Here is a 114,028-nt window from a genome sequence, read left to right as displayed (position 1 = left end):
GAGCGGTGAGAATCGCGTGCGGCAGTGACATGGGGTGCATCCTAAGGACGCGACGAGACCGGGAGCGCGCCGTCCTTCGTGGGCGCCCCCGGCCTCGTCGCGTCCAGGGAGCTCACAGCGCGGCGGCGAGCTCCGTGCCCTGGCGGATGGCCCGCTTCGCGTCCAGCTCGGCCGCCACGTCCGCGCCGCCGATCAGATGGACCGGGACGGCCCCCGCGCGCAGCTCCTCGTACAGCTCGCGGCGCGGTTCCTGGCCCGCGCACAGCACCACCGTGTCGACCGGCAGCACCCGGCGCTCACCGTCGACGGTGAGGTGGAGGCCCTCGTCGTCGATGAGGTCGTAGGAGGCTCCGGCGATCATCTCGACGCCCCGGTGGCGCAGTTCGGTGCGGTGGATCCACCCCGTCGTCTTCCCGAGCCCCGCACCGACCTTGGTGGTCCTGCGCTGGACCAGGTGGACCGTGCGGGGCGACTCGGGGCGCTCGGGGGTCCGCAGCCCGCCGCGCTCCGCGTAGGCGGTGTCGACGCCCCACTGCCGGAAGAACGTGTCCGCGTCCAGGCTCGCCGCGTCGCCGCCGTCGGTCAGGAACTCCGCGACGTCGAAGCCGATGCCGCCCGCCCCGACGATCGCGACCCGTGCGCCGACCGGCGCCCCGTCGCGCAGCACGTCCAGATAGCTGACGACGTTCGGGCGGTCCGTGCCGGGGATCGCCGGGGTACGCGGCTCGACGCCGGTGGCGAGCACGATCTCGTCGAAGCCGTCCAGCGAACCGGCGTCCGCCCGGGCGCCCAGCCGTACGTCGACCTCCAGCTCGGCCAGCCGCGTACGGAAGTAGCGCAACGTCTCGTCGAACTCCTCCTTGCCCGGCACCCGGCGCGCCACGTTCAGCTGCCCGCCGATCTCGTCCGCCGTGTCGAACAAGGTGACCGTATGCCCCCGCTCGGCCGCCGTGACGGAGCACGCGAGGCCGGCCGGGCCGGCGCCGACCACGGCGACGCGCTTACGGGTCCGGGGCGGGCCGATGACCAGCTCGGTCTCGTGGCAGGCACGCGGATTGACCAGACAGGAGGTGATCTTGAGGCTGAAGATGTGGTCCAGGCAGGCCTGGTTGCAACCGATGCAGGTGTTGATGGCGTCCGCCCGGCCCGCCGCCGCCTTCGCGACGAACTCCGGGTCGGCCAGGAAGGGGCGGGCCATGGAGACCATGTCGGCCCGGCCGGAGGCGAGGATCTCCTCGGCGACCTCGGGGGTGTTGATGCGGTTGCTCGTCACCAGCGGTACGGAGACCGCGCCCCGTACCTTCCCGGTCACCCAGCTGAACGCGCCGCGCGGCACGGAGGTGGCGATGGTCGGGATCCGCGCCTCGTGCCAGCCGATGCCGGTGTTGATGATCGTCGCGCCCGCCGCCTCGATCTCCTTCGCGAGCGTCACGACCTCCTCCAGCGTCGAGCCGCCCGGTACCAGGTCCAGCATGGAGAGCCGGTAGATCAGGATGAAGTCGTCGCCGACCCGCTCGCGGACCCGGCGCACGATCTCGATGGGCAGGCGCATGCGGTTCTCGTAACAGCCGCCCCAGCGGTCGGTGCGGTGATTGGTCGCGGAGACGATGAACTCGTTGATCAGATAGCCCTCGGAGCCCATGATCTCGACGCCGTCGTAACCCGCGAGGCGTGCGAGACCGGCCGCGCGCACGAACTCCTCGATGGTCTCCTCGACCTGGTCATCGGTGAGCGCGTTCGGGGTGAATCCGCTGATCGGGGCCTTGAGCGCGCTCGGCGCCACCAGGTCGGGGTGGTGCGCGTACCGCCCGAAGTGCAGGATCTGCATCGCGATCCGGCCGCCCGCCGCATGCACCGCCGAGGTGATCTCCCGGTGCTGCTCCGCCTCCGCCTCCGTCGTCATCTTGGCCCCGCCGGGAAAGGAGCAGCCCCGCTCGCTGGGGGCGATGCCACCGGTGACCATGAGGCCGACGCCGCCCCGGGCCCGCTCCGCGTAGAACGCGGCCATCCGCTCGAAACCGCGCTCGGCCTCCTCCAGACCGATGTGCATCGATCCCATGAGCACCCGGTTGGGCAGGGTGGTGAACCCGAGGTCGAGGGGGCTCAGCAGGTTCGGGTACAGGGTCACGAGGTCTCCTCCGCACAGGTCGTCGGGTCAGTTGTAGACCACCGATCCGCCCTTATGCAACAAGTTGCACAATGATCTGCGTCGCACCCCGCCCTTGGGGCGACGGGTCCGTGCCACGGACGGCGTACCCGGCCGCGCCCGCTCGCCACCCGCCGACGAGAGTGGGATCCGTACCCCAACCCCCCACCCCGGGAGTCCTCATGGTCTGCGTCAACCGGCGTGATCTCGGTCTGCTCGCCCTGCGCGTCGGCACCGGCGCGGTGCTCGCCGCCCACGGCAGTCAGAAGCTTGCGGGCTGGTTCGGCGGCGGTGGCATCCAGGGCACCACGGCCGCGATGGAGGCGATGGGGTTCCATCCGCCCAAGCACAGCGCCGTGGCCGCCGGGCTCGGCGAGGCGGGCGGCGGCGTCCTGCTCGCCCTGGGCCTCGCCACCCCGGCGGCGGGCGCGGCGGCGGCCGGGGCGATGGCCGGCGCGGTGGCCGTGCACGCTCCGGCGGGCTTCTTCGCCCAGGGCGGCGGTTACGAGTACCCGGCGTTCCTCGGCTTCACCGCGGCGGCCATCGGGCTGACCGGCCCCGGGCGCTACTCCGTGGACCATGCCACCTGTCATGTCTTCGATCGCGCCTGGATGGTCGCGCTGGCCTTCGCGGGCAGTGCGGTCGCCGCCGCCGCGGTGGTCGGCAAGCGCACGAAGGCGCAGTCCGACCGGGCTCAGGAGGAGTCCTGATGGGCGAGGACCCCTCCCGGGCCGCCGACCCGTCCGGCCCCGGCGCCCCGACGCCACCGGACGGCTTCGCGCAGGGACCCCGGAGCGGGCCCGGCCAGGCGGACGCGCCGTGGCAGCGCGCCGACGGCCCGGCCGGCCCCGCACCGGCACCCGATCCGGACAGCCTCTGGGTGACCGGCGGGGTGCTCTTCGCCGGGATCCTGATGCTCTGCCAGGGCGCCGTGGCGGCCCTGGAGGGCATCGCGGCCCTCGCCGACGGGGACGTCTACGGCGACGTCGGCGCGTACCTCTACCGGATCAGCCTCACCGGCTGGGGCTGGATCCACCTGGTGCTCGGCGTCTGCGTGGCCGTCACCGGGGCCGCGCTGCTCAAGGGGGCGGGGTGGGCTCGGGTGGCCGGCGTCCTCTTCGCCTCCCTGAGCCTCTTCGCGCACTTCCTCTTCCTGCCGTACGCGCCCCTCTGGTCGGTGATCGTCATCGGTCTGGACATCTTCGTCATCTGGGCCCTGGCCGCCTACCGGGCCTCGGACCCGGACCCGGACCCGGCCTCCGCGACCGCGCCCCGCTGACCGTCCGCCCCCTCCCGGCTCAGGGCCCCGGGCCACCACGCCTTCGGGCCGATGTCCCGTACCAGCGCCGGGACGAGGAGCGACCGGACGACCAGCGTGTCCAGCAGGACGCCGAACGCCACGATGAACGCGATCTGGAGCAGGAACGCCAGCGGGATCACGCCCAGCGCGGCGAAGGTGGCCGCCAGGACGACGCCCGCCGACGTGATGACCCCGCCGGTCGTGGTGAGCCCGCGCAGGATGCCCTCCCTGGTGCCGTGCCGCAACGACTCCTCCCGGACCCGGGACATCAGGAAGATGTTGTAGTCGACGCCCAGGGCGACCAGGAACACGAACCCGTACAGCGGCACCGACGAGTCCGTGCCGCTGAAGCCGAACACATGGGTGAAGACCAGTGAGGAGATGCCGAGGGTGGCGAGGAAGTTCAGCGCCACGGTCGCCACCAGCAGCACCGGCATCAGCAGCGACCGCAGCAGGAAGACCAGGATCACCAGGATGATCACCAGCACCACCGGCACGATCAGCGTGCGGTCGTCCTCCGCCGTCCGCTGGGTGTCGTACTGCTGCGCGGTGTAGCCGCCGACGAGGGCGTCCGAACCGGGCACGGCATGGACCGCGGTGCGCAGCGAGGCCACCGCCTCCTTGGCTTCGTCGCTGTCGGCCGCGTCCTTGAGGGTCGCGTCGATGCGGACCCTGCCGTCGACGACGAGGGGTTCGCCGCCCGGCCGTCCGCCCGCGCTCACCGGTGCGACCGAAGCCACTCCTTCGGTGCGTTCGGCGGCCTCGGTGACCTCGGGCAGGCGGTCCGCCGCGGCGATGATCACCGCTGGATTGCCCGAACCGCCGGGGAAGTGCTCGCTCAGCGTCTGCTGGGCGGCCACGGACGGGGCGTCGTTGACGAAGATCTCGTCGAGCGGAACCCCCTTGGAGGTGAGCGTGGGGGCGAACGCGGCACAGGCGATCAGGGCCGCCAGGGTGATCGCCCACACCTTGCGGGGCGCCCGGTCGACGAGGGCCGCGACCTTGTGCCAGATGCCGTGGCCGCCGGACGCCTTGTCGTCGGCGGGCTTGGGCTTCGCCGGCCAGTAGGCCTTCCGGCCGAGCAGCACCAGGGCGGCCGGCAGGAAGGTGAGGGCGCTGAGGACCGAGCAGACGATGCCGATCGCACCTACCGGTCCGAGGGCCCGGTTGTTGGTGAGGTCGCTGAGCAGCAGGGCGAGCAGCCCCGCGGCCACGGTCGCGGCACTGGCCGTGATCGGGCCGAAGGACTCGCGCAGCGCGACGCGCATCGCGGTGAACCGGTCGCCGTGAACGGCGAGTTCCTCCCGGAACCGGGCGGTGAGCAGCAGTGCGTAGTCCGTCGCCGCGCCGATCACCAGGATCGACAGGATGCCCTGCACCTGACCGTCCACGCGCACGATGTCGTGGTCGGCGAGGACGTAGACGATCGCGCAGGACAGGGCCAGGGCGAACACGGCGCCGAGGATGATGACGAAGGGCAGCAGCACGCTGCGGTAGACCAGCAACAGGATCACGAGCACCGTGATCAGGGCGACCCCGAGCAGCAGCCCGTCGATGCCCGCGAAGGCGTCGGACAGGTCGGCCTGGCTCGCGGCGGGCCCGGCGAGCTGGACCGTCGTGCCGGGCACCGACGAGCCGGCCTCCTCGATCCTCTCCAGCACCGTGGGCAGCTCGTCCCCGAGGCCGGGGCTCAACTGGACGATGCCCTGGAGCGCGAGGCCGTCCTTCGAGGGCAGTGCGGGGGAGGGTGCTCCGACGACGCCGTCGCTCCCGGCGAGCGGGGCGAGGGCGTCGGTGGCGGCCTCCCGCTGCTCGTCGCCCAGCGGCGCGTCCTGATCCGCCGAGGTCCAGACGACGATGACCGGCAGGGTCTCGTTCTGCTGGAACGCCTTCTGCGCGTCGATGACTTGGGTGGACTCCGCGTTCTGGGGCAGGAAGGCGGCCTGGTCGTTGGTGGCGACCTCGCCGAGCTTTCCGGCGTACGGGCCGAGCCCGCCGCCGACGCCGAGCCACGCGATCAGCAGCACGACGGGGACGAGCCAGCGGATCGACCGTGCGGAGCGTGCAGGGGTGGACATGTCTCTCCCGGGGGTGGAGATATCTCAGTGATGAACAATCTCAATCGTTGAAATACATTACGGGACTGCTCGTGCGGACAGCCGCAGGGGGTGGGTTCGACGGCCGCCCCGTCCCTCCCCGTGTGCCCCCGTGGGCGCCCCCGACCCGTCAGGGGGAAAGCTCAGCGACGCGCCGGGGGGACCTCGCCCAGCTCCTCGTTCATGGCGGTGAGGAAGCGCAGGACGGTCGCCAGCTCCGTCTCGCTGAAGCGCGCCCTCGCCCGTGCCGTGGCCTCGGCGAGCGGCATGAAGTAGTCGCGGGCGGCTGTCCGGGCGCTCGCCTCGTAGTACACGTGCACGACCCGGCGGTCGGTGCTCTCCCGGGCCCGGCGGACATGACCGGCCCGCTCCAGCCGGTCCAGGCATGCGGTCACCGCGCCGGAGGTGAGACCCAGATGGTCGCGCAGCGCCCCCGGGGTGAGGGGCGACGGGGCGTCGAGGATGGCCGCGAGCGCACTCACATCCGTGGGATGCAGCTGCTGGTTCGCCGCGAAACCATGAGTCATCCGGTTGATCTCGCCGTTCATCCGGCGGAGCTCCACCGCGAACGCCTGGAGGCCCGCGAGCGGCGCCCCGGGTTCAGGGGAGCCGCTGCGGGTCGGTCGGTCGTCGGCGCTGGTCACGCCCTCAGCGTATAGAACAGGCGCGCGGGGCCGTGCCCTGACCGTCGCGCTGTGCCCGGACCGTCGCGGGGTCCGGGCACGGGATCCGCTGTGCGCGGAGGCGGCGCCGCAACCGCCCCTACGACGGCGGCATGAGCACGGTGTCCACCAGATTCACCGTGGCGTTGGCCGTCGGCACGTTGCCGCAGACGATCTTCGAGGAGTCGTTCACCGTGAACTCGGCGCCCGAGCCCTTCGTCGTGAGGTCGCTGCCCTCCAGCGTCTTGAACGTGCCGTCCTCCATCTGCTGGGTCGTGACCTTCTCGCCCACCACGTGGTACGTCAACACCTTGGTGAGCTCGGCCTTGTCGTTGAGGAGCGCCTCCAGATCGGCCTGCGGGATCTTCTCGAAGGCGGCGTCGGTCGGCGCGAACACCGTGATGTTCTTCGCGTTGTTGAGCGTGTCGACGAGACCTGCCTTCTTCACCGCGCTGACGAGGGTGGAGAGTTCGGGGTTGTTGGACGCGGCGGTGGCGACCGGGTCCTTCGCCATGCCCTCCAGGCTGCCCGCGCCCTCCTTCGGTACGGAGGAGCAGGCGGGGCCGTACGGTTCGGCGGGCGCCTCGGCCTGGGCCTGCGGGGCGAAGAACGCCAGAGAGGCGGGGAAGGCCAGTGCCGCGGCCGCCGCCGCGGTGCGGTGCAGACGGGTGATCGTCATGATGTCTCCTCCGGCGAGCGGGGGTGGGTCTTCTGTTTCCCTCCCACGCTGACGCTCATCCGGCCCTACCGCCCGCCGCGTCGTTTCTGCGTCGAAAATCACTCCCGGCGCGCTCATGACATCGATCCGCAGGACCGGGGCACCTGGCATTCATGAATACCCGTTCAGTGACAGCGCAGGGACGCGGCCAGGCCAAGAGAGCCGCGAACAGCACCGCGATGGAGGCAGGAGCCCGCGCGGGCTTCGTGGCCCGTGGGGTGATCTACGTCCTCGTGGGCGCCCTCGCCCTGCGCATCGCGCTGTCCGGAGGAGGTGGGAAGCAGGCCGACCGGGGCGGGGCGATCGGCGAGATAGCCGAGAAGCCCTTCGGGAAGATCCTGCTGTGGGTGCTCGGCATCGCCCTGGTGGGAATGGCTCTCTGGCGGCTTTCGGAGGCCCTGTTCGGCGGGGCCGGGGCCGACGGCCGGAAGCCCACCAAGCGGGCCATGGCGGCGGGCCGTGCCGTCTTCTACGGATTCGTCGCCTACTCCGTCCTGTCCTTCGCCGCCGGTGACTCGGGCAGCGGGGGCGGATCGTCGGACCAGCAGTCGAAGGACATCACCGCCAAGGCGCTCGGCTGGCCCGGAGGCCAGTGGATCGTGGGGATCGTGGGGGTCGGGGTGGCCTGCGCCGGTCTCTGGATCGCCGTACGGGCGCTCCTGCGGAAGTACCACAAGCACCTGAAGATGTCAGAGATGTCCAAGCGGGTCCGGCAGGCGGTCGACTTCACCGGAGTCTTCGGCGGCACGGCGCGCGGCATCGTGTTCGCCACGGCGGGCGGATTCGCGGTGGGCGCCGCGATCAAGCACCAGCCGGACGAGTCCAAGGGTATGGACGACACCCTGCGCTCCTTCACCGAGACCCCCGTCGGCCCGTGGCTCCTGGTGGTCATCGCCCTCGGACTGGTCGCCTTCGGCGTGTTCTCCTGGGCCAACGCCCGCTACCGCAAGGTCTGAGCGCCTCCCCGTCCGAGCTGTCCGCCCGCCGCCGCCTGTCTGCGGACGGCGGCGGCCTCGCGGTCCGCCTGCTCCGGGTGGCGGCGGAGCCAGTACGGATTGTCGTGCGGCAGGCCGCCCGTCACCCGTCCGTACATGCCGAACGTGAGGATCAGCAGCCCCATCACGAAGCTGAAGACGACGTTCGACATTCCGAAGTCCAGGATGTTCGCGGCCCGGTCCAGGATGAAGAGGTGGCCGAAGCCGCTCAGCAGGAAGAGCGCGCCGATCGTCATGTTCAGCGTGGACGCGATGTTTCCGCCCACCGCGGCCCCGGCGATCAGCAGCCCGCCGACGACCACCGAGACCAGGCTCAGCAGACCGTTGGTCGACAGTCCGGCGATGTGCTCGCCGCTGGTGTCGAAGAAGCCCAGCCGACTCGTGAAGCCGAGGATGCCGAAAGCCAGCAGGATGGCGCCGCAGAGGCCCGCGCCGATCCGGTACACCCTCGCCAGCCGGTGGTCGACGGGGAGTTCGTCGCTCGGTTTCATGGCCGTCTCCTGTTCATCGCGTGTCTGTCCCGCTGAGGGGCGAAGCGGGGCGATGTGGCGGGTGGGCATCGCACGGAACCCCGGTGTCTCCAGCCAACCGCGCGGCGACAGACGGGGCAACACGCACCGTTCTTGCGTCGTATCGTGGGATTCATGGACCCCGTGATGGACCCTGCCAAGGACCTCGTGGCGGACTCGGCGAGGGGCCCGGCGGGCGACCGCGCCGGCGGTCGGCCGCCGCGGGCGCCGGCCGACGGAGGGCTGACCACCGGTGCGGTGGCCCGCCTTCTCGGGGTCGCGCCGACGACGCTGCGCTCGTGGGACCGCCGCTACGGCATCGGCCCGGCCGCACGGGAGGACGGCCGGCACCGTCGCTGGACCGGGGCCGACATCGCCGCCCTGCGGCACATGTGCCGCCTGACGAGCGCGGGCCTGCCGCCGGCCGAGGCCGCTCGTGCCGTCCTGACCGGAGGCCCCCGCGCCACGCCCGCGCCACGGCGCGGGCACCCACGCCGGGCCCCCGGGGCGCTGCCGCTCGGCAGCGCCCGCCGGGACTGCCGCGGCCTGGCCCGGGCGGCGCTCCGGCTGGACGCGCCGGCCATGGAGGAACTGCTCACGCAGGTCCTCGACCGCTACGGGCTGCCGGCCGCCTGGGACGAGGTGATGGTGCCGGCGCTGCACGCGGTGGGCCGCAAGTGGGAGACCGCGGGGGAGCGGTACATCGAGGTCGAGCACCTGCTGTCCTGGCACGTCTCCGGCGCGCTGCGCGGTGTCCGTGCCGCCGGGCCCCCCGCCCCCGGTGCGGGCCTCTCCCTGCTGGCCTGCGTACCCGGTGAGACCCACACGCTGGCCCTGGAGGCCCTCGCCGCCACGCTCGACCGCCACGGCCTGCCGGTCCGTATGTTCGGTGCCGCCCTGCCCGTCGAGGCGCTGGAGGAGGCGGTCCGGCGCACCGGACCCGACGCGGTGGTGCTCTGGGCTCAGTCGCACGGCACGGCGAGCCGATCGCTCGCGGCCCGGGTGCAGGCGATCGAGTGGGGTGTACGGGGCGCGCGCAGGCGACCTGTGGTCTTCACCGCCGGGCCCGGCTGGGCCGGGCGGCAGCCGCCGGGAACCCGGCACCCGTCCGGGCTCGCCGACGCGGTGGACGCACTGGCCGCACTCGGTGCGCGGTGACGGCGTCCGCGGTCACCCCCGTCACCGCAGCCAGTCCGCCAGGCCCGTCAGGAGGCGCTCCGCGTCGTCCGTGTCGTTGTACGCGCAGAGTCCGACGCGCAGGCCGCCGCTGTCGCCGAGCCCCAGGTGGCGGGAGGCCTCCAGGGCGTAGAAGGAACCGGCGGGCGCGTGCACCCCGGAGCGGGCGAGGAAGCGATAGGCGTCCGCCGCGTCCCGGCCCTCGAAGGTGAGCAGCAGGGTGGGGGTGCGTTCGGCGGCACGGGAGTGGACCGTCACGCCGCCCAGTTCGCGCACCGCCTTCTCGATGCTCTCGCGCAGTGCCGTCTCGTGGGCGTCGATCGCCGCGTACGCCGACCGCAACCGCGCCCGCCGCCCGCCCGCCGCATCCTCGCCGGCGCCCAGGCCCGCCAGGAAGTCCACCGCCGCTCGGGTGCCCGCCATCGACTCGTAGGGAAGGGTGCCGAGTTCGAAGCGTTCCGGCACGGTGTCGGTGGACGGCGCCAGCTTGTCCGGGCGGAGAGTGGCGAGCAGTTCGGGCCGGGCGGCGAGCACCCCGTGATGGGGCCCGAAGAACTTGTACGGGGAGCAGACGAAGAAGTCCGCCCCGAGCCGCTCCACATCCACCGCGTGGTGGGCCGTCAGATGGACCCCGTCCACGTACAGCAGCGCGCCGGCCCGGTGGACCAGTTCGGCGACGGCCGGGATGTCGGGCCGGGTGCCGATGAGGTTGGAGGCGCCGGTGACCGCGACCAGCCGGGTCCGCCCGCTGAGCTGCGCGCCGACGGCCTCGGGGGAAAGCTCGCCGGTCGACGGATCGAAGTCGGCCCACCGCACCACCGCCCCGGCCCGTTCGGCCGCCCGCACCCACGGCCGGATGTTGGCATCGTGGTCCAGCCGACTGACCACCACCTCGTCCCCCGGGCTCCAGGCCCTGGACAGGGTGCGCGAGAAGTCGTAGGTGAGCTGCGTGGCGCTGCGGCCGAACACGATCCCGCCCGGGTCCGCGCCCAGCAGGTCCGCCATCGCCTGCCGGAACCCGCGGACGATCTCCTCCGCGTTCACCTCCCCGGGCAGCTCGGCGCCCCGGATCGACAGGGGCCCGCTCATCGCCTCGCCGATCGCGGCGATGACGGAGGCCGGGGTCTGGGTGCCGCCGGGCCCGTCGAAGTGCGCCGTACCGGACCGCAGGGCGGGGAACTGTGCGCGCACCGCGCCGACGTCGTACGACAAGGGGGCTCCTCGATTGGTTCGCTGATGTGCTGCCGGATCTCGCTGTGATCATCGCAGGGCGGTGTCCTCCGGTCGAAGGAGCGGGGGCCCTCCGACGGATCCCCGATCCGAGGCCTTCCTTCGGGGGCGCTTTCGGGGAGCTGGTTCCGCGCGGGCGCACCGCTCCCTCTCCGACATACGCCGGAGCGTGGGGCGGCGTCTCCCGGCGCACCGGAATGCGCCGTCCTCAAACACCGCGATGATCCTACGAAAGAATTGTTCGCACAAATGAACTCGCCACGGTTACGCGATCCTTCTCGCATTCCCGTCACGAACAAATGCGCCGGGTGATTTCTCCGAGTCGGGCGTGATTAAAGCGGTGGGAACGGGAAATAGATGATCTGGGCTGATGGGGTCGGGGGCATCAGTTCACGCCACGGCCGAATTTCATCGAGGTCGGGTGTCCGAAAGTCGCCAGTGCGGGGGCCGTGGTCGCCGCCCGGGGTTTCCTGTCACGTCCCAAGGGTGCTCTGGCCTGCTCTGAAGCGATGCGAGGGTCTCTCTCCCCATCACTGTCACTTGTGGAGGGTCACGGATGGACGAGCGCGAGCACTCCGCCGATGGCGGAATCTATTCGGCCGGGTATTCGGTCGACCGGAAGGGGCGGTCCGGTAATTCTCCCGCTCGGCTTCTTCGCGTAGCTGCGTACCCGGTTCTCCTCCTCGCGGTCGTATCCGTGAGCGTGGCCGCATTGTCGCTGGAGTGGGATCCGGCCTGGGTCAGTTCACTTTTCCTGGTCGGGGTCATCGCCTATCTCGCTCTCCTGGAACGGCTGATTCCCTATGACCGGAACTGGCACCCAGGAAAGGCCGAATGGTGCTGGTACGGCATCTACTTCCTGCTCACCACGGCCGGCAGCGGACTGGCGCAACTCCTGGTCGCGCTGGCCGTCGGCCTGATCTCGCCCGCGGAACCGGCCCTCCATCTCGGGGTCGAGATCCCGGGCGCGCTCCTCGCCGGATCTCTCGTCAGCTACGCGGTGCACCGGCTGGGCCACCGGAACGCCCTGTTCTGGCGGCTGCACGGAGTGCATCACGTGCCGGAGAAGGTCAACGTCGCCAACAACGGGGTCAACCATGTGCTGGACATCGTCCTGGCGCAGGCCCTCGTCCAGCTGACTCTGGCGTTCGTGGGATTCTCCCGACCCGCGGTGCTGGTGGTCGGACTCTTCGTCGCCGCCCAGGGCTACTTCATCCACGCCAACATCGATGTCCGCATCGGACGGCTCAACCATCTGCTGGCCAGTCCCGAGCAGCACCGTCTGCACCACAGCACCGACCTGTCCGAAGCCGGCCACTACGGCTCCGACCTGTCGTGCTGGGACCACCTCTTCGGCAGCTTCACCTGGTACCCCGGCCGCGAGCCCGCCGCCGTGGGCCTGCACGACCCCACGTCATTCCCCGGCACCGGGGAGATCCTCGCCGCCCTCGCGCATCCCTGGCGACGCCGACCGGCACGGGCCTCCCGGCCGGAGTGACCGCCACCTCCTGAAGCTCCACCACGACTTGCTCCACCACGACTTGAGGAGTTCGACATGGCCGACGCGAACAACCGGGCGTTACGGAACAAGGTGGCGATCATCGGGATGGGCTGCCGCCTGCCCGGCGGCGCCTCGGACCACCGCGCGTACTGGCGCAATCTGGTGGAGGGCAAGGACTGCATCACGCCCACACCGCCCGACCGGTACGACGTCAGCACGCTCGGCAGCCGGTTCCGCGACAAACCAGGGCGCCTCGTCGGCGGCCGCGGCGGATACATCGACGGCTTCGACGAGTTCGACCCCGCGTTCTTCGGCATCAGCCCCCGCGAGGCCGACCACATGGACCCGCAGCAGCGAAAGCTGCTCGAAGTGGCGTGGGAGGCCCTGGAGGACGGTGGCCAGCGTGCCGCCGACCTCGCCGGCGGCAACGTCGCCGTCTACGTCGGTGCGTTCACCCTGGACTACAAGATCCTGCAATTCGCCGACCTGGACTTCACCTCGCTGGCCGCTCACACGGCGACCGGCACCATGATGACGATGGTGTCGAACCGCATCTCGTACTGCTTCGACTTCCGCGGCCCCAGCCTCTCCATCGACACCGCGTGCAGCTCCTCCCTGGTCGCCGTCCACCTGGCCTGCCAGGCACTGAACAACGGGGAGAGCGACCTCGCGCTGGCCGGCGGCACCCTGCTGCACATGGCCCCGCAGTACACCATCGCGGAGACCAAGGGCGGGTTCCTGTCGCCCGAGGGCCGCTCCCGTACGTTCGACGCCGCCGCCGACGGCTACGTACGGGCCGAAGGCGTCGGCCTGGTCGCGCTGAAGCGGCTGGACGACGCCGTACGGGACGGGGACCGGATCCACGCGGTGATCGCCGGTAGCGGCGTCAACCAGGACGGGCACACCAACGGCATCACCGTGCCCAACGCCGACGCCCAGGTCGACCTCATCCGCCGGGTCTGCGCCGAGGCGGGCATCACCCCCGGCGACCTCCAGTACATGGAGGCGCACGGCACCTCCACCCCGGTCGGCGACCCGATCGAGGCGAACGCCCTGGCCCGCGCGCTGGCCGTCGGACGCGCCCCGGGCGCCCGCGCCTACGTCGGCTCGGTCAAGACGAACATCGGCCACACCGAATCCGCCGCCGGGATCGCCGGGCTCATCAAGACCGTCCTGAGCATCAAGCACCGCACGATCCCGCCCCACATCAACCTGGAGAACCTCAACCCCGCCATCGACCCGGCGACCCTCCCCTACGAGATCCCCACCCGGCCCACCGCCTGGCCCGAACACGAAGGGCCCGCCCGCGCCGGGGTCAACTCCTTCGGATTCGGCGGCACAAACGCCCATGTCGTCCTGGAGGAGGCCCCCAAGGTCCTGCCGGACATCCGCCCCGCCGCGCCCGCCGGGCGGCGCTGGAGCATCCTGCCCCTCAGCGCCCGCAACCCCGACGCCCTGACGGAGATGGCGGCCGGGATCCGGGGCGAGCTGGCGGGCGACAACGGCCCGGCAGTGGCCCTCGACGACCTCGGCCACACCCTGGCCCACCGCCGCCAGCACCTCCCCGAGCGGCTGTCCGTCGCCTACACCTCGCGCGCCTCCCTCGACGAGGCCCTCGCCGCCCACGCGCGCGGCGAGGCCCACCCCCGGGTCGTCCACGGCCGCGCCCGGGACGCCGCCGACCGGCGGCTGGTGTGGGTCTTCACCGGCATGGGCCCCCAGTGGTGGGGCATGGGCCGCCAACTGCTGGAGGAGGAGCCTGTCTTCCGCGACGCCGTCGCCGCCTGCGACCGGGCGCTGCGGGAGTTCGCCGACTGGTCCCTCATCGAGGAGATGACCGCCGACGAGTCCGTCTCCCGGATGGCGGAGACCTGGCTCGCCCAGCCCGCGAACTTCGCCGTGCAGGTGGGCCTGGCGGCCCTGTGGCGGTCCCACGGAGTGCGCCCGGACGCCGTGGTCGGCCACAGCACCGGGGAGATCGCCGCCTTCCACGCGGCGGGCGTCTACTCCCTGCGGGACGCGGCCAGGGTCGTCGTGCACCGCAGCCGCCTCCAGCAGACCCTGGCCGGCACCGGCGCCATGCTCGCCGTCAGCCTCTCGGAGGACGAGGCGGAACGCCGGGTGCGCCCCTACAGCGACCGGGTCTCCATCGCCGCCGTCAACAGCCCCACCGCGATCACCCTGGCCGGGGACGAGGCCGCGCTGACCCTGCTGGCCGAGGAGCTGCGGTCCGAGCAGCAGTTCGCGAAGTTCCTCACCGTCGAAGTTCCCTACCACAGCGTCGTGATGGAGCAGATCAAGGACGAACTGCTCGCTGAACTGGCTCCGTTGGAGCCGCGAGCGGCCCAGGTTCCGCTGTACCTGACAGGCGTCGAGGGAAGGGCCCGGGGCGAGGAACTGGACGCCGCGTACTGGTGGAAGAACGTCCGCGAGCGGGTGCGCTTCCGCTCCGCGGTCGACCGCATCGCCGACGACGGCCACCAGGTGTTCCTGGAGATCGGCCCGCACCCGGTCCTCGGCCACGCGATCCGCGAATGCCTCGACACGGGCGGGACGAGCGGACTCACCCTGCCCTCGATCCGCCGCCGGGAGAACGAGAGCGAGCGCTTCGCCGCCTCCCTCGGCTCGCTCCACAACCTGGGCGTCCCCATCGACTGGAGCGTCCTCCAGCCGGCCGGCCGGCCGGTCACCCTGCCCCGCCACCCCTTCCGGCGCGACCGTCACTGGACCGAACCCCGGCCGGTCGCCCAGGTCCGGCTCGGCCACCGCGACCACCGGCTCCTGGGCCGCCGCACCGACCGTACGGAGCCCACCTGGCAGGCCCGCCTGGACACCGAGGACCTGCCGTACCTCGCCGACCACCGCATCCAGGACACCGTGGTCTTCCCCGCCGCCGGGTATCTGGAAATGGCCGCCCAGGCCGTCCTGAAGCTCACCGGCGGCACCACCGCCGTCCTCGCCGACATCGATCTGCGCAAGGCCCTCTTCCTGCCCGACGGCGAGGACCGGACCGTGGAGGTGTCGCTCTCCCTGGAGAACGCCGCCTTCACCATCGCCTCCCCGACCGGGGACGACGGGGAACGGGCCGTGCACGCGAGCGGGATCGTCCGCACCGGGCAACGCCGCCGCACCGCCCCGCCGCTCGACGCCCCCGCGCTCCGCGCCAGGTCCCTGCGGCACCTCGAAGGCCCCGACTGCTACACCGCGCTGGCCGCCCTCGGCTACCACTACGGCCCCGCCTTCCAGGCCATCGAGGAGGTCTGGATCGGCGCCGGCGAGGTCCTCGCCCGGATCCGCCCGCCCCGGGCGATCGGCGACGACGCCGCGGGCCACCACCTCCACCCCGTCCTCCTCGACGCCTGCTTCCAGACTCTCCTGACTCCGCTGATCCCGCCGGCCCCCGAAGATCCCGCACCGGTCACCGGGATCAGGCTGCCGCTCTCCCTGGACGAGGTCGCCCTCGAACCCATCGGCGACCAGCCGTTCTGGGCCCACGCCACCCTGCTCCCCGCCGACGCCGACACCACCCTCGGCAACATCGCCCTCTACGCGGACGACGGGGCGCCGCTCGGCCGCGTCCTCGGCTTCCGCGCCGCCGACGTGGAGAAGGCGGCCACCGCCGTCGCCCGGACCACGATCGACTCCTGGCTCGCCGAACCCGTCTGGACCGACTGCCCGCCGCTGCCCGCCGAGGCCGTCCGCGCCCTGCCACAGGACGCGAACGACGTTGACATGCGCGACGACGACGTGCGCGACGGCAACGTACGCGGCGAAGCGTCGGGAAGCACCGCCGAGCGCCGACCGGCACCCGCGGCCCGCTATCACGACTGGCTCGTCCTCGCCGACACCGGCGGCGTCGCGGACGCCTTCGCCGCCCTGGCCGCCGCCCGGGGCGAACGCTGCCGCCTGGTGCGCCGGGGCGCCGCCTACACCGCGTCCGGCGACGGAGCCACGTTCACCGTGGACCCCGCGTCCGACGCCGATCTGCGCCGGCTCCTCGCTGACCTGGACCGCGACGGGGGGCCCTTCCGAGGGGCCGTCCTGCACCTGTGGAACCTCGACGCGCCCGCCCTCGCCGCGTGCGACCGGACCTCCCTGACCGACCACACCGGCGCGGGAGCGTACTCACTGATCGCCCTCGCCCGGCTCCTGTCAGCCCGGGGCTCCGGAGGCCGCCTGCACATCGTCACCCGCGGCGCCCAACCCGCCCTGCCCGGTGAGGGGCCCGAACCCCTCGGGGCACCGGCCTGGGGCATCGGCCGCGTACTGCGACACCAGGAACTGATCGAACACCCCGGCAAACTCATCGACCTCGACCCCGGGCGGCAGCCGGGCCCCGACAGTGACCGGGCCGAGGCCGAAGCGCTCCTCGGCGAAGTCCTCAGCGACGACGAGGAAGAGATCGCCCTGCGCGACGGCGTCCGCCGCACCAGCCGCCTCCGCCCCGCCGAGGGCCTGACCCGGCCGCTGCCGCTGCGCCTGCGGGCGGATGGAAGCTATCTGGTCACCGGCGCGTTCGGCGCGCTCGGCCGACTGCTGTGCCGCACCCTCGTACGCCGCGGGGCCCGCCGGATCATCCTGGTCGGGCGCACCCCCGTCCCGGCCCGGGAGAAATGGGCCGGCACCGACCCCGCCACCGCCGAGGGCCGGGCCGTGGCCCTGCTCCGCGAGCTGGAGGCGCTCGGCGCGCAGCCCGTCCTCGCGACCCTCGACATCACCGACGAGGACGCCCTGGCCGGCTGGCTCGACGCCCACCGGCAGAGCGGGGCACCCCCCGTACGCGGGGTGTTCCACCTCGCGGGACAGGTCCGCGACACCCTCGTCGCCGATCTGGACCGGGCCGCCTTCGACGCCGTCCACGACCCCAAGACCGTCGGCGCCCACCTCCTGCACCGGCACCTGCGCGACGAGCCCCTCGAACACTTCGTGCTCTTCGCCTCCATCGCCTCCCTGCTGACCACGGCCGGCCAGACCAACTACGCGGCGGGCAACGCCTTCCTGGACGCCCTCGCCCACCACCGCCGCGCCCGGCAACTGCCCGCGCTCAGCCTGGACTGGGGCCCCTGGGCCACCGGAATGATCGAGGAACTCGGACTGGTCGACCACTATCTGCACAGCCGTGGCATGAGCTCGCTGTCCCCGGACGCCGGCATGGCCGTCCTGGAACGCGTCATCGGCCAGGACCACGCCCAACTGGTCGTCGCCACCGTCGTCGACTGGCCCGTCTTCCTCGCCTGGTACCCCTCCCCGCCGCCGCTGGTCGCCGACCTCGCCGCGGCCGCAGCCCCGCCGGCCGACGCCGCCTCGGGCAACGGATTCCTCGACACCTTCCGCGCCGCCGACGAGGAGACCCGCCGCACCCTCGTCGCCGAGCGGTTCGCCGCGCTCTCGGCCACCGTGCTGCGCACCGGCACGGACCGCATCGACCCCGCCACCGGACTCGGCGAACTCGGCCTCGACTCCCTTCTCGCCATGGAGCTGCGGGCCCGGATCCACGCCGAGCTCGGCGTGGCCCTCCCCGTGGTCGCCCTGCTCAGCGGCACCCCGGCCGGGGAACTCGCCGCCCAGCTCCACGACGGCCTCACCGCCCTCGCCTCGGCCGACGCCCCCGACGGGGCCCCGGGAGCGGTGGAACTCCACAGCGACGAGGGGCAGTACCCACTGACGCAGAACCAGAAAGCGCTCTGGTTCCTCAAGCACCTCAACCCCGACGGCCACGCGTACAACATCGGCGGAGCCGTCGAGGTGACCGTCACGCTCGAACCGGACCTGATGTTCGAGGCCGTCCGCCGGCTCATCGCCCGGCACCCCGCGCTCCGCACCAACTTCCTCCTGGTGGACGGGCAGGCCGTGCAGCAAGTCTCCGAGAACGCCGCGACGGACCTCGCCCTCTTCGACGTCCAGGGAGAGGACTGGGAGTCCATCCACGCGACGATCGTCCAGGAATACCGCAAACCCTACGACCTCGCTCACGACCCACTGGTCCGCTTCCGGCTCTTCAAGCGGGGCCCGGACCGCTGGATCATCATGAAGGCCGTCCACCACATCGTCTCCGACGCCATCTCCACCTTCACCTTCATCGAGGAACTCCTCGCCGTCTACGAGGCGTTGCGCCGCAACCAGGAACCCCAGCTCCCACCGATCGAGGCCCGCTACCTCGACTTCCTCAACCAGCAGAACGCCTTCCTGGCCGGGCCCGGTGCGGCAGGCATGCTCGACTACTGGCGCTCTCACCTGCCGGCCGAGGTCCCGCTCCTCGACCTGCCCGTCGACAAACCGCGCCCGGCGGTCCAGACCCACAACGGGGCCTCCGAGTTCTTCGTCCTGGACGACGCCCTCAGCGCCCGTGTCCACGCCCTGGCCCGCGCCCACGGCGTCACGCCGTTCATGGTGCTGCTGAGCGCGTACTACCTCCTGCTGCACCGCTACTCCGGGCAGGACCACATCGTCGTCGGCAGCCCGGTGACCGGCCGCACCCGGCAGGACTTCGCCTCCGTCTACGGCTACTTCGTCAACCCGCTGCCCCTGCACGCCGACCTGTCCGAGGACCCGACCGTCGCCGAACTGCTGCAACAGGTCCGCCGGACCGTGCTCGGCGGCCTGGACAACCAGGAGTACCCCTTCGTCCTCCTCGTCGAGGAGCTGGGCCTCCAGCACGACCCCAGCCGCTCCGCCGTCTTCCAGGCGATGTTCATCCTCCTCACCCACAAGGTGGCCACCGAGCAGTACGGCTACCGTCTGGAGTACATCGAACTCCCGGAGGAGGAAGGGCAGTTCGACATAACGCTGTCCGCCTACGAGGACGAGGCCGAGGGTCGCTTCCACTGCGTGTTCAAGTACAACACCGACCTCTTCCTCCCCGAGACCATGCGCCGCATGGCCGCCCACTACACCCGGCTCCTCGACCGGATGACCCGGGTGCCGGGCGAACAGCCCGCCTCACGGCTGGAGATGCTCGGCGACCGGGAGCGTGAGCGGCTCGTCGGGGAGTGGAGCCGCCCGGCCCTGCCGTCCGCCGGACCCGGGACGGAGCCGTTCGTCCCGGTCCAGACACTGATCGGCCGCGTCGCCGCCGAACACCCCGCGGCCGTCGCCGTCACCCTGCCCACCGCACACGGCGGGGCGCACCGGCTGACCTACGCCGAGCTGGACCGGCGGGCCGCCGGCACCGCCGCCCGGCTGCGGGCGCTCGGCGTCGGCGAGGGCTCGGTGGTCGTGCTCTGCCTCGACAAGTCGCCCGAGCTGATCGTCGCCCTGCTCGGCGTCCTCAGGGCCGGCGCCGCCTACCTCCCGCTCCGGCCCGATCAGCCCGCCGACCGGCTCGCCCACCTCGTGACGACCACCGGCGCGGCACTCGTCCTCGTCGCGGACGACGCCCCGCCGGAGCAGACCGGAGCCCTGACCGTCCCGACGCTCACCCTCGCCGCGCTCGGACGCACCGAACCGCACCCGGAAGGACCGCCCGCCGAGCCCGGCGCCGACGCGCCCGCGTACGTCATCACCACCTCCGGATCCACCGGCCGCCCCAAGGCCGTCCGCGTCAGCCACCGCAACCTCGTCTCCGCCCAGGCCGCGTGGCGCCAGGAGTACCGGCTGGACACCGACGTCCGCACGCACCTCCAGATGGCCGAACCGTCCTTCGACGTGTTCACCGGCGACCTGGTGCGCGCCCTGTGCTCGGGCGGCACCCTCGTCCTGGCCGACCGCGACCTCCTCTTCGACACCACCCGGCTCTACCGCACGATGCGTCAGGAGCGCGTCGACTGCGCCGAGTTCGTCCCCGCCGTCGTCCGCGGCCTGATGGACCACTGCACACGGGAAGGGCTGCGGCTGGACTTCCTGCGCCTGCTGGTGGTCGGCTCGGACGCCTGGAGCGTGGGGGAGTACCGCCGGCTGGCCGAGCTGTGCGGACCCGGCACCCGCCTCGTCAACTCCTACGGCCTCACCGAGGCCACCATCGACAGCGCGCTCTTCGAGGGGCCCGTCGACGACCTGGAACCCGGCGCCATGGTCCCGATCGGCCGGCCGCTGCCCAACAGCACCCTCCATGTCCTCGACGCCCACGGCGAACCCGTCCCGCCCGGCGTGCCCGGCGAACTCTGGATCGGCGGCGACGGCGTCGCCCTCGGCTACGCCGGAGACCCCGAACAGACCGAGGAGCGCTTCGTCACCCGGACGCTCGGCCGGGGAGCCGACGCCCGGCCCGAACGCCTCTACCGCACCGGCGACATCGCCCGCTGGGACGCACACGGCCGGGTCCACCTGCTCGGCCGCACCGACGGACAGGTCAAACTGCGCGGCCACCGCATCGAGATCGGCGAGATCGAGGCGCAGCTCGCCCAGTGGCCGCCGCTCGCCCGGGCCGTCGTCACCGTACGCACGGACACCGGGGGAGAGGCGACACTCTGCGCCTACTGCGTCCCCGCGCCCGGCGCGTCCCTGGACGTCCGGGCCCTGCGCCGCCACCTCGCCCGCTCGCTGCCCTCGTACATGATCCCGTCCCACTTCACCGAACTGCCCGCCCTGCCGCTGACGGCCAACGGCAAGGTCGACACGGCCGCCCTGCCCGCCCCCCGGGCCGGGGCGGGGGACCGGCCGCACGAGGAGCCCGTGACGCTCTACGAGGTCAGCGTCGCCCGCCACTGGAAGACCCTGCTCGGCCGCGAACAGATCAGTCTGGAGGACGACTTCTTCGAACTCGGCGGCAGCTCGATCAAGCTCATCGAACTCCTCCACCACCTGCGCACCGAGTTCGGCGTCGGCGTCCCCGTCAGCAGGCTTTACCAGGTCACCACCCTGCACGGCATGGCCGCCACCGTGGAGGACGTCCTGCTCGGCACCACCGCCGACGAACTGCCCAGCCTCACCTTCAACGCCGGACAGGCCCCCGCCCTCTTCTGCTTCCCGCCCGCCGGCGGCCACGGACTCGTCTACCGGGGGCTGGCCGCACAGCTCCTCGACTACTCCGTCACCGCCTTCAACTACCTCCCCGGCGACGACAAGGTCAGCCGGTACGCCGACCTGATCGAGGCGGACCGGTCCGACGGCCCCTATCTGCTCCTGGGCTACTCCCTCGGCGGCAACCTCGCCTTCGAGACGGCCAAGGAGCTGGAGCGGCGCGGCCGGGACGTCGCCCACGTCGTCATCCTCGACTCCCGCCGCATCCTCGCCGCCTACGAACCGGACGCCTCGGGCATCGCCGCCTTCGAGAGCGAACTCGCCGACCACGTACGCAAGCACACCGGCTCCGAGGCCGTCGCCCGGGAGACCCTCGCCCACGCGGCCGAATACCTCGCCTTCTGCGGTCGCACCCCCAACACCGGCACGGTCGCCGCGACGGTCAGCGTGATCACCGACGAGGAGAAGGCCGCCCTCTACGCCGCCGGCGAGCACGGCACCTGGCACGGCAGCTCCACCGGCGCCACCGCCGTACTGCGCGGCTCCGGCATCCACGCCGACATGCTCGACGCCAAACACCTGCCCCGCAACGCCGAGTTGGTGCGCTCCGTCCTGAGGGGAGACGCGGCCCATGGCGGATGACGACCCCACCGACTGGACCAGCAGGGAACGCGCCCCGGGCACCCCGCCCCGCGTCATCGTCATCGGCGCGGGCGTGGCGGGCCTCTCCACCGGCGTCTACGCGCAGATGAGCGGAGCCAGGACCCGCATCTTCGAGAAGCACGTGCTGCCCGGCGGCTGCTGCACCGCCTGGTCGCGCGACGGGTACCTCTTCGACTACTGCATCGAATGGCTCATCGGCACCGCCCCGGGCAACGACGCGCACCGGGTGTGGAGCGAACTCGGCGCACTCGACGGCAAGACGGTCACCAACTTCGAACTGTTCAACAAGGTCGAGGACGCCTCGGGCCGGTCGGTGACGTTCTACAACGACCCCGACCGGCTGGAGGCCCACCTCCTGGAGGTCTCACCCGCCGACGCCCCGCTCATCCGGGCCTTCACCCGGGACCTGCGGCGCTTCATCGACATCGAGCTGTACCCGTTCCTGACCGCGCCCGCGCTCAGGACCGTAGGGGAGAGGGCCCGGACCCTGCGCACGGTGCTCCCTGTCTTCCGGCTGTTCTGGCGGACCGCCGCCACCCCGATGCACGTGTTCGCCGACCGGTTCCAGGACCCGCTGCTGCGCAAGGCGTTCCGCAACATCTTCTTCCAGGACCCCGAGGGCTTCCCGATGCTGCCGTACCTCTTCAACATGGCGGCCGCCCACCACGGCAACGCGGGCTTCCCCCAGGGCGGTTCGCTCGGCCTCGCCCGTTCCGTCGAGGAGCGCTACAAGAGCCTGGGCGGAACGGTCACCTACCGGGCCCGCACCGAGCGGATCCTGGTCGAGGACGACCGGGCGATCGGCATCGAACTCCGCAACGGCAAAAGGTACTTCGCCGAACACGTCGTCTCCGCCTGCGACGGCCACACCACCGTCTACGGACTCCTGGGCGGCCGGTACACCGGCCCCCGGATCGACAAGCTCTACACCGACCTCCTCCACCGCCCCGGCACCCTCTTCCCCGCCGTCGTCTCCGCCTTCGTCGGCCTCCGCGGCGACCTGGAACCCGAGGAGGCGCACAGCACCACGCACCTCCTCGGCCCGGAAGACGCGGCCCACCTCCCCGGGGCACTCCAGGACAGCTTCGTCGTGCAGGCACGCTCCCGCTACTCCGGTGGCTTCGCACCGCCGGGCCACTCCGTCCTGCACTGCACCTACTTCAGCGACTACGCCCACTGGAAGGACCTGCGCACCAGGGACCGCAAGGAGTACCGCCGGCGCAAGCGCGAAGTCGCCCACTTCGTCCGCGACTTCCTGGAGCGCCGCACCCCCGGCATCGCGGAGCGCATCGACATCGTCGAGGTCGCCACGCCCGCCACCACCCACCGCTACACCGGCAACCTCGGCGGCTCCATCCTCGCCTGGAAGGCGTTCTCCGAAGCCGACGACGTCGCCGCGCGCCTCGTCGGCAAGGACCGGATGCGGCTGCCGGGACTCAGCGGCTTCTCCATGGCCGGACAGTGGGTCGGCATGGGCGGCCTGATCCGCGCCGCCTCCACCGGCCGCTTCGCCGTCCAGTACCTCTGCCGCGACCTGGGCCTGGAGTTCCGGGCCTGGGAGAGCAAGGGCGCCGAACCCTGGCACCCCGGGAAGCTGGGACACCTGCCCCAGCTCGACCGGTGGTCCGCACGGGAGAGCGAGGGCTCATGAGCGGCGACACGAACGGACCCCGGGCCGGTGGCGCACGCCGGCCCCGGGAGACGATGATCATCATCGGGGCCGGTCTCGGCGGGCTCTCCACCGGCTGCTACGCCCAGATGAACGGCTACCGCACCCGCATCCTGGAGATGCACGAGATCCCCGGCGGCTGCTGCACCGCCTGGGAGCGCGGCGGCTTCACCCTGGACGCCTGCGTCAGCTGGCTCCTCGGCAGCGGCCCCGGCAACGAGATGCACCAGATCTGGCTGGAGCTCGGCGCCCTCCAGGGCAAGGAGGTCCGCCACTTCGACGTCTTCAACATCGTGCGCGGCACGGACGGCCGGGCCGTCCACTTCTACTCCGACCCCGACCGGCTCGAAGCCCACCTCATCGGCATCTCGCCCGCCGACGCCCGCCTCGTACGGAAGTTCTGCGCGCAACTGCGCAGCTTCCGCAAGGCGCTCGCGGTCTACCCCTTCCTCAAGCCCGTCGGACTGATGGGACGCCGGGAGCGCTGGCGGATGCTCGCCTCGTTCCTGCCGTACTTCAACTCCGTCCGCACCACGATCACCGTCCTGATGAGCGACTTCTCCAAGAAGTTCAAGGACCCCCTCCTGCGGGAGGCCTTCAACTTCATCCTGTACGAGAAGCACCCGGCCTTCCCCGTCCTCCCCTTCCACTTCCAGCTCGCCTCGCACGCCAACCTCTCCGCCGGAGTCCCCGAAGGCGGCTCCCTCGGCCTCGCCGAGTCGATCGAGGCCCGCTACCGCCGGCTCGGCGGCGAGGTCTCCTACAACACCAAGGTCGAGACGGTGATCGTCGAGGACGACCGGGCGGTGGGCGTCCGCCTCAGCGACGGTCAGGAACTGCGCGCCGACATCATCGTGTCGGCCTGCGACGGCTACACCACGACCATGAAGTTCCTGGAGGGCAAGTACCTGGGCGAGGACTACCGCAAGCTCTACACGGAGACCATCCACGAACCCGGCATGGTCTTCCCCGGCTACTTCACCCTCTTCCTCGGCCTCTCGCGCCCCTTCCCCGAGGGAGACCCCTGCACCACCTACCTCCTCGACGAGGCGACGGCCGCCGAACTGACCGGCATCCGCCACCCCAGCATCAACGTCCAGTTCCGCAGCAGCCACTACCCCGAACTGTCCCCGGACGGCACCACCGTCGTCTACGCCACCTACTTCTGCGACATCGCCCCCTGGCGCGCCCTGGACGAGGGCCCCGAACAGATCACCCGCACCCGCGGCGGCCAGGAGCTGCACACCCTGCCCGTACGGCACGGGCGCGGCTACTACGCGGCGAAACGCCGGGCCCGCGAGACACTCGTCGGCTTCCTGGAACAGCGCTACCCCGGGCTGCGGGACGCGATCGTCGTCCGGGACGTCTCCAGCCCCCTCACCCAGGTCCGCTACACCGGCAACTACGACGGCACCGTCCTCGGCTGGCAGCCCTTCGTCGAGAGCGGCGAGACCCTCGAAGAACTGATCAAGAAGCACGGCCCGGGCCTCCCCGGACTGCGCGACTTCTACCAGTCCGGCGTCTGGGCCACCACCGGCGGGCTCATCCGCGCCGCCGCCGCCGGACGCCACGTCATGCAGTTCGTCTGCCGCGACGACGACCGGCCCTTCACCGCGTCGCTCGACCTCACCGCACCACCACCGACCCACCGGGTCATCCCCGTGCCCGTGCGCCCCGCCGCACCGACCGAGAGGAAACCATGAAGATCGCGAAATGGGTGGTCCGCGAACACGTCGAAGGCGTCCCCGACGTGGACCGCGTCTACGACAAGGTCGTCGAACACGTCGACGTCACCCTCGCCCCCGACGAGATGCTCCTGCGCACCCTGTACGTCTCCGTCGACCCCTACCTCCAGGGCATCGCCCTCGATACCCCGATCGGCCGGCACATGGGCGCCGACTCGATCATGGAGGTGGTGGAGGCGGGGCCGCGCGCCGCCCACCGCGTCGGCGACCTCGTCCAGGGCTTCGGCGGCTGGCGCACCCACGTGATCAGCACCGGCGTCCCCGAACTCTGGCAGACCGGCACGTTCCCCATGGTCTTCCCGGCCTACCGCAGGCTCGACCCCCGGTGGTACGACGACGCCCTGCCGCTGACGACCGCCCTCAGCGTGATGGGGGGCCCCGGCATGACCGCCTGGGGGACCCTGACCAAGTACATGACGATCAGCCCCGGCGAGACCCTCGTCATCAGCGGGGCCTCCGGCTCGGTGGGCGCCCTCGTCGGGCAGCTCGCCGCGCTCGCCGGGGCCCGGGTGGTCGGCACCACCTCCTCCCCGGAGAAGGCGGACTACCTCACCGGGCTCGGGTTCGACGCCGTGGTCGTCTACCGCCACGGGGACGGTGCGGAGACCGTCCGCGACGCACTTGTCCGGGCCGCCCCCGACGGCGTCGACCGCTACTTCGACAACCTCGGCGGCGCGGTCACCGACGCCGTGTTCTCCCTGCTCAACATCGGGAGCCAGGTGGCGGTGTGCTGGCAGTGGGCGACGCAGGTCGGCAACGAGGGCACCGGCCCCCGGCTTCTGCCCTACCTGATGTTCCCGCGCGCCACCGTGCGCGGCATCTTCTCCCTGGAATGGTTCACCGAACAGAACTGGCAGGACCTCCACACCGACCTGGGCGGCCGCGTCCGGCGCGGCGAGGTCGTCTGCGACCACACCCTGCACCACGGCTTCGACGCGATCCCCGCCGCCTACGGCAGCCTCTACGGCGACCGGGCGGCCAACCGCGGCAAGGTACTCGTCGAACTCTGAGCGCCGTCCTCCCTCCGCTCGATCCAACGGTGCTCCCCAGGAGGCACGTTGACCACCACCGACCCCACGCATCCGGCCCCGGAGCCGCTCCACCGCCTGTTCTTCGAGAAACCCGGGCCGCCCCGCCCCGCCGAGCTGCCGGGAGGCGGCCCCGCCTGGCTGGTCAGCCGGTACGAGGACGTCCGCCAGGTGCTCTCGGACCCCCGGTTCGGCCGGGCCCAGCTGTACGCCCCCGACGCGCCCGCCCTCTCCGGCGTACCCGACCTCGTGAACGACCCCGACCTGATGTTCAACCAGGACGGCCCCGACCATCTCCGGCTGCGCCGCACCCTGCGGCGCGCGTTCACCCCGAGGGCCGTCGCCCGCTGGCGGCCCTGGATCGCCGCGATAGTGGAGGAGCTCCTCGGCCGGCTGGGAACCCGGCCCCAACCGGTCGACGTCGTCGCGGAGTTCGCCCTCCCGCTGCCGGCGGCGGTGGTCAGCCGCCTCATGGGGCTCGACGAGTCCGCGTGGGACCGGATGCGGCACTGGAGCGAACACGCCTTCTCCGACGGCACCCACGAGCGCGAGCAGGTGGCAGCGGTCCTCAAGGAGTTCAGCGCGTTCGGCGCGCACCTCCTCGAGGAGCGGCGCCGGACCCCGGGCGAGGACCTGATCAGCGGTCTGGTCGCGGCGGCCGACGAGGAAGGCGGCGTTCCCGAGACCCAGTTGGTCACCCTGGTGTGCGGGCTGGTCGTCGGCGGCCACGACAGCACGATGACCATGCTCGGCAACGCACTGCTCTACCTGCTGGGCGAACGCCGTGAGACCTGGTCCCGCCTCGGCGCCGACGAGGAGGCCGCGGGGCGTCTCGTGGACCGCCTCGTCCACCTCGTCCCGCTGGGCGACGACCGGGGCAGCACCCGCCACGCCGCCGAGGACGTCGAGGTAGGAGGAGTGACGATCCCGGCGGGCGCGATCGTGCTCGCCGACTGCGGCATGGCCAACCGCGACCCGGAGGTCTTCCCGCCCGCCACCCTCCACGACCTGTTCGCCCCACTGGAGGCCCCCACGCTCTCCTTCGGCGCCGGCCCCCACTACTGTCTCGGCGCCTGGCTGGCCCGCACGGAGCTCCAGCTCGCCCTGCACCGCCTGGCCGCCCGTTTCCCGGAGCTGCGCCTGGCCGCCCCCGTCGACACGGTCGTGTGGCGGACCGGGACGACCTCCCGCAGTCCGCGGCGGCTCGGCGTCGGTTGGTAGGGCGGGGAACGGCAGGGGTGCGCCGGTTCGTCCGGCGCACCCCTGCCGCCGTCAGCCGCGTGCGACGGCGATCGAGCCCCCGAGCCGGTCGCCCGCCTCGTAGACCAGGTACGGCACGCCCCGGTCCGTGCCGAAGCTCGGTGAGGCGGCGCGGCCGTTCTCCGGGGCCGCGCTGCCCGAGTCGTAGAAGACGCCGAGGTGGTCGCGGCGGGAGAAGTCGTTGCCGACCTCGGTGATCAGGATGTTCCCGCCGTTCTCCTTGCCGGAGTGGTAGACGACGAACGTGCTGCCGCCCCGGGTCAGCAGATGCGGACCGCTGAGGTTGTTCACGCCGACATCGGAGTGGCGCACCAGCGGCTGCTGGGCGAAGGCCCAGTCGCGGCCGTCCTTCGACCAGCCCCAGGCGATGTCACGATGGTTGGACTGGTTGTTGATCATGAAGAGCATCACGTACCGCGCACCGCGCGCGGGCAGGTCGTGCCGGAACACTCGCGCGTAGGACGTCTCGCTGGTGCCCGCCGGAAGCATGTCCTTGGTGAGCACGGCCCTGTCGTACGTGAACGTGACGCCGTCCTTGGACCGGGCGAGCCGGGTCGTGTGGTTCTCGCCGTGGAAGTAGAGCCACAGCTCCTTGACGTCCTCGTTCCACAGGACGTGCGGCGAGGAGACATGGCTGACCCGGTAGTGTGGCTGCCAGTCGTTGGAGACCAACGGGTTCGCCGGGTACTCAGTGAACGGGCCCTCCAACGAGTCGCCGTAGGCCAGGCAGATGCCACCGGGCGCGTCGTGCGGGGCGTAGTAGAGGTAGTAGCGGCCCAGCGGGTTCGCCAGCTTGTCGTAGACGCCCCGGATGCACGGGAAGATGATCTCGCCCGTCGGGTTGTACGTCAGCTGGGAAGGCGTCAGCAGTGGCCCCAGATGGCGGTAGTCCGGGAATCCGCCGGGGGCCGCGACCGCGCTCCCCGCCCCCGCGCCGGTGGCGATCAGTCCGGCGGTCACCGCCGTGCCGGCCAGCGCGCCCCGCAGGAAGATGCGGCGGCTCGGGTGGGTCGCGGCGGCCGCGACCGGAGTGTCCTCGTACTGTGTCATGTCGTTCTCCGTCCCGAAGAGATGAGCGATCACAGATAACTGGCGGCGGTGACACAGAAGCCGCCGAGCGCCACGGCCCAGACGTACGGCAGGGTCCGCAGCATCACCTGCTGCGGCGTCACCCCCGCGTACTGTGCGCTCCACACGGTCTGCGTGCTGGTGGGGTCCGACACCCCGAACACCTGGTTGTACGAGGTCGCCAGGCCCAGCACCGCGACGGCCGGGTAGATGCCGGCGGCGATGAGGACGCCCGCTATGCCCGCGCCGAGACCGTAGACGTTCAGCGGCCCCCGGTACAGGCAGAGCGGCACGAGCAGTGTGAAGACCAGGACGAACAGCACCGGGTTCTGCGGGCTGACGGCCTTGACCAGCGGCTCCAGCGCCTCCACCGCACCGGGCAGCTTCACCGCGGCGAGCAGGATACCGATCGCGATGAACAGGACGATCGGGGCCGCGGCGACCTCGAAGGAGCCGTACAGCGTCCGCAGCAGCCGCTTGTTCATCTCGCGCGGCCGAGTGGTCGTGACGAGCGCGAACAGGACGCCCGCCAGCATCGACGGCAGGATCGCCACCTCGAAGCCGAGGGCCAGGACCAGCGGCACGAGGGGGGTGAGGAGCGCGTACCAGGGGGCGTCGCCCAGCTGCTCGCGACGCGAAACGGGCTTGGCGGAAGCCGACTTGAGCGACCAGGCGTGCTCGACGCCGCGCCTGCGGGTCTCGACGAGGACGAACAGGACGGCGGCGGCCAGCGCGAACGGGAACAGCTTGATCATGAAGCCGCGCACGGTCTCGACGGGCAGTTCCAGCGCGGTGGAGAAGAACTGCCAGACAGGCAGCTCGAACGGCACGCCGGCCGCGATGCCCATCAGGATCGTCCCGGCGGCCGTGACCTTGGGGATGCCGACGGCGATCATGGCGGGGATGCCGATGATCCCGGCGAGCATCGCCGCGGGGGCCGAGCCGGTGACCGTGCCGACCAGGGTGGAGACGCCGAGGACGCCCAGGGCGACCACCACCGGACGGTCCCCGCCGAACTCGACGATCTTGCGCACCAGGGTGCCCGCGATGCCGGTCTCGTCCAGGAGCCTGCCCAGCCAGGAGCCGAGCAGGATCGCGATCATCGTGGCGCCGAGAGCCGGCGCGCCTTCCTGGACGACCGTGTCCAGCACACTGTTCTCGCCGGTCAGCGGGGCGCCCGCGACGAAGGCGATGACGACGGCCAGGATGACGAGCGCGAAGGCGGTGGGCAGCCTGCGGGTGAGCATCGCGGCGACACCGGCCGCCATGACAAGAAGGATGACGACGCCCATGGCGTTACTTCTCTCTTCCGTGCGGGGATCCGGCTGCGGACCCGTGCCGAGGTTCGGCCGCGGTGGCCAGGGCGGCCGTCAGCAGGAGCGGACTGCGGCCCAGGCCGCAGACCGTGCGGGCGTGGGCATGGGCGGCGATCTCGTCGGCGCCCGCGACATGGCCGTACAGGGTGTACCGGCCGGCGCGCAGCACCACGTGGCCCAGGGCGTGCTTGAGCGCCTTCTTCGCCGGACCGTGGTGGAGCCGCTCGTGCACCGCCTCGTGCGCGATCGCCGCCGCCCGGACCGACCCGGCCGGGTACCGGCCCCGCCAGCCGAGCAGGTCGATCAGCTCGTCGGCGAGCGCCAGGGTGTCGGTGAACAGTTCGACGGTGGGCACCGGCCGGGACGTGTAGCGGGCGAGGAGCCCCTTCGTGAGGCCACCGCCGCTCTCCACGATCCGGGCCGTCGCCGCGACCGGTGGCAGCGCCGCGCCGAACGCGTCGGCGGTACGGGCCCAGTGGCGCAGCAGCTCCGGGTCACGCCCCTCGTGCGTGGGCGTGTTCGCGAGCAGCCGGGCGCCGAACTCGGTGTCGTCGTCGGCCTCCAGCGCCGAAATGGCCGTGCGTGCTGCCCGGTCGAGCAGGGCGGTCGTCATGAGCGCACCTCCACGACCGCGACGACCGGTTCGTCGGCGGCGCGGGCGCGCAGTTCGCTGCGGGCCAGCGCCAGCAGCGGATCCGGGTCGATCACCCCGGACAGGTCCGCGATCCGGGACCCGAGCAGCAGCCGCAGCGCCGGGGCGCGGACGCCGCCGTCACCGTACGACGTGGCCTCCTTCACCAGCCCGGCGAGGACCTCGGGCGCCTGCCCCACGGTGGTCGTCTCCACCCGGGCGTCCGGCGCGTGCAGCCGTACGACGCCGTCCGCGTCCACGACCCGCACCGGGTGCCGGGCCGCCCGGAAACGCCGGTGCACCTCGGTGCCGTACACGGTGTGGGCCGGTGTGCCCGCGAGCACCCGTACCGAGGCCGGATCGGTCCGCAGGCTCGTCGCGGCGGCGCGCAGCCGGTCCGCCTCGCCGGCGCGGTGGGCACGGTCCTGGGTGCGCAGTTCGGTGGCGCCGGTCGCCACGGCCCGTACGGTGCTGGTCTGCGGGTCGACCGTGACCTCCACCTCCACCCCGTCGGCGGCGGCCCCCTGGGCGATGACGGCGGCCTCGGCCTCGGCGCGCACGGCGAGGATCTGTTCCTGGCCGGCGCCGGGGATGATCCGCTCGACCTGTTCCCGGATGAGGGCCAGGGCCACGCCGATCGGGCTGATCACCTCGTTGTGCTGGGCGATCCTGCCCTCCTGGCCGGTCATGGCCGCCAGATGCGGGGTCACGGAGGCCGCGCCGCCGCCCCCGCCGACGAGCAGCGCGGTGTCCTTGTCCAGCCGGTAGTCGCGCGTCATCTCCTCGACCACGGACCTCACCTGCTCGGTGCCCGCGTCCAGGAGCTTCGTCGCGGCCGAGGCGACATCGGTGCCGAGCGCGGCGGCCAGCGGGGCGATCGCGGCCCTCGCCACGGCCGGGTCGCACCGGGCGAAGTCCCCCTCAGGCACCCGGCCCAGCGCGTTCGCCGCGCAGGTCATGGTGATCGCGAACCGGCCCCCGGCGGCGTCGAGCACCGCGTAGTCGTCGGGGTCGTCCGCCAGCGGACGGATCGTGGTGACCTTCGCGTCGCGCAGGTCGTCCTCGGTCGCGAAGCAGGCGTACGGCAGCCCCGCGATGTGCGCGCTGCGCGGACCGACGCCGACGACCCTGCCGCCGTCGACGCGGACCATCGATCCGCCGCCGACCCCCACGGTCCGCACGTCCAGCGCCGAGAGGTACGACGTCCGGCCGAGCATGGTGGCGTGCCGGACGGCGACCTTGCCCCGCCGCACGACGCTGATGTCCGTGGACGTGCCGCCGGTCTCCAGGAACAGGCCCTCGCTGACACGCTCCTGCATCAGCGCGCCGGCGACGCCCGCCGCCGGTCCGGACAGCACCGTCAGCAGCGGCCTGCGCCGCATCTCGTCCAGCGACATCACCCCGCCGTCGCACCGCATCACCATCAGCGGCGCGCTCACGCCCGCCTTGGTGATCGAGGCGTCGACCAGATCGGCGGTGGCGAGCATGCGCGGCAGGATCGCGGCGTTCACCACGGCGGTCCGGGTCCGCTTGTGGAGCCCGTACAGCGACGTGATGTCGTGCGCGGCGGTCGTCGGCAGCCCCCGCTCCTCGGCGGCGGCGACGACCGCGTCCTCCCCTTCGGGGCGGTCGACGCTGAACGGCTGGCTGGCGACGACGACTTCTGCGCCCTCCCGCACGACCGCGTCGAGTGCGGCGCGCACGGCGGTCGCGTCGTCCGGGTCGGCCACATGCCCGTAGACGAGCGGCAGCCGCTTGCCGGGCGTCAGCTCCAGCTTGCGGAACGCGGCCAGCCGACGGGTCAGCGTGGCGCTCGGGCCCGCGCCGATCCCGATCAGACCGACGGTGGCGACGTCGCCCTCCAGCAGGGCGTTGGTAGCCTGTGTGGTGCCGTGGGCGAGGAACGTCACGTCCTCGGGCGTGTGGCCGGTCTGCTCCAGCAGGCGGTCGAGAGCTTCGACGATGCCGTGGGCGACGCCGTCCTCGTGGTGGTGGCTGGTGGGAACCTTCACCTGCCCCAGCAGGCTCAGGGTCGTGGCGTCTACGGCCACGGCGTCGGTGAAGGTTCCGCCCACGTCGATGCCGACGCGGATGCGGTGGGTGTTCATGGCTGGGCACCTCCTTGTGCGGGTGGCAGGGCGAGGGCGGCGGGTCCGGACGTCGCGAGACGGCCGGGGCCCGGGGCCGGGCGGGTACAGGTGGAGCTGCGCCCGCCCGGCGCTCCGCGCTCACTCTGGGGGCCGTGCGGTGAAGTGGGTCTGTGTGTCGCGTACTGCGATGAAGCGGATGATGCGTCGTCCGCGCCGTCCGTCGTCCGCGGACGGGGTCGGTCAGTAGCCGCGTACGTCCGGCCAGTGGCGCTGCACGCCGTCGCGCTCCAGCAGTGCGGCGAACGCCTCGAACCGCTTGTCCTCGGCCTGGACCCGGTGCGGCTCGACGCCCTCGGCGACGCAGTGCGCGGCCAGCGCGCCGGCGACCTCGCCGATGTTCCATTCCACCGGGTGGAGCCGGTAGCAGCCGTTGGTGATGTGCGTCGTGCCGATGTTCTTGCCCGCGGGAAGCAGGTTGCGGACGCGGCGCGGGATGAGCGCGCCGAGCGGGATCTCGAACGGCACCGAACCGATGTCGACGTAGTTGTCGCCGCCGGTCGAGGGGTGCAGGTCGATGCGGTAGTTGCCGACGCCCACCGAGTCCCGGTAGCGGGTGCCGCCGTAGGGACCGACGATGTCGATCGAGACGTCGTGCTCGGTGACCGTGGTGACGGCCTTGATCCGCCGCGACTCCCGTACGTAGGGGGCCTTGGCCAGACCGTCCGCCGTGCCGGTGACGTCCCCGCGCAGCCGCAGCCCCGGGAATCCGGTGCCGCCGTCCGCCCGGGGGGCCTCGGTCTGGAGCCAGTACAGGACGGAGAGCGACAGCTGGCGGGCCTCGGCGAGCGCGGCGGCCGACGTCTCCTCGCCCCCGCCGATCAGCGGCTTCAACCAGTAGTCGTTCAAAGGCCAGTTGACCAGAGTGATGTCGGAGTCGAACGCTCCGGGCCGGTGCAGCTTGCGGGCCAGGATCCGACGGAAGCCGAACAGCTCCTTGTCGCCGGCGTCGGCCGACTGGTCGGCGTTGACGTCCAGCGGATCCAGCTCCGGGTTGGGCACGAAGGTCCGCGGGACGGCCTCCAGGCTGCGCGGGTCGGGTGCGAGGAAGCCGAGCAGCGGCCCCGGCCAGAAGTCCGGCCGGTAGGAGCGCCAGAAGTCGTAGTCGGCGGGGCGCTCGATGGTGTGGTCCTCGCCCTCGTGGTGCGAGAGCGCGAAACACACGGTGATGCCCTGCTGGTTGAGGGGCTGTGCCTCCTCGGGCGCGTGCGGTTCGTCGAACTCGCTCCGCGCCTCGGCGCCGATCACATGCTCCACCCCGGCGAGTTCGAGCAGTTCACCCGTCTCGGTGGCGTCGATGACGTAACGCGCGCTGATGGTCGTGCGGTCGCCACCACGCAGGTCGACCAGGGTGACGGACCGTACGGTGTCGTCGTCGCCGGCTTCGGCGGCCACCGGCCGGTGCTCGGTGAGGAGCGTCAGCAGCCCCGAGGAGCGGTGCGGCGCGAGCATGGCCTCCATCACGCTCAGGGCGACGCGCGGCTCGTGGCACAGCTTGCTGACGCGCCCGGCGCCCGGATTGAGGTTGCGCAGGGCCAGGGCCTCGGAACGCATCGGGTACCACTGGCGGTAGTAGTCCCGGATGGACTCGCGCAGCGTGCGGTACGAGGCGGTGGTGCCGAACTCCTCGACCCACGGGTGTTCGTCCGGCGGAACCGCCTGCGAGGTGAGCTGGCCGCCGATCCAGTCCGTCTCCTCGGTGAGGACGACGGTGCGCCCCGCCCGGCAGGCGGCGAGAGCGGCGGCCACGCCGCCGAGTCCGGCGCCCACGATGAGGATGTCGGGTTCCGATATCACGGTTCTCCTTGAAGTGCTGTGTGAACGTGTTGCGTTGGAGCTGGTGCGACCCCCTCCGGGGGTCGGGTCGAAGAGATACGGGAGCGTCAGGGACGTACGGGGGCCGGTCCGGCCGTTGAGCCGGGCCGGAAGGCGCAGGCCACCAGGGGTTCCGTAGCCTCCTCCCCGGCCACCAGGGCGGCGAGCATCCGCACGGCGGCCGCGCCGAGTTGGGGCCGGGGGACGTCGAAGCCGGTGGGCACGGGCCCGTCCGCGAGATCCGGCGGGGGGCTGCCGAGCAGGGCGAGCGTGGCGTCGCGGGGGCAGTCGATGCCGACGAAGTGCGCGGCGCCGTGCAGGGCGCGCCAGGCGTCGCCGGTGTCGGTCTCCTCCGCGACGAACGCGGTCACGCCGTCGTCGAGCCAGCCACGCAGCCGCTCGGCCGTCAGATCGCTCTCGGGGGCGGCGGAGCGGAAGACGGCGGCGGGACCGCCGGGCAGCCCCGCCTCCTCCAAGCCCTTGAGGAAGCCGTGCTCACGGTCGGTGGAGGCGGGCGCCTCGTCGTCCTCCCGGACGAGCACGATGCGCCGGTGGCCGAGCGATGCGAGGTGCGCGACGACCTCCTGGCTCGCGCTGATGTAGTCGGCGCCGACCCAGGCCAGCCCCTCCAGCTCGTCCCGGCGGCCCAGGTGGACCACGGGGAAGCCGTCGGCGACCAGCCGCAGCAGTTCGTCGGCGGGGGCGTGGCGTCCCAGGAACAGACAGCCGTCGGCGAGCCGCACCCGGTTGAGGGCGTTCGGCCCGGCGGCCCCCGCGCCGCCCGTGCTGGAACCGGTGAAGAGCACCAGGTCGTAGCCCCGGGCCGCCGCTTCCTGCTCGACGCCGACCAGGAAGGGGTAGTACGAGTGCTGTACGTCGGTGGGAAACGTGGAGGTGAAGCTGAAGACCCCGAGCAGATTGTTCCGGGCTGCGGCGAGACGGCTGGCGGCCGGATCCGGCACGTAGCCCAGCGCCCGGACCGCGTCGAGGACCTTCTGCCGGGTCTCCTCGGAGATCGTCGCGCCTTGCTTCCGGGCTCCCAGCACCAGCGAGACGGTGGCCTGCGAGACCCCGGCGAGCCGGGCGACTTCGGCCTGGCGCGGACGGGACGTACGGCCGGCGGGGGCGGGCGCCCGGCCCGGCCTGGACCGCTTCCTGGGTTCTTCCACGGTGTTCCTCCGGATCACTAATGCGTATTACTAATGCGCATTAGTGAGTACTGTGAACCTCCGTTCCGCAGGGGTCAAGGGATTGCGCAAGACTTCTTTCGGCCTTGTGGGCACAGGTCTGTGCGTCCGGGCCCGGCGCTCGCCGGGCCCCGCACCGGGGCTCACCAGTCGTGGACGGTCCCGTCATGAAGACGGTTGACCGGCAGATGCGCGGTCTCGTACAGGTGGACGGCGGCCGCCACCCCGACCGGGGAGATGTCCTCCCGGGAGCGAGGGGACGGCGCGCGCGAAGGAGGCCGAAACGGGCCCCGCGCCCCGTCGGGTCCCCGCCGACGCGCTGGGGACTCGGGGGGCGGGTGGCGCCCGCGGAGCACCGTCCGCGAGGGGGCGGGTGTGTTCCGCGTACTCCGTCCCCTTCTCCACGGGCTTGCGCGGTTCTTGCCCCATGGCTTCGTCTCCGGCGGTGCCGCGATACTGCGACGAGCCGTTGACCCGAAGGGACCCACGTGACGCACCCATTCTCCGCGACCACCCGCCTCGGCCTCGGCGGCGTGGCGCTCCTGCTCGTCCTCGCGAGGCCCACCCTGCCCGCTGCCGCCACCCCGGCGGACGCCGCCCCCACCCCCGCGGCGGTGACCGTCGAGGAGCGGCGCCTCGATCGGACCGCGCCGCAGGAGATCCTGCGGCGCAGCGGGTTCGACTCCTTCGCCCCGCGCTTCGAGCGTGCCCTGCGGGGCTCCGGCGGTTACGCGCAGGCCGAGCGGACGGTCACCCGCCACGCCTCGGCGCTGTGGCGGCGTGCCGTGGACCGCGCCCAGGGCCGAGGGCCGGCCACGGGCGACTTGAGCCGGGGCGATGACCGCCCGCTGTACTGGGCCCGACTCGCGCTCAGCCGTGAACTCCGGTCGTGGAAACCCTGGTTCGGGCTGAGTGACGAGCAGCGCGAGTCCTTGCACACCGCCCTGGGGACCTCCTCGCGCGGTCAGCACGACATCCGCTTCCCGGGCCACAGGGTGAAGCGGGTCCTCGTCACCGGCTTCGACCCGTTCACCCTGGACAGGGACGTCCGGATCGGCAATCCCTCGGGCGCGAGCGCGCTCGCCCTGGACGGCACCCTGATACGGACCTCGGAGGGGCCGGCAAGGATCGAGACGGTCGTCTTCCCGGTGCGCTGGGCGGACTTCGCGGAGGGAGCCGTGGAGCGGGCCCTCGCCCGTCAGCTGCCCCGCCTGGACCTGTTCACCACCGTCAGCCAGGGCCGCCAGGGCCGCTTCGACGTGGAGCGCACCAACGGCGCCTGGCGCGGCGGCTTCCCCGACAACGAGAACGCGGCGAGCACCGGGACCGTCCCCGTCGACGACCCCGGCTCGCAGCCGCAGTGGACGACGACCACGCTCCCGTACCGGCAGCTCACCGAAGCGGACACGGGCCGCTTCCCGGTGTACGACAACACCGAGGTCACCGAGATCCCGGCGGGCGGCAGCCAGCCGGTGACCAGGCCGGACGGACCCACGCCCGGCTCGGCGTCGCGGGCCGGAGGCGGCGGCGACTACCTCTCCAACGAGATCGCCTACCGGGCCACCCTGCTGCGCGACCGGCTGGTCCTGCCCGACCTGCCGGGCGGTCATCTCCACACTCCGGTGCTGCGGTTCGGCGCGGAGAACACGGACCCGCGGACGGGCACGGTCACCGACCCGGACTTCGAGCGGAACCGGGCGGACATCGTCAGCCAGGTGAGGGAGCTGGTGAGGACGGCGGTGGGGACCCCGGCTCCGCGCCCGTAGTCCTCGTCACTCGCAACCGGAGGAGATCTCCTGGAAGTTGTCGTAGTGGTCGCCGGTGTACCAGACGGTGTGCGTGTCCTGGTCACGGACGACACGTTCGGCGTCGCGGTGCTCCCCCCGGTTGCGGGGGTTGACGTCGTACTCGCGGTAGCGGCCCTCCAGGGGCAGGTCCCCGGAGCGGTTGCGGTAGACGTTGCTGCCGCGGATGACCAGACGGGTGTCCGCGACGGGGTAGTCGGTGGGCCGGGAGGACTGCGGCCACGTCAGGTCCTGCCAGATCTCGCAGGCTTCCTGGACCTGCCCGGGGAACTCCTCGACCGGCAGAGCCGGTTCGATGATGTCGGCCGATCGCACGGCGAGATGTGCCGGGGTCTGGAGGGGAGCGGCGGAAGAGGCCGCCGGGGCCGCGAACACGGTCAGGAGCAGGGCGGCGGCCGCCACATGGCGAAGGTTGCGCAGGGTAGTCATGCTTTCTGCAACCGCCTGCGAGCGCCGGGGATACGGCTCGCTCCGGCTGAACTTCTTCCGGCGCTGGTCATCGGCGTAGAGGGAACCCGAACGGCGCTACCACCGGGCGGGCCCCTGGTACGGGTCAGCGGCGAGGGCGGTCCGGATAGGATGCCGATATGACGGAGAGTGAGTTGCTGATCGACCTGCGTGGCCGCCGGATCGAGACGCTCGATGATTTCTGGGACGCGGTGACCGGGCCCTGCGGGCTGCCCGACTGGTTCGGCCGGAACCTCGACGCCTGGGCGGACACCATCCACGGACGTGGCATCTCCGACGTGATCGACCGTCACAGCACCCTGTCCGTCCACGTCGACCGGACAGGGATCTTCGCCGCGAACGATCCGGACGCCCGAGCCCTGGGCGAGGTCTTCGACGGCGAACAGAACAAGCTGGTCGTCCACGCCGTCTGAGCGGCTGCTCGACCGGCGTCGTCCGGTTCAGTGACCCACGACGCCGGTCGAGGTTACGCGTTGACGCTACGGGTTACGGGAAGGTCGGGAACGCCGGCGGCGTCGCCGCGCCCGGGACGTAGTCGAAGTTGGGCGTGAGCGTGCCGAAGAGGCTGCCGGCCCGGGGAGCCGTCGCTCCGGTGGCTGCCGCGAAGAGGTCAGCGGCCTCCTGAGTGACGTAGAACGGCGCCTTCTTGATACGGAAGCCGGTGGGGCTCGGGCGGGCGCCGGCCATGACCTCGACGTAGGTGGACTCGGCGATCACCACTTCCTCGCTGAGCTTCGCGCCGTCGATCGACACGCCCGCGGAGTAGGCGGGCGTCGGCATGACGCGGATGAACGTGGACTGCAGGGTGATGCTCTTGCCGGACGCCTGGTGCTTGATCCTGAGTCCACCGGGGTAGAAGATGCGTCCCTTGGCATCGAGCCCGTCACCGGCCGTCGAACCGATGGGCATGCTGAAACCCCGGCCGTCGGCGTCCATCACGAACGGGCTGATGGCCTCCAGGGCGATGCCCTCGCGCTCCATCCAGGCGAGGGTCTCGTCACCGATCGTCACCTGGGCGGAGCCCCACGGGGAGATGTAGGCGCCCGGCAGCGGGGCGGCGGCAGCAGTCCTGACGGCGCCGGCCGGCTGCTGGGCGGCAGCCCCGGACGACGTCAGGCCGAGCGGGACGGAGAGCGCGGCCACGGCGGCCACGGCGATGAGACGGCGGATCGCGTGCATACCCATGGGGGGTCCAGTCTGTGAGGAGGGTGGGGGGAAGGCGTCAGATGCTCTTCCCGGAGGGTCCACGAACGCGGGAACAAGAGAGAGTTCGGCGTCGGGACGACAAGCCGGTCGAAGATCGACTTCGCGATGAGTATGCCTACCCATGCATGGTTTTTCGACCATGCGGGCCGGTCGTTGGTCCATCCGGTGGGAAAGTTCCACGCGGCGAGTGACGCGCGACGCGGAGCAGTCACTCCAAGATCATTCGCGCCGTTGGCCGTGGTGACTCCCCTCCCACGACAGCCCTGGAGACTCGCGTGCCCACAACCCCCAGAACGTCCGCGAGCGGCTCACCGGCCCGTCCACGCATCGGTCTCCTCGCCGCCACCACGGCCGCGCTCACCGCAGCCGCCCTGTCCGGACAGTTCATGGGCGTCGGCCAGGCGGGCGGCCACATCGACGCCCCCTCGGCCGTGCTGGACTCCCCGGCGGACCTGACCGACGTGTACGCCTTCACCAGCCCGGACGACACGGACATGGTCACGCTCATCGCGAACGTGCGCCCCTTCCAGGTCCCCGGCACCGCGGCCAACGCGCTGGTGGACTTCCCGTTCGCGACCGGCGCCCGGTACGAGATCCACACGGACGCCGACGGCGACGGCGCGTCCGACACCACCTACCGCTGGACCTTCCGGGACGAGGACCGTCGGCCCTTCGGGGTAGGACCGAAGGTCGGGCCGCTGCCGGTCAACTCGCTCGACGACCGGTCGCTCGGGGTACGCCAGAAGTACACCCTGGAGAAGATCGACGCGGGCGGCGCCGGCCGGACGCTCCTGAAGGACGCGATCGCCTCACCCACCCACACCGGGCGGGCCCTGATGCCCGACTACGGCAAGCTGCGGCAGCAGGCGACCCGCCAACTCCCCGGCGGAGGACGGACCGTGGCCACCCAGGCGGCGGAGGCGTTCAAGGCGGACACCCAGGTCTTCGGCCTGTACACGGTCGGCACCAGCGGACCCGTGCCCGGATGGCTGCCCGACGCCCAGCCGCTCTCGGCGCTGAACGTGAACAGCCTGATCCTGCAAGTCCCCAAGAAGGAGGTCGCCCTGAAGGGCGACCCGGAACGCAACCCCGTCGTCGGCGTGTGGGCGTCCGTCTCCCGGCAGGGCGCGGACCTGGAGCGCAGCCTTTCGAAGCAGGCCCCCACCTTCCGGCAGGTGTCCCGGCAGGGCACCCCGCACATCGCGTTCGCCCTGTTCGGCTCCACCGTCGGACTGGCCCGGCCCGGCGGGCCCGAAGACCGCTTCCAGGCACGTCTGCCGAAGGACGACCACCTGGAAGGCGACTTCCTGGCCGCCACCCTCGACCCGGTACCGCCGCACCGGATCGAGAGGGCCCAGGGCCGCACGGCGCCGGCCACCCCGCGCCGTGACATCCAGGCCCTGTTCATGAAGGGCATCGGCAAGGACAACGGATCCACGTTCGGCTTCGACCTCAACACCCATACGATGAACGCCGACGCGAGCCCCGAACACATCGTGCTCGCCGAGCAGTTGCGCCTGAACCTCAGCACTCCCGTCACCGCGGATCCGAAGAGCCAAGGTGTCCTCGACGGCGACCTCCAGGGCTTCCCGAACGGGCGGCGCCTGAACGACAACATCGACGGGCCGCTGATCCGCATGCTGGAGGGTGAGCCCGCCGGGCCGTCCGCCGCGGACCTGCTCCCGCGGCCGGTCCTCAGCCTGCAACCCGCCGACGCGCAGGCCACGTTCCCGTACCTCAATCTGCCCCACGCGGGCCCGTGAGGCGTCTGATCACCGCCGCAGGTGCGGTGGCGGCCATGGCCGGGTGCGTGGCGGGACTCCTCCTCCTCGGCCCCGACACCTCCCGGCCGTCGGCCACCACCGCGCCCGCGGGCGCCTCCAGTGAGGGCGCCGGCTCCGCCGACACCATCCGTAAGAGGACAGAGACCCACCCCGACGACCCGACGGCCTGGGCCGACCTGGCGCATGCCGAGATCGAACGGGCCCGCACCACCTTCGACGCGGGCCTGCTCGATGGAGCCGACACGGCGCTGCGCCGCTCCCTCGCCCTCGACGGCACGGACAACTACCGGGCCGTGACAGGCCGGGGACTGCTCGCCAACGCCCGGCACGACTTCGGCGAGGGGCGCCTGCACGGGCTGCGCGCCACCCGGATGGCACCCGACCGGCCGGACGGATACGCCGTACTGGCGGACGCCGAGATCCAGCTCGGGAACTATCCGCAGGCGCGGCACGCCGTACAGCGGATGCTCGACATCGCCCCGGCCACGGCCGCCTACAGCCGAGCCGCCTACGACCTGGAGACCGGCGGGCGACCCGAGGACGCCGCCATCGCACTCCAGCGAGCCGTGGACAGCGCGGTCACCCAGGACGAACGAGCCTTCGCCGAGGCCCGCCTGGGCGACCTGGCCTGGTCCCGGGGCGAGATCGACCGGGCGGCACGACACTACGGGCGCGCCCTGGGCGCCGTGCCGACCCACCCCTACGGGCAGGCCGGACTCGCCCGGGTGGCCGCCGCGCGCGGCCACCCGGACAAGGCGCTCGATCTGTACACACGGCTCGTCGAGCGGATGCCGCTGCCCCAGTTCCTGCTGGAGAGCCTGGACCTTCGGCGCGCGAGCGGAGATGCCCACCGGGGAAGCGAGCGGGCGGTCCTGGCGGCGCAGCTGCGGATGGCCCGTGCGGACGACGGACCCGTCGACCCGCATCTCATCCTCTACGCGGCCGACCACGGCGACCCCGAGGTCGGGGTGGAGCTCGCGCGCAGGGAGTGGAAGCACGTCCGAAGCGTCATCGTCGCCGATGCGCTGGCCTGGTCCCTGCATCGCGCGGGCCGCGACACCGAAGCCCTCACCTATGCGCGCCGGGCGGCCGCCACCGGCTGGCAGAACGCTCTGTTCCGCTACCACCGGGGCACGATCGAGCAGTCCCTCGCTCTGCCCGAGGGGGCCCGCCGCCTGAGCGAGGCCCATGCCCTGAACCCGTATCTCTCCCTGTACCGACCCGACGCAGATGGGTAGTCGATGAAGTTTCCCTGCCGTGCGGCGGTCGTCGCGGCGCCCCTGCTGCTGTCCGGCCTCACCGCGGTACCGACGGCCCAAGCCCACCCGCTGGGCAATTTCAGCGTCAACCACTACGACGGACTGCGTCTGTCGCACGACCGGATCGACGACACCGCGGTCGTCGACAGCGCGGAGATTCCCACCGCCCAGGACGAAGAAGCGACGGACACCGACCACGACGGCACGATCGCACCGGCCGAAGCGGCGGACAGGGCAGCCGATCGATGCGCCCTGCTCGCCGACCGCACCCGCGTCGCCGTGGACGGCAGGCGCGTCGCCTGGCACGTGACACGCTCCACCCTGACCTACGGGAAGGGGACCGCCGGCGTCCCCGTGGCCCGGCTGACCTGTGCCCTGCGGGCCGAAGCCGATCTCTCCCGGCCCGCCGACATCACCTTCACCTCGGGGGCGGATGCGAAACGAGCCGGCTGGAAGGAGATCACCGCCGTCCCGGGCGACCGCGTAGGGCTGGCCACATCGTCCGTTCCCGCGGACAGTCCGAGCGACGTCCTGCTCCACTACCCGGCGGAAGGGAACGAACGGCCACTCGCCGTGGCCGCCGCGAAGCTGCGTACGGAGCCGGGCAGGGGCACGGCCGCTGCTCCCGGCGCACCGGGAGCGGGTGCGCCGGGAGCGGGTGCGCCGGGAGCGCCCCCGGCGGTTCAGGCGCTGGACCGGGGCACCGTGCTCTTCCCCGCGCTGGAGCGCCGGCTCACCGGCCTGACCGCGGGCCGGGACCTCACGTGGTCGGTGGGCCTTCTCGCCGTCCTGCTGACCCTGCTGCTGGGCGCGGGCCACGCCGCACTGCCCGGCCACGCCAAACTGGCGGTCGCCGCCTGCCTGGCCAGACGGGAGGGCGGGGTACGCGCCGCGCTCACGGTCGGAACGACCGTCACGGCCACCCACACCGCGGGGGTCCTGGCGATGGGCCTGATCCTCACCGCGGGCGTCGGCCTGGCCGGGGAACGACTACTGGCATGGCTGGGCGCGATCAGCGGTGCGTTGATCGCGGCACTGGGTGCGGTCCTGGTGGTGACGGCGGTACGGGCCCTGCGCTCGGGCCGCCCACCGGCACAATGGCACCACGGACACAGCCACGGACACGGTCACACCCACGGGCACAGCGACGGACACGGGCACACCCACGGGCACACGCACAGCGAGACGCGGGAACACGCCCTCGCGCACGGTCACCGTCACCGGCCCGACCACCACCACGCACACCCGCACGGTCCCGGCCTCCCGCACAGCCACGGTGACCACGCGTACGAGGCGGAGCTCCGTTCGCCGAAGACCCCGCGCCGCACCGGCCTTCCCGCACTCGTCGGCGTAGGACTCGCGGCCGGTCTCGTCCCCAGCCCCTCCGCCCTCGTCGTCCTGCTCGGCGCCATCGCGCTGAGCCAGACCCTCTTCGGCGTCCTCCTCGTCCTCGGCTACGGACTCGGCATGGCCATCACTCTCACCGCCGCGGGCCTCCTGCTCTCCGGAGGCGGAAGCAGACTCGCCGCACTCAGCGAACGACACCTGCCCTCCCTGCGCCGCTGGACCCGTTACGGGACCGTCCTCACCGCGCTCGCCGTCCTCACCGTGGGCATCAGCCTCGCACTGCGGAGCCTTCTCACCCTCTGAACCACGGTGTTGGCCGCCGGCCCGGCTGAAGTACGGGGTGGGGAACCTCTGAGTGAGGGCCCCGCCTCGGTCGTGAGGGCGGCCGGCACCTTGTCCCCGAGGTACCGGCCGACCCGAGCGGCGCTCAGGCCGCCTTCTTCCATGACGTGAGATGCGCGAAGACCACCACGTTCGCCGAGTAGCCCGCCTTCTCGTCGAAACGCCCGCCGCAGGTCAGCAGCCGTAGTTCGGGCCGTCCGGTCTCCCCGTACACCTTGTCGTCGGGGAACTTGTTCTTCGTGTACGTCTTCACCGCATCCACCGTGAACACCGCGGTCTTGCGGTCCGCACGCACCACGTTGACCTTGTCGCCCCGGCGCAGTGCGTTGAGGTTGAGGAAGATGGCGGGGCCGGTCCTGGTGTCCCGGTGGCCCACGAGCAGCGCCGTGCCGTTCTCACCGGGCGACGGCCCCTTCTCGTACCAGCCCGTCAGCTTGGGCTTGCTCAACGGCGGGGCTCCCAGCCGGCCCTTCGCGTCGAGTCCGAGTCCGGTGACCGCGGACTCGATGAAGATGGCGGGAATGGCGACCTTCAGCGGGCGGGAGGGCACCAGGGGAGCGTGCGAGGCGGGCACGTGCTTCTCCGGTTCGTGCGGTGCCCGCCGGAACGGCTCCCTCCCGCCGCCCGCGGCGTCGCTGCCGCGGGCGGCGGCGACCGTCCGGGTGTCCTCGGAGGAGCCCGAGGACACCCAGACGATGCCGGTCACCAGGGAGAACGTCACGCACAGCGTCATGGTGAGACGGCACGCGCGCGTCGGTCCTCGTCGACGCCGTCGGCAGCGGGCGTTACGCCTCGCCACGGGCACGGCGACGTGCGGACCGGCGCATCATGACCAGACCCGCGGCTCCGGCGGCTCCGGCAGCCAGCGCGGCGGCCGCTCCGGCGTTCGAGTCGCTCTCGGAGCTGACCGGCTCCATGTCCGGGACACCGCCGCCGCCCGCGGGGACACCGCCGATCGGCCTCTGCGGCTTGCCGCCGCCGTGACCGCGGTCGGGGCACTCGACCTTGAAGCTCTTCTGCTTCGGGCCCGCCGGGACAACCCACACCAGCTGGTACGTGCCCTCCGGGAGCAGGTACGTCTCGCTGCGCGCACTGCCGTTGATGAGCGGGAGCCTGTCCATCAGGGTGGTGCCCGGCGGCACGGTCGGGGGCTGCTCGGTGATCGTCCAGGGGACCGAGGGGAACGACTCGAAGTTGCTCGCAGCCAGCACGAACTTGCAGACCTCGACCCCGTCGCGGTCACTGCGCGAGTGCCAGCTGACCGAGCGGATGTCGATGTTGCCGCTGTCGCCGGGGAGGGCGTAGGCGGCGGGTGCTCCGGCCAGGGTGGCGCCGGCGACCGCGACTGCGACGGCGACCTTGGCGCCCGTGCGGGCGCTGCGGGAGCGGACGGAACTGGAGATGCGCATGAAGGCTCCTTCAAGCCGAGATGATTGTCGTACTGATCACCTGATCGCCTAAGACATGCCATGAATCGTCATAAAAGTCAGATAAGACACGAAAAACACGACAGAAGTTCCCTGATCGGCAGGCAGCATACGAGTGGCGTTTCCGCGGGCGCAGGAGCGCGCCTTCATCGACACGGCAGCCACGCGACGAGCCGGCACGCGCGGCCAACTGACCGTCGCCGCGCCCGGGTGGCCTGAGATCGGCGACCGGCCCGCGCTGGGAAAGCCGGGGCGGCGCAGCCGCACAGCGCATCGCGCTCCACCCAGCCGGACCGCCCCCCATCAGCCGAAGCTCCTGTTCGACTTCGCGTGCGGCGGCCTGCATGAACGCGCTCGTCCGCGTTCATGATGGTCCATCCGATGCCGCCGAGGACGGCCGATGCTCTCAGCGGCCGCTCAGGAGGGCGAGGACTTCGCCGTCCGTCACCTGGTAGAAGTCGTCGTACCACTCACCCACGGACCGGAGGCCCGGCGGCTGTTGGAGGCAGAGGACATCGTCCGCATCCCTGCCCAGGCGGTCTCGGCTGCCGGGAGCGCCGACCGGTACGGCGAGAATCAGCCGGCCCGGAGCCCGACGGCGCACGTGACGCAGGGCGGCCTGGGCGGTGAGCCCGGTGGCGAGGCCGTCGTCGACCAGAACCACGGTCCTGCCGGCGACCCGAGGCTCGGGCCGGCCGTCCCGGTAGAGCTCCTCGCGACGGCGCAGCTCCGCGCGTTCCCGGGCCAGTTGGGGGCCGAGACGGTCCTCGGAGAGGCCGAACATCTCCAGTGCCTCTCTGTCGAACAGCGGCGGGTCGTCGCCGACGATCGCACCGATACCGCTCTCCGGCCGGCCGGGCAGCCCGATCTTGCGTACGACCAGGACGTCCAGTGCGGCCCGGAGCGCCGATGCGATGGGCGCCGCCACGGGGACGCCGCCGCGGGGAAGCGCGAGGACGACGGGGTCGGTCATCCCGTGGTCGGCCGACCACGCCAGAAGCCGTTCGGCGAGCTCACGGCCCGCCTGTTCTCGATCCCGGAATCGCATGGGTCCGCCTCTCGGACGGGTCACGGTTCGGTGGGGGCCGGCGGCCTCCGACTGGGCTCACTCCGCCTCGCCGGGGACCTCCAGCCTTTCCAGAGCGCGTACCGCCGGCCCCTGGAGCACAGCGCCGTCGGTTCCGAACCGGGACCCATGACACGGACACTCCCAGGTGACTTCCGCGTCGTTGAAGGACACCAGGCAGCCGAGGTGGGTGCAGCGGGCGGAGACGGCCCGCAGCGTGCCGTCCTGATGCCGGTGAACGGCACAGCGCCGCCCCTTCACCCGCACGACGGCGCCCGTGCCCGGCGCGATGTCACTCACCGAGTCGACGTGGGTCACCCGCATCCGGTCCCCGGCGAAGTGCTTGGCCACATCGGCTTGCTGCTTCAGCAGCGCCGCGCCCTCGCGGAGGACACCCGCGATACGTCGCGGATCGTACAGCTCCGCCCAGGCCGGCCGGGCTTCGGACTCGGTGATCAGAGAGGTCAGCAGCCGGCCCGCAAGGACGCCGCCGGTCATTCCCCAGCCACCGAAGCCGGTCGCCACGTAGGTATGACGAGCCCCGATATGGAGGGGGCCGATGAGCGGCACGGTATCGCTGGGGTCGTTGTCCTGTGCCGCCCACCGATAGGTGGTGGCGCCCACCGGAAAGCGTTCGTGCATCCAGGAGTCGAGACGGCGGAAGCCCTTGCTCTCACCGGGGGGCGTGTCGCCGGGGGTGATTCCGCCGCCGGGCTCCAGGCCAGGCGTATCGCGCGGATCCGGGTCCGGGTTTCCTGTGCTCATGTACTCCGAGTACCCCTTCGCGCGGAGGCACACGTGGACTCAACCGACTTTCCCGGCAACCGAGCTTCGTTCCGGGCCGTAGGGCCACAGGGGCGCCGAGCCGTCGACGCGGCGGCACCCGCCTGTAGCGGCTCCGCGGGTCGCCTACGCCCGGACGGGAGAACCGGGCGTTAGAAACGTCTCCAGCGGGGAACCCGCCGCGCCACGGACGTTCCGCACTATCCGCACGACCCCAGGAAGGGAACGAGACCCATGACTACCGCACGCGAGATCATGACCAGCGGCACGGAGTGCGTCGGTGAGAAGGAGAACATCCTGGACGCCGCGAAGAAGATGAAGGACCTCGGCGTCGGCGCTCTCCCGATCTGCGGCACCGACAACAAGTTGAAGGGCGTCCTGACCGACCGCGACATCGTGGGCAAGGTGCTCGGCGCGGGCAAGGACCCGGCGGACTGCACGGCCGGCGAGTTGGCCCAGGGGGAGGCGGTGACCATCGGCGCCGACGACCCCGCCGAGGAGATCCTGCGCACGATGACCTCGCACAAGGTCCGCAGGCTGCCGGTCATCGACGGCCACACCCTGGTCGGCATGGTCGCCACCGCGGACGTCGCCCGCGCCCTGCCCGACCCTCAGGTCGGAGACCTAGTCGAGGCACTCTCCACCGACTGAGGCCACTGCCTACGAATCGCTACGGGCCCGCCAGGGAGCTCAGCCCGCCGTGCCCGTCGGGACCACGGCGGGCGTCCTGGGTTACCGCCTGCCATGGTGCCGGTCGGGCGCCGGCCTAGTTTCGGGGTGCGCATGGTGTGGCGTACATGGTCAGGCCCTTGGGCGTCGGTGTGAGTTCCAGGCTCACGCCGATCTTGCGGCCAGGCCGCGCCGGGCGCAGCGTGCGCGAGCCGGCCAGGGTCGCCAGGGCGACGGGCAGCATCGCATCGGCCGCGGCTGCGCCGGGGCAGTATCGGGGACCCAGGCCGTAGGCGAGCAGCGCGGCGGGGGCCGGTGGCGGATCGGCGTGGGGGAGCCAGCGCTGCGGGTCGAACACGTCCGGGTGGCGGTAGCGGTTCCTGTCGCGGCGCAGGGCCCCCAGGGGCAGAGTGACCACGGCTCCGGCCGGGATGTGTACACCGCCCTGGCGGGTCTCGTGGCGGGTGCGGCGGACCAGGAACGGGATGCCGTGGAGGCGGGTGACCTCTTGAACGAAGGCGGTCGCGAGCGGGAGCTGGTGTGCCTGGAGGCGGTCCGTATCGGGTGCGGCGTCGGCTTCGTCCCGGAGAGCCTGCTGGTAGTGCGGGTGGCGGCCCAGTTCGTAGCAGGCCCAGGCGAGGGTGGAGGCGCTGGTCTCCATGCCGGCGATCAGCAGAGCGCGAACGTCGCGCTGCACCACGTGGGGGTTCCCGGGAGCGGCAGCTTCGAGCACGGACACCAGGTCCTGCCTGTCCGGGGCGGGCCGGTGGTGGGCTCGCACCTGGCGGACGGCCTCGTCCAGTTCGGCGAGCGCACGGCGGCTGGCGCGGCGCCGGGGCACGGGCACCCAGGGCCAGGGTGCGAGGGCGTAGCGCCAGAAGATGCCGCCGGACAGGGTGGAGCGGGCGGATGCGATCTTGGACAGGGTGCCGGGAGCGAGCTCACTGTTGAGGACACAGCTGACGAGGAGACCGCAGGCGAGGCGGCTCATCTCCACCCGCATGTCGAGCGGTCGGTCCGCGGGCAGCTCGGCGAGCAGCTGCCGGGTACGGGCCTGGACACTGGGGCCGAGAGCGGTGAGCCGGGACGCGGTGAACGCGGGTCTCATCACGGCGCGCCGCTCCCGGTGGGCGGCGCCCTCGAGGCCGACCACGCCGTGCCCGTTGAAGTCGCGCAGGCTCGGGTCAGGGCCCCAGAACCGGAACGTGTCCTCATCACTGCCGACCTTGCGCAGCAGTGCCGGGTCGTTGACCTGGAAGGCGGTCGTCGGGCCCGTCCTGGTGGGGACGACCGGGCCGGCCTGCTCCAGACGGGCCGCGAGGTTGGCCGGGTCGAGCCAGAACCGCAGGGCGCGGGAGGGGGCGAGTGCCCCCGCGGGGGCGAGTGCCCCCGCGCCGGGCGGCACGACCGGTTGTCCGGGGCAGGCTGTCCTGTCCACACTCATCAGCTTCGCTGTCCTGTCCACGCTCGTCGGCCTCCGCGGCTCCGGCCGCCAGTACCGTATGGGCAACGATCAACTGCGGGGGCGGTCACGGGCGGGCCGGCCCCCTGCGAACCCTCGATCGCCCGACTGGACCTGCCTGGTACTACCGGGCACACCGTCGCCTACGCCCAGGAACTCCGACACCGCCGACGCGCCCACCCGGTCCCTCTCGGCACGCAGGCGCACCAGTACGGGCGCACTACGCTGATCGAGATGAATCTGTCCCGGACGCATGTCTCGCGGCTCCTCAACCGCCTCCTGGCCAAGCTCCGCGGGCTCGTCGTGCCGCGAAATGTCGGGGTCCGACGGCGGCGAAGCCGTCGACCATGGCGATCAGGTCGCGCGACGTGCGCGTCAGTGCGTTCTCGTCCAGCGGGACGCCGGACCAGGTGTGCATCGCGCGGGTGAGCACCTTCGCCAACTCGTCGAAGAGCACGACGCGGTCCTCGCGCGACCATTCCGGCCGTGCTCGCTCCATTTCCCCGCCCACCTGTCGCGAGAGGTCCCGCACCGCCGACGGGTCCTTGAGCAGGCCGGTGAACAGCGCCTTGCGCACCCGGTGGCGCTCGCCGTCCAGCGTGTGGACCGCGCCCCGGCCGAACAGCGTGTCGATCACCGGTCGCGGCTGCGCGTCGTGGCGCAGGATGTGCTTCTCGTCGTAGAAGAAGCGCACCGCGGCCGGGCGGTGCAGGCGATGGCCTGCTTGCCCAGGAGGCGTGTACGCACAGGCGCTCCGCCGCTGCGGCGCCTGCGGTCGGGAAGCCAGGCATAACCCTGGAGAAGGAGCGGGAGAGTGCTGTCGGCCATGGTTCCTCCGGGGTGCGCGGACGGGTGCCGGCGGGGGCGGTCGCGTCAGGGGCGGCGCCAGTCGTCGGAGCGCAGGTGGGAGGCGGCCTGAGGCCCCATGCGCAGCATTCCGCCGTCCACCGCCCAGGAGGCTCCGGTGGTGTAAGACGACTCCGGACCAGCTAGGAAGGCGACCACGGCGGCGACCTCCCGGGCGTCGCCGGGGCGCCCGAGCGGGATGCCCGGCCGGTCCACGCCCTCCACCTCGGTGTCCTCCTGGCCCGTCATCGGCGTCGCGATCTCTCCGGGGGCCACCGCGTTCACCGTGATGCCGTACTCGGCGAGCTCCAGGGCCATCACCTGCGTCAAAAGGCCGAGCCCGCCCTTCGCGGCACAGTAGGGGGCCGCGCCGACCCGGGGCTGATGCTCGTGCACCGAGGTGATGTTCACGATGCGCCCGCCGTCCCCCTGGGCGACCATGCGGCGGGCCGCACGCTGTGAGCACAGGAAGGGGCCGATGAGGTCCACGTCGATCACCTGCCGCACCGTGGCGTGGTCCAGGTCGAGGAACCGGGTGGACGTTCCTGTGCCCGCGCAGTTGACCAGTACGTCGATCCGGCCCAGCTCGTCCGCCAGGGCGTCCACCACGTCGGCGGCGGCCGGCGGTTCGGTGAGGTCCAGCCGGGCGATCGCGGCACATCGGCCGACGGCGCGGACTTCGGCGGCGGTGTCCTCGCCGCCCCGACGGTCGCGGTGGTAGGTGATGCCCACATCCATCCCCTGCCGCGCGAGCCGGACGGCGACCGCTCTGCCGATGCCGGAGTCCGCCCCGGTCACCAGGGCGACCGGGGCGCTGTCGTCGGTCATGTCTCCTCCATGGGCCGTATCGGGGGAAGGCAGGGCCCGCTCCCGCTCCGGGCGTCGGGCGGCTACCACCGTCGCCCGGAGGCAAACGTTCAGCCGGTCGGTGACCACGAGGTCGAGCCGTCCGATCAGGGAGAGGCGCGGATCCGGCGTGCGGCAATGGCGCGAGGCCGGGACGGCCCGTTGGGCGAGAGCGTCGCCGGCGGCGACCTCGCCCAACGCGAGGCTGAACCAGCCTCGCGAGGCTGAACCTGCCGGTGGCCAGGACGCGCCCCGTTCCGCCACGGGGCCTGAACAGGTCGTCCGACCGGGTGTCGAGGGGCGACGGCATCAGAGGGGTCCGTCTCCTCGTCGTGCACGGGCGGGCGGTACGTCCGCGTCCGCTCCGTCGGGTGCGAGGTCGTCGAGCAGTGCCTGGCAGTCGGCCGTCAGGCTGCCGAGCGCGGCCCCGACCTCGGGGCCCTGACCGTGCAGGTGTTCCTTCAGGTCGGCGAGGGCTCGGTGGGCGGCCGCCAGGGCGTCGTTCCTTCGGCCGCACCGCTCCTCGTCCGGGCCGTGCGCCATGATGGCTTCGTCGGCCGAGCAGACCTCCGCCGCGGCCGACAGGAGCCCGCCGAGATCGGTCAGGGCGCGGCGCGGCGGCAGAGGGAGGCCTCGCTGCTCGGAGGCGGTCTCCCACAGCGTCAGGGTGAGGGCGAGCAGCCGATTCGCCACCCGGGCCCAGACGATGTCCCACGCGGTGGACGGAGCGGGCGTCCGGCGGCGGAGCCGGTGGCCGGGGTTGAGCCGGAAGCTCTCGGAGTCCCAGCCCCGGGCCACGTGGAGCTCGGACAGCGCGGCCAGCAGGTCGTGCGCGCTCCGGTGCCAGTGCTCCGCCCGCTGCGCGTCGTACTCCCGCTCCCGCATGCCGTCGCCCATGTCGCGCAGCAGGTCGGCGCAGTCGCGCGGCAGAGCACACGCCAGCCTGCTGACGTGGAGCGAGTGGACGGGCGGCAGGACCGCGGCGTTCACCGCGATGCCCACGGCGGCTCCCACGGCCGTCTCCAGCAGCCGGTGCCCGACGGCGGGCAACGAGTACGAGCCGTAGGCCAGCACGAAGAGGGCGGTGGTCGGCGCGTACAGGCCCTGGCCGCCGACGGGTGCCAGGTTGCCGAGCAGCACGGTGAGGGGGAGGGCGATGACCATGGCGGCCATCGTGTTGCCCGTGAGGGCGGCGGCACCGGCGGCGAGCAGGGTCCCGGCCGTGATCATCAGCAGGAGCTGGGTCGCGGTGCGCACGGACCGGTAGACGGTCCCCAGCACCAGGGCCACAGCCGCCCAGGGAGCCATCAGCGCCATCGGCGCCGTCAGCCACCAGCCGGTCAGCGCCCAGGCGACGATGGCCGCGGCTGCCGCCTTCAGGGACTGCGTCACCTGGTACGCGTCGGGCCGGTGCAGGCGCGGTGTCACGCGGGCGAGCGCCGTCCTCATGGCCTGCTCACCGGCGTGGTGGGCTTGAGCGAGACCACCGGCCGCCGGTCGCCCGGCCGCCGGTCGCCCGGCCGCCGGTCGCCCGGCCGGCGGGGAAGCGGCGTGGAGGCGGTCATGCCGCTCCCTGGAGGGCGTCGTCGCGCAGTCGCTCGCAGGACTGGCTGAGCAGGCGTGAGACGTGCATCTGGGAGATGCCGAGGCGTTGGGCGATGCTCACCTGTGTCATGTCGCGGAAGAAGCGGAGGTAGAGGATCGTGCGCTCCCGCTCCGGCAGCTTGCGCAGGCCCGGCTTCACGGCTTCCCGGTCGACGGCGACGTCCAGGGCCCGATCGGTGGACCCCAGTCGTTCGGACAGCGGGCTGCCGCTGTCCGCGCCCGCCGGTTCCGCGTCCAGGGAGAGGGCGCTGTAGCTCTCCAGCGCTTCCAAGCCCAGCAGCACGTCGTCCTCACTGAGCCCTGCAGCGGAGGCGATCTGGGCGCAGGTCGGCGCGCGCCCACCCGCTGTCTGGCTCAGATCACGCCGGACCGTCCTCACTCGGTTGCGCAGATCCTGGACGCGGCGCGGTACGTGGACATCCCAGGTGTGATCGCGGAAGTGCCGCTTCAGCTCGCCCGTGATGGTCGGAACCGCGTACGTCTCGAACGCTTTGCCGCGGAGCGGGTCGTAACGGTCCACCGCCTTGACGAGGCCCATGGCGGCCACCTGCCGGAGGTCGTCCATCGCCTCCCCCCGGTCGCGGAACCGTGACGCTATCCGGTGAGCCATCGGCAGCCACGCACAGACCAGATCGCTGCGCAGCTCGTCCCGCTCCGGGCCCGGAGGCAGCGCGCTCAGCCTCCCGAGAGCCTCGTGCGCGGCCGAGTCGTCCCCGTCCCTGCGTCGTTCGTGGCCAGATGCAGCCTGCATGAGAATTCACTCCTCGACGACGGTTACGTTGGGTCGCCGTAGGAGCGCGCGGAGTCGGACACATGCCGCCCGGAACTCCCACGGGCGCGCCTCATGTCCGAAGCGCAGTACTCGCATACCCGTACAAATACGGGACAAACGCGCAGGGCTCGGATAGAGGCAGAAACTCGCCGCCCGGTCCGGTCGCGGTGCCGCCGATGAGGCCGGCGCGAGGGCCGGGCCGCGGGCGCGGCCCCTGAACCCCGTGCTCCGCGGCCCGATCCCGCGGCACGCCGCTCGGCTGCCAGGCCGAGTTCCCTTCCGCAGGGACCCCAAACGGGATCGACATCGCATCCGAGCACGCATCGGCGTGGCGACTCGGCGCGTGTGCAGCCGTGGCTGACCGGGGTACCCGACCGGGTCGAGCCCACTCCGACAGAACGGGAGGAAACCATGGATCTCGCGCACCTGACCCCCCTGTACGAGCGCCCGGGCCCATGGGCCACGGCCTACCTCGACACCTCGGTCGCCGACGAGGCCACGCTCAGCCGCCGCGAGCTCAAAGGACGGCAGATCAGCGAGGAGCTGGCCACGCACGGCGCGGATCAGGAGACCTGCCGGGCAGTGCGCCGGGCGATCGGCTCGTACGACTTCGGCGACCACACCGCGGGCAGGGCGGTCTTCGCCGCCCACGGCCAGGTCGTGCTGGATCCCGTGCTGAGCGTTCCACCGCCCGGTGAGTCCTCCAGCCTCTGGGCGCCTCTCCCACACGTGGCGCCTCTGGTGGAGCTGACTCCCGATGAGCCGGACACGCTGGTCGTGCACGTCGATCGCCTCGGCGCCGACATCGAGCTGCGGACGTCGTCCGCGCGGAGTCCGTTCGGTACGGTGCGGGGCCGCGACTGGCCCGTCCACCGCACGGCCTCCGCCGACTGGTCCGTGCGCCACTTCCAGCTGAGCGTCGAGAACACATGGGAGGAGAACGCCCGTACCGTGGCGGCGGCAGTCGAGGCCGCCGCCGAAACGACCGGCGCCCGCCTGATCGTGCTGGTCGGCGACGCGCGGGAACGGCACTCCGTCCGTGCGGCTCTGCCCGGCCGGCTCCCGGCGCTCGTCGTCGAGACGGAGCACGGGGGGCGAGCGGCCGGCTCGGACACCACCCGCCTCGACGAGTGGATCGCGCGAGAACGTCGCGCGTACTCCCGCCGGCACGCGGCGGACACGCTGGAACGGTTCACCGAGGCCAAGGCCCGCGACGGCGGCCGGACCGACGCGGCCGACGGCGTCCCGGCACTGGTCGACGCGGCACGCGAGCATCGGATCGACACCCTTCTGCTCCGGCCCGACGGCCCCGACACCCATCGCGAGGTGTGGGCCGGCCCCGAGCCGGACCAGCTCGCGCTCCGCCGGACCGACGCCCGTTCGCTCGGTGAGCCGGAACCCTTCACCGTCCGCGCCGACGACGCGCTGCTGAGGTCGGCGACGTTGACCGGAGCGGACGCCGTCGTGGTGGGGGGTGCGGTGGCCGCTCACGACCGTGCCCCAGAGGAGGATCTGGAAGCGGACAACCGGAGGGCTGCAGAACCGATGTCGGCGGAGCCGGTCGGGGGCCTGGGCGCGCTGCTGCGCTGGCCGACGGACGGCGAACATCCGCTGGCGGAACCGGGAACCTGACGTTGCGCCGAGCAGCCGGGAGCCGAGGCCCGACGGGCCGCGAACCGACGGGAGCCGGGATCGACGGATGAGGGGGCGGGCGGGCTGCGCGGGGCACCCCGGCCGGTCCGGGTCCCGCTCCCCGCCTCCCCGGCCGGGCCTCCCCGCCCGCCCGGGGAGGAGGCCTACGAGCCGGGCGGTGCCACTTCTCCGGTTCACCCGCGGTCATGTTCACGGCCTCCCCGGCCGGGCGCGTGTCCGCCCCGGACCGACGAGCGGTCAGCCCAGTGCGGACAGAAGGTCGTCGCACGCCTGCTCGCAGCGTCGGCATGCCTCGGCGCAGACACGGCAGTGATCGTGCCGGTCCGCATGGGCCTCGCACTCGTCGGCGCAGGCCTTGCAGACGATGGCGCAGGCTCGGAGGAGCGCACGGGTCACGTTCGCGTCGTACCCCGTGTGGCGCGAGAGTACGGCCGCGGTCGTTCCGCAGACGTCGGCGCAGTCCGTGTCGGTACGGATGCACTTGGTCAGCTCGGCGACCATCTCCTCCGACAGGCACGCGTCGGCGCAGGCCATGCACGCCTGGGAGCAGGTGACGCACTCCTCGATACAGCGGGCGAGTTTCCGGCGGTCCACCCCGCCCAGGTCGGCGGGGTGGGTGTTGAGCATGTCCTCGACCACGGTGGTCATGAGCGCCTCCCGGCGAGTAGGTCTCCTGTGCGGCGGAGTGCCGCTGTTCCGTACGGGTAGACCGATCGCGGGTCGCGAAACGCCTGAGCGTTCGGAAACACGCGCGATCATGAGCGAGCCCGCCGGTCCGCGAGGGACGGGTTTGTTCTCCCGTATCGGTGGTACCCAGTAGCGGCAGGACGTCCGGCGTTCGGGACGCTCCGACCGACGAACCGAGGAGGAACATGGCCGCCCGGCACCATCTCATCGACCGCCCCCCGTCCGCCGTGTGGGCGGTGCTGGAGGACGAAGGTCTGTACGGCAACTGGGTGGTGGGGACATCCGAGTCCCGCGGGGAGCAGGGCGACTGGCCCGAGCTGGGCTCCTCGATCACCTACAGCGTGCGGCTGGGGCCCAAGGAGTTCACCGGGCGCACGGTGGTCCGGCGCGTCGAGAGGCCCCGGACCCTGGAGCTGGAGGCCGAAGCCGGCCCGCTGGGTTCGGCGCGCATCGCCCTGGACATCCGGCCGTGGGGCGACAAGACGCTCGTGACCGTCGACGAACACCCGCTGCGCGGCATCGGCGGCACGCTCCACAACGTCCTGCTGGACTCGCTGATCCAGATTCGCCACCGCACCATGCTGGCCCGCCTCGCCCGGTTGACCGAGCGCACGACGCCGAGGACGGGCGGACGTATCGTCGCTTCGGCCGACCGCCCATGAGTTCCCGCTGTACGCGAACCCCTCTGTGAGGGTTCGCACCGTCGAAACGGAGGGTGACGCTCCCATGGTCGACGCAGTAGTGGTCGGCAGCGGTCCGAACGGCTTGGTCGCGGCCAATCTGCTCGCCGACGCCGGCTGGTCGGTGGAGGTGCTGGAAGCGCAGGACGAGCCGGGCGGCGCGGTCCGCAGCGACCGCGGTGTCCACCCCGAATACGTCAGCGACCTGTTCAGCTCCTTCTACCCCCTGGCCGCGGCCTCTCCGGTACTGGCCAGGCTGGACCTGCACCGGGAGGGGCTTCGCTGGAGCCACGCGCCCCAGGTGCTCGCGCACCCGCTGCTCGACGGCGCCTGCGCGGTGCTGGACCGGGACCGATCGGCGACCGCCGCCGGCCTGGACCGCTTCGCACCCGGCGACGGCGAGGGCTGGCTGGCCCTCTGCCGGATCTGGGACCGGCTGGGCGAGGACATCGTCGACGCCCTCTTCTCGCCCTTCCCCCCTGTCCGGGCCGGGACCGCGCTGGCGGCACGGCTCCGGGCGGCGGGAGGGCTGCGGCTGGCCCGGAGCCTCCTCCTCCCGGTCCGCAGGCTGGGCGAGGAGGAGTTCGCCGGGGAGGGCGGGCGACTGCTGCTGGCGGGCAACGCCCTGCACGCCGATCTGGCACCGGAGGCGGCAGGCAGCGGCGGCTTCGGCTGGCTTATGTCGATGCTGGGGCAGTTCCATGGTTTCCCGGTCCCCGTCGGCGGCGCGGGAGCTCTCACCGAGGCGCTGGTGCGCCGCTTGCAGCGGCGCGGAGGAAGCGTGCGGTGCGGGCAGCGGGTCACCGAGGTCGTCGTGCGGCGGGGGCGCGCCGTCGGTGTCCGTACGGAGAACGGAGAGGCGGTCCCCGCCCGCAGGGCCGTGCTGGCCGACGTGTCCGCCCCGAGCCTCTACGGGGCGCTGGTCGCCGCCGAGCACCTGCCCGGCCGGCTTCTGGACGACATGCGACGGTTCGAGTGGGACTTCGCCACGTTCAAGGTGGACTGGGCGCTGAACGGCCCTGTTCCGTGGAGCAGCGCTGCCGCTGCCTCGGCGGGGACCGTCCACCTGGCCGACGGGGTCGACGAGCTCACCAGATGCGCGTCCCAGATCGCCCGCGGCTTGATCCCGGACCGCCCGTTCCTCCTGCTTGGGCAGATGACCACCGCCGACGCGACCCGGTCGCCGCTGGACACCGAATCAGCATGGGCCTACACCCACGTGCCCCATGCGGTGAAGGCGGACGCCGGCGCCGACGGGCTCACGGGCGGGTGGGACGCCGACGAGCGGGAGCGGATGGCCGACCGGATGGAGGACCAGGTGGAGCGCTACGCTCCAGGCTTCCGCAGCCGGATCCGGGCCCGGCGGATCCTGTCCCCGGCGTCGCTCCAGGACGCCGACGCCAATCTGCGTAACGGCGCCATCAACGGAGGTACGGCCTCGATGCACCAGCAGTTGGTGTTCCGGCCGGTGCCGGGAACCGGCCGCCCCGAGACGCCCGTGAAGGCGCTGTACCTGGCGTCCGCGTCCGCACATCCGGGCGGCGGGGTGCACGGCGCTCCGGGCGCCAACGCCGCCCGTGCCGCCCTCCGCTCCGTCCGGGGCGCCACGACCGTACTCTCCGCCGCGCAACGACTGCTGGCCCGCCGGAGCCGGACCGGTGAGCCGGACCGGTGAGGAAGCGGCCTACCGGTCGAAGTAGGACTCCAGGCTGCCACGACGACGGATGTCGAGGGTCGCGCAGTGGAAGTATCCGCCGAAGGGCGCGTAGTGCAGCAGGTCGCACGGGATAGGTTCGAATCCCCAACCCTCCAGGGCACGCAGCATGGTCGTGTGATGCCGTTCCGCGATGACGCGCTTCTCGTCGACCATGAGGATGTTCATGCTGAGCCACTTTCCGCACAGGGAAGTGAGCCGCAGGAGCGGATCGCGAATCGGATCGGGTTGGGGCGCGATGAGAATGTCCCAGGAACTCAGGACGTCGGGCAGGCGGTCGACGTCGACGTACTCGGGGTTGATCAGGGCCTTGCCGGGGGCGAGTACCAGAAAGGTGGTGTCGATGTGCATGGGGGTGCGACATCGGCTCTCGATCTCGTGGACCCGGTAGTCCGGTCCCAGGTGGCGTCGCACCCATTCGATGCCCATGCGATTGGTGACGTTGCTCCGGGTGACGAACAGATCCCGGCCCGCACGGACGAAATCCGCCGCGTCGAACACGGGCTCGAACTCGGTCAGGAGGTAGCGCATGGGTTCGCCCGGCCGGGGAGGCCGGTAGCCGGGGTCGTAGAGCGCGTCGGTGAGCTGGGGTTTCGGCGCGGCGGTCCAGCGGGCGCCCCTCCGGAAGTAGTCCTTGAGCAGTGCACGGTAGGAGTGGGTCTCGAAGTATCTGCACGGCCAGGCCATCGGGGTTTCGATGATCTCCTCCCCGATCACCAGCATGCTGTCCCGGGGGCAGGTGTTGCAGAAACCGCGCGATGACCAGTTCGGCGTGGAGAACCGCCGCCGGTGGTCGACCGGGTCGGGGCGGGTCACCGTGATGCCGAGGGACCGGAGAAGCTTGACGAACTGGTCGAGTTCCCGCTGAGCCGGCCCGATCAGGGCCTGTGGGTATCTGCGTCCGGCGCAGAGCCGCTGGAACCGTGCGGCCCACGGCGGGACATTGCAGGAGACGACGGAATGCCGTGAGGGGGTGGTGGCCCCGTCGAGACGGCCGACCACGACCTCCTCGAGAGGATCCCACTCATTGTGCGAAGCGACGGGGGAACGAAGAGTCTCCGCGGCCCCGCCGGTCGGCGCTTTCGACGCGTCATTCATGTACGGCCCCTGACGTCGGCAGGAGGTCCAACGGGTACAGGTTCCTTCTTCCCATCGCGCTCACCACGCTCCTCCGCGTCCTGACGTCGGCACGGCTTCCGGGCCTGCCGAGAGATGGCCCGGTATGCGGGTATCCCGTCGGGCCTATCCGTAACGTCCCGTCCCGTCCTGTCCAGGGTTCTCAAGGACTCGGACCGTGGTCGTGGACATGGGCTGCTCGTCCTACGGGTCGGACGGGGGAGCGGAGCGGGAGGCCCGGTAGGAGTTCCAGTCGGCGCGCCCTCCGACGCCCAGGACCGTGCCGCTGGAAGACGCGGCGCCGCCGGGGTGGTCCCGTAGTTCGCGCCGGGTGGTCCGGGCGACCAGGGCCGGGAACAGGGGCCGGAGGGGCTGGCACCAGCGGAGCCAGGGCGGGGCGTAGAGGTGACGGCTGCGGCGGGCGATGCCTCGGGTGAGCCACTGGGCGACCTGGGCGGCGCTGTGGACGCGGCGGGCGAGGCGGGGCTGATTGCGGCGCAGTGCCGCGAGGACGGGGTCGTCGTCGATGCCGGCGAGCATGTCGGTGCCGGTCCAGTGAAGGTAGGCGATGCCGACCTGGACGCCGTCCGGTTCGACCTCGCCGCGCAGGGAGAGCGCGAACGACTCCGCTCCCGCTTTGGAGGCGCAGTACGCGCTCATCATGGGTGCGGCACCGAACGCGGCGGTGGAGGCGATCTGGAGGAAGTATCCGCGGGTGGTGGTGAGCTGGGGAAGGAAGGCGCGGGCGGTGTTGGCGGAGCCCGTGAGGTTGACGTCGATGACGCGTTGCCAGAGCTCGGCGGCGGTACGGTCGAACGGGCCGCTCACCGCGATGCCGGCGTTGGCCACGACCACGCTCGCGGGCCCGAGCTCCCTCTCCACGCGGCGTGCCGCGTCTGCCAGCGCCGTGCGGTCGGTGATGTCGCACTCGACGCACATGCTCCGGCCGGGGAGGGCCTCGGCGGCCTTCAGCAGCGTCGCCTCTTCCCGGCCGAGCAGGGCGACCTGCATGCCGGCGCCGGAGAGGCTGCGGGCGAGCGCTTCGCCGACACCGCGAGCGGCGCCGGTGACGACCGCGACCCGCCCGTGAAGAGGGTGGACGGGCGCACTCCGGGCCCGGCGCCCGTCTGGGCTGTCGTGCATCGACTCTCCTCGCTTCCTGACGACCGCGCCGCTGTGGGCCGCGCTCCCGGCACCACCGTCACGCGAGGAGTCGGCCCCCGCAACCGGGCCGGCAGCTCGGGCGACGGCGACGGGGGCCGGGGCCGAACACGGAGCCGCGCTCGGCACAGCGCGGCGCGCCTGTCACTCATCCTGCTCGTCACCGGCGGTGAGAAGCTGCGGGGACAGGTTCTTGATCATGGTGGTGGACCACTGCATCTGGCGCAGCGTCCGGGGATGGCAGAAGGAGACGACATCGTGAAGGCGGGTGTCCTTCGACGCATGCGCGGCCTGGCCCAGCGCATCCACTGCACGGGTTGAGTCTCCGCGAGGTTGTGACCGTACAGCGCGATGACGTCGGCGTGGTCGATGTCGTCGTAACTGCCGGGCTGGCCGTCGCAGCCGAAGGACTCCTTGAGGGCCTCGGCCGCCGTCGAGGTGCACAGGCGGGTGTTGCCGTCCAGATGGTCGGTGCCGACGCCGGCCCGGGCCAGAACCGCGAGCGTGTAGTACTCCTCCAGGAACAGCTGGCCGGACGTGTAGAAGCCGATCGATCCGGGACCGCGCTTTTCGAGGAGCCCGCGCGAGCGCGAGACGATCACCTACCATCCCCTTGATGTTCCTGGCGTTCCTGACGACCTCGTCCTCGCCGCCGGCGCGGCTCAGGCTGCCGGGTAGGGGCTGCCGGTGAGCCGGCGGGCCAGGTGGACGGCGTTGGCCGCGAGGGCCTTGGTGGTGGAGGCGACGGCTTCGGGGGTCTCGTCCAGGTCCTGGTAGTCGGTGCCGTGCATGGCTTCGCCGACCCAGTACGTGACGGCGCCGGGGGCGAGCGAGAAGCCGACGTCGTTGAGTCCCTGGAACACGTCGGCGCTCACCTTGTGCGCGCCGTCCTCGTTGCCGACGACGGCCACGGCGGCGACCTTGCCGTACGTGTGCGGGCGGCCCTGGTCGTCGGTCTCGGAGGACTCGGCGTTGAGGCGCTCCAGGACCCGCTGGCAGACGCTGGAGGGGTGCCCGAGCCAGATGGGGGTGGCGATGAGGAGGATGTCGGCGGCCAGGACCTTCTCCCGCAGCGCCGGCCAGGCGTCGCCGTCGCCCAGGTCCACCCCGATCCCCGGACGGACGTCGTGGTCGGCGACCCGGACGACCTCTCCCTGGACGTCGTGGTGCGCGAACCGGGCCATGACCTGCTCGGCGAGGTACTGGCTGCTGGAGGGGGCGGGTGAGGCGTTCAGGGTGCAGACGAGGGCGAGAGCACGCATGGCGGGGGCTTCTCCTTGATCTGAAGGGGGTTGGACGGGGGCTGGGTCCGTCACGGGTGTTCCCGGCTACGGCGTCGGTCGGACCCGGAGCTTCTCGGACTTGGTTCTCAGGGGTCCTCGGTGCGGACGCGGACGGTCTGAAGGGTGGGGTCGGCGGGGTCGGGGATGTTCATGCCTGCCTCGACTCCGGAGCGCAGGTAGCGCAGGAGGGGTTCGGTGATCCGCTCGCCGGGCAGCACGGCCGGAATGCCGGGAGGGTAGGGCGTGAGCATCTCGGCGGCGACACGGCCCACGGCTTCCGACGCCGGGACGTCCTGCGTCCGGGCGAAGTAGGCGTCACGCGGCAGACATACCTGGTCGGGACGGAGCTCGGCGGGCGTGGGCACACACACCTCGGGAGCGGGGCGGAGCGTGTGCGCGTGGCGGGCCAGGTCGCGCAGGGCCGTCAGCAGCCGGTCGGCGGTGTCCTTGTCGTCGGCGTGGGTGAACTGGGCGCTGATCCGGCGGTGGTCCACGAGGTGCATGTCGATGTGGTGGTGCTCGCGCAGCCAGTCGGCGGCCCGGTAGCCGGTGGTGCCCATGGCCTCGATGTCGATGATCACGGGCAGCGGGTCGAATTCCGCTGCCGCGCCGGGTCCGCAGAAGTCGTCCGGCCCGTTGACGTGCATTCCCTCGATCTCCCCGATGCGGCGGCGCACCGTCGCCACGAGGTCGAGCGCCCGGGAGAGCAGTCCGTGGCCGTCCAGGACCATCTGCCGGCGCCAGCCGTCGATCCCGGCGTAGAGCAGCACGGAGGGGCTGGTCGTGCCGAGGAGGTCGGCCCGCGAGGCGAGGGTGTCGTGGTCCACCAGGTCGCCCTGGAGGTGGAAGACGGAGCCTTGTTCGAGGCCGCTGCCCATCTTGTGGACGCTGGTGACGCAGACGTCGGCGCCGGCGTCCATGGCCCAGGACGGCAGGTCCGGGTGGAACGGCAGGTGGGCTCCCCACGCTTCGTCGACGATCAGTGGCTTGGCGCGCCGGTGGCAGATGTCGGCCATGGCGCGCAGGTCGGCCGCCGTGCCGTACGGGGTGGGGCTGGTGATCAGGGCGCCGCGTGCGTCCGGGTGCCGGGTGAAGGCTTCCTCCAGGGTGGCAGGGGAGGGCGGGTGTGCGAGATGCCGCTCCTTGTCCCACTGGGGTTCCAGCCAGACGGGCTCGATGCCGCAGAGGATGAGGCCGGCGATGACGGACTTGTGGGCGTCCCTGCCGACCAGCAGCCTCTGGTGGGGTGCGGCGACGCTGAGTATGGCGGCCTTGACCGAGAGGGAGCTGCCACAGGTGGAGAAGAAGGTGTGCTCCGCGTGGACGGCGTCGGCCATGAGGTCTTCGGCCCGTTGCAGCACGGAGGACTTCTCGCGGCGGTCGTCCAGCCCTCCTGTGGCGAGGACGTCTCCGAAGAACATCGCGTCGCCCAGCAGGGCGCGCACGGCTGGGGCCGCGCCTCGCGCTTGTTTGTGACCGGGCGGGGAGAAGCCCAGCTCGCCCCGGTCACGATAGGCGGTGAGAGCGTCGAGAACCGGCGTTTCGTGATGATTCATGGTCATACGACACGCCTTCCCGGCCGACGCGCGGTCAAATCAGCCTCCCTTCCCTGCATCAGGGGAGCGGCGTACCGCCGGTGGCGTTCATGATCTCGCCGGTGATGAACGAGGCATTGGCCGACGCCAGGAAGACGTAGGCGGGCGCCATTTCCGCAGGCTGCGCGGGCCGGCCCAGCGGGCTCTGCTTCCCGAACTCGGTGGTGTCGGGCAGCGTGGCCGGGATGAGGGGTGTCCAGACGGGGCCGGGCGCCACGGCGTTGACGCGGATGCCGTCGGAGGCCAGCATCTGGGCCAGGCCCTGCGTGAAGGTGACGATCGCCCCCTTCGTCATCGCGTAGTCCAGGAGATGGGGGCTCGGCTTGTACGCCTGCACCGAGGTGGTGTTGATGATCGACCCCCCTGCCGGAATGTGTGGCAGGGCGCTCTTGCACAGCCAGAACATGCCGTAGAGGTTGGTGCGCAGCACGCGGTCGAACTGTTCGGTCGAGATCGCGGAGATCCCGTCGGGCTGCGACATCTGATACGCCGCGTTGTTGACCAGGACATCGATACGGCCGAACTCGGACACCGCGCGCTCGACGAGCGAGCGGCACTGCTTCTCGTCCCGGATGTCACAGAGGACGGGCACCGCCCTACGGCCCGCCTGCTCCACCAGGCGAACGGTCTCCCGAGCCTCCTGCTCCTCCTCGGGGAGGTGGGTCAGCAGGACGTCAGCGCCCTCGCGTGCGAAGGCCAGCGCCACCGCACGGCCGATCCCGGAATCGCCCCCGGTGATCACGGTTTTCCGGCCGTCGAGCAGACCGGAGCCGCGGTAGGACTCCTCGCCGTGGTCGGGCGGCGGGTCCATCGGTCCCGTCCAGCCGGGAGGTGCCTGGTCCTGCTGGGGGAAGTCGGGGCGGGGATGGAGCGTTTGGGGGTCCTGCGGCTTTTCACTGCTCGCCATGATGGTCCTTCCTACGTCGTCCGTCGTCGCAGAAGCCCAGTACATCGGAGGCGCCCGGAGCCCGCGGGCCGTGCGGGCCGGCCCGCTGGAGCTCCGCCGACGGCACGGCCGGTTGGCTCAGCCGGTCTTCCGGCCTGCCAGCGGTGCGGTGTCCTCGCCCGCTCCGGTGCGTACGCCGCGCAGAAAAGCGCTCAGCGCGTCTTCCGCCGTACGGGTGGGCTGCCAGCCCAGCACTTCGTGCGCCCTGGTGGAGTCCAGTACGGGCAGTCGCAGCACCGCGTCGAACAGGTGCGGGGAGGCCGGTACGGCATGAGCCCGCCAGGCGGCCGAGAGCGCGGTGCGCACCAGGGCCCTGGGGATCCGCACGATCCGGGCGTCGAGCAGGCCCGCCAGCGTGCGGGCGTCGATGACCGGGTCCGCCGCCAGGTTGAAGGGGCCCCGCACGTCGCGGAGCACGGCCAGCCGGTAGGCGTCGGCGGCATCGTCGGTGTGAAGGACCTGGAAACGCAGCCCGTCCAGGTCGGGTACGAAGGGCAGCAGGTCCGGCCGCAGCAGGGGGCCGGGGGCGTAGCGGCCGGCGAAGATCCGCCGCTGCTCGGGGGCGGCGGTCTCCTTGAAGAGGAATCCGGGCCGCATCCGGACCACCCGGATCTGCGGGTGGCGCAGCTCGAAGGTGTCGAGGACACGTTCCAGGTAGGCCTTCTCCCGGCAGTAGGCGGCGTCCGGCCAGCCATGCGTGGGCCACTGCTCGTCGACGCCGGGTTCGTCCTTGGGACCCGGGGAGTAGGCGCCGACGGACGAGGCGTGCACCAGGGCGGGGACCCCGCCACGTGCCACGGCGTCGAAGACTCGCCGGGAGCCCAGCACGTTGCTCTGCCACGTCACCACGGGGTCGTGGGTGGGCTGGAAACGCCACGCCAGGTGGACGACGGCGTAGGCACCGTGCAGCAGACGCGTGAGCCGGTCCTCGCTGTCGGCCCGGGACAGATCGACGGTGTTCCACTCGACCTTCGGGATCTCGAGCGACGGTCTTCTGCGGGCCAGCCCGAGGACGGATCCGATGTCCGGTTCCGCGGCGAGCGCGCGGACCACGCTGGTTCCCACGTTGCCGGTGGCGCCCGTGACCACCACGCGCTTGCCGGGATGCCGGCTGTTGTTCTCCATGCCCGGGTCTCCTTCCTGGCAGTGGCCCGGTCCCCGTCTCCGGATCAGGGGATGAGCAGGGTCTTGATCATGCCGTCGGCCTTCTCCCGGAACGTGTCGTACGCCTGGGGTCCCTCTTCGAGCGGGAGGTGGTGGGTGGCGAAGGAGTCCACGCCCAGCGGGTCGTCGTCGGTGAGCAGGGGCACCAGGTCGTCGACCCAGCGCTTGACGTTGGCCTGGCCCATGCGGAGCTGGATCTGCTTGTCGAACATGGTGAGCATCGGCATCGGGTCGGCGGAGCCGCCGTACACGCCGGAGACGGAGATCGTGCCGCCCCGGCGCACCAGGTCGATCGCCGTGTGCAGTGCGGCGAGGCGGTCGATGCCCGCCGTCTCCATCATGCGCTGCGCGAGGGTGTCGGGGAGCAGCCCGACCGCTGTGTGTGCCGCCTTGGCCACGGGGGAGCCATGGGCCTCCATCCCGACCGCGTCGATCACCGCGTCCGTGCCGCGCCCGTCCGTGAGGTCGCGGACGGCGTCACCGAGGTTCTTGCCGTGGCGACGCAGGTCGAGGCAGGTGGCGCCGTACCTGCTTGCCCGGTCGAGCCGCTCGGGGACCAGGTCCACGCCGATGACGAGATCGGCGCCCCGGTGGCGGGCGATCCGGGCGGCCATGGCGCCGATCGGGCCGAGGCCCAGGACGGTGACGCTGCCGCCGGGCGGGATGTCCGCGTACTCGACCGCTTGCCAGGCGGTCGGCAGGACGTCCGACAGATAGACGAACCGGTCGTCCGACGGGCCGTGCGGGACCTTGATGGGCAGGTCGTTGCCGAAGGGCACCCGCAGGTACTCGGCCTGGCCCCCGGGCACCTGCCCGTAGAGCTTGGTGTACCCGAACAGGGCGGCGCCCATGCCGCGCTCGCGCACCTGCGTCGTCTCGCACTGCGAGTGCAGCCCCTGCCCGCACATGTAGCAGTGCCCGCAGGACACGTTGAAGGGAATCACGACCCGGTCACCCGGAGCGAAGGCGGTGACCTCGCGGCCGACCTCCTCCACCAGCCCCATCGGTTCGTGGCCCAGGATGTCGCCCGGGTCGAGGTAGGGCCCGAGAACCTCGCCCAAGTGAAGGTCGGATCCGCAGATCCCGGTCGACGTGATCTTGACGATGACGTCCGTGGGCTCCTGGATCCGTGGGTCCGGGACCGTCTCCACCCGGACGTCCCGCTTTCCCTGGTAGGTCAATGCGCGCACGGGTCCGCTCCTTCCGTCGCCGGTGTTCCGTGGGCGAGTGTGCCGGGTTCCCACCCTGCCGACCGTGAAACACCCAGGCAGGGTCGTGGGCCGGAACACACGTGGCCTCTTTGCGATGATGCATGGATGAGGAACAACGCGCTCATCGTGGTCGACATGATCAATACGTACGATCATGCCGATGCCGACCTGCTCGTTCCATCCGTCCGCAGCGCACTGCCCCACATCGCGCGGCTCATCGCCCACGCCCGCTCGGAGCGTGTACCGGTCATTTATGTGAACGACAATTTCGGAGAATGGCGGTCCCACCACGGAGAGATCGTCGAGAAGACGCTCGCGGGAAAGAACGCGGAGCTGGTCGAACCCATCCTGCCGGACGATGAGTCCCTCTTCGTCGTCAAGGCCCGGCACTCGATCTTCTACGAGACGCCGCTCAGCTATCTGCTCTCCCAACTGGGCGCCGACCACCTTGTGCTGTGCGGGCAGGTCACCGAACAGTGCGTGCTGTACTCAGCCCTCGACGCCCATATCCGGCAGCTGCACGTCACCGTCCCGAGGGACGCCGTGGCACACATCCACAGCGACCTCGCCGACGCGGCTCTGCGCATGATGGAACGCAACATGGGAGCCCGGGTCACCTCCACGGACGACGTCACCTTCTGACACCGGTACTCGAAGGCGCTGCGGTACCGTCCCGCCCGCAGCGTGCCGGCCGTCCCGAACCTCGGAGTTCAATCGAGGTAGTGGGCGCGCCCCTGGTCATCGAGGCCGACGGAACCGGGGCCCTCGGGGATGACGCAGAACTCGTTGCCCTCGGGGTCGGCCATCACCAGGAAACCGCCGTCGGCGTACTCCTCCAGGCGTCGTCCTCCGAGCGCCTCGACCCGCCGCTGCTCGGCTGCCGGATCGGGGGAGGAGATGTCGACGTGCATGCGGTTCTTCCCGGGCCTGGGCTCACCGGCCTGTTGGAAGCCCAGGCCCAGCCCGTTCTCCCGCCGCAGCCAGACATAGGGGCCGGTACGGTCCACGATCGGACGGCCGAGCAGCTCGGACCAGAACGCGGCGAGCCGCTCGGGGCTGTCAGCGTCGATGACGAGGGTGTGGATCCGCGGAGGTGCTTCTGTCATGCTCGCTCCTTTGCCACCGGGCGGCCTCGTGCCATACCTGCGGGCGCCGCCTCGGACAACGACCCGCCCGGGGGCCGGCTTTCAGGTTCGCGCGCTGCCCGGCTCGAGCTGTCGGATGCGCGCGTCGAGCTCACGCCGGTAGAAGTCGATGAAGCCGTCGGGGTCGGGGCCCGCGTTCTGCATGACCAGCCTGTCGAAACCCGCGTCGACGTAGCTCTGGGCGACCTCGATGTAGCGTTGGGGATCCGCTCCGCAGGCGAACTTCTCCAGAATGTCCTCCTCGCGCACGGTGGTGGTCGCGGCATCGAAATTGACCGGATTGGGCAGCTCGCTCATCACCTTCCACCCGGTCAGCGCCCACCGCGACGTCTCCAGGGCGGCGCGCGCGGCGGTGTGCGCGTCGGGCGCCCAGGCCATCGGAACCTCGCCGTAACACGGGCCGGTTCCGCCGGCGTCACGGTAGTGCCGGACGATGCTCGGCTTGTCCTCCGTGGCGAACAGGCCGTCGCCCAGCTCGGCGGCGATGCGCGTCGACAGGTGACCGCTGGCGGCCACCGCGATCAGAGGCAGTTCGTCGGGGAGGTCGAAGACCCGGGCGTCCTGCAGCCGCAGGTGCTTTCCCTCGTAGGACCGGTACCCCCCGCGCCAGAGCAGCCGGATGATCTCCAGGGCTTCCGTGAGCATCTCGTGCCGGGGGTGGACCGCGTCGGGGAATCCGGGACCGACGACGTGTTCGTTGAGCCGCTCCCCCGAGCCGACACCCAGGACGAAGCGGCCTTCCGAGAGCAGGGCGAGTGTCGCGGCCGCCTGAGCGATGATGGCGGGGTGGTAGCGCACGGTGGGGCACGTGACCCCGGTCGCCAGACCGATCCGCGACGTCTTCGCCGCGATGCTTCCCAGCACCGTCCAGGCGAACGGTGAGTGTCCCTGGTTGTCGAGCCAGGGGTGGTAATGGTCGCTGATCTCGACGAAGTCGAATCCCGCCTCCTCGGCGAGCACGGCCTGCCTGACCAGCTCCGCCGGGCCGAACGCCTCCGCCGCCAGCTTGTATCCCACCTGCATGTGATCCTCGTTCCGCGCGCGTCGTGGCTGCCTCTTCCGCACAGGGGTACCCCCTGTTCTCCGTACATAACGGTCAAGGGCGTGGACAGGGCGGGACAACGCGGCCGGGACCTGGCCCGTCCGGGTGATGCTCGGCGGCAGCCGTACGAGGCCGGCATGTCCAGCCCGCACGGCCACCCGACGGGAGGTGCGAGGTCCGCGCGTCAGCCGGGGCCCGGCCCGAACGGGCTGTCGTCGAGGCGGTCGAGCAGATCGGCGACATCCTGGTAGACCGCTTCCGCTCCTGCCCGCTCCAGGTCCGCGCGGGGGATACCGCCCGACAGGAGAGCCACCGCGGTCACCCCGGCCCGGGCCGCCGCCTCCATGTCCCACACCGTGTCGCCCACGAACACCGCCTGCCCCGCACTGACTCCGGCCAGCCGGCACGCCAGCTCCACGGGCTCCGGGGACGGCTTTCCCCGGTCGACGTCGTCCGAGCTCGCCGTGGCCCGGAGGGCCTCGTCCGCATCCACCGCCCGCCGCAGAGCCGCGAGCTCCGTCCCGCTCGCCGAAGTGGCGAGGACAACCCGCCAACCGCGGCCTGCCAAGGTGCGCAGCAGGTCGCCCGCGTGGCGGAAGGCGGGGAGGCGGTCGAAATACGTCGCGTAGAGCACCGTGTGCGCGGAGCCGATGGCCGCGTCCTGCCCCGCGTCACGGTCGGGCCCCAGCAGCCGCTCAATCAGATCACCGGAGCCGAGGCCGACCGCCCGGTGGATCTCCGGCATCGGCACGGTGTGCCCGGCCTGCCGGAAGGCCTCCCACCAGGCCACCACGTGGAGGTGATTGGTATCGGTGAGCGTGCCGTCCACATCGAAGATCGCCGCGCCAGTCATGGTCTCCCGCTTTCACCGGCCGTCAGGCCTCGCGCCCCTGGATGTCCGCCTCGTCCGAGACATGGACGGCCGCTTCTTCCGCCGACGCCGCGCCACCGTCGATGCCCACGTCCTCGGCGAAGACGTCGTTCTCCCGCCCGGCCGCGTCGTCCGCCGCGCTGAGCCGGCCTGCCCGGGGCTCGCGCTCGGCCCGTTCCAGGGGCTCGCCCTCACCCTCGGCGAGGTCGCCGATGCCGTCGCCGTCGGGCGGTTCCACGTCGTCGGTCTCCTGGGCGAGCCGCTGGTCCAGGGATTCACCGTGGCGCACCTCGGCCCCGGTCGTGCCGAACCTGTTCACGGCCAAGGGGCGGTCGGGCGGGGAGTAACCCTCTTCCATCCGATCGTCCAGGTCCCGTTCGTCGAGCGTGTTCTCCAGGTCGAGCTCGTCGTTCGGCGGATCGCCGCCATCGTCGTCCTGGGGCTGGTACACGTCGTCGCCGCGTGCGTCTGCGGGCATGTCCTGTTCCCTCCGTCGTGCGGCGGCCGGCCCTGGACCGCCGGTGGGTGTGTCAGCGTCCGAGGGCCTTGCGGAGCTGCTCCTTGTTCATGGAGGAGCGCCCGTCGATGTTCTTCTTCCTGGCCTCCGCGTAGAGCTGGTCCTTCGTGGGCCCCTGCGCGCCCTTGTGTGAACGTTCGCCGCCGCGTTCGTAGGCGGATTTCCTGTCCTGCGTCGACGTCTTGCTCGCCGTCTTCGACTCGCCCGACCGGGCGCGCTCCTTGTTGACGGTCCGGGCCGCGATCTCCTTCGCGCGGCTCTGCGACGCGCCCTGCTCCTCCTGGCTCTCCTTGATGTGCTCGTACTGCCGCTCACGCTTCTTGCTGGATCCAGCCGGCATGGCGTACTCCTCCACTTCCGTCCCGGGGGCGTCGGGACATCGCGTTTCCCGTACGGATCCCACTAAACAACGCCCACCGCGACAGCGCCCCCGGAGAGAGGAGCAGGAGTGGCGCCCCCGAAGCCGATGGGGATACCGGCCCGAACGCGGGCTCGACCGCGAGTCCGGTTGAACCGAAGTGGTGCTCGAGCCGAGCTCGGTGATACCGAGGGCGAAGTCCGCGTTGCCCACCCCGTGGCCGGCCAGGCCCACCGTGCCCACGCCCGCTCCCTCCAGCCAATGTGCCATTCCGCGGGCGCGACGCGGCCGGGCTGGTGCCGTCCACGATCGACCAGCTGGTCGAGCCGGTGCTGGACCGCTACTTCGCGGGACCGGGGAAGGCCACTTCCCAGGCTCTCCGCGTGGGCTTCATCCGGCCGCGTTGTCGGCCCGGACGTCCTGCGGGGCGCCGCCGGGGAACAGCGACGCCCTGCGAGGTGCGAGACGTGAACCGTGCAGCTGGTGGTGCCCCTTGGGCGGGCCCTACTTCTGCCGTGTCCGGCGCAAGGTGAGCAGGCCGTGGCAAGCGAAGAGCACCGCGGTGAAGGCCAGGCCGATACCGGCGGCCTGGCGCATGTCGGGGACCTCCACCGCCGTGGCGGCGACGGCCAGGACCCCGACCACGGCCACGACCGCCAGCTTCCCACCGCCCGGAACGCTGAATCCGGTGAACTCCTCGGGGTTCGCCTTGCGGTGGCGTCGGAAGGCGATGTACGAGGCGACGATCAGCAGCCACACCAGGAGGACGGCGAAGATGGCGATCGACATCATGATGTTGAAGAGGCCGCTGACGTCGTAGAAGGCCAGCAAGGCGGCGACGGCGATACCCAGGGAGGAGACGGCCAGGGCGATCGCGGGGACGCCGCGCTTGCTCAGCTTGGCCGTCGGCGCCGGGGCCAGGCCGTCGTCTCCGAGCGAGTGCAGCAGCCGGGACGCGCCGTACAGGTGGGCGTTGGCGGCCGACATGGCCGCGATGAGAACGACCGCGTTGGTGAGGGTCGCCGCGGCCGGCACGCCGACCTCGGAGAAGACCCGCACGAAGGGGCTCGCCTCGACGCTCCCGTCACCCTCCGCCAGCTTGCGCCACGGGATCAGGGCGAGGACCAGGGTGATGGCGAGAAGGTAGAAGAAGCTCAGCCGCCAGGCCAGCTGGCGCATCGCGGTACGGATGGTCCGCTGCGGGTCGACCGCTTCCGCGGAGGCGATGGCGACGACCTCGAACCCGGCGTACGCGAACATCACCACGGACATGGCCAGCCAGATGGATTCCAGGCCGTGCGGCATGAAGCCACCGTCGTCGGAGAGGTTGGCGAAGCCGGAAGCCTCCGTGTCGGGCAGACCGAAGAAGACCAGCAGTGCGGCGCAGAGGATGAACACGCAGAGCGCGACCACCTTGATGCTGGAGAGCCAGAACTCCGTGGTGCCGAAGGACTTCACACTGATGATGTTGACCGCGAGGACGATCGCGGCGATCACCAGGATCGCCGCCGACATCGGCACCTCGGGCCACCACCAGCGGATGTAGAGCGCGGAAGCGACGACCTCCGTCCCGATGACGACGACGGCGCTGAACCAGTACAGGTACCGGCTGAGGAACCCGGCCCACGGGCCGAGGTAGCGGTGCGCGATGGTGCCGAAGGAACCCTGCACCGGGTGGGCGGCGGACATCTCGCCGAGCAGGACGGCGATGATGGCGACCAGGACCGCGCCGATCGCGTACGCGACGATCACGGCGGGGCCGGCCACGGATATCGCGGTGCTGGAGCCGAGGAAGAGTCCGGTGCCGAGCGCGGAGCCCAGCCCGATCATGGTGGTCTGCCGGTGGGTGAGGGAGCGGACCAGCCCTCCACCGGCGGCCGACGGTCTGGCGCCGTCGGCTTCGGAGGGCGGGGCGAGCGGTGCGGAGTCGCTGGGTGCGGCCATGGCGGTGGGCCCTTCTGGAAGGTGATGAGGGTGGGAGAGGGACAGCGACTCAGAACTCGCTGTTGCGGAACGGCTCCGCCGGTGCGTTCAGGTCCGGCTTGCCCAAGACCTTCCGCGAGGACAGCGCGTAGATGCCGTGGTTGGTCAGCGTCCACGCGATGTTGCGGTCCCACTCCACGTACACGCCGTGGGTCTGGTTGCCGTACGCGTAGTCCGCGGTGGCGGGACCGTACGCCTTCGGGACGAAGTACGCCGATATCTCCGGCGACGCGGGCTTGGAGACGTCGAAGAACTGCACGCCCGCGTTGTAGAAGCCGTAGCTCAGGACACCGGGGGTGTGCCGGCCCGGGTTGGTGTAGTAGCCGGTGCGCTTGGGCCCGAAGCTGCCGCGGCGCTGGCAGTAGTCGTTGATGCCGGCGGCCTTCGGCGGGGTCGGGCGGGGAAGGACGCCGACGACGCGGGGCTTCTTCGGGTCCCGTGCGTCGATCTGGTAGATGTCCTTGTAGGGCTCGTAGCAGTCCTCGGTGAGCGGGTAGCCCGAGTAGTAGATCATTCCGGTCTTCTCGTACTGGGAGACGTCGATGTTGTCACCCTCGGTGCCCGCGACGGAGGCCGGCAGGTCCAGGTGGCTGACGGTCTTCATGTTCGAGGGGTTCGAGACGTCCAGTACCGTCAGGCCGTAGCCGCCCATGGCGGCGAAGGCGTAGCGTCCGCCCTTCTCGACGGGTTTGGGGAGGAAGAGCGGCATCCGGGCGCCCATCCAACTGGTCCGGTTCCCGCAGCGCGGGTTGTTCCGGTACGCGGCCTCCTCGCCGGTGCGCTGGCCCGGCAGGTGCCAGGTGTCCAGGAGCTTCGGGCGGGCCGGGTCGGACATGTCCCAGGACTGGTAGCCGGCCGAGTGCAGATTGGTGGGGTACTCGGTGCCGGAGTAGGTGTCGTTCGGCGCGGTGGCGATGAACATGTACTTCTCGCCGGTCCAGTGCGGCACGTCGATCGAGCCGGAGCCCTGCTGTGCCGTGGCCGGGTCGGTGTTCAGGGGGTCGGCCTGGGTGGAGTCGGTGGAAACCGTCGTCAGCAGCTTCCAGTCCTTCTTGCGGGGGCCGTCCAGGCGGAACACCTTGAAGCCCTTGAGCCCCGGCTTGGCCCGCAGTTTCGCGACGCCCTCCGGATTGTTGTACTTGTCCTTGGGCGGGTGGTCGGAGAGTTCCGAGATCTGGCGCCTGCTCTCGAAGCTCTGGACCATGACGTACGCGTTCAGCTTCTTGTTCCACTGGATGGTGGACGCGCCCCAGTAGTCGTGTGCCGCCCAGTCACCGTTCGCCCGGGCCTCGTCGCCGCCCACGTCGTCGCGGCTCATCCTCTCGACCACCTTGACCTTCTTGACGTCGGTGATGTCGTAGACGCGGCCGTCGGAGCGGCTGTACTGGAAGAGGTAGCGGCGGCCGCCGAAGTCGACGATGTTCTGCCAGGTGTGGAAGTAGTCGGGGGTGAAGCCGGCCCCCTCGTAGGCGGCTTCGACCTTCATGTTCTTGATGTACGCACGGGTGTCGTACTTCTCGTTGCGGCCCGGGAAGGAGTGTTCGTTCTGCTCGTCGACCGGGGTGAGCGCGGGGTGCCGGAAGCTGCCGTCCAGTTGCATGCCGTACGAACCGGTGTCGGCCGGCCCGGGGCGGCGGTCCTCGCACGCGTCGAGGATGTCGGGGTCGACAGCGGGGATGGCCGTGGCGCTGGTGGTGTCCGCGCCGGAGACACCGGGAGCGAGGAGTGTGGCCGTGGTGGCGGCGGCGACCACTGCGGCGAGGGCGGCTTTTCTACGGAGGGGACGCATCTGACGGTCCAATCGGAGCAGGAAGGGAGCGGGATGTGCCGTGTGTCCCTGGGGCGGGCGCGCGGGCCCGCCCCAGGGACACACGGGGGCGGGCGCGCGGGCCGATCAGGTGACGGTGGGGCGCTGCCGGAATTCGGTGTTGTGGTGGTCGCCGTCGGTCACGACGGCGAGCAGTTCGCGGACGGCGTGCAGGACGTCCGCGTGGGTGACGTAGAGGGCGTTGAATCCGAACCGGAGCAGGTCCGGGGCCCGCATGTCGCCGATCACACCGCGGGCGGTGAGCGCGGCCACCAGCGGGTATGCCTCCGGGTGGCGCAGGGCGACCTGGCTGCCGCGGCGGGCCGGGTCGCGCGGGGTCGCCATGGTGAAGCCGAGGCCGTCGAGGAGTTCGTCGGCGCACTCCTGGAAGAACCCGGTCAGGGAGAGGTTCTTCTCCCGTACGGCCGTCATGTCCACGCCGTCGAAGGCCGTCAGCGCGGCTTCGAGGGCGAGGAGTGACAACAGCGGGGGAGTGCTGATCCGGGCCCGGCTGATGTCCGCCCCAGGGGTGTACGTACCCGCCATGGCGAACGGCTCCGCGTGTCCGTGCCAGCCGGTGAGGGGGTGGTCGAAGTCCGGCTGGTGCCGCCGGGCGACGTAGGCGAACGCGGGCGCCCCGGGGCCGCCGGAGAGGTACTTGTAGCCGCAGCCGACCGCGAAGTCCGCCTCGATGGCGTCGAGTTCGACGGTGAGGGCGCCCGCCGCGTGGCACAGGTCCCAGTGCATCAGGGCGCCGGCGGCGTGCGCGGCGGCGGTGAGCGCGGCCATGTCGTACAGCTCGCCGGTGCGGTAGTCCACCGGGGCGTAGGCGGCCACGGCGACGTTTCCGGCTTCGGCGGCCAGCACCGCGGCAGCCTCGTGGGCCGGCACCCGGCGGACGTCGAGCCCGAGGAGTCGGCCCACCGAGTCGGCGATGTACTGGTCGGTGGGGAAGTGGTCGGGATCGGTCAGCAGCAGTCGGCGTCCGGGGCGCATCCGGGCGGCGGCCAGCAGGGTGTTGAAGAGCTGGACGCTGGTGGAGTCCCCGACAACCGTCTGCCCGGGGGCCGCACCGACCAGTCGGCCGAGTGTGTCGCCGGTCCGGATCGGCGCCTCCCACCAGCCGTTGCCGTTCCAGGAACGGATCAGGTCGGTGCCCCACTGACGGTGCACGGCGTCCTCGACGACCGCCGGGACGGCGGCGGGAAGTGCGCCCAGGGAGTTGCCGTCGAGGTAGACGACGCCTTCGGGGAGGAGGAAGCGGGCGCGGACGTGGGCCAGGGGGTCGGCGGCGTCGAGCGTGGCGGCGCGTTCGGTCAGCATGGGGTGTCTCCGTCGTCGTGTGAGGGGGCGCACCCGGCGGCAGGGGCGGGGGCGGCTTCGCGGTCCCTGGCGAGATCGAGCGCGATGTCCGTGAGCAGGTCCTCCTGCCCGCCGACCAGCCGCCGCCGTCCGGCCTCGACCAGCAGGTCACGGGTGTCGAGCCGGTGGCGCAGGGCCGTGTTCTCGGCGTGCCGCAGGAAGCTGGAGTACACTCCGGCGTACCCGAGGGTGAGGGTCTCCCGGTCGACGCGCACGGGCCGGTCCTGCGTCGGCCGTACGAGTTCTTCGGCGGCGTCCATGAGCGGGAACAGCGCGCAGCCGTGTTCCCAGCCCATGAGATCGAACACCGCCACCGTCGGCTCCAAGGGCGCGTTGCCGGCGCCGGCGCCCTGCCCGGCGAGGGAGGCGTCGACGCGGTATGCCCCCGCTTCCACGGCCACGATGCTGTTGGCCACGCCCAGGCCGAGGTTGTGGTGGGCGTGGATGCCGATCTCGGTGGCAGGATCGAGGGCGTCGCGGTAGGCGCGGACCCGGTCCCGTACGCCGTCCATGGTCAACCGGCCGCCGGAGTCGGTGACGTAGACGCAGTGCGCGCCGTACGACTCCATGAGGCGGGCCTGCGCGGCCAGTTCGGCGGGCGGGGCCAGGTGGGACATCATCAGGAAGCCCGACACGTCCATGCCCAGTTCGCGGGCCAGGCCGATGTGCTGGGCGGAGATGTCCGCCTCGGTGCAGTGGGTGGCGACGCGGACGGAGGTGACGCCGAGGGAGTGGGCGCGGCGCAGATCGTCGGCGGTGCCGATGCCCGGCAGCAGCAGGGTGGTGAGCCTGGCGCGGTCGAGCACGTCGGCCGCGGCTTCCAGCCACTCCTCGTCGGTGTGTGCGCCGGGGCCGTAGGTGACGGACGAGCCGGACAGGCCGTCGCCGTGGGCGACTTCGATGGCGTCGACACCGGCCGCTTCGAGGGCGGCGGCGATCGTCCGGACCTGTTCGAGGGTGTAGCGGTGCGACACGGCGTGCATGCCGTCCCGCAGGGTGACGTCCTGGACGTAGACCTTGGTCATCGGGCCCGGCTCCGTTCGGCCAGGCGCTCGGCGGTGCGCAGCGCGGCGGAGGTCATGATGTCGAGGTTTCCGGCGTAGGCCGGGAGGTAGTGGGCGGCGCCCTCGACCTCCAGGTAGACGGAGACGAGGAGCCGCCCGCCGAGCCCGAGTGCCGTCAGCGGATCGTCGGACGCCAGGGAGCGGAACTGCGGCTCCTGCTTGAGCCGGTAGCCGGGCACGTATGCGGCGACGGAGTCGACCATCGCGTGGATGGAGGCGGTCACCCGCTGGGGGTCGCAGTCGTCGACGACGCAGTGGACGGTGTCGCGCATCAACAGCGGTGGTTCGGCGGGGTTGAGCACGATGATCGCCTTGCCACGAGTCGCACCGCCCACCTGTTCGAGGGCGCGGGAGGTGGTCTCGGTGAACTCGTCGATGTTGGCGCGGGTGCCCGGGCCGGCCGACCGGGAGGAGATCGAGGCGACGATCTCCGCGTAGTGGACCGGTGCCACCGCCGATACGGCGGCGACGATGGGGACGGTGGCCTGGCCGCCGCAGGTGACCATGTTGACGTTGGGTGCGTCGAGGTGCTCGTCGAGATTGACGGACGGTACGACGTACGGGCCGATGGCCGCGGGGGTCAGGTCGACGATCGTCTTGCCGTACGGCGCGAGGGCTGCGGCGTTGTGGTGGTGGGCGGCGGCGGACGTGGCGTCGAAGACCAGGTCGATCTCGTCGAATCCGTCGAGGGCCAGGAGCCCGGTCACTCCGCCGGCACTGGTGGGCACGGAGAGGCGGCGGGCCCGTGCGAGCCCTTCCGACTCCGGGTCGATGCCGATCATCGCGGCAGCGGTGACGTTCCCCGATCCCCTGATGATCTTGATGAGGAGATCGGTGCCGATGTTGCCCGATCCGATCACGGCTGCCTTCATCGGACGGCCTCCTTCGCCAGCGGGGCCAGACCGAAGAAGCGGACGGCGTTGCCGCCGAGGACGGCGGTCCGCTCCGCCGGGGAGAGTTCGCTCTCGCGCACGAGCCGGCCGATCTCCTCCTCACCGAGCGGGAAGGGGTGGTCGGAGCCGAGCAGCACCTGCTCCACTCCCATCACGTCCACGAGGAGCCGTAGCGCGCCGAGGTCGAAGACGGCCGAGTCCACGGAGAAGCGGTCGGTGTAGTACGAGGGCGGATGCGGACTGTCGGCACGTACGAGGTCCCGGCGGCGCCAGGCGTTGTCGGCCCGTCCCAGGAGGTACGGGAAGCTGCCGCCGCCGTGGGCGAACATCAGCCGGAGCGAGGCCGGGAGGCGTTCGAAGGCACCGGACAGGATCAGCGAGAGGATGGTCAGATGGGTCTCACCGGCCATGCCCGCGAGCCAGGCCAGCATGTACCGGGAGAACCTCGGCCCGGACGGCAGGTCCCAGGGGTGGACCAGGACGGCCGCGTCCTCTTCGGCGCAGTGGGCGAGAAACTCGATCAGCGCGCCGTGGTCGAGGTCTCGATCGCCGAGGTGGTTGCCGATGTGGACGCCGCGGAAGCCCTGTCCCATGGCGTCGCTGACCATCGCACAGGCGGCTTCGGTGTCCTGGAGGGGCACCTGGCAGAGGGGGGCCAGCCGGTCCGGGGCGTGCGCGGCGTACCGCAGCAGATGCGCGTTGACCGTCCGGCACCACTCGACGGCGCGCTCGGGTTCGAGGTCGTAGCCGAACAGCATGGGGGTACTGGACAGCACCTGGACGTCCACGCCGAGCCGGTCCAGGTCGGCGACGCGTTCCGCCGGGTCCCACAGGGTGCGGTTCACCGGCCGGTACTCGGCCGAACCGGCCATCATCATTCCGGTGCCCGGTCCGTCCGTGGTGCGCAGCCAGGGGCCGTCGTCGGAGCCGGTGAGCAGTCGGGATTCGGCGCGGCCGATCTCCGGGAAGACGTGGGCGTGCACGTCGACGACGGTCACGCTCCTGCCTCCTCGTCGCGGCGGGTGCGTGGACGCAGCCGTTCGGGCCAGTCCCGGCCCGGGTGCACGGCGGCGCAGTGGGGGCAGGTGCGCGCGGCCGTGTCGGCGTAGAAGGCGCCGAACACCGGAGGCAGGTCGTCGACGATCGAGGTGAGCTGGACCTCGCTGCGGTGCACCAAGTGGTGGCACTCCATGCAGTACCACTCGAACGCGTCGAGGTGCCCTTGCGGTCGGGCGAACTCGACGACGAGGCCGATGCTGTCCTCCTCCGGCCGCTGCGGGGAGTGCCGCAGGTGCGCCGGTGCGAGGAACACGTCCCCCTCGCGGATGTGGATGTCGCGCGGAGGCTGTCCGTCCCCCTCCATGACGCGGAGCACCATGTCGCCCTTGAGCTGGTAGAAGAACTCCTCGATGGGGTCGTCGTGGAAGTCGGTGCGCCGGTTGGGTCCGCCCACGACCGTCACCATCAGATCGGCGTCCTGCCAGATCTGGACATTGCCCACCGGCGGCTTGAGCAGGTGCCGGTTCTCCTCGATCCAGGACTGGAGGTTGAACGGTCTCATGGTCATCGGTGCTGTTCCTCGCTCTGGTGGAGGTGGCCGCCCCGGGGGAGGTGGGCCACGCCGCTGATCTCGATCAGGAGGTGGGGATGGGGCAACTGGTGGACGGCGACGGTGGTGCGGGTCGGCCCGTGCTCGTCGAAGTACTCGGCGTAGACGTCGTTGTAGCCTCCGAAGTCGTTCATGCTGACGAGGTACGTGGTGACCGACACCAGGTCGTCGAGGCCGCCGCCGGCCGCGGCGAGCAACGCCGCGATGTTGTCGAGTACGGCCCGGGTCTGGGCCCGGACATCGAGGTCACTCACGCCCATCGGGTCGACGTTCGCCCCGACGAAGGTGCCGTCGGGGCGCCGGGAGCTGGTGCCGGAGACGAAGACGAAGTCGCCCGCGCGCCTCAGGTGCGGGAAACGGCCGCGGGGTGGCGCGGCGCCGGGGACGATCACGCGTCCTCCTCGGTGATGGCCGGAGCGGTGGTGGCGGTGAACTGGACGGCACCGAGTCCCGTGACCGACGCCCGTACGTGTGCACCGGGGGGCAGCGGTACGGCGGCGGTCGCCGCACCGGCGAGGATCACGGTGCCCGCTTCCAGCGAACCGGCGAGCCGGGCCGCCGCCGCGAGGGCGCGCAGCGGATGTCCGAGGATCGCCGCGGTGGAACCGGTCTCCACCGGGCGGCCGTCGAGTTCCAGCAGGACACCCAGGTTGCCCAGTCCGCTCGCGGCACCCGGTTCTCCCCAGGGCCCCACGGCGTAGGCCGCGGCCGAGGTGTTGTCGGCGATTACCTCGGGCAGGGAGAACCGGAACCCGTCGTACCGGGAGTCGATGACCTCCAGCGCGGGCGCCACGGCCGCGACGGCCGCCCACGGATCGGCGCCCGGACGCAGGGTGCTCCCCAGGAGGAACGCCACTTCCGGCTCGACCCGCGGATGGATCAGCCCCGAGATGTCGTACCGCCCCCCGTCGGGGATCTCCATCCGATCCGTCAGCCGTCCGTGGATCAGATCCGCAACGCCCATCTGCCGCATCTTGGCGAGGCTGGTGAAGCCGAGCTTGAAGCCGGTGAGCCGCTCGCCGCGGTCCAGCCGCCGCACGATCAGGGCGTCCTGAACGGCGTACGCCTCGGCGGTGTCCGCCAGTCCGGTGGCACCGCCCGGCAGCGGACGCGCGTCCAGTGCCGCACGGTCGAGGGACTCGGCCCGAGCCGTGATGTTCATCGGACCGCCCCTTCCGTGTCGACGCGCCCGAAGGCCGCGCGCACCGACCCGAGCCCGTCGATCCGGGCCTCGAACACATCACCCGGCTCGACGGCGGCCATGGGACCGAGCGCGCCGGTGAGCACCGTGTCCCCGGCCCGCAGCGGACTGCCGAGCCGGACGAGTGTGTCCGCCAGCCAGACGGCCGCGTGCAGTGGGTTGCCGAGGCAGGCGGCACCCGCACCGGTGGAGACGGGCTCGCCGCGGCGCTCCAACACCATGCCGGCGGAACGCAGATCGAGTTCCCGCAGAAGCACGGGTCGCGTGCCCAGTACGTACGCGCCGCTGGAGGCGTTGTCGGCGATGGTGTCCACGGCGGAGATGTCCCAGTCACGGATCCGGCTGCCGACCACCTCGATGGCGGGCAGCACGAATGCGGTCGCGCGGATCACGTCGGCCACCGTGTGCCGATCGTGTACGAGGTCACCTTCGAGGACCAGAGCGACCTCGGCCTCTGCCCTGGGCTGGAGCACCGAGCCCCAGGGGATCTCGGCGCCGTCCGGTACGGCGGTGTCGTCGAGGAGGGCGCCGAAGTCCGGTGTGTCAACGCCGAGTTGCCGCTGTACCGCGGTCGAGGTGAGACCGATCTTCCAACCCGTGATGCGCCGGCCCCCGGCGAGGCGTCGTTCGGTCAGGAGGGACTGGACGGCGTAGGCGGCCTCCAGGTCACCGGGCGGCAGGAGGTCGCGGACCGGTGCACACGGAACACCTGTGCGATGCGCCTCGTCGAGCCGCTCGGCGGCCCCCGTCACCGGGTCGCGTGGGGCGCCCGTCCTGGTCGCGGTGGAGTCCGTCGTACTCACAGTTTCACGCACACATTCATCGGTTCGGAGAAGAAGTCGAGGGAGTGGTCGCCGCCCTCACGGCCGATCCCGGACGCCTTCACACCGCCGAAGGGCGCACGGAGGTCACGCAGGTTCCAGGTGTTGACCCAGGCGGTGCCGACCTCCAGGGCGGGGGCGACGCGGTGGGCGCGGCTCACGTCACCGGTCCACACCGTGGCGGCCAGTCCGTACGGGCCGGCGTTGGCGAGGGTCAACGCCTCGTCCTCGGTGTCGAACGGCGCGAGGTGTACGACCGGGCCGAAGATCTCGTCCCGTACCGCCGGGTGGTCCTCCGGTAGTCCGGCCAGCACGGTGGGTTCCACCCAGAAGCCGCCGTCCCGCTCGTCCCCGAAGCGCGGTACCCCGCCGCCCGCCAGGACCTCCCCGTCGGCGGCGGCCCTCTCCAGGTGGCCCAGCACCTTGTCCCGGTGGGCGGCGGAGACCATCGGGCCGTAGCCGGAAAGTTCCTTCGCCTGGGTGGCGAGCGCGGCGGCGAACGCGTCGAAGACGGGCCGTTGCACGTACAACCGCTCGGTGCACAGACAGACCTGCCCGCTGTGGGTGAAGGCGGAACGGAGAGTGCCGGCGACCGCCTGCTCAAGATCCGCGTCGGCGAAGACGAGTCCGGCGTTCTTGCCGCCCAGTTCGAAGGAGACCGGCGCCAACCGCTCCGCAGCCGCCCGCATGATCATCGATCCGGTGCGCGACTCGCCCGTGAAGGCGACGGCGTCCACCCCGGGGTGCTCGGTGAGCCACTGGCCGGCCGCGTCCGCGCCCGGGCCGTGCACGAGGTTGAAGACTCCTGGCGGAACCTCCGCCTCGGCCAGCACCTCGGCCAGCAGACAGGCCGTGCCGGGGGTGAGTTCGGACGGCTTGGCCACCACCGTGTTGCCGGTCGCGAGGGCGGGCGCGACCTTCCAGCTGAGCAGGAGCAGCGGCAGGTTCCACGGCGAGATCACCGCGACGACGCCGAGCGGCTTGTGGACGGTGTAGTTCAGCGCGCCCCGGCCGTCCGGGGTGGCGGTGTGCCAGGACCGTTCGCCGCGCCCGGTCAGGAGCCCCGCGTAGGAGCGAAAGTTGGCCACGGCCCGGGGGATGTCGACCGTCGAGGCCAACGTGCGCGGCTTGCCGGTGTCGGCGCACTCGGCCGCGACGAACTCCTCGAAGCGCCGCTCGATCCCATCGGCGATCCGGTGCAGCAACCTCGACCGCTCGGTCGGGCTCCATACCGCCCACGGCCCGCGCAGTGCCTCTCGGGCCGCACGAACCGCCCGGTCGACCACCTCCCGGGACGCCTGCGGTACCTCGCCGGCAACACGCCCGGTGACCGGATCGACGAGGGGGAGCGTAACGCCGGACGCGTCGAACCCGCCTCCTACGTAGTGCCGTACGGGTGAACTCACGCTGTGGACCTCCGTCATCCAGCCGGGGCATGTCCGAAAGTCGCCCCCGGGTGTGCCGGTATAGTGCACCCACCCAGCTATGCCGATCCAATGCCAATCGGCGCGTCAGACATAACAATCCTGGTATGGCAAGGTGGAGCCGCCCTCCATACCCGGAAGGAGCCGGCTGCGATGGACCTCCTGGACGGCCGGTTGAAGTTCCGGCACCTGATCCTGCTCATCGCGGTGTACGAGCACGGGAGCGTCGTACGGGCCGCGGAATCGCTGCACCTCACCCAGCCGGCCGCGACCCGCACCCTCCACGAACTGGAGGCCATCGCGGACCTGCCGCTCTTCGTCCGTGTACCGCGCGGGATGCGGCCCACCGTCTACGGCGAAGCCCTGACGGAGCACGCCCGCGCCGTGGTCGCCGAGATTCGCCGGGCCGGGGACCACCTCACAGGACTCCGCCAGGGACTGGACGGCACCGTGACCGTGGGCACCCTGCTGGCCGGAGCCAATGTGCTCCTGCCCCGGGCGGTCGCAGCGCTCAAACGGGAACGGCCCCGGCTCACCGTCGTCGTCCGGGAGGGGACCCCGGACGTCCTCCACCCGGCACTGCTGGCAGGCGAACTGGACGTCATCGTGGGACGGGTGGGATCGACCCCCACGGAAGGGGACGGGCTGCGCCAACGGAAGCTCTACCGGGAGCCGATCCGGCTCGCCGTCCGCTCGGGCCACCCGCTCCTCGACACCGTGGACGTCACACTCGCGGACACCCTCGGATTCCCCTGGATCCTGCCCGTCGAGCAGACCGCCCTGCGCCAGGAACTCGGTGCCGTCTTCGTCGACCGGGGCCTCACACCGCCCGCGGACCGCGTCGAGTGCACGTCCATCCTCACCATGCGGGCGCTGCTGCTCCAGACGGACATGGTGGCGCTCCTGCCCGAACTGGTCCTGCGCGAGGACGAGCACCTCGCCGCGCTCCCGGTCGAACTTCCTTCGGTGGGGCGTACGGTGGGCACCACCGAAGCAGCCCGCCGGACACGCACCCCCGCTCTCCAAGCGCTGCTCCATCACCTCGACCAGGAAGCGGTCCTGCTGCGCGAGACACTCGACGGGACGCCGGTGGTTCGTTGAAGAGCGTTGACGCAGGCGGTTGGATCGTCGTCCCGGCCTTCCTTCCTGCGGACCTGTCGCCGGAGGAGACTGTTGAGCCGGTCGAGTACACCCTTCTTCCTGCCGGCGGGCGAAGTAGGCGTAGACGGTGTTCCAGTGCGGGTAGTCGTGCGGCAGATAGCGCCACGGGATCCCTGTCCGGTTCACGTGGAGGACCGCGTCCAGCAGGCTTCGCAAGTCATGATTCGGCGGCCTGCCGATGTCCGGCCCGCGGCCTCGGCGTGCGGTCAGAACTGGCTCGACCAGCTCCCATCGGGCATCGGAGAGGTCACTCGAACAGCGACGGTGCTCGGTTCCTCGTCCTGTCCCGGCAGGAGAGGCAGGGCGAGGACCGATCCGTCGGCGTGCACGGAGACGGGGCCGCCCCAGCCCTTGTCGAAGGTGCGGCGGGGGCGGACGTGGCGGCTCGCGTGGACGAGGGCGCGGTACTCCTCGACGTCGCGTTCCGGGGCGCTTGTCCCAACAGACGTCTGAGCGAAGGGGAAGCCCAGGTGGGAAGCCATTTCGACTGATCGGAGCGATGTTCTTCACAGACATCGTTCGGCGTGTCCCGGTGTACAGTCGAGATCGCCCTTGACCTGCACAAAGCAGGCAGGGAGCCGTCTCGGAGGAGTCCCGAATGCTGCGCACTCTGTTCAAGTCCAAGATCTAACTGTTTGGCGTTGCCGCAGGTCAGGGGCATCATGTGCCCCCCTCAGGTCAGCAAACGGTCAGCATGCGTCCCGGACGTGTCCCGGCTTGCTGACCTGCGACCTGCAGTGCGGCGCCTGAGCATGATTCTTGGGCCGGAACGGATGGTGCACGACACATGGCCCGACAGCTCGCCCGCGGTATGGGGTCCTTCTTCAAGGACTGCGGCTGCGCGAAGCCCACCCGCTGCCCTCACCCGTACTCGATCCGTTTCCGGGACGCGCTCGGCAAGCAGCGTGAGGAGTCCGGGTACGCCACGCAGGACGACGCGATCGAGCGTCTTACACAGGTGTACGCGGAGAAGAAGACGACGGCGCCGACTGTGGCGGCGGCCCGCCGTGAACTGGGTCAGCTGACGGTCGGGGAGTACGCGAAGCAGTGGCGTCCCCGGCAGCGCAAGATGACGGATTACTCCACGGGGGAGCACGTCGACAGCTCGATCAACGTGCACATCGTTCCGCGCCTGGGTTCGCGGAAGCTGAACTCGGTCACACCGATCGTGGTCGAACGGTTCCTGGACGAGATGGAGGGCGACGGGGTCGGCCGCGGGAACCAGGTGAACATATTCCGTGTCCTCAAGACCGTCCTGCGGGACGCGTACACCAAGGGGGCCATGGCGGACGATCCTGTGAAGGGGGTCCAGGAGCCCGAATATGTTCGGGGAACGGTTGCCATTCCCTCTCTTGCCTACGTGACGAAAGCACTTGCCGTTGCCGATGAGGACCTGGCGTTGGAGATCGTCATGATGGCGGGATGCGGCTTGCGCAACGGTGAGGCGCGGGCGGTGAACGTCAACAACGTCGTGGCGCAGGACGTGTACCGGGTGCGCGAGCAGATCCATTCCAACACGTTGAAGCCGGCGAAGCTGAAGCACCGCAAGACGGGGGAGTTCCGCGAGGTGCCGTTGCCTCGGTCGGTGCGGGAGGCGATCGAGCGGTACGAGGAGAAGCACGGCACCACGAAGGACGGCTACCTGCTGCGCGGTCCGGGCGGCTACTTCACCGAAGGCATGGAGCGGCGCCGGGTGAAGAAGCTCTTCAAAGGCCTCCCGCCGGAGGAGGGGGTCGGGATGTATGGGTTCCGGCACTACTTCGCCTCGAACGCCCTCGGCAACGGCATACCCATCACTGACGTGGCGGAGTGGATGGGCCACAAGTCCATCGAAGAGACGTACCGCACCTACCGGCACCTGATGCCGGGCAGCATCACCAAGGCCGCCCGGATCCTGGACGCCGGCCTCTGGGAAGCAGCCTGATTTCCGGCTTCAAGGGAACAGTAGATTCTTCGTCTGCTGGTGGTACACGCCTCGCAGGGCCTCTGACCAGCGGAAACGGCCACTATGCGGCCATGTTGTAGGCGGCTGGTCCGCGTATGGCCCGGATCTTGGTCGGTACGGAGTGCACCCTTGACTGTCGTCCCGTGGCGGCGGCGAGCTGGCGGGTCGCTCCGGGACCGGCTTGGCGCCGTTTTCGGCGGGGACAATGGCAAGGGCTGGGACGACTGCCTCCCGCGCAGCGGAACACCCCCGCGTCGGCGGGGAGGACCGCTGGTCGGGCTGGGGGGCCACGCCGCAGGTCGGAACACCCCCGCGTCGGCGGGGAGGACGGCCCTACGCGTACGCGCGCGAGGGGCCCCGGAGGAACACCCCCGCGTCGGCGGGGAGGACGGCCGGGGTCGGCCGCGGTGCGTTCTACCACTACGGAACACCCCCGCGTCGGCGGGGAGGACCCAAGACGCACGGGCGCGGCCCCGGGACTGATCGGAACACCCCCGCGTCGGCGGGGAAAACGACGATCCGGGTGTACGGGCGCACCCTGCGAGGCGGAACACCCCCGCGTCGGAGGGGAGGACTCGGACGCCACGACCGAGCACCCCGCCTGCTCTGGAACACTCCCGCGTCGGCGGGGAGGACGTCGGCACCCGGGGCGTGACCGGTACCCCCCGCGGAACACCCCCGCGTCGGCGGGGAGGACTGGGCACGTCACACCCGAGGAGACCGCCGACCCGGAACACCCCCGCGTCGGCGGGGAGGACGCCAAGGCGTCGGACATCGTCATCGACCTCGACGGAACACCCCCGCGTCGGCGGGGAGGACGGTCAGCGGCGGTGCGCCCGCGCCGGGGGTGCCGGAACACCCCCGCGTCGGCGGGGAGGACAGCAGGGCTGAACCCTCGGCGTCCGCGCGCTGCGGAACACCCCCGCGTCGGCGGGGAGGACGCGGAGTAGAACCGGTCATCCACCGCCACGAACGGAACACCCCCGCGTCGGCGGGGAGGACGAGGCCCACGTCGTGGTGAGCCACGGCGCGGACGGAACACCCCCGCGTCGGCGGGGAGGACGTGAACGGCTGCGGCATCACCGCGGCCTTCTTCGGAACACCCCCGCGTCGGCGGGGAGGACGGGCGTACGGGCCAGGCGGTGGCGAGGTGTTACGGAACACCCCCGCGTCGGCGGGGAGGACTACCGGTGGGTTTCGCGTGCGTCGAGCCGCACCGGAACACCCCCGCGTCGGCGGGGAGGACCACCACACCCACGTCACGAACACGAACCGCGGCGGAACACCCCCGCGTCGGCGGGGAGGACGCGGAGCTGTCACAAAACGGCCCCCGCCCGGACGGAACACCCCCGCGTCGGCGGGGAGGACCGGTGGTGGAGCTCGGCCCGGGTCTGGTGGTGCGGAACACCCCCGCGTCGGCGGGGAGGACGCGTCGGCGGGCTCCTTGGTGGGCTGCTCGGGCGGAACACCCCCGCGTCGGCGGGGAGGACACCCATGCCCGGAACGCGTCCTCGTCGATGACCGGAACACCCCCGCGTCGGCGGGGAGGACCGCTGGAGCTGGAGGCGGTCGATCGTCCAAGCCGGAACACCCCCGCGTCGGCGGGGAGGACGCACCGGGCGTTCGGTGGGCATCGGCATCGAGCGGAACACCCCCGCGTCGGCGGGGAGGACGAGACCGCGCAGGGCGGCGGCACCCCGCGCGCCGGAACACCCCCGCGTCGGCGGGGAGGACTTGGTCTCTCCGGCGACCATCGCGGCCATCGCCGGAACACCCCCGCGTCGGCGGGGAGGACAAAAAGCAGGACACGGCACCCACGGCCTGACGCGGAACACCCCCGCGTCGGCGGGGAGGACTCCTCGGTCCGCGTGTCGACGGTCCAGGACGGCGGAACACCCCCGCGCCGGCGGGGAGGACTTCACCTCCCGGTTGGCCAGCGCCACCAGCTGCGGAACACCCCCGCGTCGGCGGGGAGGACGTGTCGGCGTGGGCCGGCCACGCGGACCTGTCCGGAACACCCCCGCGTCGGCGGGGAGGACCACGGTCTCCGTGCGCGGCGTCATGCCGCTGCCGGAACACCCCCGCGTCGGCGGGGAGGACTCCGAGGCCGGCACCTACGTCACCGTCGGAGACGGAACACCCCCGCGTCGGCGGGGAGGACCGACGCGATCCTCCGCGGCCACCTCCCGGCCCCGGAACACCCCCGCGTCGGCGGGGAGGACAGGAGGTCAGCCGCCTCCCCCAGGGCCGCACACGGAACACCCCCGCGTCGGCGGGGAGGACGCCGGGATCGGGCCGCTCCCGGTGATGCGGATCGGAACACCCCCGCGTCGGCGGGGAGGACCCAACCCCCCGAAGCAGGAGGACCCCGTGGCTCGGAACACCCCCGCGTCGGCGGGGAGGACTCGTCGCCGTATGCGACACCGCCGCACGGGGCCGGAACACCCCCGCGTCGGCGGGGAGGACGGGTTCGACGTGGCCGCCCCGGACGGCGTTGCCGGAACACCCCCGCGTCGGCGGGGAGGACGCCGACGGCGAAGAACGCTGACCCACCACTGGCGGAACACCCCCGCGTCGGCGGGGAGGACCGGAACCATGTCTCCGGGCCGGAGTTCTCCAGCGGAACACCCCCGCGTCGGCGGGGAGGACTTGAGCTGGGCCCAGCGCAGTTCGCGGGCCACCGGAACACCCCCGCGTCGGCGGGGAGGACTTCAGCGTCCGCGGCACGGACGCCACCCGGAACGGAACACCCCCGCGTCGGCGGGGAGGACTCGCTCGCGAGCAGCCGGTAAGGGTTCGTCACCGGAACACCCCCGCGTCGGCGGGGAGGACGAAGCGGCGAAGGCGGAGACGGCGTACCTCGACGGAACACCCCCGCGTCGGCGGGGAGGACGTAGTCCCTACGATCAGGCACAGGATCGGTCCCGGAACACCCCCGCGTCGGCGGGGAGGACCTGCTCGAGAATGTTGCCGCCGTTCATGCCGCCGGAACACCCCCGCGTCGGCGGGGAGGACGACACCGGCGTCGACGAGTCCGTCGACTACGGCGGAACACCCCCGCGTCGGCGGGGAGGACTCCGCGACGGGCTGTGCGGCTGCCCGCTGCGCCGGAACACCCCCGCGTCGGCGGGGAGGACGAGAACGCCGTCGTCGTCACGCGGCCGTCCCGCGGAACACCCCCGCGTCGGCGGGGAGGACGCCCGCGTAATCCGGACCCGCTCTTCGGCCGCCGGAACACCCCCGCGTCGGCGGGGAGGACTTCCGCAGCGTCCCGGTCGCGAACCGCTCGAACGGAACACCCCCGCGTCGGCGGGGAGGACGGGTCAAGCTCCACGAAGCCACGGGAAAGGCCCGGAACACCCCCGCGTCGGCGGGGAGGACACCTGACCTGGACCGTCTCCGGACACTGGAGACGGAACACCCCCGCGTCGGCGGGGAGGACTGGGAGCCCCGCATGACAGCTGACCTGATCGCCGGAACACCCCCGCGTCGGCGGGGAGGACGTGTTCGCAACGGAGTTCACGGACGCCTACAGCGGAACACCCCCGCGTCGGCGGGGAGGACCTGGGGCATGCCGGGTTGATGTAGGCAGGCCCCGGAACACCCCCGCGTCGGCGGGGAGGACCCGAAGTTCGCGCGACAGATTCGCGGCGGCGGCGGAACACCCCCGCGTCGGCGGGGAGGACTCTGTACTGCCTCGGCCTTCACGCTCAGGAGTCGGAACACCCCCGCGTCGGCGGGGAGGACTCGATGGAGAATCCGTCGACCGCGGCGATCTGCGGAACACCCCCGCGTCGGCGGGGAGGACATCGACCCCACCCAGGACTACCCCATCCTGGACGGAACACCCCCGCGTCGGCGGGGAGGACACTTCCTGACCTGCGCCTTAAGAAGGGCTTTGCGTTTTCTTTGCCATTCTTGATGGGGTGAGGCGGTCAGTCAGACGCATGCCGCCACTCTATCCAGCTGCAGCTGGCAAGGTCGCCAAGGCGAGGACCGCGCCCCGTTACTGATCGAGGAACGGCCGTCGGTACGCGAGTAGCGATATTAATGTCAGTGCCGGGTGCTTGTATGCGATGGGTGGCGGTTTCGCTTCCGTTGCCAGATCAGGTTCGAGTGGTGGAGCGGAGAGGGCTGGCGTGCTGCACAGGCGGAACGTGGTGGATGAGTCGGTGTGGGGAAAGTCCCGGGGGCTGGATCCGGCGTTGCCTCCCTACCCGCTGGTGAGGCATCTTCTCGACGCGGCCGCGATGGCGCTCCACTTGTGGGACGTTTACCTGGCGGGCAACCAGAGGGCGCGTATAGCCGACGGGATGGGCTTGGCCGGGGAACCGGATCGCGCTCGGGCGCTCGTCGGTCTGTGTGCTGGCCTGCACGATATCGGGAAGGTGTCGGGGTTCCAATTCTGTTCACGGCCGGCTGCGCAGCTCCTCAGCGCCGGGCTGGCTGCGGGCAGCGAGCGGATGAGCGCCGAACGGGCCGGGCACGACGTGGCGGGCATGACTGCTGCGGCCGCGGTGCTGGCGGTCCTGGGCTTCGACGATGAAGACGAGATGAGCGCCGCTGAACGAGTTGCGGAGATCATCGGCGGTCATCACGGCCGCTTCCACCGTCAGGTGCACGGCGCCTATCCGGCGTTTCTCGGCGGCGCGGCGTGGGCTGGCCAGCGGGTCGCGCATGCCACAGCAGTGCACGAGGCGCTGGGGTCCCCGGCCGCGCCCGTGTCGTTTGAGGCTCCCGTTGCCGTGTTGGTGACGGGGGTGGTGATACTCGCGGACTGGCTGGTCAGTCAGGAGGGATACCTGCGGAGACGCCAGCGCACGCTCGAGCCTTCATTGGCCGCTCATTTCCGGCGCTCGCAGGCTGACGCGGCCGGATTGCTGAGGGATGCCGGGCTGACTCCGGTGGAACTGGAGCGCAAGGACTTCGCCGAGGCGTACGGCATCGCGGGGGAGCCGAATCCCTTGCAGCGGTCGGTTATGGGCGACCTGCTGGCTGCGGCAGGTTCCGGGAGCCGAGGCGGCATCATGTTGGTGACTGCCGCGCCTGGTGACGGGAAGTCGGAGACCGCGCTGGAGGCGGAGCGGATCCTGTCGAAGATTTTCGGCACGCACGGGTATGCGTTCTTGCTGCCGACGATGGCCACCAGTGACCAGATGCACGACCGGGTCGCCAGGACCTTGGGAAACCAGTCCGGGGAGGAAGCCGGGCTGACCTTGGTTCACAGCATGGCGTGGCTGAGCAGCTCCTACGCCGACGAAGACTTGGACGGCGAGGCGGTGGTGACCTGCGACGGCGACGAGGCTCCGGCCGGGCGCCGTCGCCGGGAGGCCGACATGCGGCCGGGACGGTGGTTGCGTGGACCGAAGAGGCCGCTGCTGGCGCAGTTCGCGGTCGGGACAATTGACCAGGCGCTGATGGCTGTGCTGCCTGTTCGGCACAACGCTCTGCGGATGATGGCTCTCTCGAACAAGACTTTCATCGTGGACGAGGCGCATGCCTACGACCCGTACATGCAGGTGCTGCTGGGCCGGCTGCTGAACTGGCTGGGCTTCTACGGCGTGCCGGTCGTGCTGCTGTCGGCGACTTTGCCGTGCTCGGTCGGCGACCGCTTGGTCAAGGAGTACCTGCGGGGCGCGGGCCACAAATCGTCGGCACTGAAACGGCAGACCTTCCCGGCGCCCTACCCGGGCTGGCTGTATGTGGACGGCGAGACCGGCACATGCACGCCGATGTCCCGGGATCGCCAGCTGGAGCAGGCCCGTACGCGGAACATGCGGCTCAGGGTGGACGTCGAGCGAGTCGTCCACAGCGGGAAGGACGGGGCGGGGGACCGGATCGCGGTGATCAAGCGGCTGCTGGAGCCGGTCGCGACGGGTGACGGCGGTACCGCTTTGGTGGTGTGCAACACCGTGGGCGGCGCGCAGGAGACCTACTTGCAGCTCCGTGCAGAGAGCGACCCGCGCTCCCACGAGGAAGCGGGCGATGTCCAGCTGCTGCATGCCCGATTCCCCGGAGACGTGCGGGAGGAGCGCACGGCCGGGGTCACCGCGGGGCTGGGCCGGAGCGGTCCGAGGCCGGTCCGGCGGATCGTGGTGGCCACGCAGGTCGTCGAACAGTCTCTGGACCTGGACGCGGACATTGTCATCAGCGATCTTGCCCCCCTGTCGTTGCTGCTGCAGCGGGCGGGCCGCTGCTGGCGGCATGAGAAGCACTGGCAGAGGCACGGGTACCCCGATGGTCGCGGCCGCCCGGGGTGGGCGGATGAACCTCGTCTCGTTGTCCTCGATCCCCTGGTGGGCGGTGGGCGGGTACCGGTCCAGTGGGGTGAGGTGTACTCCGAGCACCTGCTTGGCAAGACCTCCCGGATGCTGGCCGAGGTCGAGGGTGACGGCATCGCCATTCCGGACGACGTGCAAGGGCTGGTCGAGGCGGTCCACGGTGACAGCGAGGAATTCGACTGGAACGTCTCCGGCGGCCGCGAGGCGAAGGCTTGGGCGGAGCACAAGGGCAAGGAGACCGCGGAGCGGAGCATCGCTGCTCTGTGCGCCGTGCCGCGTGCCCGGCAGGTTGCCGAGCTGCATGACCTGCATGCCTTGGAGGGGGAAGAGGGCGAGTGGGAGGTGTCGACTCGTCTGGGCGCTGACTCGGTGCGCCTGTTGTGCGCCTACGAGCAGGAGGGCGGCCAGCTGACGCTCGACGCCGAGGGTAGGCAGCCGCTGCCCGAAATGCCCGAGGACGGCAGGATGCCGGCCCCGCGTGTCCGAGAGGTGATGCGCCGTACGATCCCCGTGCGCGCCGACTGGTTCCGTGACGCCGAGCCGGACACCCTCAGTCCGCCCTCCTCGTGGGCCGAGCACCCCATGCTGGGAGACCTCCGAGTCCTCCGTCAGCCGGTCCGCCAGGGCAAGGCCCAGGCCGTGAAGGTCGGCGACAGAATTCTGAGTCTCCATCAGGACCTGGGCCTCGTGAGCGAGTAGGCGGTAGAGCGGCCCTGAGGTGGAGCACCCCCACATCGGCGGGGAAGGCGTAGGGCTGTTCTCAGCCCCGCGCTCTCCAACTGGTACACCCCCACGTCGGCGGGAAGCGGTCGCGCCTGCGCACGGCGACTGCTTCCCACGAGGCTATCGGGAGAAGCCGTGGTACGCCTTCCCTGCCCCAGCCAGCAGAAGCAGGCACGATCCGGTGGTGGCCGGGTCGGGTCTCATGCTGATGACGATCACGATGATGGCGATCACCAGCACCCAGGGTGCCGGTGAAGCCCAGGACGCGGATGCGGTTGGGACTCGGTTCACGAGGTCTCCTCGAAGTCAACTCTGGTGTGATGGAGGGCAGTTCTAACGGACGCCGCCCCCGGGGTGCAAGTTGATCAAACCCCCCTCCTCTAACTCCACCCCTCTCTCCAACCTTCTGAGAATCCGTCACGCACATCACCGGAAGGTGCTCTACTGATCGGCAGCACGGAACGGAGCCCCTGTGTCAGTGGTGGCTGCTTGAATGCGAAGCGCTACTCAGGCGGCGGTTCGCTGGGACCTTGCCGTGCTGCTTCGCGCTGACCATGTTTGTGGAGGGGGCTGTTGATGTCTGGGGGGTTCGACCTGCGGGACGAGCCGTGGATTCCGGTGCGGCTGCTGACTGGGGAGTCGGCGCGGCTGGGACTGCGGCAGGTGTTCAAGCAGGCTCATGAGATCGAAGACCTGGAGTTGCCGGTGCCGCCGGCAGCGGCTGGGCTGATGCGGATCCTGGCAGCGATCACAGCCAGGATTGCCGCCGATGAAGACGACCGCCTCGATGACCTTGACGTCGCCGAGAACGCCAAGGACTGGCTCGATCTGCGTCGGCGAGTCCTGCGGACGGGCCGATTCGATCCGGATGCCGTGGACAGCTACTTCGACAAGGGCGTGCCGTCAGGAAGGTTCGACCTGTTTGACCCGCACAGGCCGTTCCTGCAGGATCCTCGGCTTCGAACCGAATGCGTGGACGCCAAGGGCGCGCCGAACCCGTCGGGTGTGAACAAGCTGGTGATGGGCCGGCCGACCGGCATCAACGGAGCGGTCTTGTTCGGCCACTTCACCGACACAGCTCCTGTCCCCGTGCCAGCCGCGGAGGCCGTCTGGCATCTGATCGCCCAGCTCTACTTCGGGCCGTCAGGCCAGTGCACTCCCCGGCGCATCACCGAGGAACGGACCGGCAGTGGGGACGCGGCACCTCTGCGGAAGTCGGTCTCGTACTTCCCGTCGGGTAGTGACCTGTTCACCTCGTTGATCCTGGCCGTGCCGAGGCTGCCGGACGAGGAACTCGACGAGGACGAGGACCTGTGCCCGTGGGAGGGCGAACTTCTTCACCCGCTAGAGCCTCGCATTCCGATCACGTGGCCGGGTCGGATGCTGACCGGCCGGTTCCGCCACGCCGTGCTGCTCGTTCCGACCTCTGACGGCCGACAGGTGACGGACGCGTACATCACCTGGTCCACGCACGCACCGGCCCCTGTGGTGCGCGACCCGTACCAGATCCTCGACCGGCGCAAGGACGGGAATTTTCAGCCCCGCGAGGCCGATGGTGCCCGCGCGCTGTGGCGTGACCTGGACGCCCTGCTGCTGAAAGACGACCGGCAGGACGCCCAGCGGCCGCCTGCCTTCGGCGCACTGCCCAAAACGCTGCTGCCCACTCTGCGGGTGCGGGCCTACGGTTTCGATCAGGACGGCCAGCAGAAGGACAGCGTCTGGTTCGCGTCGACGACTCCCCGGGTCCTGACCTGGCTTGAGGAGAACGACGAGGAGATGGCGCACCACATCAAACGCGCTCACGCTTCCGCAGAAGAGGCGGGTGACCGGCTGGACTTCGCGGCCAGGGTCGCCTGGAAGATCGCCACGGACTCCAGTATTGATCCCTCGCCGAAGGCGAAGGTCAAGCTCGACGCCCGCAAGCCCGGCCCGTGGGCCTCCGCCGCGCTGACACAGTTCTGGCCGAAGGCCGAGACCGAGTTCTGGCAGCTGACCAAGCCTGAGCGGCGGGTGGTCCGGCCCCGGGAGCCGTTCGTTCACGCCGCCCTGTCGGCGCTGGACGCAGCGATCGGCCCCTCCAGCCGGGCGGACATCAGAGTGGCGCGCGCCCGGCACCGCGCCCGCTCGATGCTCCTCGCGCTCCTGGGCCCCAAAACCGGCTGAGCCGGCCCCGGCCATCCTGCACACGCTGACCATCTGTCAGCGCTCTCACCCATTCCCCCTACCAGGGATGCCTCATGACCGATTCCACGGCGGCCGCTGCGCCGCCGAAACACGACAGATTCATCTCCTACGTCCACGACCTCTGCCAGGACAACCGCACCCGTGCCGAGCTGCGCCGGGGCCTGGGCCTGCCCGTCGAGCGGTGCAACTACATGCACCGCTACCTCGTGCCCTGGCTCCACCAGCACGACGACGTCAGTTACCCGGACACCCGCCGCGCCTACTACTCGGTGGCCTCGCTGATAGCGGCACGCCCGCGCTCCGCCCGGCACACCGAGCCGGCGGACACCTCGGCCACCTCCTGGTACCTGCGTCCGAATCTGGGGGCCGCGCTCGGCGAGGCTGTCCGGAGGGACGTCATGAAGGCGGGCACGGCCGAGAGCGCTCTGCACCTGATGTCCCGGCAGAGCAGCGATGCCGTTCACCGCACGCTTCCCTCCCTGACCCGGCAGCTCCTGAGCAATGGCACCGGGGTCGACTGGGCTGTCCTGCTGAAGGACCTGTCCTGGTGGACCCAGGACCGCGACGTCATTGCTACTCGCTGGCTCGACCAGTACTTCCGCCGCTCCACGCCCGCTGGCGCCCCCGACACCACCACTACTCTTCCCGAGGAGAACGAGCGATGACCCTCTACCTGGACCTGAACGCGCTCCAGTCGGTGCCGGCCGCGAACCTGAACCGCGACGATCTTGGATCTCCGAAGCAGGTGCGTTACGGCGACGCGCTGCGGATCCGGGTCTCCAGCCAGTCCTGGAAGCGGCCCATCCGTCTCGGTGTGGAGAAGGACCTCGGAGAGAAGGCGGCCCGAACCCGCCTCGTCCCCGTGAAGGTGCAGCAGACGCTCGAGCGGGCGGGCTGGCCCACCGACCTGGCCGCATTCGCCGGCTCTCAGGTGGCGGTGAGCGCCGGAAAGAAGGGCATCGGCCTGGAGGCCGCCGGTCACACCTCGGTGCTGTTGTTCCTGCCGGAGGCGGCCGTCGAGGAGCTCGCCACCGTGTGTGCCGGGCACCGCGAGGCCCTGGAGGCCGCCATGAAGAAGGCGGCGAGTGCCAAGAAGGGAGCCAAGGCCCCGCAGACGCTGCCCCCGAGCACGATCGAGGAGATCCTCAAGCGGCGCACCGCCTCCATCAGCCTGCTGGGACGCATGCTCGCCGAGCTGCCGGACGCCAACGTCGATGGTGCCGCTCAGGTCGCGCACGCCTTCACCACGCACGCCGCGGAGCCACAGCGGGACTACTTCACCGCGGTCGACGACTGGCTGGGCGAGTCCGAGACTGGTAGCGGGCACCTGGACACCGCCGAATTCGCCGCCGGCGTCTTCTACCGGTACGGGACCGTCAACGTCACCGACCTGCTGAAAAACCTTGAGGGGGACGTCAAAGCCGCCCGCACCGTGCTGGCCTCGTTCGCCGAGCACTTCCTGATGTCACTGCCCCAGGCCAAGAAGAACTCGACGGCTCCGCATACCCTGCCGGACCTCGCGTACCTGGCGGTGCGTGAGCACCGGCCGCTGTCGCTGGCCGCCGCGTTCGAAACCCCTGTGACCGCCGACCGGCAGGGAGGCTTCTCCAAGCCGTCCCGCCAGGCACTCGACACCTATACCGTCAACATCAACCGGCTCACCGGTGACCGCAACCGCCCCTTCCACGGGCACACAGTCATCGACCCGCAGGAGAACCCCAAGGGACTCGGCACCGCCCACGAGTCCTACTACACGCTCGTGGACGCAGCCGTCGAGGCCGCGATCAGCGCCGCCGACAGCACGGTCGCGGGAGCCCAGCAGTGAGTGGACTGCTGCTGCGCCTGGCCGGTCCCTTGCAGTCCTGGGGTGAACGCTCGGCGTTCCCCCCCGTGCGGGAGACCGCCCCCTTCCCGACCCGTTCCGCGCTAATTGGAATGTTCGCCGCTGCCCAGGGCACCGCCCGGGGCGACACAGCCGGCCTCAAGAAGTACGAGCAGGTGCGGCTGACAGTGCGGGTCGACCGACCGGGCACGCTGCTGGAGGATTACCACACCGTCGGTGGCGGCTTCCCCAAGGAACGCACCGCCGCCACCAGCGGCGGCAGCAACAAGGACGCGGCCGTCATCACCCGCCGCCAGTACCTGACCGACGCGGTCTTCGTCGTCGCCGTCACCGCCCCCGACGACCTGACCGCCCAGCTCGCGGCCGCACTACGGCGCCCCTACTGGGCGCCGTACCTGGGCCGACGCTCCTGCCCACCCGACGAGCCGTTCCTCCTGCGCCGACACGTCGACGACCCCGAGAATGAGCTGCTGACCGGAGTACCTCTCACCTCTCCCGAACCCCGTGACGACGCAGAACAATCGGTCCCGGTGCAATTCCTCCGAGAGCATGCACTTCCCGAAGGAGGTCCCGGCGCGACCGCCGACATCATCGAGGTCAACGACATGCCGATCAGCTTCGCCCCACACGGACGGGCCCATGCCAGCCGCCGTCTCTACCGCACCACCGAGCCGGTGCACCGCTCTCTGGCAGGACCGCAGAAGAGCCTGCTCACGCGTCTGATCGACTACGCCCACGCCGAGGAACACGCATGAACGACGAGCCGGTGATCGCCCGGATCCGCCTCAACCCGCACAGCCGCGACGTACAGCGGGATCTTCGCGACGCCACCGAAATGCACCGCACGGTCATGCGTATGGTGCCCGACGGCCTCGGCGAATCGCCCCGCAGCCAGGCGGGCCTGCTCTACCGCCTCGACGAGACCGACACCACCAGCACCCTCCTCGTCCAAGCGAATCGCATCAACCCTGACCGTCTCCCCGCCGGATACGGACAGGCAGACATCAAGAGCCTCACCCCCATGTTCACAGCCCTGCGCAAAGGGCTGGCCGTCCGCTACCGCATCGTCCTCAACCCCGCCAAGCGCGAGCGCCTCCCGCTCGAGGCAAAAGGAAAGCGAGGCCGGATCGTGCCACTGTCCGGGCCGGACGCCGACCAGTGGTGGCTACGCCGGGCGGCCGACTCGGGCCTGCACGTCCACGTCCTGACACCCACCAACATGCCGCCGATCCGCCCCCACAGGCAGGATGCCGACGGCATGCGGCACAGCCTGATCCGCTACGACGGCACCGCAACCGTCACCGACCCCGACACCCTCCACGAGGCCGTCCTGGCCGGCATCGGACGCGGCAAACCGTACGGAGCCGGACTGCTCAGCCTGGCCCCCGCACCGATCGCATGAGCGCCCCGAGAAGGGGAGGCGACGCCCGGCGGCGCCTCGCCTCACCTACCCTCGCCATGCTGCCCCGCGTCGCCGACTCCCTGTCATTCCTCTACCTCGACATGGTCCGCGTGGTACAGGACGACACCGGAGTCTGCGCCCAAATCCAGGTAGACGCCCAGCGCACCGACCTCGTCTACATCCCCACCGCGGCACTCTCCTGCCTCCTCCTCGGCCCGGGCGTCTCTATCACCACACCTGCCCTGAACACCCTGGCCCGCCACGGCACCAGCGTCGTCTCCGTCGGATCCGGCGGAGTACGCGCCTACGCCGGCATCCTCCCCGACTCCCTCACCACCCACTGGCTGGAACAGCAGGTCGCCTGCTGGTCCGACTCCGAACGACGCCTCGACGTCGCCGTCCGCATGTACCTCATGCGCTTCCAGGACGCCGACCTCCCCGAAGCCGTCACCCTCGACCAACTCCGCGGCCTCGAGGGCCAGCGGATGAAAGCCTTCTACAAGATCCTCGCCCAGCAGCACGGCATCGGCCGCTTCCGCCGCAACTACCAACCCGACCAATGGGAATCCCAGGATCCCGTCAACCTCGCCCTGTCCGCGGCCAGCGCCTGTCTCTACGGCATCGTCCACGCCGCACTGCTCGCGCTCGGACTGTCTCCCGCCCTCGGATTCGTCCACACCGGTAAGCAGCACTCCTTCGTTTACGACATCGCCGACCTCTACAAGGCCGAGACCACCCTCCCCCTGGCCTTCGCCCTCCACAACTCCGACAACCCCGAACAGGAAGCACGCCGCCGCTTCCGAGAAGACCTACGACTCCTCAAGCTCCTCCCACGCATCGTCCGGGACGTCCAGAACCTCCTGACACCACGCTCCACGGATGCCACCGACGAAGACGAGCCACAGGAGAAGCGCGACGTCCAACTGGTCCACCTCTGGGACCCCAAGGCCGGCACCCTTCCCGCGGGCGTCAACTACGCGGCCCGAGGTGAATGATGCCGTCCATGCTCGTGATAGCCACCACGGCCGTTCCTGATCACCTCCGCGGAGCACTCAGCCGTTGGACCAGTGAGGTCGTCCCCGGCATCTTCGTCGGGAGCGTCTCCGCCCGCGTCCGCGACCAACTCTGGCAAGCCGTCACCGACACCGTGGGCGACGGTGCTGCCGTCCTCGTCCACCCCGCCCCCACCGAACAGGGCTACGCCATCCGAACCGCCGGCACCCGTCGCCGCGTACCCGCCGACTTCGACGGGCTTACCCTGATCCGTATGACCGCCGCACCAAAGGTAAAGGAAATGCAAAGCCCTTCTTGAGGTGCAGGTCAGGAAGTGTCCTCCCCGCCGACGCGGGGGTGATCCGATTTGCACGTCGGGTGGGGGCTGGTTGGTTCCGTCCTCCCCGCCGACGCGGGGGTGATCCGTCCACCCACGACAAGGCGTCCTTCAGGCTGCGGTCCTCCCCGCCGACGCGGGGGTGATCCGCACTCGATGCCCCAGACCTCCTCCCGGTCCGCGTCCTCCCCGCCGACGCGGGGGTGATCCGTCCCTGCTGCGGCGCATCAGCCGTAGCGTCACGTCCTCCCCGCCGACGCGGGGGTGATCCGCTCGGGGTGCCGGAGGGCAAACTCGTCGCAGAGTCCTCCCCGCCGACGCGGGGGTGATCCGGCATGCGTCACGCTGAAGTGACCCAGGCCGACGTCCTCCCCGCCGACGCGGGGGTGATCCGCTCGGGGTCGGTGCTGGTGTTCGCGACGTACGGTCCTCCCCGCCGACGCGGGGGTGATCCGGTCCGCGACCAGGCCCTCCAGGACGCCCGCACGTCCTCCCCGCCGACGCGGGGGTGATCCGGTGGCGCCCGTGGCAAGCAACCCCCGCAACGGGTCCTCCCCGCCGACGCGGGGGTGATCCGTTCGAGCGGTTCGCGACCGGGACGCTGCGGAAGTCCTCCCCGCCGACGCGGGGGTGATCCGCTCCAGCAGGGTCTCGCCGACGCTGTCACCGCGTCCTCCCCGCCGACGCGGGGGTGATCCGTAGCTGATGATGACGGCGATACCGCCGCCACCGTCCTCCCCGCCGACGCGGGGGTGATCCGGAACCCGCCATGACGACCACGACCAGCTACGGGTCCTCCCCGCCGACGCGGGGGTGATCCGACCGAACGTGAGGGAGAGAGATGACGACCACGGTCCTCCCCGCCGACGCGGGGGTGATCCGGCCCTCCTGTTCACGTGCGCCGGTCGCGGCGAGTCCTCCCCGCCGACGCGGGGGTGATCCGCACCCCTGGCCCCCGGCATGACGATCGCCGCCGTCCTCCCCGCCGACGCGGGGGTGATCCGGAGGCCTGCGGCGCGCCCCCACTCGGCGGCACGTCCTCCCCGCCGACGCGGGGGTGATCCGTTCTGCGCCTCCTTGATCTTCGCGCCTTGTTCGTCCTCCCCGCCGACGCGGGGGTGATCCGGCGTCCGCGCGCAGTTCGATGGCGAGGAGGCAGTCCTCCCCGCCGACGCGGGGGTGATCCGCTCTGCCACGAGGAACACCAACTGCCATGACCGTCCTCCCCGCCGACGCGGGGGTGATCCGCCGTCCTGGTCTGGCTGGAGGCGAACGGGTACGTCCTCCCCGCCGACGCGGGGGTGATCCGTGGCCGGGATCATGACGAACGCCATGGTCCGAGTCCTCCCCGCCGATGCGGGGGTGATCCGTCGTCGGGGACCTCGACGGGGCGGACGGCCCAGTCCTCCCCGCCGACGCGGGGGTGATCCGCGCTCCTGGGCATGGGCGAACACATCCCGGAGGTCCTCCCCGCCGACGCGGGGGTGATCCGTCAGCGGGAAACGCCGCTCACCACGCCAACGAGTCCTCCCCGCCGGCGCGGGGGTGTTCCGGCCACGCTCACCCAACTCGGTCTGCCCGTCACGTCCTCCCCGCCGACGCGGGGGTGATCCGCTCCTGATGGTCAGGACCGGCGCCCGTCAGGTGTCCTCCCCGCCGACGCGGGGGTGATCCGAGACTGGAGGTAGCCCCTCGTGCTCCAGGACCGTCCTCCCCGCCGACGCGGGGGTGGTCCGGGCCCCCTTAGCCTCCGTGTTTCGGTTCGGGTCGGCTGAGCTGGGGTGAACCCCGTGCCGGAGTCCGTGGGGCTGCTGTCGGACGGTGGGCATGACGCAGGCCCGGCGCGATGGCCGGGTGCTCCTGGGTCCTCGGGTCGTGGGTGGTCAGTGGCGGTCTCGCCTGTCACGTGGCTGGTCGGGGTAGTGCGACGAGGCGGCTGAATGCGGCGGTCAGTTCGTGGCGCCAGGGCCAGGTGGTGGGGATCCGTAGTCGTAGGCGACGGGTGCTGCGCGTGATCCGGGCTGCGGCGTGCAGGAGTCGGTAGCGGAGCTTCTTGGGCTCGGCGGTGGCCAACTCGCCGTCCAGCAGCAGGAGGCGAGTCCAGGCCAGCAGGTCGAGGGCGGTCAGGGACAACTCCAGCCAGACCTGGTTGATCGCGAAGTGGCGGGAGGGGAAGCGGCCGAAGCCGGTGGTCTTGCCGCAGCGGATGCGGTCCTCGACCCGGGCGTGGGCACGGTGGCGGACCTCCAGGTGTTGGACCGAGCCGCTGCCTGCGACGGGCGTGTCGGTGAGGAAGACCTGGTGGCGCATGCCTTCGTCCTGGTCGAACAGGGACAGCTGGGCGCCGGGGTGGGGACGCTCGCGGCGGACGATGATGCGGGTGCCGTCCGGGTATCCGGTGAGGTCGACCAGGCCGGTCAGCTCGGCGACCTCGGCGCCGGCGCGCAGGGCGCCGTCTTGTTCCAGTGCAGGGTGTGAGACCTGGCCAGGCAGCACGCGGATGGCTTGGCGGACCTGGTCGGTGACGGCGTGTCCGACGGAGAAGAAGGCGTGGATCCCGCGTTCCCGCAGGGCTCGGATATGAGCGAGGAAGGCTCTGGCGCTGCCCGCGCTGTCGGCGCGGACGAGGACTGGGGTGCCGTGGCGGTGAGCGTCGGGGATCTGCGCGAAAGTCTGGTCGAGGAGGGCGACGCAGAGAGCCGGGGCGCGACGGCGGCCTCAACCGGGGCGCCACGGACAAGTGATCATGAGTATGTGTCGCCTCAGTCACGCATGAGATCGGCGGAACCGGAGGTCGTACGGGGGAGCGGGCGCGATATCGTGACCCACCCCGGGGCGGGCCTGGTGCCAGTGGCTTGCGCCACCGGTACCGGGGGTCCGAGCCATACTCCGGGGACCCGGACCTGTCCCGCACACCCATACGGCGCGGTCTGCCCCGACCCTACCCAGCCCGCCAGGCACGGGTGGTCACGGCTTGATGAGCACGTTGTCCGGGCGGCACACCCCGCAGGCCTGGACACCGTCGGCCAGCTCGGCACGGGCACGCTCCGCGCTGATCGGCTGCATCATCTTGCCCCCGGTGAAGCAGTCGCCCCGGTGGATCTCAGCGACGGGCGCCCCGATACCGGCAGCAGAGATGCCCCAGTCAGGCGTGGGCGTGCGGCGCGGCCCGGCGGGCCGGGCGGCGGCCGCCGGGGGCTGGGGTGCGCGCTGGGGCTGTGCCGGCCGTTCGACAGCCGCTATCTGCTCACGGACCCGCTTCAGGGAGAGAACCAGCCAGGTTTCCAATGTCCGGAGACGGTCCAGGTCAGGTGGCTGATCGCCCATGACCGATCAGCCCCTTTCACGCAGCAGGGTCACGCCGCGTCCGTACGCCGGTCCCCGCCGGTGAGCCGCCGGAGCTCCACTCGGGCCGCGGGCGTCCAGCCGGCCGGAGTGGACCAGAACGGATGCCACTCGATCCGGACCGACAGGTGGAGCAGCCGGCGGCGCAGCTCGGTGGCACGGCGCGGACGCGGCACGGCGAGCGCGCGGTAGACGTCGTGCCACTCCTGCTGGGCGCGAATCAGGTCGTCGGGGTAGGGGAAGCGGTCCATCCCCTCATAAGAACATGCGTTCGATTTCTTGTGCCAGTCTGGGCGCCCACCGGGTGTCCGGTCTCATCAACCCAGCCGCAGTCTCATCGAAGGCAACCATTGGCGTTCTGTCATACGCCGCAGACGTCACAGGTCAGGGCTTGGCCGCCGACTGATTTCGTCGGCGGCGCACACGATGTTGGAGCCGCGGTGCACGATGCTCGGCATGGATGCCGAAACTCAGCTCACGCGCACCGCGCTCGCGGAACGCGGGTTCAAAGGATTCGTTCGCTTCGCGACTCTGCCGGAGAACGATGTACCGCTGACAGACGGCGTGTACGTGGTGGTGCGCGTCGAAAGCGGGATGCCCGGATTCCGTGCCGTTAGCCCCGCCGGGCACTTCAAGGGCCGAGACCCGTCCGTGGACGTGGCGACGTTGCAGGATGTCTGGGTGGACGGCGCCGAGGTGGTCTACGTCGGCAAGGCTTCGGCAGGCGGCAACGGACGGCGGGGCTTGCGCAAGCGGTTGGACGAGTTCCGCCAGTTCGGCGCGGGCCAGGCCGTCGGACACTGGGGCGGCCGCTACGTGTGGCAGCTCGTGGACGCGGACGCCCTCCTGGTGGCCTGGCGGGAGACCCCGGGCCTGGATCCCGGCGCCTTCGAGGCAGCCCTCATCGCGGAATTCATGGCCGTCCATGGCGCCCGTCCGTTCGGGAACCGCAACAGAGGCCGCCGTATCGGCCCGGTCACACAGGAATGGGGCGGGAGCCCGAGCGGCTGGGTTCGCTGAGACGACGACTCGGTTGCTTGAGACCGGACACCGGGCCCCGCCGGTGCCCAGGCGACATGTCCCGTCTCACTGGACCTTGACCGATCTCACTGAAAGTCTGAGCGCTCATCGCTGACGAGCTGGCTGCACATCGGGGCGATGATTCGAGACCAGGCACCGGTACGTGCCCGATGCCGGGTGATCACCTGCGGCCGACATCGAAGAGGGAATCGAGTGGCTCTCCCTCATATCCCAGACGAGAGACGCCTCGGCTGACCGGTCCTCGGGAGAGCTCCGCGAGCTGGGCTCGGAGTTCGGCCGTCAAGGTGGCGGGTTGTCCTGGCCGGGTGCGGACGTCATGATCGCGGGATGGCTGAGGAGACGGTGGTCGAGAAGACCTGGCGGGGGATACTGGAGAGGCATCCCGGGGCGCGACGGGGGGAGCCCGCGGTCATAGAGGCCGCCTACGCCGAACCGCGGTTGCGGGCCTTGTTTCCCTTTCCGAGTCACGGAGCGCTCTCCTTCCACCGGAACACGCAGGACCCGTGGAGCAACGACCTGCCGTTCATCGTGGGTGACGTGGAATCGTGCATCGTGTACGCGCCGCTGGGCGTGCCGCAGCGTGTCCTGGGAGAGTCACTCACACCGCAGGAGGCGGCTGCGTTGGTAGTGGCCCACCTGCCCGCTGACTGTTGCCCCGCCTTCGACGGACCGTGGCCCCCGCCGGAGAACTCCATCGACTGAACCAGCCGCAGAGCTGCCGTGCCGGTACGAGCGGTCAAACTCCGCTGAGACTGATCAACCCTCGCCGAGACGGGACATCACCAGTTCCGCTTGACCTCAACGGGCCCCGCTCAACCTTCCCTACGTTGTCTGCGGGACCGGGCGAGCCCTTCGTATGGTTCTCCCACCCAGGGGCGTCGGGTGTGGCTTTCAACCTTCTGCCGTTTGTGGCTTGCAACGATTGGCCACCCGACGCCCCACGACGACTCGGCTGCCAATTAGGAATTGCGAATGATCGCTCCGTAGGGAATCGACAGCGAGGTCGTCCGTCGGGAGGAACCCAGCACACCCCACCGCACGGAGGCACCATGGCCGCGATCTGGGCCGGCATCGACGCAGGCAAGACCCACCACCACTGCGTCGCGATCGACGAGAGCGGCCGTCGGCTGCTGTCGCGACGCGTCGCCAACGATGAGCCCGAACTCCTCGAACTCCTCACCGATGTCCTGGCCCTGGGCGATGAGGTGACGTGGGGCATCGACCTGGCCGACGGGGGAGCCGCCCTGGCCATCGGCATCCTCCTCAACCACGACCAGCCGGTCCACTACATCTCCGGCCGGGCCATCCACCGCGTCTCCGAGAGCTACCGCGGAGAAGGGAAGACCGACGCCAAGGACGCCGCCGTCATCGCCGACCAGGTCCGCGTCCGCCGCGACCTGCACCCCATACGCGCCGGCGACGAAACCGTCATCGACCTCAAGATCCTCACCGGCCGCCGCATGGACCTGGTCGCCGACCGCACCCGCACGGTGAACCGGCTCAGGGCCCAGCTGACCGGTATTTTCCCGGGCCTGGAACGAGCCCTGGACCTCACCAACAAGGGCCCGCTGACCCTGCTGACCGGCTATCAGGCCCCTGCGGCCATCCGTCGGCTCGGGGCCAAGCGCCTGGAGACCTGGCTGCGAAACCGCAAAGTTCTCCGCGCCGATCAGCTCGCCGAGACCGCGGTCGAAGCGGCCGAACGCCAGCACACCAGCCTGCCCGGGGAGAAGCTGACCGCCCGGATGGTGCACACGCTGGCGAAGGAGGTAACGATCCTCAACGAGCAGGTTGCCGAGCTCGACAAGCTCATCGAGGCCCGGTTTCGCGACCACTGCCACTTCGACGTGATCACCAGCATGCCCGGCCTCGGTATCATCCTCGGAGCCGAGTTCTTGGCCGCCACCGGCGGAGACATGGCCGTCTTCGGGACTCCGGACCGCCTCGCCGCCTCCACCGCAACGGCCGCGACGCCGACCCGATCCTCGTCCTCACCGCGTCCGCGCTGGAGCGCTTCGGCCTGCCCGCCGCCCTGTCGGAGGAGGAGCGGCACGCGGGCCGACTCCCGTCCGGCCACAAGGTGGTCAAGCAGATCGAGCGCGCCGGGCTCCAGATGACCCAGCGGGGCCTTGGCCCGTGGGCCCGCCTCTACCGCGACCCCGAGGGCTCTAGGCGGCGCTGCGTCCAGCTGTGCGTGCTGCCCTGGCACGCTCTGGACGTCCGCGAGTGGGGCCGCAAGGACAACCCGGAGCTGCTGCTGACGATGCACCCGGCCGACCTGGTCCAGTACCCCGGGCTGTACGCGGCCCGGGTGATGACGCCGCGCGGCTCCACCGCGACGACCGGCCTGGAGCTGATGACCGCGCTGCGCCCGCCGACCCGCGCGGAGAGGAACCCGGCGACCGGCGAGTTCGAGCAGGCGTACAACGAGGACGCGCTCACCCAGCTCTACCCGGTGGTGCCGTGCGAGGTCCCCGACGAGCACCCGATCCTCAAGGGCCAGTTCGCCCGGCACCACCTGCGCACCCCGGCAGAAATGCTGATGGAGGAACCGTACGACTGGTGCCGGCCGCTGACCGATGAGGAGTGCGCCAACCCCTACCTGGTCGTCGTCGACCTCAACATGTCGTTCGCCGCGGCCGCGAACAGCCTCACGGTCGGGCTGAACGGGCCGACCCACCTGACCGGCAACCCGGCCTTCGACCCGGCGCTGCCCGGCTCGTGGCTGGTCGACCTCTCCCACGTCGACCTCTCCCGCGTGCGGATCAACGGCCGCACCGTCGACGGCACCCGGCTCCCGAGCCCGTTCACACCGAAGGGCGACACCCCCACCGGCCCGGCCTGGTACGCCACGCCCACCGTCGCCTACGCGGTTGAGCTCGGCTTCGACGTCGCACCGATCGAGGCGTACGTCCGCACGCAGAACGGCCGCTACCTGGACTCCTGGTACAAGCGGCTGCGCGACGCGTACATCGCCACGATGGCCGACACGGGCGTCACCACCGACCTCCAGGGCCAGGAGTTCCTCGAGGCGATGGCACGGCGCAAGCAGGCCGACCCAACGATGGCATTGCTGGAGACCGCGATCAAGGCAACGGCGAAGGGCGCGATCGGCAAGCTGCGCCAGCGCTCCCGGGGCCAAGTGCCGTACTACGAGCCCTACCCTGCACTGGAGCGGGTGAACTGGCGCCCCGACATCCGAGCCGCCGTGCTCGCGAACCAGAGGGTCGGCCTGCACCGCAAGCTGATGAAGACGGCGGCCGCCGCCGACCTGTACCCGGTCGCGATCGGCACCGACGCCATCGTCTACCCCTCGCCCGGCCCGTCCCCGCTGGACGTCCTGCCGTACACGCCCGAGGGCAAGCCGGCGCCGGGCACGTTCCGGCTCGGGTCTCGCCCGGGATGGTCAAGCACCAGGGCACCCAGACCGTCCTGTGGGCAGAGCAGCAGTTCGAGGAGCGCGACGGCGTCTTCAACATCGCCAACCTCATCAAGACCGACCAGAGCGCCGGAGAAGGGGAGTAACCGATGGTCGACTCACTCGGGGACAGCCTGGACCGCGCGCTTCAGGGGGCATTCACCCGCCGCATCCCCCAGAGCGCCCAGGCACAGATGAAGTACCTGGTCAAACAGCTCAAGGGCACCAAGGCCGCCGCCCAGGCCCTCGGAATCTCCCAGCGCACGGTAGAGCGGTACGTCTCGGGCAAGCTCAAGCGACCCCGCCAGGAGCTGCGCGGCCGCCTGGAGCGCGAGGTCAAGAAGCGGTGGCAGCCGCAGGTCCGTGCGAAGGCGAGGAAGAAGGCGGCGTCCACGGGCGGGCTGGTCGTCTCCACCCGCGCCCGGTTCGGATTCGAAGCCGCTGGGGGCACGACCGACGATGCCCGTATCCGGGACATCACCCAGGCGCTGCCGCCCCAGTGGGCCGACCGCCTGTTCACTGCCCGGGAGCAGGGGGCCAACGAGCAGCAGCTCCAGCAGATCGCGGCCGACGGCCTCGCGCAGATGTATTTTCGCGCGAACAACTCCCGCGCCCAGGGGCTGGGCGTGGAGTTCACCGACGTGGAGCGGCTCGACATCGAACTGTAGCTCCACGCTAAACGCCTCGTCCCCGGCATTACAGCTGCCGGGGACGAGGCGTTTAGACATCCTACGAGGGCAGATTCACAGCCACCCATGGATGTCAGGTTCTGTTGTCTCGGAAGGTCAGCTGTTCTTTTCCACTTCCACCCTTACCTTGGCGATGACCTCCTCCGGGGTCTCCTCCAGATGATTCACCGCCGTGGCCAGCAGCACCGTCCCGATCCGGGCGTTAGCGTGCGCGATGTGCGCAACCACGTCAACGAGTTCGTTCCAGCCGGCCTTTGCCCCCTCCAGGTCACCCGCCTCGATACCCGCTCGGAACGTGGACTCAGCTGCATCCAGCAGGTCACGGTATGCAGGCTCAACCGCTCTTCCGCTATGCCCGCCACCAGCCTTGGCCAGGTTGTAGAAGGCGACCAGCGCCTGGCCAGCTCGTCGGTCGTAGTCGCGCGACTTTTCATCGTAAGTTCCCATGTGGCAGAGGCTATCCAGCGCCACTGACACCCAGCGGTCAAGCGCCCGTTTGCACGCTCGGTCTCGATGAACTCCTGCGTCACGTCGTGCGCGTTGCACGACGGCGTGCCCACCAGGACAGCCGAGGCGCGGTGGCCGCGTTGACGGCCCGGCCGAACGCCTCCAGGGCGGACTCCAGGCGCGCGGTGTCTTCCACTGCGGCCAGAGCGGTGAGCAGCTGCTCGGTGGCAGTGACGACAGCTGGGTCGGAGCAGCGCATGAGGGGGGCGGCCGCGGTGCCGGCCCGGGTGAGCGGCTCCCGCACGGCGGCCACGATCTGCTTGCTCGCCACCCTCTCGCGGCTCAGCAGCTCAGCCGCGCGCCCGAAGCCCACCAGTCCGCTCTGCACGTCCGTTCCGCCGGCGATCCGGGCGCGGGCGGCACCACCGGCGAAGGCGAGCAGGGTCAGCAGGAATGTGCGGCCGTGCTCGGCGGGCCCCTCCCACAGCAGGCGGTTGGCGACGGCCGCGCCCTGCAGTTCCATCACCGCGACGGTCATCGCATCCGCCTGTACGCGCAGGGCCCCGATCTCGGCCTGCTGCTCCTGCCTGTTGCGGGAGCGGTTGGTCAGCCACGCCACCAGGACGGCGATGACCGCCCCGGAGACGAGAGTGCCGACCAACTCGATCAACTTGTCCATCGCCACAGGTTGGGCGTACACCGGCCCGCCGTCCGGCCCGTTGCCCACCTGACGCACAACCCGAACGCTTCCGTTGCCGATGAGGACCCGACCTTGAGGAAGGGGCCGCTGACCTGGTGCATAAGCTCTCGGGCATGAGCGAGGAGAGCCTGCACGAGATTCTGGGTGACATCGAGGGGTCAGTCCGCGATTTCACCGGTGCCGAAGCCGGGCTCGCGGAAGCCGAACAGCGGCGCGACCACACGCGGCAGAGTGTGCTGGAGCAGGTGGAGCGACTGCGTGACGAGGTGGATGCAGTCCACGCTCCGGAGCTGATCGGGGTGCTCAGGCACCTGTACTGGCAGCAGCCCGGGATCCACGGCCGGCCCCTGGCAGAGGCCGCCGGCCTCCACCTCCACGAGATGCTCGCGGCGATCGGACCGGCGCCGTCGGGGATCTTGTGCGCCGACTGCGGCACGGAGCTGCTGCGCACCAGCCGCTCGTGGAAGCCTCCGGCCCGGTACGGGCCGCCGCTGTGCCCGGACTGCCTGTCCCTGGAGCGCGACGCGCGCTCGCGGACGTGGCGGGTGGAGAGCCTGCGGTCGCGGATCGTCGCGGAGGTCCGGGTGCAGACGCGGGCTATGGACTGGCGCGCTGCTGCCGAGCTGGTGCTGGCCTTCCCTCCGCTCTCGCAGGGAGTCAGCCGCGGCAGCACCGCAGACCAGCAGGAGGGCGTCTGGCGTGGCTGGGAGAACGCCCGGGTGATCCGCAACCGCCTGATCGCGTCGGCCGCCGCAGGCGACGACACCGTGGGCGTCGCCGTCGACGAAGCGCAGCTCCTGGTGGACACCGCTGTGCGGGTCGCCGACTGGGACACGGCCCGCACCCGCGACATCGTCGACCCGATCACCCACGAACCGGCGCTCGCCCTGCTCACCCGTCTCAGGCGCGAGGTCTGCGCCACCGCTGAGGCCGCCCGGGAGCGCGCGGACGCCGCGTACCCGGAGGGCTACGAGCTGAGCGAGGACGAGGAGTCCGAGGCGTGGCGCGGCGCCGGCGGGTGAGGGGCTGACGCTCCAGGCCGGGTGGGGCGGGCAACGTCAGGACGGTTCGCCGGATGTTCGGCGGGAGCGCCGGCGGATGACGTCGGGCAGCTGGCGGGAGGCGGCGGCCGGGATGAAGAACAGCCCGATCATGCCGAGCGCGGTCACGGCGGCGCTCAGCAGGCCCACCGAGAAGGACGGGTCGTCGACCGAGGCCACCCCGCAGAACACCGAGAAGGCGGCGACGAACACCAGCGACGCGACGATCCACCGCTCACGCAGCGGCGAGCGGGTGCGGGCCACCACGGCTCCCCACCACGTCCAGCCCGCCATTACGCAGAACAGGATGGCCGCCGGCGGCAGCAGCACCGGCGGTGCCCACCGTCCGGCGTGGCCGCTGGGCAGCTGCTGCCCGGTCTGATAGCCGACCTGCACGAGCCAGATCAGGTACACCGGCACCTCGATGGCGATCACCACCCACATCAAGACCCGCAGCCCTCGTAACGCGCCTCGCTGCTCGTCCATCCCTACGCCTCCCCCTCTTCGGTCATCAGGTCAGGGGGAACGTACTGGCCGGGCGTCCTCGCCCACCAGGGCGTCATCACCCGCAGGGGTGATCAGTCGTCACCGATGTGGTCGAAGCCGCGCAGCACGGGGTCCAGCTCCTGCGCTGCGCCGCACAGGGAGCACAGGCGGGTGCCCGGGCTGCTCCGCGACGTCCAGCGCCGCTCCAGGGGCAGCAGCGGCGCGTTCTGCGGGGCCTCGGTGCAGTCGGCGGCGTGCAGCACGATGCCGCCGGGCCCGCGGCCGCCGGGCTTCCGCAGCACCCAGCACGAGGGCCGGCGGAGCCCCAGCGCGTCACGCATCGACGGCGGCAGCCGCTCGGTGGGCACTGCGTCGTAGGAGAGGCCGTCGATGGATCGTACGTGCTCGGGGGCGCGTACACCCCCGGTACTCTGCGGCCTGGACGTCGCCGTCCACCTGGTGAAGGGGCATTGTTTGAGGTGTGCGGTATTTCCGGTCAGGCGTAAGCGGAGATGTGGTCCGACCTTCTCCGCCTGCCGACCGGCGCGGCCTGACCCCGCTCTTCTGGTCCCATGTACGCCCGTACGGGCAAGCCCGGCTGAATCTCACCCCAGGTACGGTGCCTGGCACCCGTACCACGGCCGCATTCTTGACGGAACCAGGGACAGCGGCGGCGCGTGTCTGATGGAGTGACGTGGTAAGCGCACCGGTGTCGTGCGTTGCGCCAGTTCCGGGCTGGTCTCTCAGGAGGAAGGGCGAGGATGCTGTCGGAGGCAATGGCTGCGCTGGCTGCGGCGGGAGGCACTGCGGTGGTGCAGGCCGCAGGCACGGACGCATGGACAGGGGCACGCCAGCAGGTGGCCGGCTGGTTCGGCCGGGGGAATCCGCAGCGCGAGCACGCCGAGCTGGACCGCCTCGATCAGACCGCGGGCGAGCTGGAGGCGGCTCGGCCGACCGAGGTGCAGAGGGTGCGTATCCGTCAGGAGGCCGCGTGGCAGGGACGGATCGAGGCTCTGCTGGAAAGTCTGGAGGACATCGAGCAGGCCAGGATCGCGGATGAACTGCGCACCCTGCTAGCCCAACAGACCTCCCACAGCAGTGTGTCGGCTGGCCAGAGTGGACTGGCCGTGGGCGGGGACGTGGACGTTCGGGCCGATCGCGGGTCCGCCGCCGCCGTGACCATGGGGAATGTGACACTGGGAAACCCTTCCCAGCCGGGTCCGCAGCAGGACTGAGCGCACCCGGTATCGCCTCGGCCACGCCGACTCACAACGTCGGCGGCATCTTCGCCGACCGCGGCAGCATCGCCGTCGGTTACGCCGAGCAAGTCCACCACCACGCCCCGCCCCGCACGCCGGCCGCCTGGCCGCACCAAGTCGGCGTGCTCCCACCTCGCGCCTTGTCCTTCCAGCGCAGGGCCGAAGTCGACCAGTTACAGGCGGCTGTCGACAGCGGGGGCAACCCGGTGCTCACCCAGGTACTGACCGGGATCGGCGGGGTGGGCAAGACCCAGCTGGCTGCCGACTACGCTCGTACCGCCTGGTTCAGGGGCGGGGTCGACGTGCTGGTGTGGATTAGTGCGAGCAGCCGCTCAGCGATCATGGCCGGCTACGCGCGGGCTGGTGTGGAGGTCCTTGCCGCCGACCCCCGCGACCCCGAGCAGGCCGCGCGGGCGTTTCTGGCCTGGCTGGAACCCAAGGCCGGCCAGAAGTCGTGCCGGTGGTTGATCGTCTTCGACGACGTCACGGACCCAGCCGACATGCGCGGCTGGTGGCCGCCCACCAGTCCGCTTGGCCGTGTCCTGGTCACCACGCGCCGCCGCGAGGCCGCCCTCACCGGAGCGGGCCGACGCCTGGTTACCGTGGGCCTGTTCACCCCCCAAGAATCCGCGGCCTACCTCCGCGCCGTGCTTGCCGCGCACAGCTGTCGCGAGCCAACCGAGCAAATCAACAGCCTCGCCGCCGACCTGGGACACTTGCCACTCGCCCTAGCCCAGGCCGCGTCCTACATCATCGACACGGACCTGAACTGCGCCTCCTACCGGCAACTGCTGGCCGACCGGGTCAGGAAGCTGGCCGACCTGCTCCCGGAACCCGGCGTACTCCCTGACGGCCAGGCCGCCACCTTGGCCGCCACCTGGTCCCTGTCCGTCGAACGCGCCAACCAGCTCCGCCCGGTGGGCCTGGCCCGCCCCATGCTCCACCTGGCCGCCTTCCTCGACCCCAACGGCATCCCCACCACGGTCCTCACCAGCCAGCCCGCCCTCGTATACGCCGCCGAGCACCGCACCGCCACCGACACGGGCGGCACGCACCAGCCGCCCTCGGTCTTGGGCGAGGACGCCGTGCTCGCGCTAAACGTCTTGCGCCGGCTCAGTCTCATCGACTACACGCCTGCCGCCCCTCACCAGGCTGTGCGGATCCACCAGCTCATCCAGCGCGCCACCAGCGACGCCCTCACCCCTGACCAGCACCACCGGGTTGCACGCACCGCCGCCGACGCCCTCGCCACCGACTGGCCCGCCGTCGAAAGAGATACCAACCTTGCCCAGGCCTTACGCGCCAACGCCGCTGCGCTTACCCGCGCCGCCGAAGACTCCCTCCACCGGTCCAACGCCCACCCAGTGCTCTTCCGCACCGGCGAAAGCCTCGGCAAGGCTGGCCGGTTCACCGCCGCCACGGCCCACTACCACCGCCTGGCCAAGACCACCAGCTACCACCTGGGCCCCGACCACCCCGACACCCTGGCCGCCCGCAGCAACCTCGCCGGCTGGCAGGGTGCATCCGGAGACGCGGCCCGCGCCGCAGCCGCGTACGAGGAACTGCTGCCCAACCTGGCACGAGTTCAGGGCCCCGACCACCCCGACACCCTGGCCGCCCGCGGAAACCTCGCCTACTGGCTGGGTGAAGCGGGGGATGCGGCCGGCGCCGTGGCCGAGTACACGCAGCTGCTGGACGACTTGGTCCGAGTGCTGGGCTCCGACCACCTTCACACCCTGACCGCCCGCGCCAACCTCGCCCACTGGCGGGGTAAGGCCGGCGACGCAGCCGGCGCCGCGGCCGCGTACCAGAAACTGCTGGCCGACCGGGAACAGCTCCTGGGCTCCGACCACCTTCACACCCTGACCGCCCGCGCCAACCTAGCCCACTGGCGGGGTAAGGCCGGCGACGCAGCCGGCGCCGCGGCCGCGTACCAGAAACTGCTGGCCGACCGGGAACAGCTCCTGGGCTCCGACCACC

Annotated in this window: 92 protein-coding genes, 6 pseudogenes and 2 CRISPR repeat arrays (1 of these 100 cut by a window edge); of the genes and pseudogenes, 38 read left to right on the top strand and 60 right to left on the bottom strand. The window is 71.2% G+C overall.

What is annotated here, in order from left to right:
* Both AB0F29_RS00630 and AB0F29_RS00625 read right to left on the bottom strand, forming a co-directional pair.
* Window positions 1-31, bottom strand: the start of a protein-coding gene (locus tag AB0F29_RS00630) for a helix-turn-helix transcriptional regulator (protein ID WP_361866349.1). 500 nt of this gene lie to the left of the window's left edge; the window shows 31 of its 531 coding nt (coding positions 1-31); its start codon is at window positions 29-31; its stop codon lies beyond the left edge, outside the window.
* Between the two features lie 81 nt (window positions 32-112).
* Window positions 113-2,128, bottom strand: coding sequence for an NADPH-dependent 2,4-dienoyl-CoA reductase (locus AB0F29_RS00625; RefSeq protein ID WP_361866347.1), 2,016 nt, complete (start codon window positions 2,126-2,128; stop codon window positions 113-115).
* A gap of 200 nt (window positions 2,129-2,328) precedes the next feature.
* Here AB0F29_RS00625 and AB0F29_RS00620 point away from each other — a divergent pair, with 200 nt between their 5' ends.
* Window positions 2,329-2,856, top strand: a complete 528-nt coding sequence (locus tag AB0F29_RS00620) for a DoxX family membrane protein (RefSeq protein WP_018955574.1) — start codon at window positions 2,329-2,331, stop codon at window positions 2,854-2,856.
* Window positions 2,856-3,425 (top strand): hypothetical protein, encoded by a 570-nt coding sequence (locus AB0F29_RS00615; protein WP_361866345.1) that lies wholly within the window; start codon window positions 2,856-2,858, stop codon window positions 3,423-3,425. The genes AB0F29_RS00620 and AB0F29_RS00615 overlap by 1 nt, the downstream gene beginning before the upstream one ends.
* Here the strand turns inward: AB0F29_RS00615 and AB0F29_RS00610 are convergent.
* The 3 genes from AB0F29_RS00610 to AB0F29_RS00600 form a co-directional block, all read right to left on the bottom strand.
* Window positions 3,371-5,524: an MMPL family transporter gene (locus AB0F29_RS00610; RefSeq protein ID WP_361866342.1), complete on the bottom strand. Its 2,154-nt coding sequence runs from the start codon at window positions 5,522-5,524 to the stop codon at window positions 3,371-3,373. The genes AB0F29_RS00615 and AB0F29_RS00610 overlap by 55 nt on opposite strands.
* A gap of 161 nt (window positions 5,525-5,685) precedes the next feature.
* Window positions 5,686-6,186 carry a MarR family winged helix-turn-helix transcriptional regulator gene (locus tag AB0F29_RS00605; protein ID WP_361866340.1) on the bottom strand — a complete coding sequence of 167 codons (501 nt, stop codon included), beginning with the start codon at window positions 6,184-6,186 and terminating at the stop codon, window positions 5,686-5,688.
* Between the two features lie 118 nt (window positions 6,187-6,304).
* Complete coding sequence (locus AB0F29_RS00600) at window positions 6,305-6,883, bottom strand: fasciclin domain-containing protein (RefSeq protein WP_361866337.1); 579 nt, start codon at window positions 6,881-6,883, stop codon at window positions 6,305-6,307.
* A gap of 152 nt (window positions 6,884-7,035) precedes the next feature.
* On the opposite strand from AB0F29_RS00600, the gene AB0F29_RS00595 reads away from it, so the two are divergent.
* Window positions 7,036-7,878: a DUF1206 domain-containing protein gene (locus AB0F29_RS00595; protein WP_361866336.1), complete on the top strand. Its 843-nt coding sequence runs from the start codon at window positions 7,036-7,038 to the stop codon at window positions 7,876-7,878.
* Here the strand turns inward: AB0F29_RS00595 and AB0F29_RS00590 are convergent.
* Complete coding sequence (locus AB0F29_RS00590; protein WP_361866335.1) at window positions 7,863-8,408, bottom strand: DUF4383 domain-containing protein; 546 nt, start codon at window positions 8,406-8,408, stop codon at window positions 7,863-7,865. The two genes, AB0F29_RS00595 and AB0F29_RS00590, sit on opposite strands and share 16 nt — an antisense overlap.
* A gap of 153 nt (window positions 8,409-8,561) precedes the next feature.
* Between AB0F29_RS00590 and AB0F29_RS00585 the strand changes: the two genes are divergently transcribed.
* Entirely contained in the window at window positions 8,562-9,584 is a 1,023-nt protein-coding gene (locus AB0F29_RS00585) for a MerR family transcriptional regulator (RefSeq protein WP_361866333.1), read from the top strand.
* A 21-nt stretch (window positions 9,585-9,605) separates the two neighbouring features.
* On the opposite strand, the gene AB0F29_RS00580 is transcribed toward AB0F29_RS00585, so the two are convergent.
* Complete coding sequence (locus AB0F29_RS00580; RefSeq protein ID WP_361866331.1) at window positions 9,606-10,814, bottom strand: cysteine desulfurase-like protein; 1,209 nt, start codon at window positions 10,812-10,814, stop codon at window positions 9,606-9,608.
* A 574-nt stretch (window positions 10,815-11,388) separates the two neighbouring features.
* Here AB0F29_RS00580 and AB0F29_RS00575 point away from each other — a divergent pair.
* Genes AB0F29_RS00575 through AB0F29_RS00550 form a run of 6 tightly spaced genes read left to right on the top strand, consistent with a single transcriptional unit; the run spans window position 11,389 to window position 27,557 of the window.
* Window positions 11,389-12,330: a sterol desaturase family protein gene (locus AB0F29_RS00575; RefSeq protein ID WP_361866329.1), complete on the top strand. Its 942-nt coding sequence runs from the start codon at window positions 11,389-11,391 to the stop codon at window positions 12,328-12,330.
* Window positions 12,331-12,387: 57 nt separating this feature from the next.
* Entirely contained in the window at window positions 12,388-21,873 is a 9,486-nt protein-coding gene (locus AB0F29_RS00570) for an amino acid adenylation domain-containing protein (RefSeq protein ID WP_361866328.1), read from the top strand.
* Window positions 21,863-23,545 (top strand): NAD(P)/FAD-dependent oxidoreductase, encoded by a 1,683-nt coding sequence (locus tag AB0F29_RS00565; protein WP_361866326.1) that lies wholly within the window; start codon window positions 21,863-21,865, stop codon window positions 23,543-23,545. Before AB0F29_RS00570 ends, AB0F29_RS00565 begins: the two co-directional genes overlap by 11 nt.
* On the top strand, window positions 23,542-25,266 hold the full coding sequence (locus tag AB0F29_RS00560) for an NAD(P)/FAD-dependent oxidoreductase (protein WP_361866325.1): 1,725 nt from the start codon (window positions 23,542-23,544) through the stop codon (window positions 25,264-25,266). Before AB0F29_RS00565 ends, AB0F29_RS00560 begins: the two co-directional genes overlap by 4 nt.
* Window positions 25,263-26,318, top strand: coding sequence for an NADP-dependent oxidoreductase (locus tag AB0F29_RS00555; protein WP_361866324.1), 1,056 nt, complete (start codon window positions 25,263-25,265; stop codon window positions 26,316-26,318). The genes AB0F29_RS00560 and AB0F29_RS00555 overlap by 4 nt, the downstream gene beginning before the upstream one ends.
* 48 nt (window positions 26,319-26,366) lie before the next feature.
* Window positions 26,367-27,557 carry a cytochrome P450 gene (locus tag AB0F29_RS00550; protein ID WP_361866323.1) on the top strand — a complete coding sequence of 397 codons (1,191 nt, stop codon included), beginning with the start codon at window positions 26,367-26,369 and terminating at the stop codon, window positions 27,555-27,557.
* Between the two features lie 51 nt (window positions 27,558-27,608).
* On the opposite strand, the gene AB0F29_RS00545 is transcribed toward AB0F29_RS00550, so the two are convergent.
* From AB0F29_RS00545 to AB0F29_RS00520, 6 genes are all read right to left on the bottom strand, one after another.
* A complete protein-coding gene (locus AB0F29_RS00545) occupies window positions 27,609-28,646 on the bottom strand; it encodes a hypothetical protein (protein ID WP_361866321.1) in 1,038 nt (345 codons plus the stop codon).
* 29 nt (window positions 28,647-28,675) lie between these two features.
* Entirely contained in the window at window positions 28,676-29,956 is a 1,281-nt protein-coding gene (locus tag AB0F29_RS00540) for a TRAP transporter large permease subunit (protein ID WP_361866318.1), read from the bottom strand.
* Window positions 29,957-29,960: 4 nt separating this feature from the next.
* Window positions 29,961-30,593 (bottom strand): hypothetical protein, encoded by a 633-nt coding sequence (locus AB0F29_RS00535; RefSeq protein WP_361866316.1) that lies wholly within the window; start codon window positions 30,591-30,593, stop codon window positions 29,961-29,963.
* A complete protein-coding gene (locus AB0F29_RS00530; protein ID WP_361866313.1) occupies window positions 30,590-32,719 on the bottom strand; it encodes a hydantoinase/oxoprolinase family protein in 2,130 nt (709 codons plus the stop codon). Before AB0F29_RS00530 ends, AB0F29_RS00535 begins: the two co-directional genes overlap by 4 nt.
* Window positions 32,720-32,941: 222 nt before the next feature.
* The gene (locus AB0F29_RS00525; RefSeq protein WP_361866310.1) at window positions 32,942-34,555 is read right to left on the bottom strand and encodes an FAD-dependent oxidoreductase; all 1,614 of its coding nucleotides are present in this window, start codon (window positions 34,553-34,555) and stop codon (window positions 32,942-32,944) included.
* Window positions 34,556-34,641: 86 nt separating this feature from the next.
* Window positions 34,642-35,742, bottom strand: coding sequence for a LacI family DNA-binding transcriptional regulator (locus AB0F29_RS00520; protein WP_361866307.1), 1,101 nt, complete (start codon window positions 35,740-35,742; stop codon window positions 34,642-34,644).
* A gap of 506 nt (window positions 35,743-36,248) precedes the next feature.
* Here AB0F29_RS00520 and AB0F29_RS00515 point away from each other — a divergent pair.
* Window positions 36,249-37,526: a pyroglutamyl peptidase gene (locus AB0F29_RS00515; protein ID WP_361866306.1), complete on the top strand. Its 1,278-nt coding sequence runs from the start codon at window positions 36,249-36,251 to the stop codon at window positions 37,524-37,526.
* A gap of 6 nt (window positions 37,527-37,532) precedes the next feature.
* Here AB0F29_RS00515 and AB0F29_RS00510 read toward each other — a convergent pair whose 3' ends face one another.
* On the bottom strand, window positions 37,533-37,994 hold the full coding sequence (locus AB0F29_RS00510; RefSeq protein WP_361866304.1) for a ribonuclease domain-containing protein: 462 nt from the start codon (window positions 37,992-37,994) through the stop codon (window positions 37,533-37,535).
* A 158-nt stretch (window positions 37,995-38,152) separates the two neighbouring features.
* Between AB0F29_RS00510 and AB0F29_RS00505 the strand changes: the two genes are divergently transcribed.
* On the top strand, window positions 38,153-38,446 hold the full coding sequence (locus AB0F29_RS00505) for a barstar family protein (RefSeq protein WP_361866301.1): 294 nt from the start codon (window positions 38,153-38,155) through the stop codon (window positions 38,444-38,446).
* 73 nt (window positions 38,447-38,519) lie between these two features.
* Here the strand turns inward: AB0F29_RS00505 and AB0F29_RS00500 are convergent, their stop codons facing one another.
* Entirely contained in the window at window positions 38,520-39,218 is a 699-nt protein-coding gene (locus AB0F29_RS00500; protein ID WP_361866299.1) for a hypothetical protein, read from the bottom strand.
* Window positions 39,219-39,514: 296 nt separating this feature from the next.
* Between AB0F29_RS00500 and AB0F29_RS00495 the strand changes: the two genes are divergently transcribed.
* The 3 genes from AB0F29_RS00495 to AB0F29_RS00485 are packed head-to-tail and all read left to right on the top strand — an operon-like array spanning window position 39,515 to window position 43,932.
* Window positions 39,515-41,002, top strand: coding sequence for a DUF4331 domain-containing protein (locus tag AB0F29_RS00495; protein ID WP_361866297.1), 1,488 nt, complete (start codon window positions 39,515-39,517; stop codon window positions 41,000-41,002).
* The gene (locus AB0F29_RS00490) at window positions 40,999-42,261 is read left to right on the top strand and encodes a tetratricopeptide repeat protein (protein ID WP_361866294.1); all 1,263 of its coding nucleotides are present in this window, start codon (window positions 40,999-41,001) and stop codon (window positions 42,259-42,261) included. Before AB0F29_RS00495 ends, AB0F29_RS00490 begins: the two co-directional genes overlap by 4 nt.
* A 3-nt stretch (window positions 42,262-42,264) precedes the next feature.
* Window positions 42,265-43,932, top strand: coding sequence for a nickel transporter (locus AB0F29_RS00485; RefSeq protein ID WP_361866292.1), 1,668 nt, complete (start codon window positions 42,265-42,267; stop codon window positions 43,930-43,932).
* A 124-nt stretch (window positions 43,933-44,056) separates the two neighbouring features.
* Here the strand turns inward: AB0F29_RS00485 and AB0F29_RS00480 are convergent, their stop codons facing one another.
* The 5 genes and pseudogenes from AB0F29_RS00480 to AB0F29_RS00460 form a co-directional block, all read right to left on the bottom strand.
* Entirely contained in the window at window positions 44,057-44,704 is a 648-nt protein-coding gene (locus AB0F29_RS00480) for a class F sortase (RefSeq protein WP_361866290.1), read from the bottom strand.
* A gap of 52 nt (window positions 44,705-44,756) precedes the next feature.
* A complete protein-coding gene (locus AB0F29_RS00475) occupies window positions 44,757-45,380 on the bottom strand; it encodes a hypothetical protein (protein WP_361866287.1) in 624 nt (207 codons plus the stop codon).
* A gap of 424 nt (window positions 45,381-45,804) precedes the next feature.
* Window positions 45,805-46,446 (bottom strand): phosphoribosyltransferase family protein, encoded by a 642-nt coding sequence (locus AB0F29_RS00470; RefSeq protein WP_361866284.1) that lies wholly within the window; start codon window positions 46,444-46,446, stop codon window positions 45,805-45,807.
* 57 nt (window positions 46,447-46,503) lie between these two features.
* A pseudogene (locus AB0F29_RS00465) lies at window positions 46,504-47,130 on the bottom strand (FAD-dependent oxidoreductase); the annotation flags it as partial.
* 42 nt (window positions 47,131-47,172) lie between these two features.
* A pseudogene (locus tag AB0F29_RS00460) lies at window positions 47,173-47,229 on the bottom strand (hypothetical protein); the annotation flags it as partial.
* Window positions 47,230-47,481: 252 nt separating this feature from the next.
* On the opposite strand from AB0F29_RS00460, the gene AB0F29_RS00455 reads away from it, so the two are divergent.
* Window positions 47,482-47,898 (top strand): CBS domain-containing protein, encoded by a 417-nt coding sequence (locus AB0F29_RS00455; RefSeq protein WP_361866281.1) that lies wholly within the window; start codon window positions 47,482-47,484, stop codon window positions 47,896-47,898.
* Between the two features lie 115 nt (window positions 47,899-48,013).
* Here AB0F29_RS00455 and AB0F29_RS00450 read toward each other — a convergent pair whose 3' ends face one another.
* The 5 genes from AB0F29_RS00450 to AB0F29_RS00430 form a co-directional block, all read right to left on the bottom strand.
* Complete coding sequence (locus AB0F29_RS00450; protein ID WP_361867010.1) at window positions 48,014-49,360, bottom strand: cytochrome P450; 1,347 nt, start codon at window positions 49,358-49,360, stop codon at window positions 48,014-48,016.
* A gap of 286 nt (window positions 49,361-49,646) precedes the next feature.
* Window positions 49,647-50,072 carry a hypothetical protein gene (locus AB0F29_RS00445; RefSeq protein ID WP_361866278.1) on the bottom strand — a complete coding sequence of 142 codons (426 nt, stop codon included), beginning with the start codon at window positions 50,070-50,072 and terminating at the stop codon, window positions 49,647-49,649.
* Window positions 50,073-50,251: 179 nt separating this feature from the next.
* Complete coding sequence (locus AB0F29_RS00440; RefSeq protein ID WP_361866275.1) at window positions 50,252-51,052, bottom strand: SDR family oxidoreductase; 801 nt, start codon at window positions 51,050-51,052, stop codon at window positions 50,252-50,254.
* A gap of 327 nt (window positions 51,053-51,379) precedes the next feature.
* Window positions 51,380-52,519 (bottom strand): FUSC family protein, encoded by a 1,140-nt coding sequence (locus tag AB0F29_RS00435; protein WP_361866272.1) that lies wholly within the window; start codon window positions 52,517-52,519, stop codon window positions 51,380-51,382.
* 112 nt (window positions 52,520-52,631) lie between these two features.
* On the bottom strand, window positions 52,632-53,426 hold the full coding sequence (locus AB0F29_RS00430) for a SigB/SigF/SigG family RNA polymerase sigma factor (protein ID WP_361866269.1): 795 nt from the start codon (window positions 53,424-53,426) through the stop codon (window positions 52,632-52,634).
* 432 nt (window positions 53,427-53,858) lie between these two features.
* Between AB0F29_RS00430 and AB0F29_RS00425 the strand changes: the two genes are divergently transcribed.
* Window positions 53,859-55,079, top strand: coding sequence for a Vms1/Ankzf1 family peptidyl-tRNA hydrolase (locus AB0F29_RS00425; RefSeq protein WP_361866267.1), 1,221 nt, complete (start codon window positions 53,859-53,861; stop codon window positions 55,077-55,079).
* Window positions 55,080-55,337: 258 nt separating this feature from the next.
* Here AB0F29_RS00425 and AB0F29_RS00420 read toward each other — a convergent pair whose 3' ends face one another.
* Window positions 55,338-55,748 (bottom strand): four-helix bundle copper-binding protein, encoded by a 411-nt coding sequence (locus tag AB0F29_RS00420; protein ID WP_361866265.1) that lies wholly within the window; start codon window positions 55,746-55,748, stop codon window positions 55,338-55,340.
* Window positions 55,749-55,972: 224 nt separating this feature from the next.
* Here AB0F29_RS00420 and AB0F29_RS00415 point away from each other — a divergent pair, with 224 nt between their 5' ends.
* Together AB0F29_RS00415 and AB0F29_RS00410 are read left to right on the top strand one after the other, a co-directional pair.
* Window positions 55,973-56,449 carry an SRPBCC family protein gene (locus tag AB0F29_RS00415; RefSeq protein WP_361866263.1) on the top strand — a complete coding sequence of 159 codons (477 nt, stop codon included), beginning with the start codon at window positions 55,973-55,975 and terminating at the stop codon, window positions 56,447-56,449.
* A gap of 64 nt (window positions 56,450-56,513) precedes the next feature.
* Window positions 56,514-58,142 carry an NAD(P)/FAD-dependent oxidoreductase gene (locus AB0F29_RS00410; protein ID WP_361866261.1) on the top strand — a complete coding sequence of 543 codons (1,629 nt, stop codon included), beginning with the start codon at window positions 56,514-56,516 and terminating at the stop codon, window positions 58,140-58,142.
* A gap of 9 nt (window positions 58,143-58,151) precedes the next feature.
* On the opposite strand, the gene AB0F29_RS00405 is transcribed toward AB0F29_RS00410, so the two are convergent.
* The 8 genes and pseudogenes from AB0F29_RS00405 to AB0F29_RS00370 form a co-directional block, all read right to left on the bottom strand.
* Window positions 58,152-59,279: an amidinotransferase gene (locus AB0F29_RS00405; RefSeq protein WP_361866259.1), complete on the bottom strand. Its 1,128-nt coding sequence runs from the start codon at window positions 59,277-59,279 to the stop codon at window positions 58,152-58,154.
* Window positions 59,280-59,501: 222 nt separating this feature from the next.
* A complete protein-coding gene (locus tag AB0F29_RS00400; protein WP_361866257.1) occupies window positions 59,502-60,440 on the bottom strand; it encodes an SDR family oxidoreductase in 939 nt (312 codons plus the stop codon).
* A gap of 317 nt (window positions 60,441-60,757) precedes the next feature.
* A pseudogene (locus tag AB0F29_RS00395) lies at window positions 60,758-61,060 on the bottom strand (molybdopterin-dependent oxidoreductase); the annotation flags it as partial.
* A 60-nt stretch (window positions 61,061-61,120) separates the two neighbouring features.
* Entirely contained in the window at window positions 61,121-61,720 is a 600-nt protein-coding gene (locus AB0F29_RS00390) for an NAD(P)H-dependent oxidoreductase (RefSeq protein ID WP_361866255.1), read from the bottom strand.
* 107 nt (window positions 61,721-61,827) lie between these two features.
* Window positions 61,828-63,303: an ornithine decarboxylase gene (locus tag AB0F29_RS00385; RefSeq protein WP_361866253.1), complete on the bottom strand. Its 1,476-nt coding sequence runs from the start codon at window positions 63,301-63,303 to the stop codon at window positions 61,828-61,830.
* Window positions 63,304-63,355: 52 nt separating this feature from the next.
* Complete coding sequence (locus AB0F29_RS00380) at window positions 63,356-64,243, bottom strand: SDR family oxidoreductase (RefSeq protein WP_361866250.1); 888 nt, start codon at window positions 64,241-64,243, stop codon at window positions 63,356-63,358.
* Between the two features lie 117 nt (window positions 64,244-64,360).
* On the bottom strand, window positions 64,361-65,407 hold the full coding sequence (locus tag AB0F29_RS00375; RefSeq protein ID WP_361866247.1) for an SDR family oxidoreductase: 1,047 nt from the start codon (window positions 65,405-65,407) through the stop codon (window positions 64,361-64,363).
* Between the two features lie 44 nt (window positions 65,408-65,451).
* On the bottom strand, window positions 65,452-66,636 hold the full coding sequence (locus AB0F29_RS00370; protein WP_361866244.1) for a zinc-dependent alcohol dehydrogenase: 1,185 nt from the start codon (window positions 66,634-66,636) through the stop codon (window positions 65,452-65,454).
* A 126-nt stretch (window positions 66,637-66,762) separates the two neighbouring features.
* Here AB0F29_RS00370 and AB0F29_RS00365 point away from each other — a divergent pair, with 126 nt between their 5' ends.
* The gene (locus tag AB0F29_RS00365) at window positions 66,763-67,299 is read left to right on the top strand and encodes an isochorismatase family cysteine hydrolase (RefSeq protein ID WP_361866241.1); all 537 of its coding nucleotides are present in this window, start codon (window positions 66,763-66,765) and stop codon (window positions 67,297-67,299) included.
* 68 nt (window positions 67,300-67,367) lie between these two features.
* Here AB0F29_RS00365 and AB0F29_RS00360 read toward each other — a convergent pair whose 3' ends face one another.
* From AB0F29_RS00360 to AB0F29_RS00285, 16 genes are all read right to left on the bottom strand, one after another.
* Window positions 67,368-67,763, bottom strand: a complete 396-nt coding sequence (locus tag AB0F29_RS00360; protein WP_018955626.1) for a VOC family protein — start codon at window positions 67,761-67,763, stop codon at window positions 67,368-67,370.
* 81 nt (window positions 67,764-67,844) lie between these two features.
* Window positions 67,845-68,825, bottom strand: a complete 981-nt coding sequence (locus AB0F29_RS00355) for a TIGR03557 family F420-dependent LLM class oxidoreductase (protein ID WP_361866237.1) — start codon at window positions 68,823-68,825, stop codon at window positions 67,845-67,847.
* A 203-nt stretch (window positions 68,826-69,028) separates the two neighbouring features.
* On the bottom strand, window positions 69,029-69,697 hold the full coding sequence (locus AB0F29_RS00350; RefSeq protein ID WP_361866234.1) for an HAD family hydrolase: 669 nt from the start codon (window positions 69,695-69,697) through the stop codon (window positions 69,029-69,031).
* 22 nt (window positions 69,698-69,719) lie between these two features.
* The gene (locus AB0F29_RS00345) at window positions 69,720-70,193 is read right to left on the bottom strand and encodes a DUF5709 domain-containing protein (protein ID WP_361866231.1); all 474 of its coding nucleotides are present in this window, start codon (window positions 70,191-70,193) and stop codon (window positions 69,720-69,722) included.
* Between the two features lie 52 nt (window positions 70,194-70,245).
* Window positions 70,246-70,572: a plasmid stabilization protein gene (locus AB0F29_RS00340; RefSeq protein WP_361866228.1), complete on the bottom strand. Its 327-nt coding sequence runs from the start codon at window positions 70,570-70,572 to the stop codon at window positions 70,246-70,248.
* A gap of 522 nt (window positions 70,573-71,094) precedes the next feature.
* Window positions 71,095-72,534 (bottom strand): amino acid permease, encoded by a 1,440-nt coding sequence (locus AB0F29_RS00335; protein ID WP_361866226.1) that lies wholly within the window; start codon window positions 72,532-72,534, stop codon window positions 71,095-71,097.
* 49 nt (window positions 72,535-72,583) lie between these two features.
* Window positions 72,584-74,362: a hypothetical protein gene (locus AB0F29_RS00330; RefSeq protein ID WP_361866223.1), complete on the bottom strand. Its 1,779-nt coding sequence runs from the start codon at window positions 74,360-74,362 to the stop codon at window positions 72,584-72,586.
* A gap of 105 nt (window positions 74,363-74,467) precedes the next feature.
* A complete protein-coding gene (gene kynU / locus AB0F29_RS00325) occupies window positions 74,468-75,703 on the bottom strand; it encodes a kynureninase (RefSeq protein ID WP_361866220.1) in 1,236 nt (411 codons plus the stop codon).
* A complete protein-coding gene (gene dmpG, locus AB0F29_RS00320) occupies window positions 75,697-76,767 on the bottom strand; it encodes a 4-hydroxy-2-oxovalerate aldolase (RefSeq protein WP_361866217.1) in 1,071 nt (356 codons plus the stop codon). Before dmpG ends, kynU begins: the two co-directional genes overlap by 7 nt.
* Window positions 76,764-77,678, bottom strand: a complete 915-nt coding sequence (locus AB0F29_RS00315) for an acetaldehyde dehydrogenase (acetylating) (RefSeq protein ID WP_018955635.1) — start codon at window positions 77,676-77,678, stop codon at window positions 76,764-76,766. The genes dmpG and AB0F29_RS00315 overlap by 4 nt, the downstream gene beginning before the upstream one ends.
* The gene (locus tag AB0F29_RS00310) at window positions 77,675-78,697 is read right to left on the bottom strand and encodes an amidohydrolase family protein (protein WP_361866214.1); all 1,023 of its coding nucleotides are present in this window, start codon (window positions 78,695-78,697) and stop codon (window positions 77,675-77,677) included. Before AB0F29_RS00310 ends, AB0F29_RS00315 begins: the two co-directional genes overlap by 4 nt.
* Window positions 78,694-79,266, bottom strand: a complete 573-nt coding sequence (locus tag AB0F29_RS00305; RefSeq protein WP_361866212.1) for a 3-hydroxyanthranilate 3,4-dioxygenase — start codon at window positions 79,264-79,266, stop codon at window positions 78,694-78,696. The genes AB0F29_RS00310 and AB0F29_RS00305 overlap by 4 nt, the downstream gene beginning before the upstream one ends.
* Window positions 79,263-79,700, bottom strand: coding sequence for a RidA family protein (locus AB0F29_RS00300; protein ID WP_018955638.1), 438 nt, complete (start codon window positions 79,698-79,700; stop codon window positions 79,263-79,265). The genes AB0F29_RS00305 and AB0F29_RS00300 overlap by 4 nt, the downstream gene beginning before the upstream one ends.
* Entirely contained in the window at window positions 79,697-80,470 is a 774-nt protein-coding gene (locus tag AB0F29_RS00295) for a fumarylacetoacetate hydrolase family protein (protein ID WP_361866209.1), read from the bottom strand. The genes AB0F29_RS00300 and AB0F29_RS00295 overlap by 4 nt, the downstream gene beginning before the upstream one ends.
* Window positions 80,467-81,312, bottom strand: a complete 846-nt coding sequence (locus AB0F29_RS00290) for a fumarylacetoacetate hydrolase family protein (RefSeq protein WP_361866207.1) — start codon at window positions 81,310-81,312, stop codon at window positions 80,467-80,469. The genes AB0F29_RS00295 and AB0F29_RS00290 overlap by 4 nt, the downstream gene beginning before the upstream one ends.
* Window positions 81,309-82,736, bottom strand: a complete 1,428-nt coding sequence (locus tag AB0F29_RS00285) for a 2-hydroxymuconic semialdehyde dehydrogenase (RefSeq protein WP_361866205.1) — start codon at window positions 82,734-82,736, stop codon at window positions 81,309-81,311. The genes AB0F29_RS00290 and AB0F29_RS00285 overlap by 4 nt, the downstream gene beginning before the upstream one ends.
* Window positions 82,737-82,826: 90 nt before the next feature.
* Between AB0F29_RS00285 and AB0F29_RS00280 the strand changes: the two are divergent.
* Window positions 82,827-83,747 (top strand): annotated as a pseudogene (locus AB0F29_RS00280) (LysR substrate-binding domain-containing protein); the annotation flags it as partial.
* On the opposite strand, the pseudogene AB0F29_RS00275 reads toward AB0F29_RS00280, so the two are convergent.
* Both AB0F29_RS00275 and AB0F29_RS00270 read right to left on the bottom strand, forming a co-directional pair.
* A pseudogene (locus AB0F29_RS00275) lies at window positions 83,729-84,140 on the bottom strand (transposase); the annotation flags it as partial. The pseudogenes AB0F29_RS00280 and AB0F29_RS00275 overlap by 19 nt on opposite strands.
* Complete coding sequence (locus AB0F29_RS00270; RefSeq protein ID WP_361866202.1) at window positions 84,122-84,397, bottom strand: hypothetical protein; 276 nt, start codon at window positions 84,395-84,397, stop codon at window positions 84,122-84,124. The gene AB0F29_RS00270 and the pseudogene AB0F29_RS00275, both read right to left, overlap by 19 nt.
* 305 nt (window positions 84,398-84,702) lie before the next feature.
* On the opposite strand from AB0F29_RS00270, the gene AB0F29_RS00265 reads away from it, so the two are divergent.
* Together AB0F29_RS00265 and cas3 are read left to right on the top strand one after the other, a co-directional pair.
* Window positions 84,703-85,839: a tyrosine-type recombinase/integrase gene (locus tag AB0F29_RS00265; RefSeq protein WP_361866200.1), complete on the top strand. Its 1,137-nt coding sequence runs from the start codon at window positions 84,703-84,705 to the stop codon at window positions 85,837-85,839.
* 260 nt (window positions 85,840-86,099) lie between these two features.
* Window positions 86,100-89,729: direct repeats of the CRISPR family, unit length 29 nt; unit sequence CGGAACACCCCCGCGTCGGCGGGGAGGAC.
* Window positions 89,730-89,999: 270 nt separating this feature from the next.
* The gene (cas3, locus tag AB0F29_RS00260) at window positions 90,000-92,840 is read left to right on the top strand and encodes a CRISPR-associated helicase Cas3' (RefSeq protein WP_361866197.1); all 2,841 of its coding nucleotides are present in this window, start codon (window positions 90,000-90,002) and stop codon (window positions 92,838-92,840) included.
* Between the two features lie 144 nt (window positions 92,841-92,984).
* Here cas3 and AB0F29_RS00255 read toward each other — a convergent pair whose 3' ends face one another.
* The gene (locus tag AB0F29_RS00255) at window positions 92,985-93,155 is read right to left on the bottom strand and encodes a hypothetical protein (RefSeq protein ID WP_158706563.1); all 171 of its coding nucleotides are present in this window, start codon (window positions 93,153-93,155) and stop codon (window positions 92,985-92,987) included.
* Between the two features lie 285 nt (window positions 93,156-93,440).
* Between AB0F29_RS00255 and casA the strand changes: the two genes are divergently transcribed.
* The 7 genes from casA to cas2e all read left to right on the top strand — a co-directional run bounded on the left by casA (window position 93,441) and on the right by cas2e (window position 99,605).
* Window positions 93,441-95,027: a type I-E CRISPR-associated protein Cse1/CasA gene (gene casA, locus AB0F29_RS00250; protein ID WP_361867009.1), complete on the top strand. Its 1,587-nt coding sequence runs from the start codon at window positions 93,441-93,443 to the stop codon at window positions 95,025-95,027.
* 74 nt (window positions 95,028-95,101) lie between these two features.
* Window positions 95,102-95,713, top strand: coding sequence for a type I-E CRISPR-associated protein Cse2/CasB (gene casB / locus AB0F29_RS00245; protein ID WP_361866194.1), 612 nt, complete (start codon window positions 95,102-95,104; stop codon window positions 95,711-95,713).
* On the top strand, window positions 95,710-96,873 hold the full coding sequence (gene cas7e, locus AB0F29_RS00240) for a type I-E CRISPR-associated protein Cas7/Cse4/CasC (RefSeq protein ID WP_361866192.1): 1,164 nt from the start codon (window positions 95,710-95,712) through the stop codon (window positions 96,871-96,873). The genes casB and cas7e overlap by 4 nt, the downstream gene beginning before the upstream one ends.
* Complete coding sequence (gene cas5e, locus AB0F29_RS00235) at window positions 96,870-97,646, top strand: type I-E CRISPR-associated protein Cas5/CasD (RefSeq protein WP_361866190.1); 777 nt, start codon at window positions 96,870-96,872, stop codon at window positions 97,644-97,646. Before cas7e ends, cas5e begins: the two co-directional genes overlap by 4 nt.
* Entirely contained in the window at window positions 97,643-98,293 is a 651-nt protein-coding gene (cas6e, locus tag AB0F29_RS00230) for a type I-E CRISPR-associated protein Cas6/Cse3/CasE (RefSeq protein ID WP_361866187.1), read from the top strand. Before cas5e ends, cas6e begins: the two co-directional genes overlap by 4 nt.
* Window positions 98,294-98,349: 56 nt before the next feature.
* A complete protein-coding gene (cas1e, locus tag AB0F29_RS00225; protein WP_361866185.1) occupies window positions 98,350-99,288 on the top strand; it encodes a type I-E CRISPR-associated endonuclease Cas1e in 939 nt (312 codons plus the stop codon).
* Complete coding sequence (gene cas2e, locus AB0F29_RS00220) at window positions 99,288-99,605, top strand: type I-E CRISPR-associated endoribonuclease Cas2e (protein ID WP_361866182.1); 318 nt, start codon at window positions 99,288-99,290, stop codon at window positions 99,603-99,605. Before cas1e ends, cas2e begins: the two co-directional genes overlap by 1 nt.
* 17 nt (window positions 99,606-99,622) lie before the next feature.
* Window positions 99,623-101,354: a CRISPR direct-repeat array (repeat unit 24 nt; unit sequence GTCCTCCCCGCCGACGCGGGGGTG).
* Window positions 101,355-101,525: 171 nt separating this feature from the next.
* On the opposite strand, the pseudogene AB0F29_RS00215 reads toward cas2e, so the two are convergent.
* The 3 genes and pseudogenes from AB0F29_RS00215 to AB0F29_RS00205 form a co-directional block, all read right to left on the bottom strand.
* Window positions 101,526-102,314, bottom strand: a pseudogene (locus AB0F29_RS00215) (transposase); the annotation flags it as partial.
* Window positions 102,315-102,590: 276 nt separating this feature from the next.
* Window positions 102,591-102,950, bottom strand: coding sequence for a DUF6233 domain-containing protein (locus AB0F29_RS00210; RefSeq protein ID WP_361866179.1), 360 nt, complete (start codon window positions 102,948-102,950; stop codon window positions 102,591-102,593).
* A gap of 29 nt (window positions 102,951-102,979) precedes the next feature.
* Complete coding sequence (locus tag AB0F29_RS00205; RefSeq protein WP_361866177.1) at window positions 102,980-103,219, bottom strand: hypothetical protein; 240 nt, start codon at window positions 103,217-103,219, stop codon at window positions 102,980-102,982.
* Between the two features lie 196 nt (window positions 103,220-103,415).
* On the opposite strand from AB0F29_RS00205, the gene AB0F29_RS00200 reads away from it, so the two are divergent.
* The 5 genes from AB0F29_RS00200 (at window position 103,416) to AB0F29_RS00180 (ending at window position 108,095) form a co-directional block, all read left to right on the top strand.
* On the top strand, window positions 103,416-103,988 hold the full coding sequence (locus AB0F29_RS00200; protein WP_361866175.1) for a hypothetical protein: 573 nt from the start codon (window positions 103,416-103,418) through the stop codon (window positions 103,986-103,988).
* A gap of 348 nt (window positions 103,989-104,336) precedes the next feature.
* On the top strand, window positions 104,337-104,711 hold the full coding sequence (locus tag AB0F29_RS00195; RefSeq protein WP_361866172.1) for a DUF6193 family natural product biosynthesis protein: 375 nt from the start codon (window positions 104,337-104,339) through the stop codon (window positions 104,709-104,711).
* A 347-nt stretch (window positions 104,712-105,058) separates the two neighbouring features.
* On the top strand, window positions 105,059-106,126 hold the full coding sequence (locus tag AB0F29_RS00190) for an IS110 family transposase (RefSeq protein WP_361866170.1): 1,068 nt from the start codon (window positions 105,059-105,061) through the stop codon (window positions 106,124-106,126).
* Complete coding sequence (locus AB0F29_RS00185) at window positions 106,090-107,625, top strand: transcriptional regulator (protein ID WP_361866167.1); 1,536 nt, start codon at window positions 106,090-106,092, stop codon at window positions 107,623-107,625. The genes AB0F29_RS00190 and AB0F29_RS00185 overlap by 37 nt, the downstream gene beginning before the upstream one ends.
* Complete coding sequence (locus AB0F29_RS00180; RefSeq protein ID WP_361866166.1) at window positions 107,538-108,095, top strand: XRE family transcriptional regulator; 558 nt, start codon at window positions 107,538-107,540, stop codon at window positions 108,093-108,095. Before AB0F29_RS00185 ends, AB0F29_RS00180 begins: the two co-directional genes overlap by 88 nt.
* A gap of 117 nt (window positions 108,096-108,212) precedes the next feature.
* On the opposite strand, the gene AB0F29_RS00175 is transcribed toward AB0F29_RS00180, so the two are convergent.
* Together AB0F29_RS00175 and AB0F29_RS00170 are read right to left on the bottom strand one after the other, a co-directional pair.
* Window positions 108,213-108,563: a hypothetical protein gene (locus tag AB0F29_RS00175; protein ID WP_361866163.1), complete on the bottom strand. Its 351-nt coding sequence runs from the start codon at window positions 108,561-108,563 to the stop codon at window positions 108,213-108,215.
* 79 nt (window positions 108,564-108,642) lie between these two features.
* Window positions 108,643-109,242: a hypothetical protein gene (locus AB0F29_RS00170; protein ID WP_361866160.1), complete on the bottom strand. Its 600-nt coding sequence runs from the start codon at window positions 109,240-109,242 to the stop codon at window positions 108,643-108,645.
* A gap of 134 nt (window positions 109,243-109,376) precedes the next feature.
* Between AB0F29_RS00170 and AB0F29_RS00165 the strand changes: the two genes are divergently transcribed.
* Window positions 109,377-110,285 (top strand): hypothetical protein, encoded by a 909-nt coding sequence (locus AB0F29_RS00165; protein ID WP_361866157.1) that lies wholly within the window; start codon window positions 109,377-109,379, stop codon window positions 110,283-110,285.
* 36 nt (window positions 110,286-110,321) lie between these two features.
* Here AB0F29_RS00165 and AB0F29_RS00160 read toward each other — a convergent pair whose 3' ends face one another.
* Both AB0F29_RS00160 and AB0F29_RS00155 read right to left on the bottom strand, forming a co-directional pair.
* On the bottom strand, window positions 110,322-110,789 hold the full coding sequence (locus AB0F29_RS00160) for a hypothetical protein (protein ID WP_361866154.1): 468 nt from the start codon (window positions 110,787-110,789) through the stop codon (window positions 110,322-110,324).
* A gap of 92 nt (window positions 110,790-110,881) precedes the next feature.
* Entirely contained in the window at window positions 110,882-111,157 is a 276-nt protein-coding gene (locus AB0F29_RS00155) for a DUF6233 domain-containing protein (RefSeq protein ID WP_361866151.1), read from the bottom strand.
* 393 nt (window positions 111,158-111,550) lie between these two features.
* Between AB0F29_RS00155 and AB0F29_RS00150 the strand changes: the two genes are divergently transcribed.
* Both AB0F29_RS00150 and AB0F29_RS00145 read left to right on the top strand, forming a co-directional pair.
* On the top strand, window positions 111,551-112,024 hold the full coding sequence (locus tag AB0F29_RS00150; protein ID WP_361866149.1) for a hypothetical protein: 474 nt from the start codon (window positions 111,551-111,553) through the stop codon (window positions 112,022-112,024).
* 146 nt (window positions 112,025-112,170) lie between these two features.
* The coding region (locus tag AB0F29_RS00145; protein WP_361866147.1) for a tetratricopeptide repeat protein at window positions 112,171-114,028 on the top strand (1,858 nt) is incomplete at its 3' end.

The organism is Streptomyces sp. NPDC026589 (assembly GCF_040638385.1).
Classification (GTDB): Bacteria; Actinomycetota; Actinomycetes; order Streptomycetales; family Streptomycetaceae; genus Streptomyces.
The sequence above is the reverse complement of the archived record's forward strand: the minus strand, read 5'-3'. Positions and strand labels throughout refer to the sequence as shown.

Excerpts from the sequence above, each read along its gene's own strand:
- AB0F29_RS00330 (WP_361866223.1), bottom strand. The coding sequence starts at position 74,362 with ATGCGTCCCCTCCGTAGAAAAGCCGCCCTCGCCGCAGTGGTCGCCGCC.
- AB0F29_RS00430 (WP_361866269.1), bottom strand. The coding sequence starts at position 53,426 with ATGCAGGCTGCATCTGGCCACGAACGACGCAGGGACGGGGACGACTCG.
- AB0F29_RS00480 (WP_361866290.1), bottom strand. The coding sequence starts at position 44,704 with ATGACGCTGTGCGTGACGTTCTCCCTGGTGACCGGCATCGTCTGGGTG.
- AB0F29_RS00160 (WP_361866154.1), bottom strand. The coding sequence starts at position 110,789 with ATGGACGAGCAGCGAGGCGCGTTACGAGGGCTGCGGGTCTTGATGTGG.
- AB0F29_RS00475 (WP_361866287.1), bottom strand. The coding sequence starts at position 45,380 with ATGCGCATCTCCAGTTCCGTCCGCTCCCGCAGCGCCCGCACGGGCGCC.
- AB0F29_RS00195 (WP_361866172.1), top strand. The coding sequence starts at position 104,337 with ATGGCTGAGGAGACGGTGGTCGAGAAGACCTGGCGGGGGATACTGGAG.
- AB0F29_RS00570 (WP_361866328.1), top strand. The coding sequence starts at position 12,388 with ATGGCCGACGCGAACAACCGGGCGTTACGGAACAAGGTGGCGATCATC.
- AB0F29_RS00565 (WP_361866326.1), top strand. The coding sequence starts at position 21,863 with ATGGCGGATGACGACCCCACCGACTGGACCAGCAGGGAACGCGCCCCG.
- AB0F29_RS00390 (WP_361866255.1), bottom strand. The coding sequence starts at position 61,720 with ATGCGTGCTCTCGCCCTCGTCTGCACCCTGAACGCCTCACCCGCCCCC.
- AB0F29_RS00180 (WP_361866166.1), top strand. The coding sequence starts at position 107,538 with ATGGTCGACTCACTCGGGGACAGCCTGGACCGCGCGCTTCAGGGGGCA.
- AB0F29_RS00555 (WP_361866324.1), top strand. The coding sequence starts at position 25,263 with ATGAAGATCGCGAAATGGGTGGTCCGCGAACACGTCGAAGGCGTCCCC.
- AB0F29_RS00165 (WP_361866157.1), top strand. The coding sequence starts at position 109,377 with ATGAGCGAGGAGAGCCTGCACGAGATTCTGGGTGACATCGAGGGGTCA.
- AB0F29_RS00560 (WP_361866325.1), top strand. The coding sequence starts at position 23,542 with ATGAGCGGCGACACGAACGGACCCCGGGCCGGTGGCGCACGCCGGCCC.
- AB0F29_RS00315 (WP_018955635.1), bottom strand. The coding sequence starts at position 77,678 with ATGAAGGCAGCCGTGATCGGATCGGGCAACATCGGCACCGATCTCCTC.
- AB0F29_RS00585 (WP_361866333.1), top strand. The coding sequence starts at position 8,562 with ATGGACCCCGTGATGGACCCTGCCAAGGACCTCGTGGCGGACTCGGCG.
- AB0F29_RS00295 (WP_361866209.1), bottom strand. The coding sequence starts at position 80,470 with ATGAACATCACGGCTCGGGCCGAGTCCCTCGACCGTGCGGCACTGGAC.
- AB0F29_RS00380 (WP_361866250.1), bottom strand. The coding sequence starts at position 64,243 with ATGGCGAGCAGTGAAAAGCCGCAGGACCCCCAAACGCTCCATCCCCGC.
- casA (WP_361867009.1), top strand. The coding sequence starts at position 93,441 with ATGTCTGGGGGGTTCGACCTGCGGGACGAGCCGTGGATTCCGGTGCGG.
- AB0F29_RS00350 (WP_361866234.1), bottom strand. The coding sequence starts at position 69,697 with ATGACTGGCGCGGCGATCTTCGATGTGGACGGCACGCTCACCGATACC.
- AB0F29_RS00530 (WP_361866313.1), bottom strand. The coding sequence starts at position 32,719 with ATGAACACCCACCGCATCCGCGTCGGCATCGACGTGGGCGGAACCTTC.
- AB0F29_RS00540 (WP_361866318.1), bottom strand. The coding sequence starts at position 29,956 with ATGGGCGTCGTCATCCTTCTTGTCATGGCGGCCGGTGTCGCCGCGATG.
- kynU (WP_361866220.1), bottom strand. The coding sequence starts at position 75,703 with ATGCTGACCGAACGCGCCGCCACGCTCGACGCCGCCGACCCCCTGGCC.
- AB0F29_RS00590 (WP_361866335.1), bottom strand. The coding sequence starts at position 8,408 with ATGAAACCGAGCGACGAACTCCCCGTCGACCACCGGCTGGCGAGGGTG.
- AB0F29_RS00510 (WP_361866304.1), bottom strand. The coding sequence starts at position 37,994 with ATGACTACCCTGCGCAACCTTCGCCATGTGGCGGCCGCCGCCCTGCTC.
- dmpG (WP_361866217.1), bottom strand. The coding sequence starts at position 76,767 with ATGACCAAGGTCTACGTCCAGGACGTCACCCTGCGGGACGGCATGCAC.
- cas2e (WP_361866182.1), top strand. The coding sequence starts at position 99,288 with ATGCCGTCCATGCTCGTGATAGCCACCACGGCCGTTCCTGATCACCTC.
- AB0F29_RS00150 (WP_361866149.1), top strand. The coding sequence starts at position 111,551 with ATGCTGTCGGAGGCAATGGCTGCGCTGGCTGCGGCGGGAGGCACTGCG.
- AB0F29_RS00425 (WP_361866267.1), top strand. The coding sequence starts at position 53,859 with ATGGATCTCGCGCACCTGACCCCCCTGTACGAGCGCCCGGGCCCATGG.
- AB0F29_RS00175 (WP_361866163.1), bottom strand. The coding sequence starts at position 108,563 with ATGGGAACTTACGATGAAAAGTCGCGCGACTACGACCGACGAGCTGGC.
- AB0F29_RS00505 (WP_361866301.1), top strand. The coding sequence starts at position 38,153 with ATGACGGAGAGTGAGTTGCTGATCGACCTGCGTGGCCGCCGGATCGAG.
- AB0F29_RS00595 (WP_361866336.1), top strand. The coding sequence starts at position 7,036 with ATGAATACCCGTTCAGTGACAGCGCAGGGACGCGGCCAGGCCAAGAGA.
- AB0F29_RS00420 (WP_361866265.1), bottom strand. The coding sequence starts at position 55,748 with ATGACCACCGTGGTCGAGGACATGCTCAACACCCACCCCGCCGACCTG.
- AB0F29_RS00615 (WP_361866345.1), top strand. The coding sequence starts at position 2,856 with ATGGGCGAGGACCCCTCCCGGGCCGCCGACCCGTCCGGCCCCGGCGCC.
- AB0F29_RS00455 (WP_361866281.1), top strand. The coding sequence starts at position 47,482 with ATGACTACCGCACGCGAGATCATGACCAGCGGCACGGAGTGCGTCGGT.
- AB0F29_RS00600 (WP_361866337.1), bottom strand. The coding sequence starts at position 6,883 with ATGACGATCACCCGTCTGCACCGCACCGCGGCGGCGGCCGCGGCACTG.
- AB0F29_RS00345 (WP_361866231.1), bottom strand. The coding sequence starts at position 70,193 with ATGCCCGCAGACGCACGCGGCGACGACGTGTACCAGCCCCAGGACGAC.
- AB0F29_RS00360 (WP_018955626.1), bottom strand. The coding sequence starts at position 67,763 with ATGACAGAAGCACCTCCGCGGATCCACACCCTCGTCATCGACGCTGAC.
- AB0F29_RS00485 (WP_361866292.1), top strand. The coding sequence starts at position 42,265 with ATGAAGTTTCCCTGCCGTGCGGCGGTCGTCGCGGCGCCCCTGCTGCTG.
- AB0F29_RS00170 (WP_361866160.1), bottom strand. The coding sequence starts at position 109,242 with ATGGACAAGTTGATCGAGTTGGTCGGCACTCTCGTCTCCGGGGCGGTC.
- AB0F29_RS00335 (WP_361866226.1), bottom strand. The coding sequence starts at position 72,534 with ATGGCCGCACCCAGCGACTCCGCACCGCTCGCCCCGCCCTCCGAAGCC.
- AB0F29_RS00355 (WP_361866237.1), bottom strand. The coding sequence starts at position 68,825 with ATGCAGGTGGGATACAAGCTGGCGGCGGAGGCGTTCGGCCCGGCGGAG.
- AB0F29_RS00270 (WP_361866202.1), bottom strand. The coding sequence starts at position 84,397 with ATGGCTTCCCACCTGGGCTTCCCCTTCGCTCAGACGTCTGTTGGGACA.
- AB0F29_RS00470 (WP_361866284.1), bottom strand. The coding sequence starts at position 46,446 with ATGCGATTCCGGGATCGAGAACAGGCGGGCCGTGAGCTCGCCGAACGG.
- AB0F29_RS00375 (WP_361866247.1), bottom strand. The coding sequence starts at position 65,407 with ATGGAGAACAACAGCCGGCATCCCGGCAAGCGCGTGGTGGTCACGGGC.
- AB0F29_RS00405 (WP_361866259.1), bottom strand. The coding sequence starts at position 59,279 with ATGAATGACGCGTCGAAAGCGCCGACCGGCGGGGCCGCGGAGACTCTT.
- cas7e (WP_361866192.1), top strand. The coding sequence starts at position 95,710 with ATGACCCTCTACCTGGACCTGAACGCGCTCCAGTCGGTGCCGGCCGCG.
- AB0F29_RS00610 (WP_361866342.1), bottom strand. The coding sequence starts at position 5,524 with ATGTCCACCCCTGCACGCTCCGCACGGTCGATCCGCTGGCTCGTCCCC.
- AB0F29_RS00435 (WP_361866272.1), bottom strand. The coding sequence starts at position 52,519 with ATGAGGACGGCGCTCGCCCGCGTGACACCGCGCCTGCACCGGCCCGAC.
- AB0F29_RS00200 (WP_361866175.1), top strand. The coding sequence starts at position 103,416 with ATGCTCGGCATGGATGCCGAAACTCAGCTCACGCGCACCGCGCTCGCG.
- AB0F29_RS00415 (WP_361866263.1), top strand. The coding sequence starts at position 55,973 with ATGGCCGCCCGGCACCATCTCATCGACCGCCCCCCGTCCGCCGTGTGG.
- AB0F29_RS00500 (WP_361866299.1), bottom strand. The coding sequence starts at position 39,218 with ATGGGTATGCACGCGATCCGCCGTCTCATCGCCGTGGCCGCCGTGGCC.
- AB0F29_RS00400 (WP_361866257.1), bottom strand. The coding sequence starts at position 60,440 with ATGCACGACAGCCCAGACGGGCGCCGGGCCCGGAGTGCGCCCGTCCAC.
- cas6e (WP_361866187.1), top strand. The coding sequence starts at position 97,643 with ATGAACGACGAGCCGGTGATCGCCCGGATCCGCCTCAACCCGCACAGC.
- AB0F29_RS00620 (WP_018955574.1), top strand. The coding sequence starts at position 2,329 with ATGGTCTGCGTCAACCGGCGTGATCTCGGTCTGCTCGCCCTGCGCGTC.
- AB0F29_RS00545 (WP_361866321.1), bottom strand. The coding sequence starts at position 28,646 with ATGACACAGTACGAGGACACTCCGGTCGCGGCCGCCGCGACCCACCCG.
- AB0F29_RS00440 (WP_361866275.1), bottom strand. The coding sequence starts at position 51,052 with ATGACCGACGACAGCGCCCCGGTCGCCCTGGTGACCGGGGCGGACTCC.
- AB0F29_RS00305 (WP_361866212.1), bottom strand. The coding sequence starts at position 79,266 with ATGACCATGAGACCGTTCAACCTCCAGTCCTGGATCGAGGAGAACCGG.
- AB0F29_RS00210 (WP_361866179.1), bottom strand. The coding sequence starts at position 102,950 with ATGGGCGATCAGCCACCTGACCTGGACCGTCTCCGGACATTGGAAACC.
- cas1e (WP_361866185.1), top strand. The coding sequence starts at position 98,350 with ATGCTGCCCCGCGTCGCCGACTCCCTGTCATTCCTCTACCTCGACATG.
- AB0F29_RS00365 (WP_361866241.1), top strand. The coding sequence starts at position 66,763 with ATGAGGAACAACGCGCTCATCGTGGTCGACATGATCAATACGTACGAT.
- AB0F29_RS00190 (WP_361866170.1), top strand. The coding sequence starts at position 105,059 with ATGGCCGCGATCTGGGCCGGCATCGACGCAGGCAAGACCCACCACCAC.
- AB0F29_RS00535 (WP_361866316.1), bottom strand. The coding sequence starts at position 30,593 with ATGACGACCGCCCTGCTCGACCGGGCAGCACGCACGGCCATTTCGGCG.
- AB0F29_RS00385 (WP_361866253.1), bottom strand. The coding sequence starts at position 63,303 with ATGACCATGAATCATCACGAAACGCCGGTTCTCGACGCTCTCACCGCC.
- AB0F29_RS00450 (WP_361867010.1), bottom strand. The coding sequence starts at position 49,360 with ATGAGTGTGGACAGGACAGCCTGCCCCGGACAACCGGTCGTGCCGCCC.
- casB (WP_361866194.1), top strand. The coding sequence starts at position 95,102 with ATGACCGATTCCACGGCGGCCGCTGCGCCGCCGAAACACGACAGATTC.
- AB0F29_RS00410 (WP_361866261.1), top strand. The coding sequence starts at position 56,514 with ATGGTCGACGCAGTAGTGGTCGGCAGCGGTCCGAACGGCTTGGTCGCG.
- AB0F29_RS00340 (WP_361866228.1), bottom strand. The coding sequence starts at position 70,572 with ATGCCGGCTGGATCCAGCAAGAAGCGTGAGCGGCAGTACGAGCACATC.
- AB0F29_RS00575 (WP_361866329.1), top strand. The coding sequence starts at position 11,389 with ATGGACGAGCGCGAGCACTCCGCCGATGGCGGAATCTATTCGGCCGGG.
- AB0F29_RS00205 (WP_361866177.1), bottom strand. The coding sequence starts at position 103,219 with ATGGACCGCTTCCCCTACCCCGACGACCTGATTCGCGCCCAGCAGGAG.
- AB0F29_RS00265 (WP_361866200.1), top strand. The coding sequence starts at position 84,703 with ATGGCCCGACAGCTCGCCCGCGGTATGGGGTCCTTCTTCAAGGACTGC.